Annotated in this window: 104 protein-coding genes and 1 tRNA gene (1 of these 105 running past the window's edge); 73 read left to right on the plus strand and 32 right to left on the minus strand. The window is 50.6% G+C overall.

Annotation, left to right across the window (positions count from 1 at the left end; all coding sequences use genetic code 11):
- Positions 1 to 13: 13 nt before the first annotated feature.
- From AC4GL5_RS02855 to AC4GL5_RS02865, 3 genes are all read right to left on the minus strand, one after another.
- Positions 14 to 685, minus strand: a complete 672-nt coding sequence (locus tag AC4GL5_RS02855; protein ID WP_490381275.1) for a hypothetical protein — start codon at positions 683 to 685, stop codon at positions 14 to 16.
- A 21-nt stretch (positions 686 to 706) separates the two neighbouring features.
- A complete protein-coding gene (locus AC4GL5_RS02860) occupies positions 707 to 1,354 on the minus strand; it encodes a glycosyltransferase (protein WP_490381276.1) in 648 nt (215 codons plus the stop codon).
- A gap of 483 nt (positions 1,355 to 1,837) precedes the next feature.
- Positions 1,838 to 1,924 (minus strand) — tRNA-Leu (locus tag AC4GL5_RS02865).
- A gap of 150 nt (positions 1,925 to 2,074) precedes the next feature.
- Between AC4GL5_RS02865 and queA the strand changes: the two genes are divergently transcribed.
- From queA to secF, 5 genes are all read left to right on the plus strand, one after another.
- Positions 2,075 to 3,157: a tRNA preQ1(34) S-adenosylmethionine ribosyltransferase-isomerase QueA gene (gene queA, locus AC4GL5_RS02870; RefSeq protein ID WP_490381403.1), complete on the plus strand. Its 1,083-nt coding sequence runs from the start codon at positions 2,075 to 2,077 to the stop codon at positions 3,155 to 3,157.
- Between the two features lie 168 nt (positions 3,158 to 3,325).
- Positions 3,326 to 4,444, plus strand: coding sequence for a tRNA guanosine(34) transglycosylase Tgt (gene tgt / locus AC4GL5_RS02875; RefSeq protein WP_490381404.1), 1,119 nt, complete (start codon positions 3,326 to 3,328; stop codon positions 4,442 to 4,444).
- A 343-nt stretch (positions 4,445 to 4,787) separates the two neighbouring features.
- Positions 4,788 to 5,120 (plus strand): preprotein translocase subunit YajC, encoded by a 333-nt coding sequence (gene yajC, locus AC4GL5_RS02880; protein ID WP_490381277.1) that lies wholly within the window; start codon positions 4,788 to 4,790, stop codon positions 5,118 to 5,120.
- 75 nt (positions 5,121 to 5,195) lie between these two features.
- Positions 5,196 to 7,046, plus strand: coding sequence for a protein translocase subunit SecD (gene secD, locus AC4GL5_RS02885; RefSeq protein ID WP_490381278.1), 1,851 nt, complete (start codon positions 5,196 to 5,198; stop codon positions 7,044 to 7,046).
- Positions 7,047 to 7,162: 116 nt separating this feature from the next.
- The gene (gene secF, locus AC4GL5_RS02890; RefSeq protein ID WP_490381279.1) at positions 7,163 to 8,086 is read left to right on the plus strand and encodes a protein translocase subunit SecF; all 924 of its coding nucleotides are present in this window, start codon (positions 7,163 to 7,165) and stop codon (positions 8,084 to 8,086) included.
- A 172-nt stretch (positions 8,087 to 8,258) separates the two neighbouring features.
- On the opposite strand, the gene AC4GL5_RS02895 is transcribed toward secF, so the two are convergent.
- Positions 8,259 to 9,053 carry an inositol monophosphatase family protein gene (locus AC4GL5_RS02895; RefSeq protein ID WP_490381280.1) on the minus strand — a complete coding sequence of 265 codons (795 nt, stop codon included), beginning with the start codon at positions 9,051 to 9,053 and terminating at the stop codon, positions 8,259 to 8,261.
- Positions 9,054 to 9,396: 343 nt separating this feature from the next.
- On the opposite strand from AC4GL5_RS02895, the gene AC4GL5_RS02900 reads away from it, so the two are divergent.
- The 13 genes from AC4GL5_RS02900 to der all read left to right on the plus strand — a co-directional run bounded on the left by AC4GL5_RS02900 (position 9,397) and on the right by der (position 22,916).
- Complete coding sequence (locus tag AC4GL5_RS02900; protein WP_490381281.1) at positions 9,397 to 10,194, plus strand: RNA methyltransferase; 798 nt, start codon at positions 9,397 to 9,399, stop codon at positions 10,192 to 10,194.
- A 294-nt stretch (positions 10,195 to 10,488) separates the two neighbouring features.
- Positions 10,489 to 10,962 carry a Fe-S cluster assembly transcriptional regulator IscR gene (gene iscR, locus AC4GL5_RS02905; protein WP_490381282.1) on the plus strand — a complete coding sequence of 158 codons (474 nt, stop codon included), beginning with the start codon at positions 10,489 to 10,491 and terminating at the stop codon, positions 10,960 to 10,962.
- A 189-nt stretch (positions 10,963 to 11,151) separates the two neighbouring features.
- Positions 11,152 to 12,297 carry an IscS subfamily cysteine desulfurase gene (locus AC4GL5_RS02910; protein WP_490381283.1) on the plus strand — a complete coding sequence of 382 codons (1,146 nt, stop codon included), beginning with the start codon at positions 11,152 to 11,154 and terminating at the stop codon, positions 12,295 to 12,297.
- 162 nt (positions 12,298 to 12,459) lie between these two features.
- Positions 12,460 to 12,783, plus strand: coding sequence for a HesB/IscA family protein (locus tag AC4GL5_RS02915; protein ID WP_490381284.1), 324 nt, complete (start codon positions 12,460 to 12,462; stop codon positions 12,781 to 12,783).
- 217 nt (positions 12,784 to 13,000) lie between these two features.
- Positions 13,001 to 13,429 carry a nucleoside-diphosphate kinase gene (gene ndk / locus AC4GL5_RS02920; protein WP_086481175.1) on the plus strand — a complete coding sequence of 143 codons (429 nt, stop codon included), beginning with the start codon at positions 13,001 to 13,003 and terminating at the stop codon, positions 13,427 to 13,429.
- A gap of 231 nt (positions 13,430 to 13,660) precedes the next feature.
- Positions 13,661 to 14,812: a dual-specificity RNA methyltransferase RlmN gene (gene rlmN, locus AC4GL5_RS02925; RefSeq protein WP_490381285.1), complete on the plus strand. Its 1,152-nt coding sequence runs from the start codon at positions 13,661 to 13,663 to the stop codon at positions 14,810 to 14,812.
- Between the two features lie 71 nt (positions 14,813 to 14,883).
- On the plus strand, positions 14,884 to 15,645 hold the full coding sequence (gene pilW, locus AC4GL5_RS02930; protein WP_490381286.1) for a type IV pilus biogenesis/stability protein PilW: 762 nt from the start codon (positions 14,884 to 14,886) through the stop codon (positions 15,643 to 15,645).
- A 66-nt stretch (positions 15,646 to 15,711) separates the two neighbouring features.
- Complete coding sequence (locus AC4GL5_RS02935; protein WP_490381287.1) at positions 15,712 to 16,671, plus strand: RodZ domain-containing protein; 960 nt, start codon at positions 15,712 to 15,714, stop codon at positions 16,669 to 16,671.
- Between the two features lie 299 nt (positions 16,672 to 16,970).
- On the plus strand, positions 16,971 to 18,080 hold the full coding sequence (gene ispG / locus AC4GL5_RS02940; RefSeq protein ID WP_490381288.1) for a flavodoxin-dependent (E)-4-hydroxy-3-methylbut-2-enyl-diphosphate synthase: 1,110 nt from the start codon (positions 16,971 to 16,973) through the stop codon (positions 18,078 to 18,080).
- A gap of 176 nt (positions 18,081 to 18,256) precedes the next feature.
- A complete protein-coding gene (gene hisS / locus AC4GL5_RS02945; RefSeq protein WP_490381289.1) occupies positions 18,257 to 19,534 on the plus strand; it encodes a histidine--tRNA ligase in 1,278 nt (425 codons plus the stop codon).
- A gap of 84 nt (positions 19,535 to 19,618) precedes the next feature.
- Positions 19,619 to 20,263: a YfgM family protein gene (locus AC4GL5_RS02950; RefSeq protein ID WP_490381290.1), complete on the plus strand. Its 645-nt coding sequence runs from the start codon at positions 19,619 to 19,621 to the stop codon at positions 20,261 to 20,263.
- Position 20,264: 1 nt separating this feature from the next.
- Entirely contained in the window at positions 20,265 to 21,407 is a 1,143-nt protein-coding gene (bamB, locus tag AC4GL5_RS02955; protein WP_490381291.1) for an outer membrane protein assembly factor BamB, read from the plus strand.
- An 87-nt stretch (positions 21,408 to 21,494) separates the two neighbouring features.
- The gene (gene der, locus AC4GL5_RS02960; protein ID WP_490381292.1) at positions 21,495 to 22,916 is read left to right on the plus strand and encodes a ribosome biogenesis GTPase Der; all 1,422 of its coding nucleotides are present in this window, start codon (positions 21,495 to 21,497) and stop codon (positions 22,914 to 22,916) included.
- 110 nt (positions 22,917 to 23,026) lie between these two features.
- Here the strand turns inward: der and AC4GL5_RS02965 are convergent, their stop codons facing one another.
- On the minus strand, positions 23,027 to 23,500 hold the full coding sequence (locus tag AC4GL5_RS02965) for a FliG C-terminal domain-containing protein (RefSeq protein ID WP_490381293.1): 474 nt from the start codon (positions 23,498 to 23,500) through the stop codon (positions 23,027 to 23,029).
- A 14-nt stretch (positions 23,501 to 23,514) separates the two neighbouring features.
- Positions 23,515 to 24,357, minus strand: a complete 843-nt coding sequence (locus tag AC4GL5_RS02970) for a hypothetical protein (RefSeq protein ID WP_490381294.1) — start codon at positions 24,355 to 24,357, stop codon at positions 23,515 to 23,517.
- 354 nt (positions 24,358 to 24,711) lie between these two features.
- Here AC4GL5_RS02970 and prfB point away from each other — a divergent pair.
- The 5 genes from prfB to AC4GL5_RS02995 all read left to right on the plus strand — a co-directional run bounded on the left by prfB (position 24,712) and on the right by AC4GL5_RS02995 (position 29,939).
- A protein-coding gene (gene prfB, locus AC4GL5_RS02975; protein ID WP_490381295.1) for a peptide chain release factor 2 occupies positions 24,712 to 25,810 on the plus strand; the annotation gives its coding sequence in 2 pieces (ribosomal slippage) (positions 24,712 to 24,786 and positions 24,788 to 25,810; 1,098 coding nt in all).
- Positions 25,811 to 25,895: 85 nt separating this feature from the next.
- Positions 25,896 to 27,422, plus strand: coding sequence for a lysine--tRNA ligase (gene lysS / locus AC4GL5_RS02980; RefSeq protein WP_490381296.1), 1,527 nt, complete (start codon positions 25,896 to 25,898; stop codon positions 27,420 to 27,422).
- A gap of 196 nt (positions 27,423 to 27,618) precedes the next feature.
- Positions 27,619 to 27,987 (plus strand): hypothetical protein, encoded by a 369-nt coding sequence (locus tag AC4GL5_RS02985; protein WP_490381297.1) that lies wholly within the window; start codon positions 27,619 to 27,621, stop codon positions 27,985 to 27,987.
- Between the two features lie 129 nt (positions 27,988 to 28,116).
- Entirely contained in the window at positions 28,117 to 29,007 is an 891-nt protein-coding gene (locus AC4GL5_RS02990) for a bile acid:sodium symporter family protein (RefSeq protein ID WP_490381298.1), read from the plus strand.
- Between the two features lie 8 nt (positions 29,008 to 29,015).
- A complete protein-coding gene (locus AC4GL5_RS02995) occupies positions 29,016 to 29,939 on the plus strand; it encodes an ion channel (protein WP_490381299.1) in 924 nt (307 codons plus the stop codon).
- 27 nt (positions 29,940 to 29,966) lie between these two features.
- On the opposite strand, the gene AC4GL5_RS03000 is transcribed toward AC4GL5_RS02995, so the two are convergent.
- Positions 29,967 to 30,176: a PA3496 family putative envelope integrity protein gene (locus tag AC4GL5_RS03000; protein WP_490381300.1), complete on the minus strand. Its 210-nt coding sequence runs from the start codon at positions 30,174 to 30,176 to the stop codon at positions 29,967 to 29,969.
- Positions 30,177 to 30,342: 166 nt separating this feature from the next.
- Positions 30,343 to 31,155 (minus strand): hypothetical protein, encoded by an 813-nt coding sequence (locus tag AC4GL5_RS03005; RefSeq protein WP_490381301.1) that lies wholly within the window; start codon positions 31,153 to 31,155, stop codon positions 30,343 to 30,345.
- Between the two features lie 324 nt (positions 31,156 to 31,479).
- Between AC4GL5_RS03005 and AC4GL5_RS03010 the strand changes: the two genes are divergently transcribed.
- Together AC4GL5_RS03010 and AC4GL5_RS03015 are read left to right on the plus strand one after the other, a co-directional pair.
- Complete coding sequence (locus tag AC4GL5_RS03010) at positions 31,480 to 31,983, plus strand: MgtC/SapB family protein (RefSeq protein ID WP_490381302.1); 504 nt, start codon at positions 31,480 to 31,482, stop codon at positions 31,981 to 31,983.
- Positions 31,943 to 32,743 (plus strand): MgtC/SapB family protein, encoded by an 801-nt coding sequence (locus AC4GL5_RS03015; protein WP_490381303.1) that lies wholly within the window; start codon positions 31,943 to 31,945, stop codon positions 32,741 to 32,743. Before AC4GL5_RS03010 ends, AC4GL5_RS03015 begins: the two co-directional genes overlap by 41 nt.
- A gap of 141 nt (positions 32,744 to 32,884) precedes the next feature.
- Here AC4GL5_RS03015 and AC4GL5_RS03020 read toward each other — a convergent pair whose 3' ends face one another.
- Positions 32,885 to 33,355 (minus strand): Rrf2 family transcriptional regulator, encoded by a 471-nt coding sequence (locus tag AC4GL5_RS03020; protein WP_490381304.1) that lies wholly within the window; start codon positions 33,353 to 33,355, stop codon positions 32,885 to 32,887.
- Positions 33,356 to 33,580: 225 nt separating this feature from the next.
- Between AC4GL5_RS03020 and AC4GL5_RS03025 the strand changes: the two genes are divergently transcribed.
- From AC4GL5_RS03025 to AC4GL5_RS03035, 3 genes are all read left to right on the plus strand, one after another.
- Positions 33,581 to 34,765: an MFS transporter gene (locus AC4GL5_RS03025; RefSeq protein ID WP_490381305.1), complete on the plus strand. Its 1,185-nt coding sequence runs from the start codon at positions 33,581 to 33,583 to the stop codon at positions 34,763 to 34,765.
- Between the two features lie 244 nt (positions 34,766 to 35,009).
- The gene (locus AC4GL5_RS03030; protein WP_490381306.1) at positions 35,010 to 35,942 is read left to right on the plus strand and encodes an exopolyphosphatase; all 933 of its coding nucleotides are present in this window, start codon (positions 35,010 to 35,012) and stop codon (positions 35,940 to 35,942) included.
- A 129-nt stretch (positions 35,943 to 36,071) separates the two neighbouring features.
- A complete protein-coding gene (locus AC4GL5_RS03035) occupies positions 36,072 to 36,362 on the plus strand; it encodes an Rdx family protein (protein WP_490381307.1) in 291 nt (96 codons plus the stop codon).
- 68 nt (positions 36,363 to 36,430) lie between these two features.
- Here the strand turns inward: AC4GL5_RS03035 and AC4GL5_RS03040 are convergent, their stop codons facing one another.
- Entirely contained in the window at positions 36,431 to 36,943 is a 513-nt protein-coding gene (locus AC4GL5_RS03040; RefSeq protein ID WP_490381308.1) for a HugZ family pyridoxamine 5'-phosphate oxidase, read from the minus strand.
- A 140-nt stretch (positions 36,944 to 37,083) separates the two neighbouring features.
- Here AC4GL5_RS03040 and AC4GL5_RS03045 point away from each other — a divergent pair, with 140 nt between their 5' ends.
- Both AC4GL5_RS03045 and AC4GL5_RS03050 read left to right on the plus strand, forming a co-directional pair.
- Entirely contained in the window at positions 37,084 to 38,010 is a 927-nt protein-coding gene (locus tag AC4GL5_RS03045; RefSeq protein WP_490381309.1) for a DMT family transporter, read from the plus strand.
- Positions 38,011 to 38,047: 37 nt separating this feature from the next.
- Complete coding sequence (locus AC4GL5_RS03050; RefSeq protein ID WP_490381310.1) at positions 38,048 to 38,290, plus strand: DUF1653 domain-containing protein; 243 nt, start codon at positions 38,048 to 38,050, stop codon at positions 38,288 to 38,290.
- Positions 38,291 to 38,431: 141 nt separating this feature from the next.
- Here the strand turns inward: AC4GL5_RS03050 and AC4GL5_RS03055 are convergent, their stop codons facing one another.
- Entirely contained in the window at positions 38,432 to 39,127 is a 696-nt protein-coding gene (locus AC4GL5_RS03055; protein WP_490381311.1) for an arylesterase, read from the minus strand.
- Between AC4GL5_RS03055 and AC4GL5_RS03060 the strand changes: the two genes are divergently transcribed.
- From AC4GL5_RS03060 to AC4GL5_RS03075, 4 genes are all read left to right on the plus strand, one after another.
- The gene (locus tag AC4GL5_RS03060; protein WP_490381312.1) at positions 39,126 to 39,869 is read left to right on the plus strand and encodes an ABC transporter ATP-binding protein; all 744 of its coding nucleotides are present in this window, start codon (positions 39,126 to 39,128) and stop codon (positions 39,867 to 39,869) included. The genes AC4GL5_RS03055 and AC4GL5_RS03060 overlap by 2 nt on opposite strands.
- Before the next feature lies 1 nt (position 39,870).
- Positions 39,871 to 42,447, plus strand: coding sequence for an ABC transporter permease (locus AC4GL5_RS03065; RefSeq protein WP_490381313.1), 2,577 nt, complete (start codon positions 39,871 to 39,873; stop codon positions 42,445 to 42,447).
- Between the two features lie 209 nt (positions 42,448 to 42,656).
- On the plus strand, positions 42,657 to 44,141 hold the full coding sequence (locus AC4GL5_RS03070) for a DUF3422 family protein (RefSeq protein ID WP_490381314.1): 1,485 nt from the start codon (positions 42,657 to 42,659) through the stop codon (positions 44,139 to 44,141).
- Positions 44,142 to 44,291: 150 nt separating this feature from the next.
- Positions 44,292 to 44,606 (plus strand): BolA family protein, encoded by a 315-nt coding sequence (locus AC4GL5_RS03075; protein WP_490381315.1) that lies wholly within the window; start codon positions 44,292 to 44,294, stop codon positions 44,604 to 44,606.
- A gap of 120 nt (positions 44,607 to 44,726) precedes the next feature.
- Here the strand turns inward: AC4GL5_RS03075 and AC4GL5_RS03080 are convergent, their stop codons facing one another.
- On the minus strand, positions 44,727 to 44,945 hold the full coding sequence (locus AC4GL5_RS03080; RefSeq protein WP_490381316.1) for a SlyX family protein: 219 nt from the start codon (positions 44,943 to 44,945) through the stop codon (positions 44,727 to 44,729).
- Between the two features lie 273 nt (positions 44,946 to 45,218).
- Here AC4GL5_RS03080 and AC4GL5_RS03085 point away from each other — a divergent pair, with 273 nt between their 5' ends.
- Together AC4GL5_RS03085 and AC4GL5_RS03090 are read left to right on the plus strand one after the other, a co-directional pair.
- Positions 45,219 to 45,650, plus strand: a complete 432-nt coding sequence (locus AC4GL5_RS03085) for a cold-shock protein (RefSeq protein WP_490381317.1) — start codon at positions 45,219 to 45,221, stop codon at positions 45,648 to 45,650.
- A 133-nt stretch (positions 45,651 to 45,783) separates the two neighbouring features.
- On the plus strand, positions 45,784 to 46,200 hold the full coding sequence (locus tag AC4GL5_RS03090) for a hypothetical protein (RefSeq protein WP_490381318.1): 417 nt from the start codon (positions 45,784 to 45,786) through the stop codon (positions 46,198 to 46,200).
- A 102-nt stretch (positions 46,201 to 46,302) separates the two neighbouring features.
- Here AC4GL5_RS03090 and AC4GL5_RS03095 read toward each other — a convergent pair whose 3' ends face one another.
- The 14 genes from AC4GL5_RS03095 to map form a co-directional block, all read right to left on the minus strand.
- Complete coding sequence (locus AC4GL5_RS03095; RefSeq protein ID WP_490381319.1) at positions 46,303 to 46,689, minus strand: hypothetical protein; 387 nt, start codon at positions 46,687 to 46,689, stop codon at positions 46,303 to 46,305.
- The gene (locus AC4GL5_RS03100) at positions 46,679 to 46,990 is read right to left on the minus strand and encodes a hypothetical protein (protein ID WP_490381320.1); all 312 of its coding nucleotides are present in this window, start codon (positions 46,988 to 46,990) and stop codon (positions 46,679 to 46,681) included. The genes AC4GL5_RS03095 and AC4GL5_RS03100 overlap by 11 nt, the downstream gene beginning before the upstream one ends.
- A gap of 29 nt (positions 46,991 to 47,019) precedes the next feature.
- Complete coding sequence (gene dapE / locus AC4GL5_RS03105; RefSeq protein ID WP_490381321.1) at positions 47,020 to 48,168, minus strand: succinyl-diaminopimelate desuccinylase; 1,149 nt, start codon at positions 48,166 to 48,168, stop codon at positions 47,020 to 47,022.
- Positions 48,169 to 48,429: 261 nt separating this feature from the next.
- Entirely contained in the window at positions 48,430 to 50,301 is a 1,872-nt protein-coding gene (locus tag AC4GL5_RS03110) for a methyl-accepting chemotaxis protein (protein ID WP_490381322.1), read from the minus strand.
- Positions 50,302 to 50,554: 253 nt separating this feature from the next.
- The gene (locus AC4GL5_RS03115) at positions 50,555 to 52,519 is read right to left on the minus strand and encodes an adenylate/guanylate cyclase domain-containing protein (protein ID WP_490381323.1); all 1,965 of its coding nucleotides are present in this window, start codon (positions 52,517 to 52,519) and stop codon (positions 50,555 to 50,557) included.
- Positions 52,520 to 52,725: 206 nt separating this feature from the next.
- The gene (locus AC4GL5_RS03120) at positions 52,726 to 54,141 is read right to left on the minus strand and encodes an ABC transporter ATP-binding protein (protein WP_490381324.1); all 1,416 of its coding nucleotides are present in this window, start codon (positions 54,139 to 54,141) and stop codon (positions 52,726 to 52,728) included.
- Positions 54,138 to 54,992: an ABC transporter permease gene (locus tag AC4GL5_RS03125; RefSeq protein WP_490381325.1), complete on the minus strand. Its 855-nt coding sequence runs from the start codon at positions 54,990 to 54,992 to the stop codon at positions 54,138 to 54,140. The genes AC4GL5_RS03120 and AC4GL5_RS03125 overlap by 4 nt, the downstream gene beginning before the upstream one ends.
- Positions 54,989 to 55,924: an ABC transporter permease gene (locus AC4GL5_RS03130; protein ID WP_490381326.1), complete on the minus strand. Its 936-nt coding sequence runs from the start codon at positions 55,922 to 55,924 to the stop codon at positions 54,989 to 54,991. Before AC4GL5_RS03130 ends, AC4GL5_RS03125 begins: the two co-directional genes overlap by 4 nt.
- Positions 55,924 to 57,456 carry an ABC transporter substrate-binding protein gene (locus AC4GL5_RS03135; protein WP_490381327.1) on the minus strand — a complete coding sequence of 511 codons (1,533 nt, stop codon included), beginning with the start codon at positions 57,454 to 57,456 and terminating at the stop codon, positions 55,924 to 55,926. The genes AC4GL5_RS03130 and AC4GL5_RS03135 overlap by 1 nt, the downstream gene beginning before the upstream one ends.
- 250 nt (positions 57,457 to 57,706) lie before the next feature.
- Positions 57,707 to 58,747: a 2,3,4,5-tetrahydropyridine-2,6-dicarboxylate N-succinyltransferase gene (dapD, locus tag AC4GL5_RS03140; RefSeq protein ID WP_490381328.1), complete on the minus strand. Its 1,041-nt coding sequence runs from the start codon at positions 58,745 to 58,747 to the stop codon at positions 57,707 to 57,709.
- Between the two features lie 111 nt (positions 58,748 to 58,858).
- Positions 58,859 to 59,209 carry an ArsC family reductase gene (locus AC4GL5_RS03145; RefSeq protein WP_490381329.1) on the minus strand — a complete coding sequence of 117 codons (351 nt, stop codon included), beginning with the start codon at positions 59,207 to 59,209 and terminating at the stop codon, positions 58,859 to 58,861.
- Positions 59,210 to 59,304: 95 nt separating this feature from the next.
- Positions 59,305 to 60,501 carry a succinyldiaminopimelate transaminase gene (gene dapC, locus AC4GL5_RS03150; RefSeq protein WP_490381330.1) on the minus strand — a complete coding sequence of 399 codons (1,197 nt, stop codon included), beginning with the start codon at positions 60,499 to 60,501 and terminating at the stop codon, positions 59,305 to 59,307.
- A 222-nt stretch (positions 60,502 to 60,723) separates the two neighbouring features.
- The gene (locus AC4GL5_RS03155) at positions 60,724 to 63,417 is read right to left on the minus strand and encodes a [protein-PII] uridylyltransferase (RefSeq protein ID WP_490381331.1); all 2,694 of its coding nucleotides are present in this window, start codon (positions 63,415 to 63,417) and stop codon (positions 60,724 to 60,726) included.
- A gap of 15 nt (positions 63,418 to 63,432) precedes the next feature.
- Positions 63,433 to 64,206 (minus strand): type I methionyl aminopeptidase, encoded by a 774-nt coding sequence (gene map, locus AC4GL5_RS03160; protein ID WP_490381332.1) that lies wholly within the window; start codon positions 64,204 to 64,206, stop codon positions 63,433 to 63,435.
- 413 nt (positions 64,207 to 64,619) lie between these two features.
- Between map and rpsB the strand changes: the two genes are divergently transcribed.
- From rpsB to hemH, 32 genes are all read left to right on the plus strand, one after another.
- Positions 64,620 to 65,351 carry a 30S ribosomal protein S2 gene (gene rpsB, locus AC4GL5_RS03165; protein WP_490381333.1) on the plus strand — a complete coding sequence of 244 codons (732 nt, stop codon included), beginning with the start codon at positions 64,620 to 64,622 and terminating at the stop codon, positions 65,349 to 65,351.
- Between the two features lie 141 nt (positions 65,352 to 65,492).
- Positions 65,493 to 66,356: a translation elongation factor Ts gene (gene tsf / locus AC4GL5_RS03170; RefSeq protein WP_490381334.1), complete on the plus strand. Its 864-nt coding sequence runs from the start codon at positions 65,493 to 65,495 to the stop codon at positions 66,354 to 66,356.
- A gap of 121 nt (positions 66,357 to 66,477) precedes the next feature.
- Complete coding sequence (gene pyrH / locus AC4GL5_RS03175; protein WP_490381335.1) at positions 66,478 to 67,203, plus strand: UMP kinase; 726 nt, start codon at positions 66,478 to 66,480, stop codon at positions 67,201 to 67,203.
- 10 nt (positions 67,204 to 67,213) lie between these two features.
- Positions 67,214 to 67,771 carry a ribosome recycling factor gene (gene frr / locus AC4GL5_RS03180; RefSeq protein ID WP_490381405.1) on the plus strand — a complete coding sequence of 186 codons (558 nt, stop codon included), beginning with the start codon at positions 67,214 to 67,216 and terminating at the stop codon, positions 67,769 to 67,771.
- A gap of 49 nt (positions 67,772 to 67,820) precedes the next feature.
- Positions 67,821 to 68,567: an undecaprenyl pyrophosphate synthase gene (uppS, locus tag AC4GL5_RS03185; protein ID WP_490381336.1), complete on the plus strand. Its 747-nt coding sequence runs from the start codon at positions 67,821 to 67,823 to the stop codon at positions 68,565 to 68,567.
- Entirely contained in the window at positions 68,560 to 69,375 is an 816-nt protein-coding gene (locus AC4GL5_RS03190) for a phosphatidate cytidylyltransferase (RefSeq protein ID WP_490381337.1), read from the plus strand. Before uppS ends, AC4GL5_RS03190 begins: the two co-directional genes overlap by 8 nt.
- Positions 69,372 to 70,586, plus strand: a complete 1,215-nt coding sequence (ispC, locus tag AC4GL5_RS03195; protein ID WP_490381338.1) for a 1-deoxy-D-xylulose-5-phosphate reductoisomerase — start codon at positions 69,372 to 69,374, stop codon at positions 70,584 to 70,586. Before AC4GL5_RS03190 ends, ispC begins: the two co-directional genes overlap by 4 nt.
- A gap of 20 nt (positions 70,587 to 70,606) precedes the next feature.
- Positions 70,607 to 71,962 (plus strand): sigma E protease regulator RseP, encoded by a 1,356-nt coding sequence (rseP, locus tag AC4GL5_RS03200; RefSeq protein ID WP_490381339.1) that lies wholly within the window; start codon positions 70,607 to 70,609, stop codon positions 71,960 to 71,962.
- 38 nt (positions 71,963 to 72,000) lie between these two features.
- The gene (gene bamA, locus AC4GL5_RS03205; RefSeq protein ID WP_490381340.1) at positions 72,001 to 74,370 is read left to right on the plus strand and encodes an outer membrane protein assembly factor BamA; all 2,370 of its coding nucleotides are present in this window, start codon (positions 72,001 to 72,003) and stop codon (positions 74,368 to 74,370) included.
- Between the two features lie 29 nt (positions 74,371 to 74,399).
- The gene (locus AC4GL5_RS03210) at positions 74,400 to 74,945 is read left to right on the plus strand and encodes an OmpH/Skp family outer membrane protein (protein WP_490381341.1); all 546 of its coding nucleotides are present in this window, start codon (positions 74,400 to 74,402) and stop codon (positions 74,943 to 74,945) included.
- Between the two features lie 55 nt (positions 74,946 to 75,000).
- Positions 75,001 to 76,071 carry a UDP-3-O-(3-hydroxymyristoyl)glucosamine N-acyltransferase gene (lpxD, locus tag AC4GL5_RS03215; RefSeq protein WP_490381342.1) on the plus strand — a complete coding sequence of 357 codons (1,071 nt, stop codon included), beginning with the start codon at positions 75,001 to 75,003 and terminating at the stop codon, positions 76,069 to 76,071.
- Positions 76,072 to 76,138: 67 nt separating this feature from the next.
- Positions 76,139 to 76,582: a 3-hydroxyacyl-ACP dehydratase FabZ gene (gene fabZ / locus AC4GL5_RS03220; protein ID WP_086480887.1), complete on the plus strand. Its 444-nt coding sequence runs from the start codon at positions 76,139 to 76,141 to the stop codon at positions 76,580 to 76,582.
- Positions 76,583 to 76,584: 2 nt separating this feature from the next.
- A complete protein-coding gene (gene lpxA, locus AC4GL5_RS03225) occupies positions 76,585 to 77,352 on the plus strand; it encodes an acyl-ACP--UDP-N-acetylglucosamine O-acyltransferase (protein ID WP_490381406.1) in 768 nt (255 codons plus the stop codon).
- A gap of 57 nt (positions 77,353 to 77,409) precedes the next feature.
- Positions 77,410 to 78,618 carry a lipid-A-disaccharide synthase gene (gene lpxB / locus AC4GL5_RS03230; protein ID WP_490381343.1) on the plus strand — a complete coding sequence of 403 codons (1,209 nt, stop codon included), beginning with the start codon at positions 77,410 to 77,412 and terminating at the stop codon, positions 78,616 to 78,618.
- Positions 78,619 to 78,638: 20 nt separating this feature from the next.
- A complete protein-coding gene (gene rnhB, locus AC4GL5_RS03235) occupies positions 78,639 to 79,244 on the plus strand; it encodes a ribonuclease HII (protein WP_490381344.1) in 606 nt (201 codons plus the stop codon).
- Positions 79,245 to 79,326: 82 nt separating this feature from the next.
- The gene (gene dnaE / locus AC4GL5_RS03240; RefSeq protein ID WP_490381345.1) at positions 79,327 to 82,809 is read left to right on the plus strand and encodes a DNA polymerase III subunit alpha; all 3,483 of its coding nucleotides are present in this window, start codon (positions 79,327 to 79,329) and stop codon (positions 82,807 to 82,809) included.
- Between the two features lie 430 nt (positions 82,810 to 83,239).
- The gene (accA, locus tag AC4GL5_RS03245; RefSeq protein ID WP_490381346.1) at positions 83,240 to 84,211 is read left to right on the plus strand and encodes an acetyl-CoA carboxylase carboxyl transferase subunit alpha; all 972 of its coding nucleotides are present in this window, start codon (positions 83,240 to 83,242) and stop codon (positions 84,209 to 84,211) included.
- 130 nt (positions 84,212 to 84,341) lie between these two features.
- On the plus strand, positions 84,342 to 85,859 hold the full coding sequence (gene tilS, locus AC4GL5_RS03250) for a tRNA lysidine(34) synthetase TilS (RefSeq protein ID WP_490381347.1): 1,518 nt from the start codon (positions 84,342 to 84,344) through the stop codon (positions 85,857 to 85,859).
- A gap of 257 nt (positions 85,860 to 86,116) precedes the next feature.
- Entirely contained in the window at positions 86,117 to 87,754 is a 1,638-nt protein-coding gene (pyrG, locus tag AC4GL5_RS03255; RefSeq protein ID WP_490381348.1) for a CTP synthase, read from the plus strand.
- 117 nt (positions 87,755 to 87,871) lie between these two features.
- The gene (kdsA, locus tag AC4GL5_RS03260) at positions 87,872 to 88,747 is read left to right on the plus strand and encodes a 3-deoxy-8-phosphooctulonate synthase (protein ID WP_490381349.1); all 876 of its coding nucleotides are present in this window, start codon (positions 87,872 to 87,874) and stop codon (positions 88,745 to 88,747) included.
- Positions 88,748 to 88,934: 187 nt separating this feature from the next.
- Positions 88,935 to 90,230, plus strand: a complete 1,296-nt coding sequence (eno, locus tag AC4GL5_RS03265; RefSeq protein WP_490381350.1) for a phosphopyruvate hydratase — start codon at positions 88,935 to 88,937, stop codon at positions 90,228 to 90,230.
- A 172-nt stretch (positions 90,231 to 90,402) separates the two neighbouring features.
- On the plus strand, positions 90,403 to 90,762 hold the full coding sequence (gene ftsB / locus AC4GL5_RS03270) for a cell division protein FtsB (RefSeq protein WP_490381351.1): 360 nt from the start codon (positions 90,403 to 90,405) through the stop codon (positions 90,760 to 90,762).
- 24 nt (positions 90,763 to 90,786) lie between these two features.
- Positions 90,787 to 91,500, plus strand: coding sequence for a 2-C-methyl-D-erythritol 4-phosphate cytidylyltransferase (gene ispD / locus AC4GL5_RS03275; RefSeq protein ID WP_490381352.1), 714 nt, complete (start codon positions 90,787 to 90,789; stop codon positions 91,498 to 91,500).
- 20 nt (positions 91,501 to 91,520) lie between these two features.
- Complete coding sequence (ispF, locus tag AC4GL5_RS03280; protein WP_490381353.1) at positions 91,521 to 92,006, plus strand: 2-C-methyl-D-erythritol 2,4-cyclodiphosphate synthase; 486 nt, start codon at positions 91,521 to 91,523, stop codon at positions 92,004 to 92,006.
- Between the two features lie 96 nt (positions 92,007 to 92,102).
- Positions 92,103 to 93,239 carry a tRNA pseudouridine(13) synthase TruD gene (gene truD / locus AC4GL5_RS03285; RefSeq protein ID WP_490381354.1) on the plus strand — a complete coding sequence of 379 codons (1,137 nt, stop codon included), beginning with the start codon at positions 92,103 to 92,105 and terminating at the stop codon, positions 93,237 to 93,239.
- A gap of 71 nt (positions 93,240 to 93,310) precedes the next feature.
- Positions 93,311 to 94,081 (plus strand): 5'/3'-nucleotidase SurE, encoded by a 771-nt coding sequence (surE, locus tag AC4GL5_RS03290; RefSeq protein WP_490381355.1) that lies wholly within the window; start codon positions 93,311 to 93,313, stop codon positions 94,079 to 94,081.
- A gap of 9 nt (positions 94,082 to 94,090) precedes the next feature.
- The gene (locus tag AC4GL5_RS03295; RefSeq protein WP_490381356.1) at positions 94,091 to 94,774 is read left to right on the plus strand and encodes a protein-L-isoaspartate(D-aspartate) O-methyltransferase; all 684 of its coding nucleotides are present in this window, start codon (positions 94,091 to 94,093) and stop codon (positions 94,772 to 94,774) included.
- Positions 94,775 to 94,817: 43 nt separating this feature from the next.
- Positions 94,818 to 95,828, plus strand: coding sequence for a DUF368 domain-containing protein (locus AC4GL5_RS03300; RefSeq protein WP_490381357.1), 1,011 nt, complete (start codon positions 94,818 to 94,820; stop codon positions 95,826 to 95,828).
- Positions 95,829 to 96,334: 506 nt separating this feature from the next.
- Positions 96,335 to 97,309 (plus strand): RNA polymerase sigma factor RpoS, encoded by a 975-nt coding sequence (gene rpoS / locus AC4GL5_RS03305; RefSeq protein ID WP_490381358.1) that lies wholly within the window; start codon positions 96,335 to 96,337, stop codon positions 97,307 to 97,309.
- 267 nt (positions 97,310 to 97,576) lie between these two features.
- A complete protein-coding gene (locus tag AC4GL5_RS03310) occupies positions 97,577 to 99,358 on the plus strand; it encodes a GGDEF domain-containing protein (protein ID WP_490381359.1) in 1,782 nt (593 codons plus the stop codon).
- Between the two features lie 166 nt (positions 99,359 to 99,524).
- Positions 99,525 to 99,809 (plus strand): DUF6482 family protein, encoded by a 285-nt coding sequence (locus AC4GL5_RS03315; RefSeq protein WP_490381360.1) that lies wholly within the window; start codon positions 99,525 to 99,527, stop codon positions 99,807 to 99,809.
- 147 nt (positions 99,810 to 99,956) lie between these two features.
- On the plus strand, positions 99,957 to 101,000 hold the full coding sequence (hemH, locus tag AC4GL5_RS03320; protein ID WP_490381361.1) for a ferrochelatase: 1,044 nt from the start codon (positions 99,957 to 99,959) through the stop codon (positions 100,998 to 101,000).
- Between the two features lie 92 nt (positions 101,001 to 101,092).
- On the opposite strand, the gene AC4GL5_RS03325 is transcribed toward hemH, so the two are convergent.
- A complete protein-coding gene (locus tag AC4GL5_RS03325) occupies positions 101,093 to 101,800 on the minus strand; it encodes a 16S rRNA (uracil(1498)-N(3))-methyltransferase (protein WP_490381362.1) in 708 nt (235 codons plus the stop codon).
- Between the two features lie 107 nt (positions 101,801 to 101,907).
- On the opposite strand from AC4GL5_RS03325, the gene AC4GL5_RS03330 reads away from it, so the two are divergent.
- Complete coding sequence (locus AC4GL5_RS03330; protein ID WP_490381363.1) at positions 101,908 to 102,567, plus strand: DsbA family protein; 660 nt, start codon at positions 101,908 to 101,910, stop codon at positions 102,565 to 102,567.
- Between the two features lie 10 nt (positions 102,568 to 102,577).
- Here the strand turns inward: AC4GL5_RS03330 and AC4GL5_RS03335 are convergent, their stop codons facing one another.
- A complete protein-coding gene (locus AC4GL5_RS03335) occupies positions 102,578 to 102,781 on the minus strand; it encodes a hypothetical protein (RefSeq protein ID WP_490381364.1) in 204 nt (67 codons plus the stop codon).
- Positions 102,782 to 103,380: 599 nt separating this feature from the next.
- Between AC4GL5_RS03335 and AC4GL5_RS03340 the strand changes: the two genes are divergently transcribed.
- Positions 103,381 to 106,107: an EAL domain-containing protein gene (locus tag AC4GL5_RS03340; RefSeq protein ID WP_490381365.1), complete on the plus strand. Its 2,727-nt coding sequence runs from the start codon at positions 103,381 to 103,383 to the stop codon at positions 106,105 to 106,107.
- A 125-nt stretch (positions 106,108 to 106,232) separates the two neighbouring features.
- Here the strand turns inward: AC4GL5_RS03340 and AC4GL5_RS03345 are convergent, their stop codons facing one another.
- The 3 genes from AC4GL5_RS03345 to AC4GL5_RS03355 all read right to left on the minus strand — a co-directional run bounded on the left by AC4GL5_RS03345 (position 106,233) and on the right by AC4GL5_RS03355 (position 109,211).
- Positions 106,233 to 107,429, minus strand: coding sequence for an amino acid aminotransferase (locus AC4GL5_RS03345; protein ID WP_490381366.1), 1,197 nt, complete (start codon positions 107,427 to 107,429; stop codon positions 106,233 to 106,235).
- A gap of 354 nt (positions 107,430 to 107,783) precedes the next feature.
- Positions 107,784 to 108,521, minus strand: coding sequence for an oxygen-binding di-iron domain-containing protein (locus tag AC4GL5_RS03350; protein WP_086480863.1), 738 nt, complete (start codon positions 108,519 to 108,521; stop codon positions 107,784 to 107,786).
- Positions 108,522 to 108,602: 81 nt separating this feature from the next.
- A complete protein-coding gene (locus tag AC4GL5_RS03355) occupies positions 108,603 to 109,211 on the minus strand; it encodes a hypothetical protein (protein WP_490381367.1) in 609 nt (202 codons plus the stop codon).
- A 384-nt stretch (positions 109,212 to 109,595) separates the two neighbouring features.
- On the opposite strand from AC4GL5_RS03355, the gene AC4GL5_RS03360 reads away from it, so the two are divergent.
- Positions 109,596 to 111,530, plus strand: coding sequence for a methyl-accepting chemotaxis protein (locus AC4GL5_RS03360; RefSeq protein WP_490381368.1), 1,935 nt, complete (start codon positions 109,596 to 109,598; stop codon positions 111,528 to 111,530).
- Between the two features lie 115 nt (positions 111,531 to 111,645).
- Here the strand turns inward: AC4GL5_RS03360 and AC4GL5_RS03365 are convergent, their stop codons facing one another.
- Positions 111,646 to 112,827, minus strand: a complete 1,182-nt coding sequence (locus AC4GL5_RS03365; RefSeq protein ID WP_490381369.1) for an acetyl-CoA C-acyltransferase — start codon at positions 112,825 to 112,827, stop codon at positions 111,646 to 111,648.
- 262 nt (positions 112,828 to 113,089) lie between these two features.
- Between AC4GL5_RS03365 and AC4GL5_RS03370 the strand changes: the two genes are divergently transcribed.
- Positions 113,090 to 113,659, plus strand: a complete 570-nt coding sequence (locus tag AC4GL5_RS03370) for a TetR/AcrR family transcriptional regulator (protein ID WP_490381370.1) — start codon at positions 113,090 to 113,092, stop codon at positions 113,657 to 113,659.
- Between the two features lie 346 nt (positions 113,660 to 114,005).
- On the plus strand, positions 114,006 to 115,343 hold the 5' portion of the coding sequence (locus AC4GL5_RS03375) for an AMP-binding protein (protein WP_490381371.1). The gene runs 354 nt beyond the window's last position; 1,338 of the gene's 1,692 nt are visible here — the first part of the coding sequence; the start codon lies at positions 114,006 to 114,008; its stop codon lies off the right edge, out of view.

Raw genomic sequence — 115,343 nt, forward strand, 5'->3', positions numbered from 1 at the left:
TAATGCCGTCACATCAGTGCAATAGCGTGTTGCGCTCAGAGTCTGCAACCGCCAACTCTTTTTTTAAGTATTTGAATCTATTAGATTTTGTAAGAAGCTGAGAGGCTGCAAGAACACCATTACTCCCACAGCCAGCTACAATGATAGCTTTTTTATTAGGGGATATAGGGTTGTCTATCCTGCATATGAATCCGAAGTCTTGGAAGTTTTCTTTGCATTTAGAGTAGACTTTATCATTGAATACTAAATCGTCATTATCATTAAAGTGAATTGTATCTGATAAGTCCTGCATTAGCATTTTTGTGGTTTCATTGAAAACAGGGCCCCCAACTGATACTAAGTTTTCATCAAACACACTCATGCTTTTTCCATTTGAGTAGTGATGTTTTACAAGCATATCAGGATATATAGACTCAACGGTCTGCTTTATATTTACTGATGCAGTTGCATCTGGCCCCATTAAAAATGCTAAATCTTTATCTTTTCTTTGAGGTATTGATCCAGAGATAATATAGGTTTGCTCTTCTATGTTGAGCTTGAATAATCTTTTGAAAAAGAGCCTGTGCGTGAATAGACTAGAAATAACCATTGACGCCGCTTTTGAAAAAGTTTGTAGTGAAACCGCTATTAGAGAAGCAATAACTCCAGCTATAATGGAGTCGAGGTTGTTTATGATCCAGCTCAAACTACAATCTCCTTAGAGTAGCTATTTGTTACCGTATCGATTTATTAAATAGCGCATTAAATCTTCTGCCATTCCAGAATATTCTGCTATTTTTTTTTGTCTGTCATTTAATTCTCCAATGTATATTTGATTTATAGGGCCATTGGAATCATATGTATCGAGATGTAAAGCTAAATCAAAGCTCCAATCATTAGTTAAACCTTCCCAGTTGACCTCTTCTTTGTCAAAAAGATATGTACCAGCAAGAGGCATTTGTAAATCTGTATTATTGGGGCAAAGGATTTTGATTAAGGGCTTAGCGATTAAGTTTCCAACAGGGAACTCATCATAGTCTGATGTGTAATAGCTACTAACAAATTTTTTTGTTTTATAGAACTCTTTTGCTAGCTTGTCAGGCCATAAATGACTAGGGTTTCTTATATCGCCATCAATTTTTATTATTATTGAATTTTTTGCAGATCTTATACCTGATTTTATTGCGCTGCCCATGCCTCGTTGTAGGCAAGAAACAACATTCGCCCCTGATTGTTCGGCGTATTCAGCTGTTTTATCTGTGCTATCATTATCAACAACTACGACTTCATCAACAAAGCTAGACTTTAGTAACTCTCTTACAACATTGCCAATGGTTTCTTCAACATTTAGTGCTGGTATCACTATACTGATCAAGTTGGTTACTCCTATATTAACTAGCTTAGAGGCGAAGTCGATATAGATTAACATCTATTATGGTTGCGGTGTAGAGTTTTGATTGGATTTATACTAGAAGGAGGTATTTTATTAGTGTAACTAACCTATCTTAATGGGACGTATAGTGTCGTGTTTAAGGGGCGTTTCGTATGCAAAAGGGAATTACCATAATGCATCTCTGTTTTAGTCTTAAAAGCTGAGAGACTGTAATTAGACAATGGACAGGAGACGACCCGGAAAACTGGAGTTTCCGGGCCAACGACAATACTCAAGCGATAAACCCTGTTCTGGCAAGTCTTGGTCATTGGTACCGGAGTTGTGGAAATCAATGCGCACAAATTCCGCACACAATGGACAGGATATGGACCGGGGAGAAAAGGCAGGAATTAATTTCTTGTCGCTAAAAACGACAAAAGCCAGCACTCTTGTTAAGAACGTGCTGGCTTTTGTTCGTAAAATTGTTGGTACCAGTGGCCGGACTCGAACCGGCACGCCCGCAAAGGCAACGGATTTTGAATCCGTCATGTCTACCAATTTCATCACACTGGCACAATGTTGCGATAACCCTTTGAATGTTAAGTTATCTGTACATCAGTGCGGGGCATTATAAAAGAATCTCCAGTGCCGTCAATGACTTCATTACGGCTTTCCGATAATATTCGCGTCTTTATTACCCCTGCAGATAATCTAAGACTTCCCATGCTACGAACTGATTTTGCTTTTGATCTGCCTGAATCTCTGATTGCCCGTTATCCGACCAAAGAACGTACCGCCAGCCGCTTGCTGCAGGTGAATGGTGAGACGGGGACGCTGCATCATGGCCGCTTCACCGATATTCTTGATCTGGTTCAGCCCGGTGACCTGATGGTGTTTAACGACACCCGAGTCATTCCGGCGCGTTTGTTTGGTCAGAAAGAGACCGGCGGCAAGATCGAAATTCTGCTGGAGCGTCTGCAGGAAGAGAACTGTGCGCTGGCGCATATCCGTTCCAGCCGTTCCCCTAAAGCCGGGGCTAAACTGATTCTGCAGGATGGCTCTGTGGTTTCCGTGCTGGGTCGTCAGGATGCGCTGTTTGAACTGCAGTTTGATCCGGAAGCCGATCTGCTGGAGCTGCTGGAAAAAATCGGTCATATGCCATTGCCGCCTTACATCGACCGGGAAGATGAGCTGGAAGACCGTGAGCGTTACCAGACGGTTTACGGCAAAAATGCTGGTGCAGTAGCCGCACCGACGGCTGGTCTGCACTTTGATGAACCGTTGCTGCAGGCGCTGGCGGACAAAGGCGTAGAAACCGCTTTTGTCACTCTGCATGTGGGCGCAGGCACCTTCCAGCCGGTTAAAGCGAACAATATTTTTGAACACCACATGCACTCAGAGTTTGTGCAGGTGAGTGCTGACGTCTGCGAACAGATCAAGGCGACCAAAGCCCGTGGTAATCGTGTGATTGCCGTGGGCACCACCAGTGTCCGTTGCCTGGAGACGGCTGCCAAGCTGAGTTCAACGCCAGGCGAGATCGAGCCGGTGCAGACCGATACCAATATCTTTATCTACCCGGGTTATCGTTTTCAGGTAGTGGATGCGCTGGTGACCAATTTTCACCTGCCGGAATCTACCCTGCTGATGTTGGTCAGTGCCTTGGCAGGTTATAAGACCATGATGCAGGCCTATAAAGAGGCTGTTGCAGAAGAGTACCGCTTCTTCAGTTACGGTGATGCCATGTTTATCACCGCTAATCCTGAGCCGGATCTGCCGCCCAGCGCTGAAGAAAAGGGTGCTGAATAAACCCGCACCGGAAAGAATCTATTTAAAGCGCGATCGGTTTGCCCGCGAGGTGACATAGCGGACAACCATCGCAATGCGGTCGGTGCTGACCAACATCGAACCCGGCCGGAAACACTTAACAGACGGGCGTTTTGCCCCTTGGATTTTGCTATGTCTCGTGAATGTTTTATGAAGTATGAGCTGAAAGCCACTGATGGTAAGGCTCGCCGTGGTGAACTGACGTTCCCGCGCGGAAAAGTGCAGACCCCTGCCTTTATGCCGGTGGGTACTTACGGCACGGTTAAAGGCATGCTGCCTCGTGATATTGAAGAGATCGGTGCTGAGATCATTCTGGGTAACACCTTTCACCTGATGCTGCGTCCGGGAACGGAAGTGGTGAAAAAGCACGGTGACCTGCATGACTTTGTGCAGTGGAAAGGTCCGATTCTGACCGACTCCGGCGGTTTTCAGGTGTTCAGCCTGGGCGCGATGCGTAAGATCAGTGAGAAGGGCGTTGAGTTCCGTTCGCCGGTTAACGGTGAAAAAGTCTTTATTGATCCTGAACGTTCCATGCAGGTGCAACGTGATCTGGGGTCTGACATCGTGATGATCTTTGATGAGTGCACGCCGTATCCGGCTACTCATAAAGAAGCGAATGACTCCATGGAGATGTCGCTGCGTTGGGCGAAGCGTTCCAAGGATGCTCATGGCGATAATCCTTCCGCACTGTTCGGTATTATTCAGGGTGGTATGTATGACGATCTGCGCGATGTCTCCCTGAAAGGTCTGACCGATATCGGCTTTGACGGTTACGCCATCGGCGGCCTGTCGGTGGGGGAGCCAAAAGATGAGATGATCAAGGTACTGGACTACCTGCCAGCAAAAATGCCGGAAGATCGTCCACGTTACCTGATGGGGGTCGGTAAGCCGGAAGATCTGGTTGAAGGTGTGCGTCGCGGTGTGGATATGTTTGACTGTGTGATGCCAACCCGTAACGCCCGTAACGGCCACCTGTTTACCGCTGATGGCGTGATTAAGATCCGTAACGCGGCACATCGTCATGACAACAGCCCGCTGGAAAAAGAGTGTGACTGCTACACCTGCCAGAACTTCAGCCGTAGCTACCTGCATCATCTGGACAAGTGTAAAGAGATGCTGGGCGCTCAGTTGAACACCATCCATAACCTGCGTTATTACCAGCGCCTGATGGCTGGTTTGCGTGATGCTATTGAACAGGGTAAATTGGACGACTTCGTCAGTGCCTTCTATGCCCGTTTGGGTCGGGAAGTTCCTGAATTAGCAGAGTAATTTTACAAGTCGTGCCGGTTTTACCGGTATGATTTGCGCTGATTGAACTCCGGTTAACATGAATTGTCGGAGTCCGGTTGAGCCGTATTGCAGGCATATCTCTGGCGAGCCGCCATCGTAAGCGGTTACAACATAAAGGGCAGTCCTAACCTGATGTAAGCGGGGGACTGCCCTTGTATTTACAGGAATCGACCGCATCTCTGGCAGAATAGCCGGTTGTTACCTGTTAGTTGCCTGTAATCTGTTTGAAAAACAGGTTGTTAGACCGTTATAAAGTCTAAAACGATTATGACGTAAAATTCGAAATCTTAAACATTAGTAAAAAATAATAGAGGACTCATCAATGAGCTTTTTTATCTCTCCGGCATTCGCTGATGCAGGTGCAGCAGCTTCTGATCCAGGTGCAATGAGCCAGATTTTCCTGCTGGTTGGTTTCGTGGTTATTTTCTATTTCATGCTGTGGCGCCCGCAAAGCAAGCGCGCGAAAGAGCATCGCGAGCTGGTAGCCGGTATCGCTAAAGGTGATGAAGTGGTTATCGGTGGTGGTCTGGTAGGCCGCATCTCTAAAGTGTCTGACGAATTTGTTGTAATGGAAATCGCTGAAGGCACTGAAGTTAATGTACAGAAAGCTTCTGTAGTCGCTGTTCTGCCTAAAGGCACGATCAAGTCTATCTAAGTACATCCCGATACTGCCGGCATAAGCCGGCAGTATCGGTTTTACGAGCGGGTGTTTTAAGGAACGTAACAGCTCATGATCAATAAATATCCCCTCTGGAAATATCTGCTGATTCTTGTGGTTATGGCTATGGGCGTTGTTTACGCACTGCCAAACCTGTATCCGGATGATCCTGCCGTACAGCTCTCCCCACAACGTGGCTCTGTACAAATTAGCGAACGTCATATCAACCAAGTAACCCGTGCCCTTGATAACGTAGGCATTGAATACTTTGGCGAAGCCATTGAAAACAACAACGGCATCATCCGTTTTAAGCATGACGAAGATCAGTTAAAGGCCAAGACTCTCATTCAGGAGGCTTTAGGCCCGGACTTTGTTGTTGCTCTGAACCTTGCGCCAACCACCCCACAATGGCTGGTGGATCTGGGTGCCGGCCCGATGAAGCTCGGCTTGGACCTGCGTGGCGGTGTTCACTTCCTGATGGAAGTGGATATGAAAGAAGCGCTGGCACAGCGTAACGAAGTTTATGTGAGCGAGATAAAAACGCTGCTGCGTAGTGAGCGTTTGCGCTATCGTCGCATCACCCGTGAAGACGGTGTGGTTAGTATTCGTTTTACTAATGAAGAGTATCTGGATCAGGCTAAGTCTCTGCTGAGAAAAGAGTTCTCTGACTTTGTTCAAACTGAACGCACCGAAGGCGAAGAGCTGTTTCTGGATCTGACGCTTTCAGAGCAGGCTGCCCGTGACATCGAAGATTATGCAGTTAAACAGAACTTAACGACGTTGCGCAACCGTGTGAACGAGCTGGGTGTTTCTGAGCCACTGGTTCAGCGTCAGGGCCGTAACCGTATCGTGATTGAGCTGCCGGGTGTACAGGATACAGCCGCAGCGAAACGTATTCTGGGTGCCACCGCGAATCTGGAGTTCCGTCTGGAAGCGACTTCTGATGCCGGTACGCTGGATACGGAAGAGTATCCGTTCCGGGATAGTGAAAACCGCCGGGCAACTCTTGAGCGTGACATTATTATTACCGGTAACAGTGTTTCCAACGCACAGTCTGCTTTTGATGAGAACGGCCGCCCACAGGTAAATATCGATCTGGACACTCAGGGCGGTAAGTTGATGAACCGTGCAACCCGCAACAATATCCGTCGTCGTATGGCGGTACTGTTTGTGGAGCACAAGGTGAAAACACACATTGCTGAAGTTGAAGGCGAGAAAGTTGAGAAACGTGTGCCTTACGTTGAAAAGCACATTATTTCACTGGCAACGATTCAGAGTGCGCTGGGTAACAGTTTCCGTATCACGGGTCTGGATTCCCCGAGTGAATCCTCCGAGCTGGCGCTGCTGCTGCGTGCCGGGTCTCTGGCCGCGCCTATCTACTTTGTAGAGGAGCGCACCATCGGTCCCAGCCTGGGTAAAGAGAACATCGAATTGGGTGTAACCTCCGTTCAGATCGGTATGGCTCTGGTTGTGATCTTTATGCTGGCGTTCTATCGCGTCTTTGGTCTGATCGCCAATATTGCTTTGACCGTGAACCTGATTCTGTTGGCTGCTCTGATGTCGATGATGTCAGCGACTCTGACCTTGCCGGGCATTGCGGGGATCGTGCTGACGTTAGGTATGGCCGTGGATGCGAACGTGCTGATTTTCTCCCGTATTAAGGAAGAGATGCAGAACGGAGCGTCGCCTCAGATGGCCATTCATGCTGGTTTCGAACGGGCATTTGTCACCATCTTTGATGCTAACCTGACGACCTTGCTGGTTGCTGTCATTTTGTTTGCAGTCGGAACGGGTCCGGTTAAAGGTTTTGCGGTGACCTTGTCGCTGGGTATTCTGACCTCAATGTTTACCGCCATTATGGTGACGCGAGCGCAAGTTAATCTGGTTTATGGTGGCCGTCAGCTGAAAAAGCTGTCGATCTGAGCGTCTTTAGCTGTATAGGTGTTTGCTTTTACAGTATTTAAAAGTCTCTGATCATATCGGGTGGTGGGGTCGCCACCCGATAAAGCGGGAAAACCCGATAAAGTGGGAAAAAATATATGTCACGGATCAATCGCTCCATCGATTTTATGGGCAAGCGTAAAATCGCTGGATATATCTCCATCGCACTGGTGATTCTGTCGCTGGTATCTCTGGCAGTAAACCAACTGAAGCTGGGGCTGGATTTTACCGGCGGGACCCTGGTCGAGGTTAGCTTTCAACAGCCGCCTGTACTGAACGATCTGAGAAATGAGCTGCAAGATGCTGGTTTTGAAGATGTTACCGTACAAAACTTTGGCAGTGATCTGGATGTTCTGGTTCGTCTGGCTCAGGGGTTTTCACCTACCGTTGGTGACGATGTTCTGGCCGCTATTCGCAGTAACGAAACCTACAATGTTGAACTGAAACGAGCCGAGTTCGTTGGTGCTCAGGTGGGTGAGGAGTTACGCGATCAGGGTGGCCTGGGGATGCTGTTGGCGCTGGGTCTGGTGATGGTTTATGTTGCCTTCCGGTTCCAGCTGAAGTTCTCTGTCGCTTCTGTTGCTGCGCTGGCACACGATGTCATCATCATGCTGGGCCTGTTCTCTATATTGCAGTTGGATTTTGATTTGACGGTGCTGGCCGCTGTCCTGGCGGTAATCGGTTACTCGCTGAATGATACCATCGTGGTTTCGGACCGTATCCGTGAGAACTTTCGCCGTTTACGCACAGGTACATCGGAGGATATCGTTAATGTTTCGCTCAATCAGACCTTGGGCAGAACCCTGATTACCTCCTTAACCACATTGCTTGTTCTTGTCGCGCTCTTCTATTTTGGTGGTGAGCTGATTCATAACTTTGCTATTGCGCTGTTGGTTGGTGTTTTTGTGGGTACTTATTCCTCGATCTATGTTGCTGCCAATGTACTCTTGGCCCTGAACATTGATCGTGAAGATCTGATGATGCCAGAGAAAGAAGGTGAGCTTGAGGATGACCGTCCTTAGGTTGGGTGTCTGATTATCTGGCTTTGAAAACCGGCTCTTTTTGTAAGAGTCGGTTTTTTTATACCTGATGGAATAGGTTTGCATTTTTTTCGGACAATAAAAAACGCCCCAGCCTTTTGGGCTGGGGCGTCGGCTTTCGTAGAGAAGGAAAGCTAAACCGTCAGGTCAGATTTTACAGGTGGGACTTTGCGATCTGAAGTATGACCTTGTACATCTTAGGATTCGCTAAGATGAGGTTACCATCCTGAGGTAAGTTAGGGCTGCCGTCAATGGCACCAATGAGTGATCCGGCTTCTTTGGCAAATACTGCTGCAATACGCATTTCGTGCTCTTTAGCACCAAAGGCTACGCAGGCATCGGTATGACCACTGACGGTGCTGAGCATATCCAGTAAGATGCAGCCGCTGCTGTGGAAGCTTTCTGCAACCTGACCCAGTTGCTGAGTCATACCCATGTAGATCGGGAAGTTACGGCCACGGTTGTTCAGATCCGGCAGTGGCAGGGCGTATTTGCCCGCTTCGATTGAGCGTTGGTTGCTGGCGCGCATACGTCGGCCATTCAGCTGAGCTCCACGACCACGGGATGCATAGAACTCATCACCCGTGAACGGGTTGATCACAATAACGTGCTCGATTTTTTCTTTGATTTCAATACTGATAGAGACCGCGCTCTGAGGAATAGAGCGGGCTAGGTTGTTCCATCCGTGGGTCGGCTGCACATGCCAAAGAACGTCTTTGCCTTCCCCTTCACCAGAAATCAGGCGCTCGTACTGGCCTTTAAAGCTATGCTCAGGGTGAGCACGACGCAGTTGATTGATGATATAACCCTCGGCAGAGCGAGCGGTGTCATCGAGAAGTTGTTCGACTTTGTTGTCTTCACGAGCAAATTCGAGACGCTCGTTGATACGCTGAAAATTTTGCACAGCACTACGCGCAGTGCGCAGCGCCAATTGAACCATTGGATGCATGCGATTACCGTCAGATGAAACATTGTTAAAGAACGAAGGCGCGCATCATACCAGAAAAAAAGTGGAAATCGAGGGCTGATTTGAAGGGTTGGGCTGATTAGGCCGCCCTTGGTAACAGCTCCTGAGGCTGCCCCGCAATATGTTTTCAGTCTTTAACAGATGTTAAAGTGGCGCTAGTTTATTGAGTTTTCAGAAGAAAATCCTGATGTTAGGTGAAGCGCCATGCTTACCCTAATAGAGCGATGATTGTGAAACCCCTTGGGTTTCTGGAACAAATTTTTTACGGTTTTATCTGAAGCGATTTGAATTCAGGTGACAGCAATTAACAGGGGTAACTCAAGCCATGCTGGCTAATACAAGTGAAATGGCAGCCAGTGTTGCCGGGCTTCTAAATAATGTTCGCATTGTTCTGGTGAATACCACGCACACCGGAAATATCGGGGCGGCAGCCCGTGCAATGAAAAATATGGGGCTATCCCGGATGACGCTAGTGGCTCCCCGGCAGCAGCCGGATGCGGAAGCCTATGCCCGTAGTTCTCGGGCAGATGAGATTCTGGATCAGGCGGAGGTTGTGCCGGATTTAGAAACAGCGATCGCAGATTGCCAACTGGTTATCGGAACCAGTGCCCGTCAGCGAAATCTTTGCTGGCCATTGATCACGCCGCGGCAGATGGCAGATGAAGTTGCTCAGGCTTGTCTGGCTCAGTCGGATGCGCAGGTCGCTCTGGTATTTGGTCGTGAAGATCGTGGTCTGACTAATGAAGAGCTGGCTCAGTGTCACTTCCATGTCAATATTCCCACCGATGAGAACTTCAGCTCGTTGAATGTTGCTTCAGCCGTTCAGGTGCTGGTTTATGAGTTAAGGGTTAAGTGGTTGGAGCTGCAGGATGCCACTTTGCCGGACTGGCAGGATGAATGGGATGTGGACTGGGCGGATGGCGCTGGTGTTGAGCGCTTTTATCATCACCTTGAACAGGTACTGACAGATCTGGATTTTTACGATCCCGAAAACCCGCGCAACCTGATGCAGCGTTTGCGCCGCCTTTATCAGCGTGCCCGTCTGGACCAGACCGAGCTGAATATTCTGCGAGGTATCCTGACTGCAACAGAGAAAGCTGCAGGTCTGAAAAGTAAGCGCTGAATTGTAAAGCTTTGAGCTCTTCTTGTTGGTACATGAGTCGCATCCAGAGATTTGCCTTTGGGGCGAGTGACATCTCGTGTGCCCCTGGGGTTGAGTTTCGTTGGCTCAATACTTGACCAAAACAGTAGGTGTTATCATAATGCCTGATCATTGAAGGTAAACTAAAGTCCTTATTGCCTGGCCTGCATTAATAGGCTTCCTGCATACAGACATAGTGTGTGGCTATCATGTATGGCTATTGTGTCCGTTTTGCTCTGGTGACCGGGCTTTATCAGAATTATTGGGGATAACACGATGCGGCTGACGACCAAAGGGCGTTATGCAGTAACAGCGATGCTGGATCTGGCGCTACATGCTACTGAGGGGCCGGTAAGTCTGGCAGATATTTCAAAGCGACAGGAAATTTCTCTTTCCTATCTTGAGCAGCTTTTTGCCAAGCTGCGTCGCAATGAGTTGGTTAGCAGCGTGCGTGGCCCTGGCGGTGGTTATCAGCTGAGTCGTGAAAGCGACGCTATTTTTGTTGCCCAGGTTATTGATGCGGTCAATGAGTCGGTAGATGCGACCCGATGCCAGGGGCAAGGCGATTGTAAGGATGGCCGTGAATGCCTGACGCACCATCTTTGGTGTCAGTTGAGTGATCAGATTCATGACTTTCTGAATGGCATCAGTCTCGGTGAGTTGGTACGTCAGCATGAAGCCTCGGCCAGAGAGGCTTGCGGCCTTAAAGGTGAAGGGGATACGAATAAGATTCAGGTCGCCTTGATGTAGCCCGCACGCTGGCCCGCTTCTGATAAGCCAGGCTTCGGTCTGGCTTTGTCGTCTGGGAGCTTTATAATGCCCTCGTTTGGCAGTCTGGTCTGGTTCGGGGCCTGCTGATTCACCTTGCTGAACGGTAAAAATGACGAACATTGCGACTAATCCGCCACTGCTGCCGTGGCCTGATCCGGTATCAAAACAATGCAAACCCTCTACATGGATTACGCTGCAACCACTCCTGTCGATCCCGCGGTTGCAGAAAAAATGATGCAGTATCTGACGGCCGATGGTTGTTTTGCCAATCCGGCATCCCGCGCGCATATGCTGGGCTGGTTTGCGGAACAGGCGGTGGAAGAGTCCCGTTTGGCGATTGCTAAATCTGTGGGCTGCGATCTTCGTGAGGTGGTCTGGACTTCGGGTGCTACTGAATCGAATAATCTGGCCTTAAAGGGCGTTGCAGAAAGTCGTAAGTCGCAGGGGCGACATATCATCACCTCGGCGATTGAACATAAAGCGGTGCTGGATACCTGTGGCTGGCTGGAAACTCAGGGGTTTGACGTTACCTATTTAAAGCCGGACAGCAAGGGTGTTATCTCCGTTACGCAGGTTGACGAAGCGCTGCGGGAAGATACGATTCTGGCCTCTTTTATGTGGGTGAATAATGAGCTGGGCAGCATTAATCCGGTACTTGAGATCGGTGCGCTACTGCGAGAGAAAGGTGTCGTTTTTCACGTAGATGCGGCTCAGGCTGGTGGTAAGATTGCGATGGATCTGGCGAATATGCCGATCGATCTGGTTTCCTTTAGCGCGCACAAGATCTATGGGCCCAAAGGGATGGGGGCGCTTTATGTGCGCCGTGATCCTGAACTGAAAGTGGCTGCGCAGATGCATGGCGGTGGCCATGAGCGTGGTATGCGTTCTGGCACGTTACCGACTCATCAGATTGTCGGCATGGCTGAGGCGATGACAATTGCTGTAGAGCGTTTGGAGCAGGATTATGACCACCTGGCAGCGTTACGCCAAAAGTTTTGGCAGGGAATTTCTGTTCTGGATGGTGTCTCAGTTAATGGTGATTCTGAAGCGGGCTATCCCGGTATTCTGAATGTCTGCTTTACCGGTGTGGATGGTGAATCCCTGCTCATGGCGCTGAAAGATGTAGCCGTTTCCACAGGTTCAGCCTGTAACTCCGCCAGTGTTGATCCATCCTATGTGTTAAGTGGTATTGGTTTGCCACGGGATAAGGCGCTGAGTTCTCTGCGTTTCAGCTGGGGGCGTTTCAGTACCGCAGAAGAGGTGGATCAGGCGATTGCCAGTGTCACCCGTGCGGTAACAGCGCTGAGAGGCTAGCAGAGCATCACCGTTAAAGAGCATCACCGTTAAAGAGTTATTGGTATCAGGCTTTACGGCCTGATGCCCTGTAAGTCGCCGCTGAAGCAATAGCAGGCGAAAACGAATTGAACCATCAAACGATCTGGCTCATTTGAAGTTGAGCCGGTTAAGGAGTCCGTTATGGCAGTTACAATTACAGAATCAGCAGCGGGCCATATTCGTAAGTGTCTGGCTGATCGTGGTAAAGGCGAAGGTCTGCGTGTTAAGGTGAAACCGAGTGGCTGTTCCGGTTTTTCTTATGTGCTCGACTTTGCTGACGAAGTTGCACCGGAAGATCACGTATTTGAACAGCATGACGTTAAAGTGATCATTGATGCCGATGCGCTGGATGTTCTTGATGGCAGTGAAGTGGATTATGTCACTCAGGGCCTGAATAGCTTTTTCCGCTTTAACAACCCGAATGTTAAAGATGAATGCGGCTGCGGCGAGAGCTTCAGCGTTTGATTATCTGAACGCAGCCCTGTTTGATTAACAGTGATTTTTGCGTTGGTGATTTTTTACGTTTTTTTGCCATAAAGTCGCGGCTTGACATACTAATTTGCAGACAATCTGCGTATACTTCGCGGGTTTTTATGGCTGAACATGGAAAACGTCTTACGCTTTGATGTTCGCACTTTTCACTGTTCGTACTTTCACAGAACATACGTTGGAGAAATATCCGATGGCGGTTGAACGCACTCTTTCTATTATCAAGCCTGATGCAGTAGCTAAAAATGTTGTTGGTCAGATCATTGCTCGTTTTGAAAACGCTGGCCTGCAGGTTGTTGCTGCAAAAATGATCCACCTGTCTCAAGAGCAGGCTGAAGGTTTTTACGCAGAGCACAAAGAGCGTCCTTTCTTTGGTGATCTGGTTGCGTTCATGACTTCCGGCCCTGTTGTTGTACAGGTTCTGGAAGGCGAAAATGCAATTCTGGCTAACCGTGACCTGATGGGTGCCACTAACCCACAGGAAGCTGCTGAAGGCACTATCCGTCGTGACTTCGCTGAGTCTATCGACGCGAACGCTGTTCACGGTTCTGATTCTGCAGCTTCTGCAGAGCGCGAAGTAGCTTACTTCTTCAACGCTGACGAGATCTGCCCACGCGGTTAATTTCTGATGCGGGACTGGATGGCTCTGCTCAGGCAGGCCGGTTCAGGCCAAACACAAGCAGCCACCTAGTGTGGCTGTTTGTGGTTTTGTATTCGATGTTTTAGTGCATTGTTTACAAAGGAATTTTAACTTCTTTCAGGTTGTTCTCCGGTGTTTTTGCACCCGCCTCTGATACGGCTTAGCAGAAATATCCGTCAAATAACCATCCTCACTTTTTACCGGTATAGCGATATGAGCGAGCAGACAAAAACCAATCTACTGGGTTTAACAACACCTCAGATGGAGGCTTTTTTCGATTCTATCGGTGAGAAGCGATTCCGTACTGCTCAGGTGATGAAGTGGATTCACCATTACGGTGTGGATAATTTTGATGAGATGACCAATCTCAGCAAAGTGCTGCGGGCCAAGCTGAAAGAAGTTGCTGAAGTACGGGGACCTGAGATTGTGTATCAGGATTTCTCCGATGATGGCACCCGTAAGTGGGTGTTAAAAGTTGATGGCGGCAGCTGCATTGAAACCGTACTCATTCCGATGGATGAGAAGCGTCGTACGCTGTGTGTATCTTCTCAGGTAGGTTGCTCTCTGGACTGCAGTTTTTGCTCGACCGGTAAACAGGGTTTTCAGCGTAACCTGACCCCGGCTGAGATCATCGGTCAGGTTTGGGTAGCGCAGCGTTCTTTTGGTCCCCGAACTGACAGCACCAATCGCCCTGTCACCAACGTGGTGATGATGGGCATGGGCGAACCTCTGATGAACTTTGAGCCGGTCATGTCTTCTATGCGTCTGATGCTGGATGATATGGGTTATGGCTTGTCCAAGCGACGTGTCACGCTGAGTACCTCAGGTGTCGTGCCGCAGCTGGAAAAAATGATTGGTCAGATCGACGTGGCTCTGGCGATCTCTCTGCACGCTCCGAACGATGAGCTGCGCAATGAGCTGGTACCGATTAACCAGAAATATCCGATTCATCAGCTGCTGGATACCTGTCAGCGTTATCTGGATACCTTGGGTGATAACCGTTCCATTACGATTGAATATACCCTGATTGCCGGAGTCAATGACCAGCCGCAGCATGCTGTTCAGTTGGCGAAAGTACTGCGTAGGCTGGACTGTAAGATCAACCTGATTCCGTTTAATCCGTTCCCGAATAACGATTACAAACGTCCAAGCAGAAACGCTATTATGCGTTTTCGGGATTCTCTGATCAATACGGGGTACGTCGTAACGGTGCGAAGTACTCGGGGTGACGATATCGACGCGGCCTGTGGTCAGCTGGTGGGTCAGGTGATGGACCGTACCCGCCGTAGTGCTAAATATGCAGAGGATCAGCTGATACAGTCGGTCGAGGTCGTTGACGCTGCACGTAACCGTGACGCAAGCTAATAGATCTCAATGCTGTCTTCGGTAAGATGGTTTCCGAATACGATGCTAACGACAGTCAACTAAGGATGTTTATGGCACTTATGCCCGACCTGATCCGGAAAAAAGTGCGTAAGTTCGCTCACCTCCTGATGGTCTTGTTTACTCTTGTCTTAATGGGCTGCGCTGCTCAACCGGAGCAGCGGCTGCAGAGTGAACCGGCCATTGAAAAAAGTGTCAACTCCTACACTCAGCTCGGCTTTGCTTATCTGGAGCGAAACAATACAGATCGGGCTAAGCGCGCCTTTGTAAAGGCTCTTTCGCTGGATGATGAGGCCCCTGATGCACTGCATGGCATGGCATTGATCTACCAGCAGGAAGGTGAGAAAAAGCTGGCTGAATCTTATTTCAAAGACGCACTGAGTGAAGGCGGCCAGTTCTCTGTAGCCCGAAATAACTATGCTGCATTTCTGTACGACCTTCAGCGCTATCCGGAAGCCTGTCAGCAACTGGAGATCACAGTGAGTGATACGCTTTATGTTAATCGTCAGGTCGCTTTTGAGAATCTGGGGCTGTGTCAGTTGCAGCTTAATCAGGTCGTCAAAGCTGAATCGTCGTTCAAAAGAGCGCTGCAATTAGATCGTAACTCAGAGCGAGCCCTGTTAGAGTTAGCCTCTCTGAGTTATTTGCAGAATCGACCTTTGGATGCATGGGGTTACCTACAGCAACATTTGAAAGTTGCCAAAGCCTCCGAGCGGGGTTTAATGTTAGGCATCCGGCTGGCCGAGCAGCTGGGTAAAAACGCAGAGCGAAGCCGATATTTATCTGAACTGTCCCGGCTGAAGCAGGCGAAATAGAACAAATCCACGACATAATAAAACGACGCAAACGAAAGAACCGAGACGCAAGGAATTTATCCGATCATGACCGATACTCTAGCCACTCAGGATGATGCCCAGTCCGATGATGCTCAGCTTCAAGTACAAGTGCCAGGTGAGCAGCTTAGGAAAGCTCGTGAACTCATGGGACTCAGCACTCAAGATGTGTCTGATAAGCTGAATTTGAAGCACTCTTTTGTACAAATGATTGAAGAAGATAACTATGCATCTTTGCCGGGTTCGACTTTTATAAGAGGCTATTTACGCGCTTATGCTAAGTTGGTTGGCATCGAATCAGAGTCTTTGGTCGATAGTTATAACGCTAATTTTAACGAAGAGCCCAAACCTGAAGAGCGCTATAAGCCGATTGAAACCATTAAACCTCAGCGCAGCTTTTCTGACCCTTTGATCAAGTATACAACCTTAGCGGTCACCGCTTCACTCATTGCGCTTTCTATCATGTGGTGGCAAAGCAGAAACGGTGCGGAAACAATCGACTTGGCTCAGAGTGATACGGTTACAGTCGAGACTTCCGAAGGTGAAACGGTTATAGCTCCGATGGACCTTTCTGACGCGGAAGAAAACTTAGTTTTGGATCCTGAAACGATCGTTGAAGAAAGTGTTGATGGGTCCGTTTCAGACAGCACTGATCCGTCCCAGGATAATACGGATGTAGAGTTAGCTGAGGATAACCCTGTTGAAGCGGTTTCGGTTACTTCTGATGAGCCTAAACCCGAAGAGGTAGAGCAATCAGCAATGGTGTTGGAGCGTTTCACTATTGTTTATACCGATGAGTGTTGGGTAGAAGTTACCGATGGCCGGGGTATAAAAATTGTGTCTAATCTCAAAAAGAAAGGAGAAGAGTCTATCGTTGAAGGCCTTCCTCCTTTTAAGTTAATGATTGGTAATGCTGATGCTGCTCGGGTGAACTATCAGGGTGCCGAAGTGGATCTTAGCTCTTATTCGAATGAAAATAATATTGCGCGCTTCACTTTGGGTGAGTAATAAACTGGATGGTGAAGTCGGGTGTCATTCGATTAAAATAGGGGCTTTCAATGCCCCTTTTTCTGGTCGGGCTCTGGTCAATTTATTGGCCGGAGCTTTGCTGTTTTAGGACCAGGGCAGAATTTTCAGGATATTCAGGCATGTCGAAAGCTCGCGGTAGTGCGGCTGTTATGAAACACCGGCATGCTGTTTAAAGTAGTGTTAAGAGTTACGGTCAGAAGCTTTTATTAATGATGGCTTTTGAGAGAGTTGGTTTTTGACAATATAGTGCGACCGTTTGCAAAGAGAGAGACAATTCCGTGCATTTTGAATCCCCGATCAAGCGCCGTAAGTCCCGTCAGATTATGGTAGGTAATGTGCCGGTAGGTGGTGACGCACCTATCTCGGTGCAGAGTATGACCAACACTGAAACCTGTGATGTTGACGCGACCATAGGACAGATACGTCGCTTGGAAGAGGCTGGTGCGGATATTGTGCGTGTCTCTGTACCTTCTATGGAAGCTGCTGAAGCCTTCGGTAAGATCCGCAAGCAGGTGAATCTGCCTTTGGTCGCGGATATTCACTTTGATTACCGTATCGCGCTGAAAGTGGCGGATCTGGGTGTGGATTGTTTACGCATCAATCCGGGCAACATTGGCAGTGATGATCGGGTACGTCAGGTGGTGGATGCCGCACGACATCACGGCATTCCAATCCGAATTGGTGTGAATGCCGGTTCTCTTGAGAAGGAACTGCAGAAGAAGTATGGCGAGCCAACACCGGATGCCCTGGTGGAATCTGCCATGCGTCATATCGATATTCTGGATCGGTTGGATTTTCAGGATTTCAAGCTCAGCCTGAAAGCGTCAGATGTCTTTATGACGGTGGCTGCATATCGTAAAATTGCCAGCCAGATCGAACAGCCGCTGCATCTGGGCATTACCGAGGCGGGTGGCCTGCGTTCAGGCACCGTTAAATCATCGGTGGGCCTGGGCATGCTGCTGATGGACGGTATTGGCGATACCGTGCGTGTCTCACTGGCCGCCGACCCGGTGGAAGAGATTAAAGTTGGCTTTGATATTCTGAAAAGCCTGAAGCTGCGCAGTAACGGTATTAACTTTATCGCCTGCCCAAGTTGCTCCCGTCAGAACTTTGATGTGATTGGCGTGATGAACGAGCTGGAAACCCGTCTGGAAGATATTCGTACGCCTCTGGACGTAGCTGTGATCGGTTGTGTCGTTAACGGACCCGGTGAAGCAAAAGAGGTTTCTCTGGGGTTAACCGGGGGTTCTCCGAATTTGGTGTATATCGACGGCAAGCCAGCTCAGAAACTGGGTAACGAGAATCTGGCTGCAGAGCTTGAGCAGATGATCCGTGAACGTGCCCGTCTGAAAGAAGAAGCGGATGCCCAGCTGATCGCCAAAAACTGATTTCCGTTTTTGGTCATGAAACGAGCAGTGAGATCACTGCTCGTTTTTTATGATCCGCCTGATGTGTAATCACGGTGGATCCTCCGCTGCTATCGCGGAAATAAGATAAGATTTTCGCCAGTGTTCCGGTTATCAACATTGGCCACACGATTAAAGACAGTATTTAGGAAACGATTTTGGCTAAGAAAATTCAGGCTATCCGCGGGATGAACGACATCCTGCCGGAACAAAGTGCTATCTGGCAGTATCTGGAAAATACCGTTGCGGATCTTCTGAAGCGTTACAGCTATCAGGAGATCCGTATGCCGATTGTTGAGCAGACGGCACTTTTCAAGCGCTCTATCGGTGAAGTCACTGATATCGTTGAAAAAGAGATGTACACCTTTGATGACCGTAATGGCGACAGCCTGACTCTGCGTCCGGAAGGTACTGCGGGTTGTGTTCGTGCCGCAGAAGAACATGGTCTGCTGTATAACCAGATCCAGCGTCTTTGGTATAAAGGCCCGATGTTCCGCCATGAGCGTCCTCAGAAAGGTCGCTACCGCCAGTTCCACCAGATCGGTGTGGAAACCTTTGGCATGGCCGGTCCTGATATCGATGCGGAACTGATTATCCTCAGCGCCCGTCTCTGGAAAGAGCTGGGTCTGTATGACTCTGTAACTCTGGAGCTGAACTCTCTGGGTTCATCTGAAGCCCGTGCGGAGTACCGCACTGCACTGGTTGAGTTTCTGTCCGCCCGTAAAGATGAGCTGGATGAAGACAGTCAGCGTCGTCTGGAAAGCAACCCGATGCGTATTCTGGACAGCAAAGACCCGAATACTCAGGCACTGCTGGATGGCGCTCCTGTCTTTGAAGATTACATCGATCAGGAATCCAAAGAGCACTTCGAGCAGCTGTGCAGCATGCTGGATGCTGCTGGTATCGAGTACAAACTGAACCCGCGTCTGGTTCGTGGTCTGGATTACTACTGCAAAACCGTATTTGAATGGACCACAACGGAACTGGGCTCTCAGGGTACTGTCTGTGCAGGTGGTCGTTACGATGGTCTGGTTGAGCAGCTGGGTGGTCGTGCAACGCCAGCGGTTGGTTTTGCTATGGGTATTGAGCGTCTGATTCTGATGCTGCAGACCCTGAACGCGATTCCTGATCATGTCAGCAACCAGCCGCAGATCTTTATCGCTGCGGTGGGCGAAGGCATGGCAACTCATGGTCTTCTGCTGGGCGAGATGCTGCGTGAGAAAACCGGTTACCGTACTCAGATGCATTGCGGTGGCGGCAGCTTTAAAAGTCAGATCAAAAAAGCCGATAAGAGCGGTGCAGCGATTGCACTGATTCTGGGTGAGAACGAAGTCGCCAACGGCGAAGTTGCCGTTAAATTCCTGCGTGAAGCGCGAGACCAGGAGACAGTGAACATTTCCGGTCTGATCGAATTTCTGCAGGACTTCGGGCTGTAAGCAGCCTCTTTCAATACAATCGATTGGGCCTCAGCCGGAAAACTCAGGCCCATTACAGGATGACATTGTCACAGGAGATATCCGGTGTCTGATTTACGTACCGAAGAAGAACAGATTGAACTGATGAAAAAATGGTGGGCGGACAATGGTAAGTCTCTCATCGTAGGCCTGGTTCTGGCGGTTGCTGCTATTGTTGGCTGGAAATGGTGGCAGGCGGATCAGCAGGCAAAAGCAGAAGCGGCTTCTTCTGCTTATGAGCAGCTGATCGATGTGATGAATAAACCTGAGCTGACCGAAGAAGAGCGTGCAACCGCTCAGCATTTAGCGGTAACCCTGCAGTCCGAGCATGAAGGCTCTCTGTATGCGGACTACGCCGCATTGTTTGAAGCAAAACTGTTGGTTGATGACGATCAGTTTGATGCTGCCGCTGCGGTCCTGAAGAAGCTGAACAGCCAGACTAAAAACGCGATTATTAAAGAAGTATCAGGAGTGCGTCAGGCACAGATCCTCTGGCAACAGGGTAGCAACCAACAGGCATTGGATCTGTTGAACGCGCTGAAAACCGATGCTTACAAAGGTAATGCAGACGAGCTGAAAGGCGACATTCTGGCTGAGATGGGTGACAAAGACGCCGCCCGTACCGCTTATGAAAGTGCGAAAGCAGCTTTTACTGCGGCAGGAGTAGCCCGTCCGGTGATCGATATGAAACTGGCAGATCTGGGAGCCTGATATGTTGCGCTGGCTGACCCCTGTTCTGGCTCTATTGCTGACAGCTTGTGGCAGCCTGCCAGAGCCTCAGTATCCACCAAAAGACCTAACCCGTTTTGACGAAAAAGTGGAGCTGGATATAGTCTGGCAGGACTTTGCAGCCAAAGGGCCGGGGGAGCTGGGTTATCTGCTGCCTCCTGTGGTTGCCGAGGGAAAAATCTACGGTATTGATCGTGATGGCAACCTTACAGCCTGGAACGCAGAAAAAGGTGAGTTCCTGTGGGAAGCGAACCTCGACAGCCGAGCCAGCTCTGGCCTTAGCTATAATCAGGGCCAGCTTTTTCTGGGCACACAAAATGGTGAGGTGGTCGCCTTATCGGCTTCCGGTGGGCAGGTTCTTTGGCGGACGCGCCTGAGTACTCAGATTCTGACGCCGCCGCAGATCAATACCACCAGCCATCAGGTGGTGGTGCAGACTGCTGATGGTAGGGTATCAGCTCTTGATGAGCGTACTGGCCGTATTCTATGGAGTTATGAAAGTGCAGAACCTCTGCTGACATTGCATGGCACAGCAGCGCCTCTGGTTGTGCCATCAGCAACCTTTGCTGGTTTTGCCAATGGCCGGGTTGTGGCACTGGATAACCGTAATGGTCAGCTGGCCTGGGATGTGCGCGTTGCCGTACCATCCGGTCGAACCGATATTGAACGTCTTGCGGATGTAGACGGTCAGCCGTTACTAACCAGCAAAGGTATGTTGGTGGTGACCAGTTATCAGGGGCGACTGATTGCTCTGGACCCTTCCAGTGGCCGGGGAATCTGGGAGCGAAAAGATTCAAGCTTTTATCCGGCTGTAGAAGGCTTTGGCAATATTCTCTACGTGGATGAAGGCAGTAATATTGTCGCGCTGGATGCGCGTTCCGGTGGTGTGCTCTGGAATCAGGATGCTTTGAGTGGCCGCCGACTGACGGCTCCGGTGATCTGGGGCGATACTTTGGCTGTGGGAGATTACGAAGGTTATATCCATCTGATTTCCCTGGCCGATGGCCACGTGGTGGGCCGCATCCAGGCGGATGCCAGCGGAATTGAACAGCCGCTGATCATCACGGAGAAGACTCTATACGCTGTAGCCGTAAATGGCCGTCTGATGGCGATCCGTCGTCAGTAAGATTAAGCCAATATCAGACAGACTGTAGCGTGACACTTTTTGTGTGTGCCTGATGCACGCACCTGTTGAAGAACTGAAGATACCTGAATGAATCCTGTTATTGCCCTGGTGGGCCGCCCTAATGTGGGCAAATCAACACTGTTTAACCGCCTGACCCGCAGTCGTGATGCACTGGTTGCCGACTTTGCCGGTCTGACCCGTGACCGTAAATATGGCGAGGGTAAAGTGGGCGGCAAGCCTTATATCGTGATTGATACAGGCGGTATCAGTGGCGATGAGAACGGTATCGACTCTGCAATGGCGGGACAGTCTCTGCTGGCGATTGAAGAAGCCGACATTGTTCTGTTTATGGTGGATGGACGCGCAGGCCTAACCGCTGCGGACCAGATGATTGCGCAGCACCTGCGTGAGAAAGGTAAAGATGCCTGGCTGATCGTTAACAAGACTGATGGCTCTGATCCGGATGTGGTGGTTGCCGAGTTTTATGCGCTGGGTATGGAGCGTAATCCGATCGCCATTGCTGCGGCTCATGGTCGTAATGTCACCGCCATGATTCAGCACATTCTGGAGCCTTTCCCTGAGCCGGATGAGGAAGAAGATGAGCTGCACGAGCAGCTGAAGCATAAGGGTGTGCGTATCGGGGTTATCGGTCGCCCGAATGTGGGTAAGTCCACACTGGTTAACCGGATTCTGGGTGAAGAGCGTGTCGTGGTTTATGACCAGCCGGGAACGACCCGTGACGCGATTTCGATTCCGTTCGAGCGTGATGGTCAGGAGTACACCCTGATCGATACCGCGGGCATCCGTCGCCGCAAGAATGTGACCGAGATTGCCGAGAAGTTCTCGATCATTAAAACACTGGAGGCGGTACGTGAGTGTAACGTGGCCGTGATGGTGATCGATGCCCGTACCGGTATTGTTGAGCAGGACCTGCACCTGCTGGACTTTGTACTGCAAAGTGGTCGTGCGCTAGTAATCGCCGTGAACAAGTGGGATGGTCTGGATGTTGATGTAAAAGACAAGATCAAAGAGGACGTGGACCGTCGCCTGGGCTTTGTGAATTACGCTGATGTTCACTTTATCTCCGCTCTGCACGGCACGGGTGTGGGACACCTGTACAAGTCCATCAACAACGCCTTCAAGTCAGCGATGAGTCACTGGCAGACCAACCGTTTGACCACGATTCTGGAAGATGTGGTGAAAGAGCATCAGCCACCGATCGTTCGTGGTCGCCGTATCAAGCTGCGTTATGCGCACCAGGGGGGCAAGAATCCGCCAATTATCGTGGTTCACGGTAGTCAGACCGATGCCCTGCCGGAAAGCTATAAACGTTACCTGACGAATACTTTCCGAAAGGTATTGAAGGTAAAAGGAACACCGATTCGTTTCGAATTCCGCACCGGTCACAACCCTTATGACAACAGTGATAAGGATGATCGTCAGAAGGCAAAAGATCGTCAGCTGAATATGACCAAAGAAGCGCGTACCGAGCGTAAGAAACGCCGTTAAGACACTTCTTGCTGCGAAAAGAAAAGCCCTGCAACCTCAGATTGCAGGGCTTTTTTGTGTCCGCTGTCCCGTCCTGAATGACTCAGTCGGTAACTAGTTGATCAATGGCGTTAGTAATACTCACCATTTGGGTCGATCAGGGTGATTTGTTCTTCATCGATCAGGCGCTCAACCAGGCCAAAGAACTCGGTATAAGCCCGTAGAGCTTCCAGCGGTTTGATCGGCTGGTTGTAAAGTACATCACCCTGAATCGCCTGTTTATTGCGCTTGGTAGTATGGGTCATCAGGCGGTTTTCCAGCTTGCTGCCCTTAACGGTTCGCATAATGTCCACTAACTGATCGCGGGACGCGGTATGCATCAGGGTTTGCATACTTTTGCTGTCCATGTGTGTCAGTGTGGTTAGCAGTTTACGCCCCAGATGAATAAAATTGGGTTCGCCCTGTGATTGGGGGGGATTCAGACCCAGTTGTTCATCCAGCTTAGAGATCAGCTCCATGGCATCAGCCAGTTCAAGCTGAACCGAAAAGAAATCTTTGCTGATTTTGTAGCGGTGCTCGCCCAGTGTGAAAACTTCAAAACTCATCGTGTTACTCCTGATTAAACCAGTACCGGGCCAGAGCTCTTTGCGGATTCCGGGGCTTTCTTTTTCTGCAGGCCTTTAACGACTTCTATCACCAGCTGCGCGGTTTTACGGGCATCGGCCGGAGAGATCTGCTCAGGTTTGGCAGGTTTGAGTTTTTCTCGCATAGGAGCCGGAATCAGCTTGTTAAACTTATTCAGCAGGCTGGATTCTGACATCTCTTCACAGATAAACCACAGCTTGGCCAGCTGACGGGGGGGGACCTGCTTGAAGACAGCGAACAGCGCTTTTTCGGGGAACGCATCCAGTTTTTTCAGGAGTTGACGGATAAAGGCGGCATCCGTGCTGGACGCCAGTGCGACCGGTGGCGCGTCAGCATTATCTTTAATATTCATGCGCGGTGGTCGAATTTCACCCTCATCGGCCATACGCTCAATGGTACGAATCAGCCCCTGAATACGTTCGTTTACCTCCCAGAGGGGTTTTAGCGGGAGTTTTTCAGCGTTTTGAGTCAGGCGGTCAATCTCGCGGCGGCCCAATGCTTTTTCAAGCTTGGCTAACAGACTGCCCATCTGTTTGCTCTGGGCCAGGCGATAGAGCAGTGTAAAATCATATTCCCGAAGCAGCAGTGCCAGTTCGTTATCGTTAAATTGTTCCAGATGCGCCAATGCAGGCTGAAGGCTCTGGAACTGGTTGCGAGCTTCTTCCCAGCGGGGTTTGGGATGCAGGGCAAATTGCTCTACCTGAGCCACAAGCGCATCGCGCATCTCCTGACAGGATTGTTCCGGTAGGAGTAGCTGGCTTTCTGCCAACTGAATCTCTAACCGGTGTCCCGACACCGGCTTCACCTTGATCTGCATCTGTTTCTTCCTAACGCTGATTCATTACGCATATTCTGCCATGGAGGTGCTGAACTGTGCAGCAGCTAATCACTTCATTTTAAGTGCATCTTATCACTTCTGCATCACTAATCCGGTGATGTTTTTGTCGTGACGATGTTACCGGGAGTATTGCTTGTTTTTATGCGGATTCAGCCGGCATTACTTCGGGTATTACTGGTAGGTCTCTGGGGGATTCGTTAGAATTAAGCTCCTGTTTTACACACAGAATTTCAACGTGTTTTACCTGCAGTGCTTAACTTACCGTTATGTTGTGGTGTTTGGACTGTTTAATGCACGTTAATTACTATTTGTCAGTTGTGAGCTTCAAGCATCATGTTAGAAATCAATCCTATCAATAACCTCATTAAGGACCTGTCTGAGCGGACAGACGTTCTTAGGGGGTATCTTTGACTACGCTGAAAAGAAAGATCGTCTGGAAGAAGTAAACCGCGAGCTGGAGCAGCCGGAAGTCTGGAATGAGCCAGAGCGGGCTCAGGCTCTGGGTAAAGAGCGCGCAAGCCTCGAGTTAGTGGTTGAGACCATCGACAACCTGGATACCGGCCTTGCGGATGCCCAGGACCTGCTGGAAATGGCGGTTGAAGAAGATGATGAAGGCACTGTTGAAGACGTTCAGACTGAACTGGATGATCTGAAAGCCCAGCTGGAGAAGCTGGAGTTCCGTCGCATGTTCTCCGGTGAGATGGACGAAAGTAACGCCTATCTGGATATTCAGTCCGGTTCCGGTGGCACTGAGGCTCAGGACTGGGCCAATATGATGCTGCGTATGTTCCTGCGCTGGGGTGATGCCCACGGCTTTAAAACCGAACTGATCGAAGTATCCGCCGGTGAAGTGGCCGGTATTAAGAGTGCCACTGTGCGCTTTGAAGGCGAATACGCCTACGGCTGGCTGCGGACTGAAACTGGTGTTCACCGTCTGGTGCGTAAGTCTCCGTTTGATTCCGGCGGTCGTCGTCATACCTCGTTCTCATCGGTGTTTGTCGCTCCTGAAATTGACGACAGTTTTGAAGTGGATATCAATCCGGCGGATCTGCGTATCGATACCTACCGCTCATCCGGTGCCGGTGGTCAGCACGTCAACACCACCGACTCGGCCGTTCGTATTACCCACGAACCAACAAATGTCGTGGTTTCCTGTCAGACTGAACGTTCCCAGCACGCGAACAAAGACCGTGCGATGAAGCAGCTGAAAGCGAAACTGTACGAACTGGAGATGCAGAAACGTAATGCTGAGAAGCAGGCGCTGGAAGATACCAAGTCTGATATCGGCTGGGGCAGTCAGATCCGCTCCTACGTTCTGGATGACTCCCGAATTAAAGACCTTCGCACCGGTGTTGAGAATCGCAATACTCAGGCGGTTCTCGATGGTGATCTGGATCGCTTTATTGAAGCGAGCCTGAAGCAGGGGCTGTAATTAATTACGCCTTTGCAGATAAGCGCGCGAACTCAGTTTCGCGCTGAATAATCCGATTGACCTATGTTTTGGATGATAAAGACCCATGGCTACAGAACAGCAGCAAGACACTCCCTTAGATAGCGCAGCCGCGGCGGCAGAAGAGAACAAGCTGATCGCTGAGCGTCGCGCCAAGCTGGCTGAGCGTCGCGAAAAAGGCAACGCTTTCCCGAACACCTTCCGCCGTGATGCTCTGGCATCAGAACTGCAGGCTGAGCTGGGTGATAAGGATAAGGAAGAGCTGGAAAAGCTGAACCGTAAGGCGTCTGTTGCCGGCCGTATCATGCGTATGCGTGGTCCCTTTATCGTGATCCAGGACATGAGCAGCCAGATTCAGCTGTACGTGGACAAGAAGAACCTGCCGGAAGATGTTCGTGCAGATATCAAGAGCTGGGACTTTGGCGACATCGTTGGCGCATCCGGTCCGGTTCATAAGTCCGGTAAGGGTGACCTGTACGTTTACATCGAAGCGTGTGAGCTGCTGACCAAATCCCTGCGCCCGCTGCCTGATAAATTCCACGGCCTGACTGACCAGGAGATGCGTTACCGTCAACGCTACGTGGATCTGATCATGAATCAGGAATCCCGTAAGGCGTTCGAGATCCGCGCTAAAGTAGTCAGTGGTATCCGTAACTACCTGAGCCAGCGTGGTTACATGGAAGCGGAAACCCCAATGCTGCAGGTGATTCCGGGTGGTGCAACAGCTCGTCCGTTTGTGACGCATCACAACGCACTGGATCGTGATATGTTCCTGCGTATTGCACCTGAGCTTTACCTGAAGCGTCTGGTTGTCGGTGGTTTTGAGAAGGTTTTCGAGATCAACCGTAACTTCCGTAACGAAGGTCTTTCCACCCGTCACAACCCTGAGTTCACTATGCTGGAGTTCTACCAGGCATACGCGGACTACAAAGATCTGATGGATCTGACCGAAGATATGCTGCGCACCATCGCTCAGGATGTGCTGGGTGATACTGTGGTTCAGTATCAGGAAGATACCTATGACTTCGGTAAGCCGTTTGAGCGCATGACCATGATCGAAGCGATCCTGAAGCATGCCCCTCAGATCACTGAAGAAAGCCTGCAGGATCTGGAATCTGCCAAGCAGGTTGCTGAATCCCTGAAGATTGACGTTAAACCGATCTGGGGGCTGGGTAAGCTACACACCGAGATCTTTGAAGAAGTGGCTGAGCACCAACTGATGCAGCCAACTTTCATTACTGAATACCCGGCTGAGGTTTCTCCGCTGGCTCGTCGTAACGATGATAACCCGTTTGTGACCGATCGTTTTGAGTTCTTCATTGGTGGTCGTGAGATCGCGAACGGCTTCTCGGAGCTTAACGATGCAGAAGATCAGGCAGAGCGCTTTGAGCAGCAGGTTGCTGAGAAAGACGCTGGTGATGATGAAGCGATGTACTACGATCAGGACTACATCCGCGCGCTGGAATACGGCCTGCCGCCAACCGCTGGTGAAGGTATCGGTATCGACCGTCTGGTGATGCTGTTTACTAATGCACCGTCGATCCGTGATGTACTTCTGTTCCCGCATATGCGACCAGAAGCGGATTCTAAGTAATCCCTGACCCCGGTATCCTGTTGGTTATCGGGGTTTTATTTATCCCTTTTTTTTCTATCCCTGATCTGTCGGGGAGTTACCGGAAGCACATAGCGTTTCCGGTTTATTTTGTTGAGCCGGCTTATTGTTTCTTAATCAGTAAGCCCGGCTGAATAATTTTTTTCAGGTTCGAAAGAACTCTGTCTGGAGATACACAATGAAAATGCTGAATCGTTCTGCAATGACTGTAAAACTGACTCAGGAGTTTGTTGATTGGATCAACAATCTTGACGAAGGCAGCGAACCTTTGACGCTGGCAGATGTTAACGAAGAAGCAACGGTTTATCTGGTTCCTGAGATTGAAGATGAGGAACAGCTTAATGATATGCTTCAGGAATTCTGGCTTAACATTCTGGAGAATGAGCTGAAATCCTGGGAAGAAGACGAAGCGTCCTGGCCTGAACTGACCGTTGAGCAGTTTGAACAGTTTATCGAGCTGTCTCCTGCGGTAATGGTCTTCGATCTGGACTATGAAAATGGCCTCAAGTCCGCCAGCATTGATGATCTGGAAGAGTCTGACGACTAAAGAATATTGCGCCCGCGCCTGCTAAAAGCGGGTCGCAGACAAGTATATAAAACCACGTGCAGCCACACAATACAGTGAGCTGTTGTGGTGACAGGAAGTGTCAATAATGGGTAGCCGGAGCGTGTAACCATGTCCAGCGGAATTTTGTTAGGGGTGGTTCTGCCTGCTGCCCTTTTTATTATCATGCTCGGAATGGGTATGACTTTACGGCCAGCTGATTTTGGTCGTATTTTCACTTTGCCGCGAGCGGTTCTGGTGGGGTTGACCGGCCAGATGCTGTTTGTGCCTCTCCTGGCGTTTGGAGTTGTGACCCTGTTTCAGCTGCCGCCGGAACTGGCTGTGGGCCTTATGGTGCTTTCTTTTGCACCGGGTGGTGCGACCTCGAATATGATGACCTTCCTCAGCCGTGGTGATGTTGCCCTTTCGATCACATTAACGGCTTTTGCTTCTGTTATCACACCTTTCACCATGCCGCTTCTGACTCAGTTGTCGCTGGATCACTGGATGGGGGCGTCCCAACCGATTGAGCTGCCGATTGCTCAAACCATGCTGCGTCTGTTTGTGATTACCGTTGTACCTGTGTCGATCGGCATGTGGCTACACGGGAAGAAACCGGAACTGAGTCAGAAGCTGGCTAAGGTGGTTAAGCCTCTGTCTATCGGTTTTCTGGCTCTGGTAATTGTTGGTATCGTTGCTAAGCACTGGGTTGATATGCCGGAATTTCTGGCAGCCGTGGGCTGGCCGGTGATTGTATTGAACAGCCTTGCGCTGTGCATGGGCTATCTTTTTGCCCGGGTTAACGGCTTGAGTGCTCCTCAGCAACTGACAATTGGTATTGAGGTTGGTGTGCAGAATGGCGGTACAGCACTTTTGGTGACCGGTGCGATTCTGGGCAGTAGCATTATGTCGGTCCCCCCTGTTATTTACGGTATTCTGATGTGGGGGCCAAGTATGCTGTTTGGCCTTTGGTGGGGTAAAAGAGTCCTGAGTACCTCCCGGACAGTTGCGGAGCAGGGGTAGTTCGTTCGATGACCGCTTTGAAATCTTCATCCTCCCTTGGCCGCTGGCTGGGTTTAGCCGGAGTTGCCGGAGATGAAAATCCGAGAGCCAGGCGCTGGGCACAGTGGCTTGAATGGCCGATGTTGTTTCTTGCGCTCTGGATGCTGATCGCTTGGTATCTCAGTTTATCCGGTGATGTTGACCCTCATTTTCATCATGCGACAGATGTTCTTATCTGGCTGTTCTTTCTGGGTGAAACCCTCCTGTTGGTCTCTCTGGTCGATCAGCGTTGGCGCTATATCCGCACAAACTGGATGAATCTGGTGATTTTGCTCCTGGGGCTGCCGATTTTATGGGGCGACAGCTCTATGGCCAGTATTTTACGGATGCTGCGGGTCGTTCTGATTCTGTCATTACTGATGCCGATGGGGTCGACGGTTCATGCGATTCTTGCTCGGAATAATCTGGGGACAACCCTATTGGTGAGTGCGGTCTTTGTTGGACTAGCCGGTACTCTGATCTCGATTATTGATCCTGCTATCGATACGCCTTGGAACGGCATCTGGTGGGCGCTGGTGACCATTACCACTGTCGGCTATGGTGATTTGGTACCGACCAGTCCTGCAGGCAAGCTGGTTGGCGCGTTTCTGATTCTGATGGGGATTGGCCTGTTCTCGCTGCTGACCGCAAGTTTCTCGGTTTATTTTCTCTCCCGGGAGGAGGAAGAGGTGATTGATAAAGAATCCGAGTTACTGCAGCGTATTGACCGTATGGAATCAAGACTTGGGCGACTGGAAGATAACATCAGCCGAATGCTGGAATTTCAGCGTCAGATTTTGCAGGAACAAAGCCTGCAGGAAGAGTTGACAGAGCACCGGAAACAGCAGGAGGCTCAGCAGCTACAAGCTGATGAGCCTCCTCTTTCGTCTTACAATGCTGATAATAAAGATTAGCTTTGGCCTGAAGGATGACGTCTGTGGTCAGTCGTCATCCAGATCATCAAAGTCGTAGTAATCGTCGATATTGCGCTTTAGCATTTTCTGCTCAAGGCGATCTTCTATCAAGCGACGTTTGTCCAGTGACGATGCCTTTTTGCTCAGTTCCCTTTCTTCGTCATCCGCTGCAATTGCATCATCGGCTTCATCAAAAATATCATCGGTATCATCAAAGGATACGTCTTCACGGCCCATTGATAAGTCTCTCCAGAAAAAGGTTTATTTTCGGTGCTTATATAGACGGAAAATTATTTTTGGTAAAGCAAAAAATAAGGCCGCGGCAAAATAATTGCCGCGGCCTTATCGTAATAAGAAGGGTTAAATGTTGCTAGCTGTCGATAACGTCTGGCAAATAAAGGGTTTATTCGACAATAAATGCATCTTCAATATCTTTTGCCTCGAAGGCTTGAGGCACCTGAAATGCAGAGGCAGGAATGGTCAGTGTTTGTACATCTGTCAGTCGGTATTCGTCCTTGGTACTGGCCGGATACGTGCGCTTAATGGATACCGGTAGCTGGTTTTTGCTGTTCATCACAAACAGAAGTTCAGTCGTATCTCCCGGGTTAAGTTGCTGATGAACGCTACTGGAAAAGTTGTGGAATGATTCCAGAGTATTCATCGCGCTGTCAGGGATGCCGACATCTGATGAATTTGCAACGCAAAGTTTGGCCTGGGTTTCTCCGTTGACCTGAGCTTCAATCATTTTGCAGCTGTAGCCGTTGACTTCCTGTTCGCTGTTCATCGGCTGATATTCGACCAACTGTTTTTTGGGTGCTTCAGTCAGTTGCTGGATCTGCTCCAGAATTTCAGCCATCTGCTCTTTTTCTTCATCGTTGGCGACTTTCATGCCAGCTTCCAGCTCAGCCATGATCGCTTTTCGGGTCACCTCAATTTGCTCAGACAGGCTTTCCAATGTTTCACGATCCAGGATGCTGTAACTGCGCTTGTCACTGTCTACCAGTGTCATATGCTGGCGCTTCACATCAAACAGCATAAAAAACTCGGGGGCCATAGGGTTTTCGAAACGGATGAAGTTTTCACTGACCAGAATCGTACTGCGGTGTTCAGGTGTTTTCTGAGACTGATAGGTGAGACTGATGTCTGCCATGGCCAGAGTACTGATACTGAAGGTTAACACAGCGCCCAGGCGGGTAACGAAAGTAGGAATGTTCATAAAGCCAACTGATCCTTGAAGATAAAAGCGATGTCATGCCGATGTCAGATCCCAGCAACGGTACCGAAAAATGCAGCGTTTTACTTTTATAAACCCTATCCGGAACCGAAAAACGCATAGATACCTGTGTTCTGAAAACTATCTTAGGCAGGTATGAAAACGTCCCGCCTCAAGCTTGGTAGCGGTGTATGTTACTGTAAATAGACAATATACTTAAGCGGCAAATGGCATCCATTGGTAAGTGTATGCTTCTGTTATTATCCATAGGATTATCGGAGGAGTGATCTCTTCCGGTGGCTGTCGCTGAGATACAAGGATTTTACCGTGCAGATAAGTGATACTCACTCTATGGGGCTGATGGCTGTGGCTCTTTCTCTTGGGCTTTTAATTGGCGTAGAGCGGGGCTGGCGAACCCGTGATATGCAGGATGGCTCTCGGATTGCGGGTCTGAGAACCTATGGTCTGATCGCCTTGCTGGGTGCTGTAGGGTCTCTGCTTTCCAGTGAGTTGGGGGGCTATCTCCTGGGGATCTTTTTTCTCGGGCTGACGGGAGCTTTGACAACCTCTTATATTCAGCATCAGAAAAAGCCCGGCAACGATGTGTCTCTGACGTCGCTTATCTCCGCCTTATTAGCGTTCAGTTTTGGTGCGCTGGTGATGCAGGGTTACCCTGTTGAGGCTTCCGCAGCAACGGTGGTTACAACGCTGTTACTCAGCCTGAAGAGTGTTCTGCATCGCTGGCTATGGCTGCTGGAGAAAAAAGAGCTCTGGGCAGCTTTAGAGCTTTTTGATTATTTCTGTTGTGGTGTTGCCGATTCTGCCGAATAAAGCGATGGGGCCGTGGCAGGCGCTAAACCCTTATGAGATCTGGTGGATGGTGGTGCTGATTTCTAGTATCTCCTTTGTTGGCTACTTCGCCATGAAGATCGCCGGTGCCCGCAAAGGTATCATGCTAACGGCACTTTTTGCCGGGTTGGTATCCTCCACAGCGCTTACCCTGCAGTTTTCTCGTATGGCCAGGGAGTCCAGGAAGGCAACCCCTCTTTTAGCGGCTGGTATCCTGTTTGCCTGTGGCACTATGTTTCCTCGTGTTCTGCTGGTTGCAGGTGTTATCAACCCTGACCTGATAATGCTTTTGCTGTCACCTGTTTTAGTCATGATGGTTGTAGTGTATCTGCCTGCTCTGTTTTTACTCTATCGGGGGACGCAGACAGTGCCTAATGATGTTGCTCCACCGTCTCAACCATTGTCACTGGCATCGGCACTTAGTTTTGGTGCTTTGTTAGCGGTTATTTTACTGTTGAGCAGCGCGTTAAAAGAAAGTGTGGGTGATACAGGCATCCTGATTTTGGCGGCAGTATCAGGTATTGCTGATGTTGACCCGATTAACCTGTCTCTTTCTGGTATGAGTCGTGATGGGTTGGCTTTAGAGGTGGCTGTTTTAGGGATTATTATCGCAGCTATTGTGAATTCTGCGCTTAAAGGCGCAATGGCGGGGTTGATTGGTGGTCGTGCGTTGGCGCTGCAGGCAATGGTGCCATTGTGGGTCGCATCTGCGATTGGAGGCATGGTTGCCCTGCTGGCCTGAACTGCTGGCTGCCATACCATCCGGTAGGCGTTCTAATGTCAGGTAGGTAGCGTTCAGCAGAGCTGAATAGCGCCCATAAAAAAACGACAGGATAGAAACCTATCATGCCGTTTTAGGGAACAGAAAGCTCTTAGCAGCAGGTCAGGACGCTGCCATTACCTGTACCGGTAGTTCGCCTTCTTTCAGATCCAGACCCAGCAGGGTACGGATATCTGCCGGATTTTTCAGCAGATCACGCAGCGTATATTCATCCACAACGCCAAGGAAAGCATCGCGTGCTTTCTTCAGCATAGGCTTCATGTCACATGAGCCAGTCAATGGACAGATCAGCTTTTCACAGTCGACAATTTCCAGTGAGGTTTCGAAGTCCCGAACCATTCTGCCAATGGAAATCTCTTCTGCTTCCATATTGATACGCATGCCGCCATACTTACCGCGAACGGTTTGGATATAGCCCAGCTGACCCAGCTTGTGAACAATCTTCATCAGGTGATTGCGCGAGATCTCAAAATGGTGCGCGATATCACTGATCGTTACCAGTTCGTCAGACTGTTGCACGCCCAGAAACATCAGAACCCGGATGGCGTAATCTGTTTGACGGGTAAGTTGCATGATGCACGACCCCCTATAGTTTCTAATTTAAACCCTGTGATATCTTCCTGCCATTCCATGCAGGATTACTCACTCTATGACAGCAATTCTAACACGCTATTGCTGTCTGCATTGTATATCTTTGCAATCAAATGCAGCTTTTTATGTACAACTTGGCGACAAAGTGTGACCCGTTTAACATAATTTCAAGCTAAGACTCTAATTTAATTGGTAAAAGGAGCTTTTGTGAACCTTCGTAACGTACTGCTGCTGGCATTAGCCTCTTCGCTTGCGATGTCCGCCGCACCGGTGGTGATCTTTATTGGCGGCCTGATCGGTGGCGACTTGGCTCCAGATCCCCGACTGGCAACTCTGCCCGTTGCCTTTATGGTTATTGGCACGGCACTAAGTACGATTCCCGCTGCCATGATTATGCAGCGACTGGGACGCAAGCGTGGCTTTATTCTTGGAGCCAGCGGCGGCGTGGTTGCAAACTTGCTGGCTGCATTTGCATTAAGCATCCATTCTTTTGCGCTCTTTGTGACAGCAACGGCACTGGTTGGTTTCCATCTGGCTTTTGTTCAACAGTATCGTTTTGCGGCTGCTGAGAGTGCATCTCCGGAGCAGGCAGGAAAAGCGATCTCTTTTGTTTTGGTTGGCGGAGTACTCGCTGCCTTTATCGGCCCAGAGTTGGCGCAGCTTGCTGCCCATTGGTTTGAACAAAAATTTGTCGGTTCCTTTGTTGTGCTGTCGGGACTGATCGTTCTGGCATTGACACTACTCCTCTTGATTCGTCCGACGAAGAGCCTTAAAGCTGAAGATGATGAGCATCACAAACCCTCTGTTATGGCTTTGTTAGGTCGTCCCGGTTTCTTTATTGCTGTTTTGGGGGGCGTAACCGCTTATGCGGTGATGAGTTTTATCATGACGGCCACACCGATCAGTATGCATGTGATGGATGGTCATTCTCTGGAAGCGACTGCCCGGGTTATTCAGAGTCACGTTGCGGCGATGTATCTGCCATCCCTGCTGACTGGACTGGTTATCGGTGCGTTGGGTGTTACGCGGGTGATGGGCGTCGGAACCCTATTGCTACTCGGGTGCAGCCTGGTTGCACTGAATGGGCATGGTTTGATGCATTACTGGTGGGCATTGGTTCTGTTAGGTATCGGCTGGAACTTTCTTTTTGTGGGTTCGACGACTCTACTGACCCATTATTATGAACACAAAGAGCGTTTTAAGGCGCAGGCGGTGAATGATTTTGCTGTCTTTGGCCTTCAGGCGATGGCGTCACTTTATGCCGGACAGGTGATTCACGGTCTTGGCTGGCAATGGGTAAACCTCTTGCCGATCCCGCTGCTGATCATTATGTTGTTGTCGCTGTTCTGGCTGAGCGCCAGACAGAAAAAAGACGCGGCCCGTTTGGCTTAAAAGTGATCGCTCTTTTGTGCGGCCTGTAACAATGTGTTGCGGTTTTTTACGCTAAGATTAACAAATATCGTTTCTGATGGCGTTTTAGTCCGGGCGATTTGTTCTCTGAGGTGCCGATAAATGATATGTTTAGCCTCAGAATGGACACTCAGGAAAAACAAATTTTTTTTGAGTAGAAACAGCAGAGTAGAAACAGGGGTGGTGCGCAGTCTGAGCGTGCCCGACAAAGAGACAGGAGAGACTGATGTCAGGTCAAAAGTTCCGACTGGTTACCCGCAGTGATTTTGACGGTCTGGTGTGCGCGGTGTTGCTGAAGCACCTGGATATGATTGATGATATTTTGTTTGTGCATCCTAAAGATATGCAGGATGGCAAAATTGAAATTACAGGTTCGGATATCACCACGAACCTGCCTTATGTGAAAGGTTGTCACCTGGCTTTTGACCACCACCTGAGTGAGACTCTGCGTAACGACAGCAGTATTGATAATCATATTATCGATCCTGACGCGCCATCTGCAGCTCGCGTTGTGTATGACTATTACGGTGGTGCAGATAAGTTCCCGGCTTCCTGGAACGACATGATGGAAGCGGTAGACAAAGGTGACTCTGCCCAGTTCAGCCGTGATGAGATTCTGAAGCCGGAAGGTTGGGTTCTGATGAACTTCCTGATGGATGCCCGTACCGGTCTGGGGCGTTTCCGTGAGTTCCGCATCTCTAACTACCAACTGATGATGCAGCTGATCGATTACTGTGCACACCATAACATTGATGACATCCTGAAGTTGGAAGATGTCAAAGAGCGTGTTGAGCTGTACTTTGAACAGGAAGCGAAAGCGGTTGAGCAGATCAAACGCTGCAGCACGGTTCACGGCAATCTGGTGGTTCTGGATCTGCGTGATGAAGAGACGATCTGGGCAACCAACCGTTTTATGATTTACGCCCTGTATCCGGACTGCAACATCTCCATCCACGTACTGTGGGGCCTGAAGCAGCAGAACACTGTATTTGCCGTGGGCAAATCGATTCTGGATCGCAGCTCAAACACCAACGTGGGCGAGCTTTGTCTGCAGTATGGCGGTGGCGGCCACATGAATGCCGGTACCTGTCAGGTTGAAAATGATAAAGCGGCTGATTCGCTGGCTGAGATCGTTAAAAAGATTAACGCAGATGGATAATTATTGTCGGCGTGCAACAATCTGAGGATTGTTGATAAAACCCCCGGTTCTATGAATCGGGGGTTTATTGTTTGTGGGCGGCAAACGATAAAGGTTTGTTGATAGCCTGATTGATCGGAGAGAGTTCCCATGCTGACAAAAGCGAAAGTCACGATTTTTTACTGCACCCAATGTAACTGGATGATGAGAGCGGCCTGGATCGCTCAGGAGATTCTGCACACCTTTAGTGATGACCTGGCTGAGGTGGCGTTAGCCCCGTCAACGGGTGGTCGTTATGAAATCTGGCTGGATGATATTCTGCTTTGGGAGCGTAAAGCGGATGGCGGTTTTCCGGAAGCGAAAATTATTAAACAGCGGATCAGGGATGCAATTGACCCGGAACGCTCTCTGGGGCACTCCGATAGTGCCGCGCACTCCTGAACAGAATAAAATGCATCTTCTGCTTTTTTTGAGGGGTATGGTTGGAGGCAGATTTTAGTGTGCAAGGCTCAGCGTTTCAGATGCTCGATCTGGTTCAGCCCTTCACCGGAAAGCGCATAAGCCTGGCCAAAGCCGCGCACATAGGTTGCCCGCTCAGGTATCAGTTTCAGCAAGTGGAAGTCCCCTAAACCTTTCAGCAGATCAATAATTTCCCCAAAGCGATCTTGCATCTGCTCCAGTCTGTCGGCAAATTCTGCACCGTCTCTGGCAATGATTTCAACGCGGCCGACACAGGTGAAACGCTGGCGGGCAAAAAGCTGTCGGGTGCTTTGCTCGTCAGCAATCAGCATCCAGGAAACCTTTTTATTATCAAGAAGATGTTGAGTATGTGCCGCCAACTCGCTGACAAAGATATAGTGGTTTCCGGCTTCATCCTCAATAAAGGGGGCATAACTGGCTTCGGGCCATTGGTCTCCGTTGAGCGTGGCCAGAATGAGTGTCTTACAGTTTTGGCGAAACTGATGTTGTTCTGCCTGTATATCGCTGAGGGTGAGAGTCTTTTTTGAGGGTGAAGCTTCCATCGGGGGTCTCCGCAGAAAGTAAGACGTCAAACATCAATATCACTGTAAGTCGGGTAGGGACTATAGCACCTGCCCGGAATTACCTAAATATGACCTTTGCGTTAACGTAAGGTTTCATGGGATACCTGACAGGAGTCATTATGCCAACGGGCCAAGCCTTAAAAGATAAAAAAGCCCTTATTTTTGCCCTGATAGCAGTGGGGATGTGGTCTACCGTAGCGACTGCCTTCAAGATTGCTCTGCAGTATCTGCAGCCTGCCCAACTTCTGTTGTGGGCCGCGATATTTTCGATTGTGGTGTTGTCAACGGTTATTAGTGTGCAGGGAAAATGGTCAGAACTTGGACATCTCTCGGCTAAAGAGTGGGGAGCATCCATTGTTTATGGTGCCTTGAATCCCGCACTTTATTACATGGTGCTTTTTGCCGCTTATGATCTGCTGCCTGCTCAGGAAGCCCAGGCCCTTAACTATTCCTGGGCGTTGACTCTGGCTTTCCTTTCGGTGCCTTTTTTAGGGCAAAAATTACGACTGCAGGATTTGTTCGCCGGGCTGATCTGTTATGGTGGCGTGTTGGTTATCGCAACCCGTGGAGATGTGCTGGGGCTTGAGTTCAGCAATTTGCCCGGTGTTGGCCTGGCGCTTTTCAGTACTCTGATCTGGGCGGGTTACTGGATTCTCAACACCAAGGATAAGCGTGAACCGATTATTGGCTTAATGCTCAACTTTGTTATGGCGCTGCCTATTCTGTTACTGATCAATGCTTATCTGGGATTGCTTGTATTGCCCGATCTGAAGGGGATTGCCGCTGCTGCTTATGTCGGAGTGTTTGAGATGGGGTTGGCCTTTGTTTGCTGGCTGAGCGCGATGCGTCTGACCTCTCAAACGGCCAAAATCAGCAATCTGATCTTTCTGTCGCCCTTTATTTCCCTCATTTTGATCTACTTCCTGTTGGGAGAGACCATCTACCCATCCACCCTGATCGGCTTGGGCTTTATTATCGGTGGTCTGCTGATTCAGCAACATAAGAGTGCTGCGCAAAAGGCTGCGTTAAAAGAGATCAACTCCTGACCGCCACGCTTTCGAACGATTTGTTATTGGAGACATTATGTCGATTCAAACCGGAATCTATCAGCATTATAAAGGCCCTAAATATCTGGTGATGGGCGAGGTGACGCACAGCGAAACCGAGGAGACTCTGGTGCTGTATCGGGCGCTTTATGGCGAGCGTGGTCTTTGGGTGCGTCCGGCGGCGATGTTTACTGAGCAGGTTGAAATAGATGGCGTGCAGCAGCCTCGTTTTAAACTGGTCGAACCGGTAGCCGGCTTATCTGATGAAAAAATGGAGTAAATCTATATCTTTTATAGCGATGAGGTGGTGTTTGATTTTGTAGGTATTTTTTCGATTTTTTATCGTTAGCATGGCCCTTTCGGGTTCGGGACCCCTCCTGTGAATTCAGGAGGGGTCTTTTCGTTCTGAAAAAGGAAATGGCTAGAGTAAGGGGGTCAGGACTGGCCAGATATTATCCAGCAGCTGACGTTGGGCTTCGGCCTTGGGATGAATACCATCGCTTTGCATCAGATCTGGGTAGATGGCGATCTTTTCCAGAATAAAGGGCACGACTGCGGTCTGTTTCTGTTCTGCAAGACTCGGATAAACGGCAGCAAAGGCGGAGGTGTAGCGGCGGCCATAGTTAGGCGGCAGCTGAATGCCCAACAGTAACGGCGTGGCTCCGGCGTTGCGGCTCATATCGATCATACGGCTCAGGTTGTTCTGCATCAGATGCAACGGTAGCCCCCGTAAACCATCATTCCCCCCCAACTCCAGCAGAACCAGTGACGGTTGATGCTGTCGGAGTAGTTCTGGCAGACGCGTCAGTCCACCCTGAGTGGTTTCACCGCTGATACTGGCATTCACCACCCGATAGTGATAACTCTGTTCTTCAAGACGTTTTTCCAGCAGGCTGACCCAGCCTTCTCCCTGACGCAGGCCATAACCGGCACTGATGCTGTCACCGAGAACAAGCAGTGCTTCAGCCGATTCATCGTGATCGGCTGCGAATGCCTGAGATGAAACAGACAGAATCAAAACTGAAAGCAAACTGATCAGCAGCAGACGCGTAGAAAGATAAACTGAGCGACGGCAGATGGCCGCCAAATAACCAGTGAAAGGATGTTGAATCGACATGAATGCTCCCGCTTCCGAAAGTCGTGAAAAAAATGCTAACACAGAGATGAGATCCGTTATACGCACCGACAAGCTGGTCAGAACCGTTACCGATGCCGATGGCCAGGAGCTGCATATTCTGCAGGGTGTTGATTGTCAGATCTATGCCGGTGAGAGTGTGGCGATTCTGGGAAGTTCCGGTGCCGGTAAATCCACCCTGCTGGGGTTGCTGGCAGGGCTGGACCAAAGCTCCGGTGGTGAGATTTGGCTGAACGATCAGCCCATGAGTGAGCTGGATGAAGAGGGTCGCGCCCGGATGCGTCAGCAGGTGGGTTTTGTCTTCCAGTCTTTTCAGCTGCTGGAGCATCTGACTGCGCTGGAAAATGTGATGTTGCCGCTGGAGCTGGCGGGAGAGAAAGATTATCAGGCCAAGGCTAAGCACTGGCTGGAGCGGGTCGGTCTGGGGGAGCGGATCAAACACTATCCGCGCCAGTTATCCGGTGGTGAGCAGCAGCGGGTAGCGATTGCCCGCGCTTTTGCCGGTGATCCTCTGGTGCTGTTTGCCGATGAACCCACCGGTAATCTGGATAGCGTGACCGGCCAATCGATTATCGACCTGCTCTTTACCCTCAACAAAGAGAATCACACCACGCTGATTCTGGTAACTCATGATGCCAATCTGGCTCAGCACTGCCAGCGACGTTTAACCCTGAGTGATGGCCTGTTGCATGAAGAGCAGGCCGCTGTCGCTGAGGAGGCGTGAGATGACTCAGGAAGCGGCAAGCAAAGCAACAAAAGGCAGGGTTGCAAAGTGGCCGATGGCCTTCAAGTTATTGGCACGGGAGTGGCGCTCCGGTGATCTGAATCTGCTGTTTACTGCTCTGGTACTGGCAGTGATGACAGTGGCGCTGACCGGTTTTATTGCCGATCGTCTGCAGCGGGGGATGGAGCAGCAGGCCGCTCAGCTGATGGGCGGTGATCTGGTGTTACGCAGCCCTCGTGTTATTGATGATCGCTGGCTGCAGGAAGCGCGGGATCGCGGTCTTAAGGCGGTGCCAACACTGGAATTTGCCAGTATGGTAGCCGGAGATAACGGCTTTCAGTTATCTGCCGTAAAAGCGGTGGGTAGCGGTTATCCGTTAAAGGGTGGCCTGGAACTGGAACAGTCTTCTATAGGGGAGGGCAGGCTGCAGCGTCAGGATGTGGCCGTTGACTATGTGGACAGCGATGGCATGTTACCCGGCTCCGGTGAGGTCTGGGTGGATCGTCGTTTGCTGACCTCGCTTAATGCCGCCATCGGAGGCGAAGTGGAGATCGGCCGTAAGCTGTTTACCATCACCCGAATTATTCATAAAGAGCCGGATCGCAGCGGCGGCTTTATGAGCCTGAATCCCCGGTCTTTGATCAACTTCAGTGATGTGGAAGAAACCGGCGTGGTTCAGCCCGGTAGCCGGGTGCGTTTCCGCTATATGTTTGCCGGTGATCTGGCGGTGATCGATCAGTTTAAAAGCTGGCTGGAGCCTCAGCTGAAGCCATCCCATCGTCTGCTGGATATCCGTGAAGACCGGCCTTCTGTCGGCTCGGCGCTGGATCGTGCCCAGCGTTATCTGCAGCTGGCCAGTATCGGTGCTGTGATTCTCTCCGGTGTTGCCGTGGCGATGGCGGCAGGTCGTTTTGCCCGTCGCCGTCAGGATACCGTTGCTGTGATGGCAAGCTTTGGTTTTGCCGCACCGGTTATGGGGGCTATCTACCTGCGTCTGTTGCTGGTGCTGGGCGTTGTTGCAGCTGTGAGCGGCGCTCTGCTCGGTTATCTGCTGCAACTGACGGGTACTTCGCTGGTGGCTGACCTGCTGCCGGTTTATCTGCCGCCCGCGGGCTGGCAGCCCTGGGGGCTGTCGATCGGCACCGGTATTCTCCTGCTGATGGGCTTTGCCAGTGCGCCGCTGCGACAGCTGCGTAACGTGTCACCGTTACGGGTGTTCCGTCGCGATCTGGAGATGACGTCACCCTCCTCATTTGTGGTCTATGGGCTGGCGCTGTCTGCTCTGGTGGTGATGATCTACTGGTACAGCTCCGATGCCCGTCTGACCCTTTGGCTGACATTGGGGCTTGTGGCGGTGATGGGCTTATCGGCTCTGCTGACACTGGGGCTTTTCCGTTTGCTCAAATGGATTGGGCCTAAACTGCCGATGCGACCTCGCCTTGCGGTTCGTAGTCTGTACAGCCATAAACAAACTGCATTGCCGCAAGTGATGGCCTTTGGTCTGGTGCTGATGGTTGTCGCGCTGGTGGCGCTGATCCGTAATGACCTGCTGGCCAGCTGGCAGCAGCAACTGCCGCAAAGTGCGCCTAACTACTTCGCCATCAATATTCAGCCTTATGAACGCGAAGCCTTTGCGGAACGTCTGGATCAGGCTGAGGTAAAGCGTTCGCCCTTGTATCCGATTGTCCGTGGTCGTCTGACGGAGATTAACAGTCAGCCCGCCCGTGATGCGGTGCCGGAAAAAGCTAAAGAGGATAACGCGCTGCACCGGGAACTGAATCTCACCTGGCGTGCCGATCTGCCGGATGATAATCAGGTGATTACCGGTCGCTGGTGGGGAGAAAACGATCAGGTCGGTTATGAAGAGCTGATCCCTTTGTCTCTGGAATCCGGTATGGCTGAACGCCTGAGTCTGGGCATGGGGGACACCCTGAGTTTTGATCTGGCGGGGCAGACGATCACCGGTGAAGTGACCAATATCCGTCAGGTGAACTGGGATAACTTCCAGCCCAACTTCTATGTGATTACACCGCCCGGTGTGCTGGAGCAGATGCCGCAAACCCTGCTGGCGAGCTTTTATCTGTCAGAGCAGCAGAAACACATGGTGCCCGGTCTGGTAAAAAGCTTCCCTGCGGTTTCTCTGTTGGATATCAGTCAGATTCTGGAGCAGGTGCGTCAGATTCTGGAACAGGTGACGCTGGCGATTGAAGTGATGCTGGGCTTTACCCTGCTCAGTGGTCTGGTACTACTTCTGGCGGCGGTGAAAAATAGTCTGGATGAACGATTGCGTGAAGGGGCGCTCTATCGCACTTTAGGTGCTTCCGGCACCATGATCCGCAGTATTCAGCGCTATGAGTTTGTTTTGCTTGGCATTGTTGCCGGGCTGCTGGCGCTGATGGGTTCCGAGCTGACCGCCTACCTGCTGTACCGTAATCTGTTTGACTTAGACTATAGTCTAAGCTTTACTCATTGGCTGGTTCTGCCAATATCAGGTGCGGTCATTATTACCTTGGCGGGGCTCTGGGGGACACGATTTGTGGTCAAACAGCCACCGTTACAGGTATTACGTGCCGGATAGCAGATTTTACTGCCCCTGAGGCTGGAGCCTTTTTTGCATAACCCTGCACCGGGTGTTGAATTAATAAACAAAGTGCTGCACCGGTTTTTTTATTTCACGCCAGCTTTCGGTTACCTGACCGCAAGCTGGCGAACGCTTTACCGCTTCGTAATACCCTGACGAAGTGAGAACCGGCAGCCGATAAAAAAATACAAGGATATCGATAGGCCATGAGCGCAGAGGCACGTCCCCATTCATCAGAAGTTGCGTCAAATTCTAACCTGTCGCCCTCAGAATCGGATCTGCAGGATTCGCCGTTATTGGCGATAGATCCGGAAGAGGCGATCGACAGCGCAGAGCTTGATGATCGCCGCTATCCTGCCAGTGGCGAAGGCTACACAGATAATAATCAGGGCCTTCCGTTTCGGGTTCATCCCCGCCGTGATGAACTTTATAACGAACTGCACGCCCGTCCGTTCCCGGTGGTTCAGACCCCGGCCCGGGTGTCCCGACTGGCGGTACTGATTCCTGAAGAAGATCGCGCTCGTGAGTTCACTCACCTGCGCAATCTCTGTGAGCGGTACGGTGTGAATATGCCGGCTGAAAATTGCAGTTTCTATCAGGCTGATTTCGGTGGTTTCCAGTTCCGCTGTGGTCGTCACATGGAATTTGTCACCTACACCTTTATTCGCCCTGAAACCAGCGAGCAGCCGTTTACTTCAACCGCGCTGGAGCTGATTCCTCAGGATTGGCTGCGCAGTATGCCCGGCGAGGTCGTGGCGGCCTTCCATATTGAGATGCTGGATGCTTCCCAGCCGGCACTGAATCGAGAGCAGCTGAAGACCAGCTTTGAAGGTCAGCGTCTGGTCAGCGGCAGCCTGATGGATGGCGATGCTACCGTCTGGAGTGCGTTCCGTCTGCATGGTGATGGCTTCGGGCGTTTCCTGATCCACAACCATGGCCTGAACAACAACCAGACCGGTCGTTTGCTGCAGCGATTAGTGGAGATGGAAACCTACCGTTTGATGGCTTTGCTGGCACTGCCGGAAGCCCGTCGTCTGGGGCCGTCCCTGCAGGATGTGGATCGTAAGCTGGCGGCGATTATCGCCAGTGCCGCAGATATGAAAGATCATGCGGACGAGCGCAAAATGCTGACGGATCTATCGCAGCTGGCGGCTCAGGTAGAGCGCTGGCGCACCAATACCAACTATCGCTTCTCGGCGATGCGCGCGTATTACTCGCTGGTCATGAAGCGGATGGACGAGCTGAGAGAGCAGCAGGTAGAAAATTATTTCACCATTGGCTCTTTTCTGGAGCGTCGTCTGACGCCAGCTTTTAACACCTGTGAATCGATCAGTGAGCGTCTGGAGGATCTGGCGCGACGTATCGAGCGCGCGGGTGATCTGCTGCAGACGCGGGTGGACCTGACCATTGAAGCGCAAAACCAGAGTCTGCTTTCGTCTATGGATCGTCGGGGTAAGCTGCAGATGCGTCTGCAGGAAACGGTAGAAGGTCTGTCTATCGCCGCGATCAGTTACTACATGGTCAGTCTGGTGAAAATTCTGGTGGGGGCGGCTTACAGTGCCGGACTGCCGGTGAATAAAGATCTGATCACGGGGATCTCGGTGCCTGTTGTGGTGGCGTTAGTCTGGTGGCTGACCCATCGGGTGAAAAAAGCGATCATGAAAGCCAGTGACTCGGAACCGGATATCTGACGCTAGGGTTAAAACCCAGTGCTGAGGTAGGGATTGCTTTTTATCCCGTGAGCGCTAAAGTGAGGCCAGCAAACGCTGGCCTTTTTTGTGGCCGCAGAACCGTTCTTGTTGCTTATTTTTACGCACGTTTTTCATCACAGGATCCCTTTTATGTCTGTACAAGCCACCATCGAAAGCAAGCTGTCCGAACAACTTTCACCCCTGGTTATTGCCGTTGAAAATGAAAGTCACAAACACAGCCGCGGGGAAAACTCTCATTTTAAACTGACACTGGTGTCTGACGTGTTTGCAGGTCTGCGTCCGGTGCAGCGCCACCAGAAGGTGTATGGCGTTTTGGCTGATGAGCTGGAGTCCGGGGTTCATGCGCTGGCGATTCATGCGTATACACCGGAAGAGTGGCAAAGCCGTGGCGGCGATGTGCCCGCGTCACCAAACTGTTTGGGTGGCAGTAAGCACGATAAATAAGATTGATGTGCCAGAAACAGCGGGCAGAGAAGATATCCACTGGTATTTATCGCGCGGGGATAAATACCAGTTTGCAGAAGACAGGGTGTTAGCGATCTAACATGGCCTTAATATAATGGCTCAGTAATGGGGAGGGATTTCCTGAGTAGGGTCGAAGTTTTCGATACCCGCATTATCCTGATCTGCTTTTTCCTTCATCTCTTTGTAAAGCTGACGTACCGCATCTTCCAGTAACTTTATGCGTTTATCTTGCTCTGTGATTACGTGGTTGAGCGCTTCTATGGTATCGTCCTGAAAGGCGAGCTTAATTTCCAGTTCGTCTAATCTGTCTTCTGGCATTTTTGATTCCTGACAAGGGTTAGGATTCGGGCACTTCAAGTGCCGGGGATGCTCTGTATAATAGAGCGCTACAGAGTGTTTTGAAAATTAAAGTGGCGAAAGGTGAAGTCTTTTTTTACCAGCATTTTATTCTTTATTTCTGCTGGACTTTTACTTCAGATATTTGCCGTGGAAGAACCGGAAGAAAGCACTCGGTAAAGACTGCTATAAGCGTCAGTTCTTTGATTTTAAAAGTGATTTTAATAATAACTAATTGTTTATGAGAGAGTAAGTATGAGCAAAAATTCCTTTGTTCGTTGTGTGTTAATCAGTGTGGTTATGGCCGTTGTTGGGCCGTTTGTTCTTGACCTGGCAACTCAGGCCGGAGAACAGGGATTGCGTGCTAACGGACACTATGTACCGGCAGCGATTGTATTTTTTCTGACCACCTTCTTAGGCACTGCAGTTCTGAACTACCTGACGCCTCAGTTGGCAAATATTGCCAATGATGAGAATGATGATCGTGAAATGGGCACTGTTAAGTGGTTTAACGTTTCTAAGGGCTTCGGCTTTATTACCCGTGATTCCGGTGGTGATGTGTTTGTTCACTTCCGTTCGATCCGTGGTACCGGTCACCGCTCTTTGGCGGAAGGTCAGCGTGTACGTTTTGCCATTATCACCAGTGATAAGGGCCTGCAAGCTGAAGACGTAACCGTTATCAGCTAAGACCGGATCAACCCGGTTCTGAAGAATACCCGGTGCTTCCCGCGAAGTATCCGGGTATTTTTTTGCCTGTTTTTCAGCGGCTTGGCTATGCTGTTAAGAATCCGGTTTCTTCTTCAGCAGCAGGAGGCTGTCTGTGTCGGCATCCCTTCCTAATCCCTCTTTTCCGATACGTCGGCCGTGTCCTGCCGGTGTCTGTGAGTGCGGTCATCTGGAGCTGCTCGAAAGCGGTAACGCCGATCTGCGGATTCTTCGGCTGACGCTGACAGAAGAGAAGCGGCTGATTGAGCGTCTGGATGCGATCAGTGACTTTGATGATCTGCAAAAAATGCAGCGCCTGATGTATGAACAGCTGGGCATTCAGCTGGAAATCTCTCCGGGTCATACGGAGGTTCGCAGTGCCCGAGGTTTGGAGATCCGTTTCAGGGATCAGCCGGGTTTGTGCCGTAAAACCCAGAAGAGTATTCCGGCGGCAATACGACGCTGTCTCACCGCTAAGCCGGAAATTCTGTACCGACTGCTGGATAGCTTTGATCTCTTTCGGGAGCTTTAATGCGGAGCGGTTGTACTGCTCTACAGTTTTGCGGACTGCCGCCAAACAAAAAGCCGAAGCGCTTGGCTTCGGCTTTTCAGGTTTGGTGAGCAGCGGATGGCCTTAGTCCGGCCAGCTGATCTCGCCCTCGCCTTTCTTGCTGATCTGCCACCAGAGATCCATCGGCTGATCCGGTTCCCATGAGCCCACAGAACAGCGAATAGTACGGCCGAAAAATGCAAAGGCTGCACGGGCACAGTCGATATCGGTTGCCCAACCACTTTCCGGGCTGTCGAACCAGATGCTCCAGTATTTACCGGCGGCTTTCTCCACAACATGAACCGGCACTTCGGTACCGTCTTTTTTTACCGCGCTGTAAAGCAGGGTACGTTTATCGAGCCGCTTGGGTTCTGAGTAACTTTCGAACAGCTCGTTAAACCAGCTTTCGATGGTTTCCAGATCGGGGTCCTGTACGTAAATCTCGATATCGGGAAAAGCTTCAGTTGTCATCGTTTTGATCCGTTCTTTTTGCTGAACCGGGTGCATCATCTACATCCGTGCTCAGAAAGCGATAAATGCGAAAGGCGCTCAGTCCGAGATATCCCAGCAGACCCAGTGCCGCACCGATCCCCATGGTAATCAGAGAGAGCAGGGCCACCAGTTCACGCCGTAGTGGTTCAAGATGGGTTGCCCCTTCTGCGAACATCAGCATACCGGCACCAACAAAGAAAATGATGGTGCCGATGGTCACCCGCCGGAGGTTCTGGCGGGTATCCTGAGACATTTTAATTAAGCGTTGCTTCAGACTCATAGGGTTCAGCTTGTTTGTGGGCTGATGAATCAGGTCAGAAGACGACTCATAATACCCTGATAGATGCCGGTAAGTTTGTTCAGGTCATCCGCCAGAATATGTTCGTTCACCTTATGAATGGTGGCGTTACAGGGACCTAATTCAACCACCTGAGTTCCTGTTGGCGCAATAAAACGACCATCGGAAGTGCCGCCGGAGGTGGACAGCTCGGTGGTGATATTGGTGGCTTCCAGAATCGCACCACGGCAGGCGTCAACCAGATCGCCTTCCGGTGTCAGGAAGGGTAGGCCATTCAGAGTCCACTGGAGGTCATATTCCAGCTCATGCTTGTCCAGAATACCGTGAACACGCTGTTTAATCTGATCGGCGGTCAGTTCAGTGGAGAAGCGGAAGTTAAACACCACTTCCACATCACCGGGAATCACATTGGTGGCACCTGTGCCGCCATTGATATTAGAGATCTGGAAACTGGTGGCCGGGAAGTATTCGTTGCCTTCATCCCAGTGCTCGGTGGATAACTCTGCCAGAGCAGGAGCCACCTGATGAATCGGGTTACGTGCCAGATGCGGATAAGCCACATGACCCTGAATTCCTTTGACCAGCAGCTTGGCGCCCAGAGAACCGCGACGACCGTTCTTGATAATGTCGCCGGTGTGGTGGGTGCTGGATGGCTCGCCCACGATACACCAGGTCATTTTCTCATCACGGGCTTCCAGATGCTCAACCACTTTTACCGTGCCATTTACCGCCGGGCCTTCTTCATCAGAGGTGATCAGAAACGCGATAGAACCTTTGTGGTTCGGATTAGCAGCAACAAACTCTTCACAGGCAACAACCATAGAGGCCAGACTGCCTTTCATGTCGGCAGCGCCGCGACCGTACAGCATGCCTTTTTCGTCGATCATCGGCTCAAAAGGTGCGTGTTTCCAGTTAGCCTCCGGGCCGGTTGGTACCACATCGGTGTGACCGGCAAAAGCCAGTACCGGCGCTTCTGTACCGCGACGCGCCCAGAAGTTATCCACATTACCGAAACGCAGGCGCTCGATTTTAAAACCGATCGCTTCCAGACGCTCAATCATCAATTCCTGACAACCGGCATCTTCCGGCGTTACGGAGTGGCGGCTGATAAGGTCGAAAGCCAGTTGTAGCGTAGGCGTCAACGCTTCGGTCTGAGACATGAGAGACAGGTTCCTGTGGTTTTAATTCGGTGTGTCGGAAAATAGGGTTATTTTAACGGTGCTGGTAAGCCGTTAACGGGCGGTCAAAGCACGTTAAAACAGCCCGCCATGATACCGGAAAGCGGCTGTCTTGTAATGAGGCTGGTGGTTTATGGGCTGGTTAAAAAACAAACAGTACGGTGCAGGCGATGTCTGTCCTGCACTTGCCGTAGTTATCGTCAGCTTATCCACAGCCTGGCTCACTCCGGCTGTGGAAAGAAATCAGGCAGAGCCTGCAAAAGAGCCCATTTCCTGCTGCAGTTTCTTGGATAACTGGAAGAGTTGCTTGCTGGCGTTACGGGTTTGTTCAGCCGCTGACAGGTTATGCTCGATCTGAGCCAGTACCTGACCCAGCTGATTCTCAGCGTCCGATATTCTTTGTAATTGCTGCTGGCTGAGCTGTTCGACTTCGTTATTTTGCTGGCTCAGGCTGACGAAATCTTTATCAATATCACTGAAGACCTCACTGATATGGGCTGACTGATTGAGCTGGGCGTCTGTTGTGCTTAATGTTGCCTGCATGCTGACGCTGGCCTCAGCGGTCTGATGTTGCAGATTGATGATCTGGGATTGGATCTGTTCGGTTGATTGTTGAGTTTTCTCCGCCAGAGATCGTACTTCATCCGCGACCACCGCAAAGCCCCGGCCCTGTTCGCCAGCCCTTGCGGCTTCAATGGCGGCATTAAGTGCCAGCAGATTGGTTTGGGATGCTATCTCGCTAATACTGACCATTACTTCGTTAATGGTATGGCTGTCATGGCTGAGCTGCTCAATGTGCTGGCAGGTTGTTCTGATCTCATCGGCTAATGCTTGGGTCGATTGGCTGTTGTCTTTTGCCAGGTTACTGATGGTGTTGGTCTTGCCGCTGACTTGTTGCATTGTACGCTGTGCGAGGCTGATCTGTTGTTGCACCTGCTGCGAGCCTTGTCCTGTGGACTCTAATGCTTTGTTGAGTTTTAACAGAAGCTGCTGCTGATTGGTTGCAACGCTAAGGGTCGATTCTGCACTTTGCTGCAGTTCACCCGCAGAGTTATCTAATTGGCCGGCAGCATCAATCGCTGATGTCATGCTGTCTGCAATTCGGCTGACAAAGCGGTTAAAGGCATGTGCCATCTGCCCCAGCTCATCCCGTGATTGGCTATGCAGGCGTACGCTCAGGTCGGCATTGCCGTTGGCTATCTCATTCAGGTGTTGAACCAGATTATTAATGCGGCTGACCACTCGTTTTGCCAACGTGTGCAGGCCGGTCAATAACGTGATAACAAAGAGAAGTGCAAGCAGCAGGCTGTTTCGGGTTTGCTGGCTAATTTTTTCTGCGATCTCCTGATGGCTGTGAGTCAGTGTCATCGCCAGCTGATCTGAGGCTTGCTGGGAAGCTTTGTTCAGTGCTCCGATTGCTCCTGTATTTTGGTTCAGGCCAACAGTTCTGGCTGTTTCGACAAACTCAAGAAAGCTTGTCTGATAGAGCGTTATGTCACTGATTATTTGTTGTTTAGAGGCGGTGGCGAGGTTTTCCCGGTTGAGTTCTTGTCCGAACCGGATGATTTGTTGTTGGAATTTTTCCACATACTTGTCTTGTCCCCGAAGCATAAAGTCTTTTTCGTGACGGCGAAGCATCAGCATTGAAGCGCTTAGTGCTATTTTCTGCTCGGTCTTCAGTCGCTCCTCGACCCGATGTACCGCCTGGCGAAGTTGGCCGTACATGCCTGTTGTTGGAGTAAGGCCTAATTGCTGTTTTTCGCGTTTGAGTTGATTGAAGGCTTTGCGATGGTTCTGAATATTAATGATGGCTTGTTGCAGATTTTCGCGACTAAGGTCTTTTGTTTTAAAGCGGTTGTTTAGGTTGGCTAACTCCTGTTCCAACTGCTGACTCTTTTGCAGCAGTTCACGGGATGCCGTCTCGTTGTTGCCGTAGATAAACGCCTGTTCATAGCCTTTTAGCATCAGCAGTTTCGCACGGCTATCGGACAGTTCGGTTTCCAGAGTATTAAATTCAGACAGTTGCTGCTGGGTGTAGTAAAGCAGTGCCATGATGAGGCTAAGACCGAATACTGTTGCTGCCATCAGCAGATTAAACCTGAGGCGAATGCTCATGCGGCAATTTTCTCCATTTCCATATGTTGAGGCGAAAGGGGTAAACCGCTTTTTATATCAGGTTGGGTAGGATGTTTTGATGACAGTTGGGTGACAGGTCGTTGACGGAGCGCAGTGTTTTATCAGTATGGTTTGCTGATCAAAAAATGATCAGTCATCGTCAGATGGCATAAATACTACAGTTGGCGGGGTTATCTCCAGTTTATCCACAGGCGGGTTCAGCCCCGCTGTGGACATTAACTGAAACCTTCACTTACAGGCCGCGAGTCGGGCAGAAGGTGGACTGGCATTTCAGGTGGTACAGGCGAACGTTCGGGTCGGAGAAGAAGGCGACTTCCCAGGGGTTTTTATCGATAAAAGCGGTCTTAACCGGCTGATAAAGCGGATGATTTACCGGAACTTCATAGGCGGTGGCATCAATCAGCACATAGTTCCACTCAATGGCGTTTTCAAAGGTAAAGCTGGCGCGCTGGTCGATGGCGAAACAGCATCGATTATCCTTTTGCAGTTGTTGTACTTTGAACGTTGACGGGAAAGAGATAATAAAAATATCGTCTTCCGTTGTGGATAAAAATGCCATCACTGTGGTGTGCGGTTGTTCCGGTGTACGGGTGACCAGAACCCCCAGTTTATTGTTGTACTCGTCGGTGTTAAACACAGGCATTGTGGTCAGGGGCGTAACAGGAAGCTCCTGCATTTTGCGGCTATCAGCAGGGTAGTCGTATCCGGGCTCCCGAAGGCCAAGAACCTCAGCCATACCGTGTACCAAACTGAATTCACGGTAATCGACGGTGAGCTGGTTGCCTGCTACTGCTCTGACCCGGCCTTTGTAGGAGCTACGAAATACCCGAAGCTCGGCATCGTATTCATCGACACCGGTACGGTTATCCAGGTGAATGGTCAGCAGGTCGCCTGTGTTGAACTGGTGCCCAAGGGGCAGGTTCACGGTCAGATGGTTATCATCGTGAAAGCTGACTTTGGCAATAGCCATCTGGATGCCATCGTTTTGTCCGGTAGGATCGTAGGCGGCAACAACGGCAATGGCTGGGCTGCCGATCACTTCGGCCAGGTTATCTACTGCAATATCCATACTGAGGTGCTCCGGATCGGAAAAGTCGTTGTTGGCCTGATCAGGCTGAATGTCAGCTTTTTTCTGAGACAGACTTTCTATTGAGGATATCGTATTGGCTGGTGTTTGGCTGTCTTTTGAACCCTGCGCTGAAGGGACGTCAGAAAAGAGCCAGACGCGCACAGCCTCTCTGATCCCTTTAAGAGAAACCAGATCGGATTGTTGAAAATATCGGTTCAGAAGCTGCTCGTTCAGGTGGTTTTCAGAGGCTGCCAGTTGCTGGTACAGCGCATCAGAAATCAGCAGATTCTTTCCCAGAGTTTTCGTGAGAGCTTCGATACGGGAAGCGCGGTTAACCGCTGGCCCTAAGGCGGTGAAGCTTCGTTTCTGTGGCCCGCCAAATTCCCCGAGCAAGGCCGGGCCAAAATCAATGCCGATACCGATCTGGAAGCGGTAAGCAAAGGCTTCTTCAAAATAGTCATTCAGCTTTTTCAGTGTGTGTAGCATCTCTAATGCTGCACGAACCGCAAGGGAGCAGGGCTCTGCGTGAGACTGGCTTCCGAGTCCGAAAATAGCCATAAAACCATCTCCCAGATATTTATCCAGATAACCCTGGTGCTGAATGACTACCTGCTCCATGGCATGAAAGTAGCGGTTGAGCATGTGGGAGATATCGTAGGGCAGATGCTGCTGGCTGAACTCGGTGAAGTTGCGGATGTCGCAGAAGAGAATAACCACTTTACGGTTGCGGGCACTGGGTGCAATACCGTTTTCCAGCACATTTTGGATATCGAGCGCATCACGAATAACACGGCGCAGTCTTACGGAACCTGTGGCTTTGCACTGGCAGGCCAGACGAACTTCATGGGGAAGCTGTTTACGTTCCTTCAGGCGTTTCTCTTTTTCGGTCTCAGGGCTCAGGTTTTCCTGTCCGGATTCAATGACCACCCGGCAGGTTGAGCAGCGTCCCTGTCCACCGCATTCGTGAACGTGGGGGATTCCGGCTTTTAGCGCCAGACACAGCAAGGTCTCTTCCGGGTCCAGCGGGACTGAAATTTCATTCTTAAAACTCAGCTGAAACGGATTATCTGCCTTGTCACTTGAAGATGAGATGGCTTTATCGCTTTTAGGAGAGGGTGAGGCAGACATAGATGATGACTTGCTAATCCAGAAAAGAGTTTCCAGTTTAGAGGCAGATCCTTCGCTTGTCATTACTGCTGACGCTGAATGTGAGAAAGAGATTATTAATTTTAAGTGTTTAATTGATCTTGATTATCACCCTGAAAAGGGAGAGCACTGACAAAGCAGCCGAAGCTGTTTTGTCAGTGGTTTTCAGGATTTGCTCTGGTGGCTGATTAGGCTGACAAGCGAATGACCCGATCACAGCGTTTCTCGATTAATGCCGGGTCATGGCTGACCAGCATAATGCCGCAGCCACTTTCGCGGGCCATATCGACAATCAGCTGGCTAACCTCCATGGTGGTGATGGGATCAAGACGGGAAGTCGGCTCATCAGCAAACAGAAACACGGGGGCCAGCAGCAGTGCCCGTAGCAGGCAAAAACGCTGCAGTTCTCCTCCGGAGACCTTACCGGCATTCCGGTTGAGAAGTTCAGCACTTAGCCCCAGGCGCTCCATCAGGGGGGGGATACGGTTCGTTTGAATCCCATGCCGCTTGACCAGATCATTCAGCAGCGTACCCAGTGTGACGGCATGAGAGACTGCTGCAGTTGGGTCCTGATACAGCTTTTGCCAGCGGTGCTGCTCGCCCGTGTGATGGCGCTCAATTGTTCCGGCACTGATTGGGTTTAATCCCAGAAGCGTATCGCCCAATGTGCTTTTGCCACAGCCGCTGTCCCCCACCACTCCGACGACTTCACCCTTGTGCAGGTCAAAATTCAGCTGCTCAATCAGCGTGTTATGGCCTCTCCCGATGGAGAGATCTCTGGCGCTGATGACCCGGCTGGATTGGCTTTGTTTATCCGTTGTGGCTGAGACAACCCGGTTGCCTGATGCCTCTGGTTGCGGCCAGTTCAGGGGATCGGCGGCAATCAACTTTTGCGTATATTCATGTTGCGGGTTATTGAGAATCTGCTGGGCATCGCCTTCTTCCAGTAGCTCGCCTTCTTTCATCACCATCATGCGGCCCCCGATCTGACGGGCTACTGCCACATCGTGGGTAATGGTGATCAGACCACCCTGCTCGGATTGTGATAACAGCTGCTGTACCACGGTATCCCGCCGGGAAACATCCAGGCCTTTGGTTGGCTCATCCGCCAGTAAAACAGGGGCTCCGCTGGCCATGGCGCAGGAGATCGCGACCCGTTGCGCCATCCCGCCTGATAACTGATCAACCCGCTTCTCACCACTGGCCTGCAGACCCTGCTGCATCAGTGCCTGTTCAGCGCTTTGCTGGGCGGCTTGCTTGGACTGGCCAACCACCAGCTGATAGGTCTTGGCCAGGTGCTTTTTGGCACTCATTAAGGGGTCCAGTGAGTTCCAGGGCTCTTGGGGCAAGATACTCAGCTGTTTGCCCCATAGCGCCTGCCGCTGCCGGGTGTTGACGGATTGACCAAACAGCTGTAACTCCCCATGACTGCTAAGATCTCTGGGAAGATTCCCCATAATTGCCTGTGCCAGAAGACTCTTGCCTGATCCGGTCTGACCCAGAATCGTCAGACGTTCCCCGGCATGCAGTTGAACACTAATGGGAGACAGCAGGCACTTATCACCCGCGTAAACCGATAACTGCTGCGTTTTAATTAAGCTCACTGTGCTGCCCCTTTATCATTTCCTTTCGCTATCAGATGACAGGCTAAGACGAGTAATGCCAGTAGCCCCAATGGCTGGGCAAGCAGCCAGGGCGCTTCGCTGTAGTGAGGGAAAAGCTCAACGATCATTTGTCCCAGCTCTGCTGTCGGTGGCTGAATACCCACATAGATAAAGCCAAGGGATGCCATCATCAGTACCGCGTTGGCTGCCCCGAAGGCTGCAATGGTAAACAGTTGCGGAAAGATGGCTGGCCAGTAATGGCGTCGGAACAGATACCAGCCATCAAATCCCATTAATCTGGAAGCCTGTACCTCAGGTGACTGCACCAGACGCTGGGTGATAGCCCGCGTGACGCGAAAATACTCGATCCACTGAATGAGAGAGATCGCGATATACATAATCAGAAATGAGCCGGGCACGATAGCGGCAAAGATAAGCACCAGCACCAGTCCGGGCAGAGCCAGAATCATGGATACGACGCCATCCAGCATCCGATCCAGCCAGGGAGACGATGTTGCCGCGAGAACCCCCAAAGTAACGCCGATTACCGAGGCGGTCAGCACGCATACTGCTGCCATCATCAGTGATAGCTGCAGAGCATCCGCCAGACGAATCCACATATTGCGGCCAAAATGATCGGTTCCGAGCCAGTACTCAGCGTTAGGCGCCGCAAGGATCGCGCTCAGATTCTGCGAGTAGCCATCACCCTCAACCAGCAAAGGTCCCAGAGTGGCATAAAGAACCAGTACGAGCAGGATAGTAAGACCGCTGCGTTGAGCCAGAGTGAATGAGTCTAACTTTGGCAGCAAAGCTGGCGATGCTGGCATCGTGGCAGAGATTGTTTTATTCATGCGAGGCGTCCTCCCCGTGGGTCGAGGTAGTAGCAGGTAATATCCACCAGTGTATTCATCACTACAAACAGCATGCCCATCATGAGCGCGGCTCCCTGAATAACCGGGATATCGCGGGCAAAAATGGCGTGGGCCAGGCCGTGTCCTATGCCGGGCCAGGAGAACAGGGATTCCACCATGACCACACCTTCGATCAGCATCACCAGCTGCACGCCAAAGAAGGCCACGACCGGTACCGCGATATTGCGCATACCGTGGTGGCGGAAGGCCTGCCAGGGGGTAAAGCCTTTAGTACGGGCGAACTCAAAAAACTCACTGTTAAATACCCGTCTGGCTTCTGTATTGACCACCCGGTTGGATACCGCTGCGAGTGTTAGCGCCAGAGTTAATGCCGGTAAAACCAGATGAGCAGGGGTGCCAAAACCGGCCACCGGAAACAGCTGCCATTCCAGAGCGAAGACAATCATGGTCAGCAGACCAACGACAAACACAGGTACAGCGCGCATAGCGGTAGAGTAGGCCAGTAGCAGACGATCCAGCCAACCGCCCCAATAAGCACTGGCAAGCCCCAGAGGAATGGCGATTGCCGCCGCAAGCAATGTGCCGGCTAATGCCAGCAGTACCGAGTGTTGCAGCATGTGCCAGATCTCGTGACTTACCGGACCACCGCTCACCAGAGAGTTACCCAGATTCCAGGTTAAAAGATCGATCAGCCATTGACCGTAAGCACTGAAAGCACCCTGGTCCAGTCCAAGCTCAGCCCGAACCAGATCGGCTGCATTAGAGTCAACCGCATCCATTCCGTAGCGTCCGGCTGCGATACGATAAGCCATATCTCCCGGTAAAGAGCGCATCAGAATAAAAGTCAGCGTGCCAACGCCCCAGGAGACCGCCAGCAGTTGCAATAAACGTCGTACTAACAAGGCTGCCATTATTTTTTCCACTGCAGTTCATTCAGGAAATAGCTGCGCTCATAAGGGTCAAAGCGAAAACCCTCAATACGTTTGTTGATCGCTGTTCTTTGCACGTAGGAGGCGATAGCAATTAACGGTTTTTCCTGATAGATCGCTTGTGCCACCTGCTGAGCTTTCTGGCGATACTGTGCAGGATCGGTTTCCTGTACCAGTGTGTTCAGCGTTTGTTGAATATCTGAATTCGACCAGTTCATGCTGCCCCAGTCACCGCCATCAGCGTTGCCAAAATCTTTGACGATGATGCCCAGAGGATCAGCAATAGTGCCGAAGTTACGGGCGATCAGGGCTGTTTCAAGGGAGCCGTCTTTGTGCCCGGCCGGTATCGAGCTGGAACTGGTGATAGAGACGTTAAGCTTTACGCCCAGACGTTTCCATTGGTCCTGCACTGCGGTTGCAACCGTCACCAGCTCAGGTCGATCTGCGTAGGTGATAAGGTCAAGCTCGAAACGTTGCCCTGCTTTCTCTAACCAGCCTTCGTCATTTTTCGTCCAGCCTTGAGCGCTCAGCAGTGACTTGGCTTTATCCAGATCCTGCTTAACGGAGGTGTTTTTGACATGCCAGTTCGACATGTAGGATGGCAATAGCTGAGCGGTTGCGGCTTCTTTACTGCGTAGTACCGCAGCGGCTATACCGGTTCGGTTTATCGCCAGACTCAGTGCTTCACGGTTGTCCTGCTCAGCCAGAAGCGGGTGGGCCAGGTTCAGCTTAACGGCTAAGGTGCGTGGCAGGTCGCTACGCAGGATATTCAGGTGGGGCAATCGCTTGAGGGTGGGCACAGAGGCGGGGTCCAACCCGAAGATAATATCGCCTTCACCACTACGGGCCTGAAGAACACGGGTTTCAGCCCGGTGCCCTGTCAGATAGCTGGCGTATTCAATACTGGCTTTTTGGCCCCAGTAATCATCAAAGCGCTCCACTACGAGTTTGTGAGGTGTGACAACTTCATAGGCGGAGAAAGGGCCGGTGCCGATTAAGGTTACAACATTGCCTTCTTTGTCATAGGCTTTCTCTGACATAATCGCGGTGGAGTAGTTGGCCAGAATTGCACCCAAAGGACTGTAGGGGGAAGAGAGCGTCACCCGTAGTTTGTTGTGACCGATTGGATCGACCGCTGTGATGGGGGCTCCCTGCATCAGGCTGGGTTTTGTCCGGGCGATATTCAGGCTGTTGGCCACATCTTTTGCGGTCATTGTGCTGCCATTATGAAACCGCACTCCCTTACGCAGATCGAACTCCCAAACCGTGCCGTTTTCTTTTATCTGCCAGGCGGTTGCCAGTGCAGGTTGCAGGTTGCCTTTCTCATCCACATTTAACAGCGTTTCCAGCACCTGCATACGGGTGAAAACATAACCCCGGCGGGTTGGGTCAAGGCTGGAGAATTCAAATGCGGCCTTAACCGCTACCGTGTTATCTGCAGTAGGCTCGGCAAGGGCTGGGACAGAGAATAGCAGTGCGCTGGTAATACTCAGCGCGGAGAAGGTCTTCAGCATTTGATCGGTTTCCTTTGCGTGGCTGGTGAAAAGCTGCAAATGATATGTTGTAACATATCTCACGTAAACCGATTAATTTTGAATTGAATTACAGGAGCTTGGGCTCTTTTCATTTCTGAAGCAGATGGAGGGGGAACGATGGCTTGTGCGAATGGAGGGGATGGGGCCTGAGCGTTGTTTGAGCAGGATCTGTGCATAAAAAAAGCGGCCGAAGCCGCTTTTCTGATACACGCCGAATACTCAGTGAAACTTAGTTGTTGGCGTGCAGTGCTTCGTTCAGCTCAATCGCGGTTTTGTTGGTCAGACATTCAACCGCACCGGTCTGGGAGTTGCGACGGAACAGCAGATCATCTTTGTTCGCCAGATCGCGGGCGCGGGCTACTTCAGCCAACTCACCATTGCCTTCCAGTACGTTTACTTTAGAACCGGCGGTAATGTACAGACCCGCTTCAACGGTACAGCGGTTACCCAGAGGAATGCCGATACCGGCGTTTGCACCCAACAGGCAGCCTTCGCCGACGGAGATGATGATGTTGCCGCCACCGGACAGAGTACCCATAGTGGAGCAACCGCCACCCAGATCGGAACCTTTACCAACCATAACGCCAGCGGAGATACGGCCTTCGATCATGCCCGGGCCTTCAGTTCCGGCGTTAAAGTTCACAAAACCTTCATGCATGATGGTGGTGCCTTCACCCAGGTAGGCACCCAGACGTACACGAGCGGTATCCGCAACGCGAACACCGGCCGGAACCACGTAATCGGTCATTTTCGGGAATTTGTCTACGCAATCGACAGAGATGGTCTGGCCGTTCAGACGAGCCTGCAGCTGGCGCTGTGGCAGTTCGGTCAGATCGATTGCGCCTTCGCTGGTCCAGGCAACGTTAGGCAGCAGGCCGAACATGCCAGTCAGGTTGGTGCCGTGTGGCTTAACCAGACGGTGAGACAGCAGATGCAGCTTCAGGTAAACCTCAGCAACCGACTTAGGATCGGTGTCTTCTTCGATGAAGGTCGCAACCAAAGGACGCTTGCTGTCAGCCAGAGACGCAACCAGGGCTGCTTGCTCTGCTTCGCCGGCGGCTTTCAGGGCTTCGGCCAAAGCTGCCGCTTTATCGCTGGCAAATTCAATCGCCTGATTGCCGCCCTGATAACCCAGGGTATCGATAACGGCTTCGATCAGGCTAACAGGCGGGTTAAGCAGAGGTTGTGCGTAAAAGACTTCCAGCCATTCGCCTTTGTTGTTCTGAGTACCAACGCCAAAGCCAAAGCTGAAAAAAGGTGATGCAGTCATGTTAACTCCCGAAGAGGTCGAGACAGCAGGGCTGCCTTATATAAAATTTATGATGAAAAGGTATAGGGTTTTATCTGATTCAGAGAATCAATGGGTTGTCGGTGTGGTCACTTACAGGCCAAAAAAAACCTGATAGTCCGCATCCTTAAACCCGGTTTTAAACTGGTCGTCTTTAGCCAGAACAGGGCGCTTCACCAGCGTTGGGCTGGCCAGCATCAGTTTGATCGCTTTTGCCTGATCCAGATCTTCTTTGTCAGCGGCATCCAGTGCCCGCCAGCTGGTGCTGCGTTTGTTCAGTACCTGTTCCCAGCCCAGCGCGTCACACCATAGGGTCAGGTCGGATTCGCTCAGGCCGTCTTTACGGAAGTCATGAAACTGATAGTCCAGCTGGTTGTTTTCCAGCCAGGTACGGGCTTTTTTGACTGTATCGCAGTTGGGGATACCGTACAGCGTCAGGGGCATTAGCGGCCTCGTCGTTTGATGGTTATAGGCTTGTGGCATTCAGCGGTGTATCTGCTGAATGCCGGTATTACATTATCCGTACCGCGTCACAGCTCTCAGAGCGATTCTACAAAGCGGCGAATACGCTGAGCGGCTTCAACACACTCGTCCATAGTAGCGACCAGCGCCATACGCACCCGGTTGCTGCCGGGGTTCTGGCCGTCGATGGTGCGGGACAGATAGCTGCCCGGTAGGACGGTGACGTTTTGCTGCTCAAACAGTTTCTGCGCAAAGTCTTCTTCGTTAATCGGCGTTTCCGGCCACAGATAGAAGCTGGCCTCCGGCAGTTCAAAGTTGAGTACCGGTTTCAGGATCTCTCCAACGCGCTCGAACTTCTCGGTGTACACCGCACGGTTGGCGACGGTGTGATCTTCGTCGTTCCAGGCTTCGATACTGGCCAGCTGGTGCTGAACCGGCATGGAGCAACCGTGGTAGGTACGGTAGAGCAGGAATTTCTGCATCAGTTCCGCTTCACCAGCGATAAAGCCGGAACGCAGACCCGGCAGGTTAGAGCGTTTCGACAGACTGTGGAAAACCATGCAGTTTTTGTAGTCGTCACGACCCAGCTCGGCACAGGCCTGCAGCAGACCCGGAGGGGGTGTCTGCTCGTCGAAATAGATTTCGGAGTAGCACTCGTCGGAGGCGATCACAAAGTCATACTGGTCCGACAACGCGATCAGCTTTTTCAGAACATCCAGACCGACAACGGCACCGGTTGGGTTGCCCGGGCTGCACAGGAACAGCAGCTGGGTATTTTCCCAAACTTCGGCAGGTACGGCGTCGAAATCCGGAATAAAGCCGTTCTCAGCCAGACACGGCATAAAGTAGGGTTCGGCACCGGCCAGGTAAGCAGCACCTTCGTAGATCTGATAAAACGGATTTGGCGATGCAATAAGAGCACCGGGCTTACGCTCGATCAGTGCCTGAGTAAAAGCAAAGATCGCTTCGCGGGTGCCGTTAACCGGCAGAACATGATCTTCTGCGGTCAGGGTGTCGGGTTTCAGAATAAAACGGCGCTGACACCAGTGAGCGATCGCCTCACGCAGTTCCGGCAGCCCCTTGGTGGTCGGGTAGTTGCTGATGCGGTTCAGGTTATGGCGCAGGCTGTTGAGCACAAATTCCGGTGCCGGATGACGGGGCTCACCGATAGACAGTGCGATATGTTCCAGGTCAGATGGCGGTGTTACCTGAGCTTTCAGGGCTGTCAGCTTCTCAAAAGGGTAGGGCTGTAATCGGTTCAGATCTGGATTCATACCGGCTTCCGTCATCAGGGTATTTATTTGGCCGACCATTATAATCAAGGGTGTCAGAGCGGACAAACCCGCGGCGGCGATTAACAGGTTGAGAGAATTCTATTTTTGGTTTGATCCTGCCGGTTGTGGTGACCGAAAGGAGATCTCTGTGTTGCCTGGGCACAATAAAAGAGGCAACAAAAAAGCGATCCGAAGATCGCTTTCAGGCGGATAGCCGTGTTGTCAGTGGCCGTTGGTCACCTGCTCGTCCAGATCGTGACAGATGCGGGTTCTCAGTTTCTCGCACAGGTCTGGATCACTGATTGGTCCCAGTGTGCGGTCGGTGATCACGAAGATATCTTCTACCCGCTCACCAAGGGTAATAATCTTGGCGGAGAGAATGTTGATATCCATCTCGACAAAGATACGGCCGATCCGGGCCAGCAGTCCCGGACGATCCGGTGTGATCACTTCCAGCGTGGTACGATGGCTGATCGGGTCATTGCTGATAATCACCTGAGTTGGCATGGTGAAATGCTTCAGCTGGCGCGGTGTTCGGCGCTGAACGATTTCGCTGTAGTCTGCGGGATCATCCAGCTCTTCAATCAGAACATGCTTGATCTCTTCGATGCGGGCTTCATCCCGAATCGGTTCGTCATTACTTTCCAGCACGATATAGGTATCCAGCGAATAACCATTGCTGGAGGTGCTGATGCGGGAGTCATGAATATTCAGCCCCAGCTGCTCCATGGCGGCCACGGTGGCAGCAAACAGGTGATCCTGCTCTTTGGTGTAGATAAAGATTTTGGTGCCGCCAACCTGTTCCACTTTCTTCGGATTGGTGACCAGAACCAGCGGCATATCCGGTTCTTTATGATCGAGAATCTGCTCGGTCTGGAAGGCGATCTCCCGGGCGCTGTCCTGCAGGAAATACTCCTCACCTAACAGGTTCCACAGTGGCCAGATACGGGTTTCTTCCACGCCCCATTTTCTCAGCAGCACCAGTGCGTCCTGTTGGGTTTCTTCAACCCATTCCTGACGATCAATCGGGTTTTCAAGCCCACGGCGCAGGGCACGTTTACTCTCAACATAGAGCTGCTGAAGCAGGGTCGCCCGCCAGCTGTTCCAGAGGTTGGGGTTGGTGGCGTTGATATCGGCAACGGTCAGAATGTAAAGATAATCCAGACGGGTTTCATCCCGCACCGTCATGACAAACTCCTGAATCACTTCAGGGTCAGAAATATCTTTTTTCTGAGCGGTCATCGACATCAGCAGGTGATGTTCCACCAGCCAGCTGACCAGACGGGCGTCATGCTTGCTCAGGTGGTGGCGCTCACAGAACTGGAGCACATCTTTAGCGCCCAGTTCGGAATGGTCGCCGCCCCGGCCTTTGCCGATATCGTGATAAAGACCGGCGATATAAGCCAGTTCACGTTTCGGCAGGCGGTGGAAAATCTGTGCGGCAAACGGAAACTCTTTACGTGCCTCTTCTTTCTGGAAGCGGTGCATAAATTTCAGCAGTAGCAGCGTATGGGCATCCACGGTGTAGATGTGGAACAGGTCATGCTGCATCAGACCGATGGCATAACCGAACTCCGGCAGATACTTACCCAGAATGCCGTAACGACTCATGCGGCGCAGCTGACGGGCAACATTGCCGGGGCTGCGCAGCAGCTCCATAAAGAGTGAGGAGTGGCGGATATCCTGACGGAAGCTCTCGTCGATCAGGTGACGGTTGTCCCGTAACAGGCGAATAGTGGAGGCCCGGACGCTTTCAATCTGAGGGTTTTGCGCCATCAGCAGGAAAATTTCCAGCAGGGCAAACGGGTTATTCTCAAAGACGCGGCTATGGGTGGCTTCGATCTTATGGTTTACGATCTGGAAGCGTTTGTTGAGAATCTCAACTTTGGCTTCATGCTGAGATTGCAGGATCGCATCGTCAAAGTGCTGCATCAGCACGTCGTTCAGTTCCGTCAGCGACATCACGACACGGTAGTAGCGGCGCATAAACTGCTCAACGGCCAGGCGTTCGTCGTTATCGGCATAACCGAACAGTTCCGCGAGGGTGCGCTGATGGTCAAACAGCAGGCGGTCTTCTGCTCGTTTGGCTGTCATGTGCAGGGCGTAACGTACCTGCCAGAGAAACGCCTGTCCCTGTTCCATGATGCGTACTTCAGACTCAGTCAGAAAACCTTCACGCATCAGGCCTTCAAGGGTGTGGGTGCCGAAATGACGTTTGGCCACCCAGCCGATCATCTGAATATCCCTTAAGCCGCCCGGTGACGATTTGATGTTGGGCTCAAGGTTGTATTCGTTGTTGTCGTACTTGTAGTGGCGCTTGATCTGTTCCTGCCACTTGGCTTCGAAGAACTCGCTGGTGCTCCACATGTGATCCGTGCCCAGGCGTTCTACCATCTCTTCACGCAGGCTGTCCGGGCCGACCAGGGTACGGTTTTCCAGCAGGTTGGTCGCCACGGTGATATCGGCCTTTGCTTCCCGTTCACAATCTGAGAGGGAGCGTACGCTGTGACCAATATCCAGACTGATATCCCACATAAAGGTGATCAGGCGTTCAAGGCTGTCACGATAAGGGGTGTCGTCGTCGTCACGGAGCAGGATAAGGAGGTCGATATCGGAATGGGGATGCAGTTCGCCACGGCCATAACCTCCCACCGCCAACAGGCTGATGTTGTTATCGGGCCAGTCAAACTGCTCCCAGACCACGCTTAACAGCTGATCGATAAACCAGGCCCGGCCATGGACCAGGTCCCGGATATCGGCACCATCTAAAAAGCGTTGGTCCAGTTTGTCCTGAACACCCTGAATGGTTTGTTTAAAGAGGCTAATAGAGGATTTAGCCTCAGCCAGCTGCTGTTTAAAGGCGTGTTTGTTAAACAGTGATGGGTCTGGTTCAAACTCATAGGGTGTCAGTGGCATGGGAGCGTCCGTATGTTACAGATCAGTTTCTTCTTTTCTCAGGGTCAGAATTTCACAACCATCTTTGGTGACCAGAATGGTGTGCTCATACTGAGCTGATAAACTACGATCTTTTGTCACGACAGTCCATTCGTCTTTTAACACTTTGCAGTGACGCTTCCCGGCATTGATCATGGGTTCAATAGTAAATGTCATGCCTTCGACCAGCTTCATGCCGGTTCCGGCCTTGCCGTAGTGCACTACTTGAGGATCTTCGTGGAAACCTTTGCCGATGCCGTGGCCACAATATTCACGGACGACTGAGAAGCCGCTGGATTCTGCGTGCTTCTGAATAATTTCACCGATATCACCCAGCGTCGTGCCCGGTTTTACAATACGTAGTGCCTTATAGAGACACTCCTGAGTCACCTGACACAGGCGACGGGCCTGAATCTTGGCCTCGCCAATGATAAACATCTTACTGGTGTCACCATGGTAGCCGTCCTTAATCACGGTGATATCGATGTTGATGATGTCGCCGTTTTTCAGCACCTTGCTTTCGCTTGGGATGCCGTGACAGATCACCTGATTCACAGAGGTACAGATCGACTTGGGAAAACCGTGGTAGTTAAGCGGGGCGGGGATGGCATCCAGGTCGTTGACGATATAGTCGTGACAGATACGGTTCAGCTCTTCGGTGCTGACACCCGCTTTCACGTGAGGCTCTATCATTTCCAGAACTTCTGCAGCCATTCGGCCGGCCACACGCATTTTTTCAATTTCTTCGGGTGTTTTGATAATTGCAGTCATATCGGATCTATTTTGCCATCAGTTCAGGTAGATATTTGCTGAAATGGTAACGTGTATTGGAGATGGGTGGGAGTGGCTGAACCGGATAAAATTAAAAAATTGACTCTTTCTGTCGGAATTATATTCATAGCCTGCAGGCTTAGCGGGAAAAAATCGCCGATTTCTATAGCTTTCTTTATATTAAACTTGTTCTGTGATATAAAGCCGCGCGCCTATATGCAAACTGTGTCCTGCTTTGTTTGAGTGTTACTCAGATAGTTGGCCTGATGCATTTGTTTATAACGCACCTAAATTATCTAAACGACACACACACACCGGCACGTAGTTCTGGGTGCCTAGAGAAAGCTTTATGCTTTTGACGGGTTGGATTATGGGGTGTGTGGAGGTTTAACCCTAAATTTCTAGGAGTCAAAATGTCTCAAGTTTCTATGCGTGATCTGCTGAAAGCAGGTGCTCACTTCGGTCACCAGACCCGTTACTGGAACCCGAAAATGTCTAAATTCATTTTCGGTGCTCGTAACAAGATCCATATCATCAACCTGGAGCACACTGTTCCTGCGCTGAATGATGCTCTGTCTTTTGTTGAGAAGCTGTCTTCCGGCAAAAACAAGGTTCTGTTTGTTGGTACTAAACGTGCTGCAAGCAAAGTGATCAAAGAAGAAGCAGCTCGCGCTGGCATGCCATACGTAAACCACCGCTGGTTGGGTGGTATGCTGACTAACTACAAGACTATCCGCCAGTCTATCCGCCGTTTCCGTGATCTGGAAGCGATGCAGAATGATGGCACGTTCGAAAAGCTGACCAAGAAAGAGGTTCTGATGAACACTCGTGAAATGGCTAAGCTGGAACGTTCTATCGGTGGTATCAAAGATATGGGTGGTCTGCCGGACGCTCTGTTCGTAATCGACGTTGACCACGAGCGTATCGCGATCAATGAAGCGAACAAACTGGGTATCCCTGTTATCGGTATCGTTGATACTAACAGCAACCCAGACGGTGTTGACTACGTTGTTCCTGGTAACGACGATGCGATCCGTGCGATTCAGATCTATGCACAGGGTGTTGCTAACGCTTGCCTGAAAGGCAAAGAAGGTAGCGCTGCTGAAGACGAATTCGTAGAAGTTAGCGAAGCGTCTGCAGAGTAATTTGACTGTTGGCGAATGCTGTCAGAGCGTCGTCATCTGCAGCCATTATTCTTAATGGCTGCAATAGTTAACTCTGCGAAGGGGGCGTAAGCCCCCTTTTGCAAATCCGGTTTTTCATATCAGATCAAGAGGTTATTCATCATGGCTGCAATCAGCGCATCTATGGTTAAAGAGCTGCGTGACCGCACGGGCTTAGGCATGCTGGAGTGCAAAAGCGCTCTGAAAGAAACAGACGGCAACATCGAGCTGGCAATTGAAAATCTGCGCAAATCAAGCGGCATGAAGGCGGCTAAAAAAGCTAGCCGTGTTGCAGCTGATGGTGCAGTGGCGACTAAAGTAGCGGCAGATGGCAGCTACGGTATCGTTCTGGAAGTGAACTCCGAGACTGACTTTGTTGCTCGTGACGATAACTTCAAAGGCTTTGTTCAGTCTGTTGCTGATAAAGTATTCGAAACTAAAGAAACTGATATCGCAGCTGTTATGGCTGGCGATCTGGAAGCAGCGCGTGAAGCTCTGGTTCAGAAAATCGGTGAAAACATCTCTGTTCGTCGTGCAGCTGTTGTTGAAGCTCCTGCTGGCGGTATCGTTGGTGAGTACGTTCACGGTGGCCGTATTGGTGTGCTGTCTGTACTGTCTGGCGCAAACGCAGAAGTTGCTAAAGATGTTGCTATGCACGCTGCAGCGGTTAATCCTCGTGTTGCTCGCCCTGAAGATATGCCAGAAGCAGAACTTCAGAAAGAGAAAGAGATCATCATGGCTCAACCTGATATGGATGGTAAGCCTGAAGAGATCAAAGAGAAGATGGCTGTTGGTCGTGTTAAGAAATTCCTGGCTGAAAACAGCCTGGTAGAACAAGCTTTCGTTAAAGATCCTTCTCAGACTGTTGGTGCTTTCGTTAAAGCGAATGGCGGCGAAGTACAGTCTTTCATCCGTTTTGAAGTGGGTGAAGGTATCGAGAAAGTTGAAGAAGACTTTGCAGAAGAAGTGCGTAAGCAACTGGCTTAATTCGCATTTTCGATGTAATTCAATGGCGTGTGTAGCTTAAGCTGCACGCGCCATTGTGCGATATGACACCCTGTTTTTACGCTCTGTTTATATAGATCCTTGCTTGCCGGAGACTGCCCAGATGCCAGCGAATGAAAAACCATCTCAGTACAAACGTATTCTTTTAAAGCTTAGCGGCGAAGCCCTGATGGGCGAGCAGAACTTCGGTATTGACCCTAAGGTTCTGAACCGGATGGCACTAGAGGTTGGGCAGCTGGTGGGTATCGGTGTTCAGGTTGGCCTGGTTATCGGTGGTGGTAACCTGTTTCGTGGCGCCGCCCTGAGTCAGGCGGGCCTGGATCGTGTGACCGGTGATCACATGGGGATGCTGGCGACCGTTATGAATGGTCTGGCGATGCGTGATGCCCTTGAACGTGCCAATATCCGCACCCGTGTCATGTCGGCAATTCCGATGAGTGGCGTGGTCGAACACTATGATCGCCGCAGTGCTATCCGTTATCTGAATACCGGAGATGTGGTAATCTTTAGCGCCGGAACCGGCAACCCGTTCTTTACCACAGATTCTGCCGCCTGCCTGCGCGGTATCGAAGTCGATGCTGATGTGGTGATTAAGGCCACTAAGGTGGACGGGGTTTATGATAAAGATCCGGTGAAATTCTCCGATGCGGTAAAATATGATCACTTAAGTTATGACAGCGTTCTGGAACAGAAGCTGGAAGTGATGGATCTGACCGCAATTTGTCTGGTTCGTGACCACAACAAACCGGTTCGTGTATTTGATATGAATAAGCCTGGCGCGCTGCTGAATCTGGTTGTAGGCGGTGACGAAGGCACACTAATTGACTGAGGAAACTTCCGTGATCAACGAAATTAAGACTGATGCAGAACAGCGGATGAAGAAGAGCCTGGAGTCTCTGACCACGGCTTTCGCTAAAATCCGTACCGGCCGTGCGCACCCAAGTATTCTGGATAGCGTATCGGTTGATTATTATGGCAATCCGACGCCTCTGAGTCAGGTTGCCAATATCAATGTTGAAGATGCGCGTACCCTGAGTATTCAGCCGTGGGAGCGTACTATGATTCAGGCGATTGAGAAGGCGATCATGACGTCTGATCTGGGTCTGAACCCAAGCACTGCAGGCACTGTGATTCGCGTTCCTATGCCGGCTCTGACGGAAGAAACCCGTAAGAACTTTATCCGTCAGGCGCGTCAGGAAGCGGAGAACGGTAAGATTGCGATCCGTAATATCCGTCGTGATGCTAATGGCTCTGTTAAAGATCTGCTGAAAGAAAAAGAGATCACAGAGGATGAAGAGCGTCGTGCAGAAGACGAGATTCAGAAGCTGACAGACAAATACGTTGCTGAAGCTGATACCTTGCTGGCAGCAAAAGAAAAAGATCTGATGCAGGTCTGATCCTCCTCCGCGCCCGCCGCTCAGGCGGGTGCCACTGTGTTGCCTATTCATGGATTCAAAAAAGCAAAAAAATACCCCTCGTCATATCGCTATCATTATGGATGGCAATAACCGCTGGGCAAGAAAGCGTTTTCTTCCGGGTATTGCCGGCCATAAAGCCGGTGCTGATGCGGTACGTGCGGTGATTCGTGGATGTGTTGACCAGGGCGTTGAGGTTTTGACGTTGTTCGCTTTCAGCAGCGAGAACTGGCAGCGGCCACAAAAAGAAGTGAATGCTCTGATGGAGTTGTTTTTACTCTCACTACGACGTGAGGTGAAAAAACTGCACAAGTACAATATCCGTTTGCATATTATCGGCGATAAGTCCGGTTTCTCTGATGAAATTCAGCTGGCGATTGCTGATGCTGAAGCTCTGACCGGGAATAACTCCGGCCTGCAGCTGAATATTGCGGCGAACTACGGTGGACGTTGGGATATTGTGAATACGGCGAAGGCATTGGCTCAGCAGGTTGCTGAGGGATCCCTGACACCGGAAGAGATCACAGAAGATCTGTTTAATCGTACGATCTCACTGGGCGATCTGCCGGCTCCGGATCTTTGTATCCGTACTGCAGGTGAGCAGCGAATCAGTAACTATCTGTTGTGGCAGTTTGCTTATAGTGAGTTTTATTACAGCCCTTTGTTGTGGCCTGATTTTAAAGAAAAAGCATTGGCTGAAGCCATTGATGATTTTGCCGGACGACAAAGGCGTTTTGGTAAGACCAGCGAACAAGTAGAAGGAAAAGCCGATGCTTAAACAGCGTGTATTAACCGCTTTGATTATGGCGCCTCTTGCGCTGTTTGGCCTGTTTGGCCTGCCTGTTGATTACTATATTTTATTTGTCTCCGGGATTGTTCTTGTGGGGAGCTGGGAGTGGGCAAACCTTTCCGGTTTATCCAACTCGGGGCGTCTGATTTATCCGGTCGTGATGGCACTTGCTCTGCTGGGACTTAACGATCTGCGTTCGCCGGATCTGGATCTCATTATTCTCTATGGTGCCGCCGTCGGTTGGGCTGCAGCCCTTTGGTTTGTGGTTCGATATCCTAAAAACTCCCTTTGGAAGTCTACTTCGGCCCGCTTGCTGATCGGCTTTGCTGTTCTGGTTCCTTGCTGGGTCGGCTTTGTCGAGCTGCGTACCAGTCTTTGGCTGGGTAAAGAGGCGCTGCTGTATATCCTTCTGCTTGTCTGGTGTGCGGATATCGGTGCATATTTTGCCGGCCGTCGCTTCGGTAAAGCCAAGTTAGCACCTAAGGTAAGCCCTGGTAAATCCTGGGCGGGTGTCTATGGTGGTTTGCTGGCAACAGCGTTGTTAGCTGTGATCTGTGCGCAATACTGGAACCTGAGTCAGAAAGAGATGCTGATTCTGCTGGCGGTTACCTTATTGGTAACAGCGGTGTCGGTGTTGGGTGATCTGTTTGAAAGTATGCTGAAGCGCCACCAAGGCATAAAGGACAGCAGTCAGCTGCTGCCGGGGCATGGCGGTATTATGGATCGTATTGACAGTCTCACGGCTGCCGTCCCTCTGTTTGTTCTGAGTCTGAAACTGACCGGATTGAGTTTATGAGTCAGCCGCAGACGATTACCTTGCTGGGTGCGACCGGCTCCATCGGTAGCAGTACTCTGGATATTGTGGCGCGACACCCGGACCGCTACCGGTTGTACGCCGTATCCGGATACCAGCGCATTAAAGAGTTGGCCGAGATCTGTCATCGCTTTTGCCCTGCCTACGCTGTGGTACCGGATGAGGCTTCAGCTGAACATCTGAGAACAGAGATTGCCGATTTAAAAACCGAGGTTCTGGTCGGATCATCGGCTCTTGGACAGGTGGCTGAAGCTTCTGAGGTTGATATTGTGGTGGCGGCTATTGTTGGTGCAGCAGGTCTTCTGCCAGCGCTGGCGGCGGTTAAGGCCGGTAAGCGTATTCTGCTGGCGAATAAAGAAGCCCTGGTCATGTCCGGCCAGCTGTTTATGGATGAGGTGAAGCGTTCCGGTGCTGAGCTTCTGCCGATTGATAGCGAGCATAATGCGATTTTTCAGTGTTTACCGGCTCAGGGAACACATTTTGATCAGGAGTCGCTACCCGCTTCAGGGGTTCATCAGATTCTGTTGACCGCCTCCGGTGGGCCGTTTCGTGGTTTCAGCAGCGATCAGCTGGCTCAGGTTACGCCGGAGCAGGCGGTGGCTCATCCTAACTGGTCCATGGGGCAGAAGATCTCGGTGGACTCAGCCAGCTTGATGAATAAAGGTCTGGAACTGATCGAAGCGTGCTGGCTGTTTTCAGTCAAGCCTGAGGCTATTCAGGTTGTTGTGCATCCGCAAAGTATTATCCACTCCATGGTGGCCTATAACGACGGTTCTGTGATTGCGCAGATGGGGAACCCTGATATGCGTACGCCGATCGCCTATGGTTTGGCCTGGCCGGAGCGTATTGATGCGGGTGTTAAGGCGCTGGATCTTTTTCAGGTCGCTCAGCTTAACTTTGAACCGGCTGATGAGGTGGCATTTCCCTGTCTGGCACTGGCGCGGCAGGCTTTCACCTTGGGTGGAACGGCTCCCGCCATCCTTAATGCCGCCAATGAGGTGGCCGTTCAGGCTTTTCTGGATCATCAGATCGGTTTTGAGCAGATCCCCGAATTATGTCGCTATGCCCTCGACAGTATCGCTGTCGAGCCGGCAGATTCACTGGAAGTGGTTCTGGCCAGTGACCGTAAGGCCCGTGAAATTAGCCTGCCTTACCTTGAACATTTATCGATGCATCGCGTCAAAGCGCAGTAAAGATTAACCGGAGAGCGTGAATGGGTGTTTTGCATACGATACTGGCATTGATTGTAACCCTTGGAATTTTGGTCACCGTTCACGAGTACGGGCACTTTTGGGTGGCCCGGCGCTGTGGCGTTAAGGTGCTGAAATTTTCGGTGGGTTTTGGCAAACCTCTGTATCGCTGGTTTGATAAAACCGGTACTGAGTATGCCATTGCCTGGATCCCTCTGGGTGGCTACGTCAGCATGCTGGATGAAAGGGAGGGTGATGTTTCAGATGAAGAGAAGCCTTTTGCTTTTAATCAGCAGTCTGTCTGGAAGCGCATCGCTATTGTTGCAGCGGGTCCTGTTGCAAATTTCCTGCTGGCGATCCTGACCTATTGGGTTCTGTTTGTTTCCGGTACCAGTGCTTTAGCTCCCGTTGTTGGCACGGTACAGCCAGACTCTCTGGCGTTTGAAGCGGGTATTGAGCCTCAAACTGAGTTGATCAGTATTGATGGTGAGGCGGTTCATAGCTGGCAGGATGCCGGTATGCAATTGTTGAGTCGTGTGGGTGATACGGGACAGATACGTATCGTGACTCAGGAGTGGCAAGGCTATAGCCAAACCGAGCATTCTCTGTCTATTGAACGCTGGTTGGCTGGTGAGAAAGAACCCAATCCTCTCACGGCAATCGGTGTGACGCCATTTTCTCCCCATCTTGAAGCAATTATCGGACAGGTACTGCCTGATGGTGCTGCTGCAGAGTCAGGCCTTAAAGCCGGAGACCAGTTATTACGGGTTAATGGTAAGCCGGTTGATGATTGGATGCATTGGGTTCGCCTGGTACAGGAATCGCCCGGCCAGGAGCTTATGCTGGAAATCAATCGTGGCGATCGCTCAAAAACACTTTCGATCACGCCGCGGTTGAAGCGATTGGATGATGGGCGTGAAATTGGCTATATCGGTGCAGCCCCTAAGCCAGCACAGTGGCCTGAAGGCATGGTGCGTGACGTTCAGTATGGCGTTTTCGAAGCCGTTTCCCATGCAGTGGCCAAGACCGGGGATATGATTGGTCTGACTTTGGACTCTATTAGAAAGATGGTCATTGGCCTGATTTCAGTGGATAACCTGAGCGGGCCTATAACCATTGCCCAGGTCGCCAGCGACTCTGCGAAAGGTGGCTTTGAGAGCTTTCTGACATTTCTGGCTTATATCAGCATTAGCTTAGGGGTTTTGAACCTGTTGCCTATCCCTGTTCTGGATGGCGGTCATCTTCTCTTTTATCTGATTGAAGCTGTAACTGGCCGTCCTGTGCCTGAAAAGGCCCAGCAGTTTGGATTGCGACTTGGTATGATGTTGCTCGCTGGTCTTATGATGATTGCATTTTATAACGACCTGATGCGCCTTTAATTTTTGGTTAATTCGTCTCCTCCGGATAGTGGACCTTTATGATCAACCGTATAAAACAGTTTAGTCCTATTAAGCAGCTATTAAACCTTCAACAGCTACTTGTCGCTACTATTCTTATATCAGGGTTAGGCATCATCTCTCCGGTTTCTGCGGCACAGTTTGTGTTTGATGATCTGCGGGTTGAAGGTTTGCAGAGGGTGTCGGCTTCCCGTGTTTTTAGTGCCTTTCCTATTGAACTTCGCCAACAGGTGAATAGTGAAGATCTTGTTGAGGCAAGCAAGGCTCTTTTTGAAACAGGCCTGTTTGATGATATTCGCCTTGAGCGCGATGGTTCTTTGCTGATAGTGGTGGTCAAAGAGCGTCCGGCAATCGACCAAATTGTGATCACAGGCAATGACAAGATCAAAACGGAACAGCTTGAAGAAGGGTTGGCTCAGTCCGGCCTGAAAGCCGGGCAGATACTGCAACGGGTTACCCTTGAGCAGGTTGAACTGGAGCTGGAGCGCATGTATCACGGTCTTGGGCGGTACAGTGCCAGTATCAATACTGAGATAGAGCCGAGAGGTGAGAACCGGGTTAACCTGAATGTAAAAATCCGAGAGGGAGATGTGGCGACTATTCGGCATATCAACTTCACCGGCAATGATCGTTTTGACAATGATATCCTGGCTAAACGCTTTGAATTGGAAGCTAAGGCTCATTGGTCTTTGTTTTCATCTGCCAGTCAGTACTCCCGCCCAAAACTTCAGGGGGATATCGAAAGGCTGCGGAACTGGTATCTGGATCGGGGGTATCTCAAGTTTAATGTAGACTCTACCCAGGTTTCGGTGAGTCCTGATCGACTTGATGTCTTTATTACCGTTAACGTCACCGAAGGTAAGTCCTATAAGGTTCGAGATATTAAACTCAGCGGCGATTTGGTTGTGGATTCAGAGGAAATTCTGGAACTTATTGAGCTTAATCCGGGTGATACGTTTTCCCGGACAAAGATGGTGAATACCACTGAAGCGATTCGAAAGCGGCTTGGTAAAGAGGGCTTCACCTTTGCCAATATTAATGCCGTTCCTGAGTTGCATGACGATCAGACCGTTACCCTGACACTTATGGTCGCTCCCGGGAAAAGAACCTATGTACGGCGTATTAATTTTACCGGCAACGTAACCACCAAAGATGAAGTGCTCCGTCGGGAAATAACTCAAATGGAAGCTGCGGTTGCTTCAACTGATGAGATTAAGAACTCAAAGACCCGCCTTGAGCGTTTGGGGTACTTTAAATATGTGCAGGTTGATACACCACGGGTCGGCGGACTGGATGATCAGATTGATGTGAACTACACCGTTGAAGAACAGCCTTCAGGAAGCCTGAGTGCATCTATTGGTTATTCTCAGAACAGCGGTATTATTTTTGGCGCTGGTGTCAAACAATCCAACTTTCTCGGGTCCGGCACCAATGTTGGGTTTAACGTCAGCAAAAGTGATACGGTTCAGAAGTTAGACTTCTCCATTTTTGACCCTTATTACACCCTGGAGGGGGTGAGCCGTGGTATCAATGTTTTCTATCAGGAAAGCAATCTGGAAGATTCTGATATCAGTGGCTTTACTACGGATTCTTATGGAGCAAAAGTGAACTTTGGTTACCCGATTTCGGAAACGACTCGGGTTGGTCTGACGGTTGGGGCTGATAATACCCGCATCTATACCGGTGATGACCCGGTTGAGGAAGTACTGACCTTTATCGAGGATGAGGGGGACAATCACTCGGCCTTCAAATTGGGTGGTTATATTACGGATAACAAACTGAACCGAGGGGTTTTGGCAACCGATGGTAGCTATAACCGACTTTCTTTAGAGGTTGCTGTTCCCGGAAGCGATATGACCTTTTATACCTTGGAGTATAAGAACCGTTACCTGATCGCTTTGAATGACGATTATTCTGTGAAATTCCGAACAGATCTGGGTTATGCAGACGGTTATGGCAGTGATAGCTTGCTACCCTTTTATGAGCATTATTTTGCTGGCGGGCTAGGGTCAGTAAGAGGTTACAGTGGTAACTCGCTTGGCCCAAAAAGTACCCCCACTGATGGTGATGACCCTTCAGCCTTTGGTGGTAATGTTCTGATCGAAACAGGCGTTGAACTCATCTATCCGCTCTGGTTTGTTGAAGACAGAAGCAGTCTTCAGACTGTGATTTTCCTGGATGGCGGTAACGTCTTTATGACTGAATGTAGTCGCGTATCAACGAACTGTAATGAAGGTGTTGAGCCTTCGGAGTTACGTTGGTCAACAGGGCTGGGGCTGACTTGGTTGTCACCAATCGGACCTCTGGATTTCAGTCTTTCCAAGGCACTCAATGCTAAAAGCGATGATGATACCGAGTTCTTCCAGTTCTCTATCGGTCAGACTTTCTGAGCATGAAGCAGTATAAAAGGACTAAATTTATGATGCGTCTTCTGAGTATTTGGACAACCTTTGTTTTGTTCACCGTCATCAGTGCAGGGACTGTAAGGGCTGATCAGAATGCTGATTTTGTTCCGACAAAGATTGCAGTGCTGGATTGGCGGGCCGCCCTTTTAGGCACGGATCAGGCTCGGGTTGAGTTTAAAGCCATTCGTGCCGCCTTGAGTCAGGATGAGCAGGAGATCCGTCGTCTTGCTGATGACGCTAAGCAGCTTCAGGAAAAATTAAAAGCACAGACAGACTCGCTGAGTGCGGATGAGAAGCGACAGCTCAGCAAAGATATTCAGGAAAAAGCTGAAGAGTATCAGTTTCTGGGGCAGCGCCTGCAGAAAGAGCAGCGTCAACGGCAGGAGGCCTATATCCGCGGGGTTCGCCCTCAACTGGATGATGCCGTTCGCCTGGTCATCGAAGCAAAAAAAATCGACCTTTTACTGGATCGACAGGCTGTAACCTTTGTGAACAAAAAACTGGATATCACACAGGATGTGATCACTCAGTTAAACAAAATGCAGTCTGCTGCAGAATAGCGTTACATTTTAAACAGCCAGCCATACTTTCAGACCGTTAATATAGGAGCTGTCGATGTCCGATCGTCCAGAAACCCAATCTGCAGGCCGGAAATATACTCTGGGAGAGTTGGTTGAGATTCTGGGAGGGGAGCTGCGAGGCGATCCGTCTGCTCTGGTTGATGGCTTGGCAACCTTAGAAAGTGCGACCTCTTCCCAGGCAAGCTTTCTTGCAAATCCTGCATATCAGAAACTGTTGCCAGAGTGTAAGGCCGGGGTTGTTCTGCTTAAACCGGGTCAGGCTGAACTCTGTCCAGTCAGCTGTATTATTCTTGATAATCCCTATGCGGGTTATGCCCATATGACCCAGCTTTTTGATCCGGTTGAGATTTGCTCTCCCGGAATTCACCCTCAGGCTATCGTCCACCCGGATGCAAGGGTTTCTCCTCTGGCCCAGATTAATGCTTTTGCTGTTGTTGAGGCGGGAGCTGTGATCGGTGAAGACTCTGTGATTGGAACCCACTGTTTTGTTGGCAGAAACACGATCATTGGAAAAGGTTGCCGACTGTATCCCAATGTCACGCTATATCACGGAGTTGTGTTGGGTTGCGAGGTAACCTTGCACAGTAGTTGTGTGATTGGTGGTGATGGTTTTGGTTTTGCCCCTGAAAATGGTCGTTGGGTAAAGATTGCTCAGCTGGGTGGTGTTATCATAGGTGACCGTTCGGAAATAGGCGCTAATACCAATATTGATCGCGGTGCTCTTGACGATACCGAGATCGGTTCTGATGTGATTATCGATAGCCAGGTTCAGATCGCTCACAATGTTAAGATTGGTGATGGGACTGCCATCGCCGGATGTGTGGGGATTGCTGGCAGTAGTTCTATTGGTCGTCACTGTCTTATCGGCGGAGCCAGTAATATTGCGGGGCATTTAACAATTTGTGACCGCGTCACTCTGAATATGACCACGAATGTTACGGGTGATATCCGGGAGCCTGGGCATTATTCCTCAGGCACGGGTATGTCAGATATGCGCACATGGCGCAAAAATGCGGTACGTTTCAACCAGCTGGATAGCTTGGCGAAGCGAATGAGCAAGATTGAAAAAAGCTTGTCATTAGCCGTAGAAAAGCAAAAAACTTAAAACAGACAGAAGCGTATAATGCGCACCTGTTGCCAAGAGGCAGTCAGGTTTTTTTGAGGTTGAATGAATGGTCATGGACATTAACGAAATTAAAGAATACTTACCCCACCGTTATCCTTTTCTGCTGGTTGACCGTGTTGTGGAGATGGAACTGGGTGAGTCAATCGTTGCCTACAAGAATGTAACGGTAAACGAGCCTTTCTTTAATGGACACTTTCCTCATCACCCGGTAATGCCGGGCGTACTGATTATTGAGGCTATGGCTCAGGCAGCGGGTATCCTTGGTTTTAAAACCATGGAGAAAAAACCAGCAGATGGTCATATCTATTACTTCGTTGGCAGTGACAAGGTGCGTTTTAAGCGTCCGGTTGTTCCGGGAGACCAACTAAAGCTGGAAGCAACTGTTGTGGGGACGCCTCGCCGGGGGATCTGGCGTTTTGACTGTAAAGCTACAGTTGATGGTGAACTCGCTTGTCAGGGTTCAATTTTGTGCGCAGAGAGAGAACTGTGAGTCTGATTCATCCGACAGCTATTGTTGATCCATCAGCGGTAATTGCCGCTGATGTAGAGATCGGACCCTATTCCATTATCGGCCCGGATGTAGAGATTGGGGCGGGTACCTGGATAGGTCCTCACGTTGTTATCACCAAGCTGACAACCATCGGTAAAGGCAACAAGATCTATCAGTTTGCCTCTGTGGGTGAGGATTGTCAGGATAAAAAATATGCCGGTGAGCCCACTCGTCTGGTTATTGGTGACAACAACGAAATTCGGGAAGGTTGCTCCATTCACCGTGGTACTGTGCAGGATGAAGGTATTACCCGTATTGGTAACAACAACCTGATTATGACAACGGTACATATTGCCCATGATGTTGTCATTGGCAATAACACGATTATCGCATCCGATGCCTCCATTGCCGGCCACGTTAAAATTGGTGACTGGGCGATTATTGGTGGTGCCTCTGCGATCCACCAGTTTTGTCATGTTGGCCCGCATTCTATGTGCGGTGGGGCAAGCTATATCTCGAAAGATATTCCTGCCTATGTGATGGTCAGTGGTAACCCTGCTGAATCCCATAGCATCAATGCTGAAGGGCTAAAGCGCCGGGGGTTCTCGGCAGAAGCGATCAGCGAGTTGCGGCGGGCCTATAAAACAGTTTTCCGCAAAGGCCTACGCTTGGATACTGCCATCAGCGAGCTTGAAAGCGGTGACGTTGGTGAAGAGTTGTCTGTCTTTATCCAAAGCCTTAAAGGATCAGGTCGCGGCATTATTCGCTGAAAGTGATTATGCTGCACCGGCTACATCATCAGCCGATAGATTTACAGGAAGACACACATGTCTGATCAGGCTCAGGTTGAACGGCAAAAGCCACTGAGAATTGCTATCGTAGCCGGAGAGTTATCCGGTGATATTCTGGGATCCGGTTTGATTCGGGAATTCAGAAAACTCCACCCTACGGCGGAGTTTTTTGGTATTGGTGGTCCCCGAATGCAGCAGGAAGGTTTTGTCAGTCACTGGCCGATGGACCGCCTCTCGGTAATGGGATTGGTGGAAGTGCTGGGGCGTCTGCGTGAGCTGCTGAATATCCGAAAGGAAGTTCGCGATCTGTGTTTGAAAGAGAAACCTGACCTCTTTGTGGGTATTGATGCACCCGATTTTAACCTGACCCTTGAAGGGTGGGTGCGTGATGCAGGTATTCCTGTGGCACATTATGTCTCGCCATCGGTATGGGCCTGGAAGCAGGGACGGCTTAAGAAGATCGCCCGATGCGTTGATCACATGCTGACGCTACTGCCCTTCGAAGCGGATTTTTATCACCGTAAAAATATTCCTGTGACCTTTGTTGGCCACCCTTTGGCGGATGAACTGCCGATGGATGTGGATCAGAATGGTTGCCGTGATCAGCTGGGGCTATCGAAAGAACGCCCTGTTCTGGCCGTTCTGCCTGGTAGCCGCAGTAATGAAGTTAAATATCTGGGCCAAACCTTTATTGATACTGCGCTACGTTGCTGTGAAGCGATGCCTGAGCTGCAGGTGGCAATCCCTTGTGCCAATGATTTGCGACGTCAGCAGATTGAAGAACAACTGACCGTTGTTAAGCCTGAACTGCGTCAGTGCTTCCATCTGTTTGATGGTATGTCCCGGGAAGTGATTAGCGCTTCTGATAGCGTACTGCTGGCATCCGGTACTGCCGCTCTGGAGGCTATGCTGCTGAAAAAGCCTATGGTTGTAGCGTACAAAATGGCCTGGTTAAGCCACGCCATTATCAGCCGTATGATCAAGGTGGATCATATCTCCTTGCCGAATCTGATCGCCGGAGAAGCGCTGGTGCCGGAAATGATTCAGGATAAGGCGAATGTTGAGTCTCTTAGCGAGCTTCTTCTGGATCGGCTGCAGAACCCTGATAACTATCGCGATCTCGTCGAGCGTTTCTATCAGATGCATCATGAGCTGAAACAGGAAGCCAGTCAGGTGGCTGCCAAAACACTGTCAGCACTGATCGAAGAGCGTGCTTCTTCCGATACATCCGTTAAATCCCACTAAGCGTAAAACCCGAGGTTACGATGGCACAAGATTGCCCTGAACTGGATATTCCCTATCGCGGTAAACTGCTTGCCGGTGTGGATGAAGTGGGACGTGGGCCTCTGGTGGGTTCAGTCGTAACGGCGGCGGTTATTCTCGATCCTGATCAGCCGATTGAAGGACTGACGGATTCCAAGAAGCTAAGTGAGAAGAAACGCGAAAAATTCTTTGATGAGATTCAGGAAAAGGCACTGGCCTGGCATATTGCCGAGTGCTCTGTTGAAGAGATCGACCGCCTGAATATCCTGCATGCCACCATGTTGGCGATGCAGCGGGCAGTAGAAGGTTTAAAACCTGCCGCTGAATTTGTACTGGTGGATGGCAACCGTTGCCCGGAGCTTCCCTGCCCCTCAATGGCGGTTGTTAAGGGGGATCTGCGTCATAGTGCGATCAGTGCGGCTTCGATTCTGGCTAAGGTATACCGTGATCGTCAGATGGCAGAGCTGGAGTTGAAATATCCCGGTTACGGCTTTGCCAAACATAAAGGCTACCCCACCAAGCAGCACTTGGCCGCGCTGGAAGCCTTAGGGCCTATCCCCGAGCATCGTCGCTCCTTTAAGCCGGTTCAGCAGCGGCTTGATCTGTAGTCCGCTTGAGTTTTGAGCCCGCCTGCGGGCCGATGTTCTATGCTTTTCTTCACCTGATACAGTCTTGTATACGAGAACTTTTATGACGCCCTCTTTTGTTCATCTGCGCATTCATACTGAATTTTCTCTGGTTGATGGTCTGGTAAAGATCAAGAAACTGCCCAGTAAGCTGGAAGCCCTGAATATGCCGGCGCTTGCGATTACCGATGAGTCCAATATGTTTGCTCTGGTGAAGTTCTATAAAACGATGCAGGGAGCGGGAATCAAACCGATTTCAGGGGCCGATATCTGGTTGGAGAACGAAGCGGACCCGGCCAAGCCTTATCGCATGACGTTATTGGCGATGAATAATACCGGCTATCGGAATATGACGGAGTTGGTATCCAGGGGCTATCTGGAGGGGCAGCATCAGGGTCGTAATATCCTGAAAGAAGAATGGTTAACGGCCCAGGCCGAAGGCTTGATCGCCCTGTCTGGCGCCAAAGAGGGGGAAGTCGGGCGCCTGTTGGTTGGTGGGCATTACCCGGAAGCCCGGGACGCGCTTCAGAAATGGATGCAGATATTTCCCAACCGTTTTTATCTGGAATTGCAGCGTACCTTCCGATCAGATGATGAGCTCTGTGTCCATGAATCGGTAAAGCTGGCGAGTGAATGTCAGTGTGCCGTGGTCGCTACGAATGATGTGCGTTTTATCGAGCGGGAAGATTTCTGGGCTCATGAGACCCGGGTTTGTATTGGTGAAGGCCGGGCGCTGGATGACCCTCATCGCAACAAAAGTTATTCTGAAGAACAGTATCTGAAATCTCAGGAAGAGATGGCAGAGCTGTTCAGTGATATCCCGGAAGCACTGCAGAACAGTGTCGAGATCGCCAAGCGGTGCACGGTTGAGGTTCAGCTGGGTAAATACTTCCTGCCGGACTTTCCGATCCCCGAAGGCATGACCATGGAAGATTTCTTTCGAAAAATTTCCCATGATGGACTGACCGAGCGTTTGGAACAGCTGTTTGATACCAGCGCCGAAGACTTCCCCAAAACCGAGAAAATTTACCGCGAGCGACTGGATTTTGAGTTGGAAACGATCATCTCCATGGGGTTTCCCGGCTACTTCCTGATCGTAATGGACTTTATCCAGTGGTCGAAAAACAACGGCGTGCCTGTGGGGCCGGGTCGTGGTTCCGGTGCGGGTTCTCTGGTGGCCTATGCCCAGAAAATTACCGATCTTGACCCACTTGAGTACGACCTGCTTTTCGAACGTTTTCTTAACCCGGAGCGTATCTCCATGCCCGACTTTGACGTCGATTTCTGCATGGATGGCCGGGATCGGGTGATCGATTACGTCGCGGAAACCTATGGTCGTAATGCGGTATCTCAGATCGCTACCTTCGGTACCATGGCTGCAAAAGCGGTGGTGCGTGACGTGGCCCGTGCTCAGGGTAAGCCTTATGGTTTGGCTGACAAGCTCTCTAAGATGATCCCGTTTGAAGTCGGCATGACGCTGGAAAAAGCCTTTGAACAGGAAGAGCCGCTGCGGGATTTCCTGGCCAATGATGAGGACGCCGGAGAGATCTGGGAGATGGCGCTGAAGCTGGAAGGTACCGTTCGTGGTACCGGCAAGCACGCCGGTGGTGTGGTGATCTCGCCAACCAAACTGACCGACTTTTCGCCGATTTTCTGTGAAGAGGGCGGTTCCAGTTTTGTTGCCCAGTTTGATAAAGACGATGTAGAAGCCGCCGGTCTGGTGAAGTTCGACTTCCTGGGTCTCAGAACCCTGACCATTATCGACTGGGCCGTTAAGGTGATGTACGACAAGGGACATACCGATTTTAATATCGATAAGATCCCACTTGATGATCCGGATACCTTTAAGCTGTTACAGGAAGGCGAAACTACGGCGGTTTTCCAGCTGGAATCCCGGGGTATGAAGGACCTGATTAAGCGCCTGAGACCCAGTTGTTTTGAAGATATTATTGCACTGGTAGCGCTGTTCCGTCCGGGGCCTCTGCAATCGGGCATGGTAGACGACTTTATTAAACGTAAGCACGGTCAGGAAGAAGTTTCCTATCCACACCCTGACTATAACCATGACAGCCTGATTCCGGTGCTCAAGCCCACTTACGGCATTATCCTCTACCAAGAGCAGGTGATGCAGATCGCCCAGGTGATGGCGGGTTATACCCTCGGTGGCGCAGATATGCTGCGTCGTGCGATGGGTAAGAAAAAGCCGGAAGAGATGGCCAAGCAGCGCGGTGGCTTTATCGAGGGTTGTAGAAATAACAATATCGATGAAGATCTCGCGGGTAACATCTTTGATCTGGTAGAAAAGTTTGCGGGCTACGGTTTTAACAAATCTCACTCAGCCGCTTATGCGTTGGTTTCCTATCAGACCGCCTATCTGAAACGCCATCACCCCGAAGCCTTTATGGCAGCGGTACTGTCTACCGAAATGCAGAACACCGACAAGGTGGTGACGCTGGTGGAAGAGTGCCGTCACATGAAGTTGCCGCTAACGCCTCCGGATGTGAACGCTGGTGACTTTAAGTTTACTGTGAATAAAGACAATGAAATTGTCTATGGCCTGGGTGCTATTAAAGGCGTAGGTGAAGGACCAATCGACTCTATTGTGGCGGCTCGTAACGAAGGTGGACCTTTTAAAGACCTGTTTGACTTCTGCGCTCGCACCGATTCCCGCAAGCTGAATAAGCGTACCGTTGAGGCTCTGATCCGTAGTGGTGCGGTGGATAAGCTCGGCCCGAACCGTGCGGTGATGCTGGCCAGTCTGGAAGATGCCTTTAAAGCAGCCGAGCAGAGTAATATGAATGCCAATATTGGCATGATGGATATGTTTGGAGAGCTGGAAGCGGAAGAAAGCGGTGACCCCTATGCCGAGCATCGTCATGTTCGCCAATGGACTGATAAAGAGCGCCTCAAGGGTGAAAAAGATACTCTGGGTATCTATCTGACCGGTCATCCATTTGATGAGTACGAGGCAGAAGTACGCCGTTTTGCCCGGCAGAGGCTGAGCGACCTGGCGGCCAGTCGGGAGACTCAGAAGCTGGCCGGTCTGATCCTTGATATTCGCACGATGAAGAGTAAGCGGGGTGACACTATCGCCTTTATTACTCTGGATGATCGTTCGGGGCGGGTTGAGGTTTCTGTTTTTGGGGACCTGTTCGACGCTCATCGTTCTGAGCTGCAGAAAGATCAGTTGGTGGTTATCGAAGGCGATGTCAGTTTTGATGACTACTCCGGTAGCCTTCGTGTTCGGGCAAAAGCCGTGACCAGCTTGCTGGCATCCCGGATTCGTTACAGTGATAGTCTGCAACTGAGCTGGGATCAGAAAGCGATTGGTAAAAAACACCTCGACCTGCTGCAGAGCAAGTTGCAGCCCTTTACTGTGACTCAGCCTGATGAAGGGGTCGCTGTAGAGATTACCTATAAACGGTCAGAGGTTTCCGGAAAGGTTAGGCTCTCCGATCAGTGGCGAGTGGTACCGAGCGATGAGTTGATTTATAGCCTGTACGATGGCTTTGGCTTGAAGAGTGTTCGCCTTTCCTATGGCGACTGAGCGGTTTGTTATTACGGTCCAAGCCACCAAAGATAAAGCTTTTGCGCAAAAAAAGTGTTTGAAACAGTCAGACTTCCAGTGCTGAAGCCCGGGCTGGAGTTGTCTGTGGCGTAAAACGGGAACAAAGTAACAGAACGTGACTTTTCAGAAACGCTTTAGCCATCAGCAGAGGTTTTTTTTAGGCGGTCTTTGCCGTACTATTGACGGTTTTAAACATAGTGGGTTTTCCCTGAGCGTGTCGACTCTTAATAGTTGGAAAGCCACGAATACCGATGCTTTAAAGCCAATTGCTCTAAAGTGATCTAAGCCCCAATGGTGCCATCTCTATATGAGAGATTTGTCGGGGGCTGGACAAGACTTATTCATAGCTGCTCCGGTGGCGGCTGTGTGCTTTTAATCGTAAGCATAGAATTTTTAATAGCGTGGACCTATGAATCCCAACTATCTGGATTTTGAACAGCCTATTGCAGAGCTGGAAGCAAAAATTGATGAACTACGTCTGGTTGGCAACGACAACGAGCTGAACATCTCTGAAGAGATCAGCCGTTTGCAGGAGAAAAGCCTCAAGCTGATGGAGGATATTTTCTCCAACCTGACTCCCGCCCAGGTGGTTCAGTTGTCGCGCCATCCGCAGCGCCCTTACACGCTGGATTATGTTAATCATATTTTTACTGACTTTGATGAGCTTCATGGTGATCGTAATTTCGCTGATGATGCCGCTCTGGTTGGTGGTATCGCCCGTCTGGATGATAAGCCGGTGATGATTATCGGTCACCAGAAAGGTCGTTCAGTAAAAGAGAAGGTACGTCGCAACTTCGGTATGCCTCGTCCGGAAGGTTATCGAAAAGCCTGCCGTCTGATGGAGATGGCTGAGCGCTTTAAGATGCCGATCCTGACCTTTATTGATACGCCGGGAGCTTATCCGGGTATCGACGCAGAAGAGCGCGGTCAGAGTGAAGCGATTGCCTACAACTTGGCAGTTATGTCTCGTCTGCAGACACCTATCATCTCAACCGTAATTGGTGAAGGTGGTTCCGGTGGCGCACTGGCGATCGGTGTGTGTGATGAGCTGATCATGCTGAAGAACTCCATCTACTCGGTAATTTCTCCGGAAGGCTGTGCGTCTATTCTGTGGAAGAGTGCTGAGCGTGCTAACGATGCGGCAGAAGCAATGGGTGTAACCGCGGGTCGTCTGCACGAGCTGGGTCTGGTTGATCGTCTGATCGAAGAGCCTCTGGGCGGTGCGCACCGTAACGCTGAAAAAGTAGCGGCAGATCTGAAACTGCAGCTGCTGGAAACTCTGGATCGTCTGAGTGGCCTGAGTAAAGAGCAGCTGGTAGAGCGTCGCTACGAGCGTCTGATGTCTTACTATGCGGGTAACCCCGAACTTGGCAATTGGTAAAAGCCAGGCAGCCGGTAAGATAAACATCTGTCAGGTTCACTGACCTGAATGTGTCAAATAACCCCGATGAGCCAGACTTATCGGGGTTATTTTTTGTCTGAAGATCTGTACTTCAACCCTCTTGAAATAAATGCTTCAACGTCTGGAAAATGAATTTGCCAAGATGCTGACACCTGAACTGCTTGATGGATTGCCTGATCATAACCAGCTTTGGCTGGCGCTGAGTGGTGGACTGGATTCCGTGGTGCTGCTGGATCTGGCGGTGCAGTATTGCGCGTCACGTCAGAAGTCGCTCAAGGTCATTCATGTTCATCACGGCCTAAGCCCTAATGCGGATCAGTGGGCTGAGCATTGTCTGAATGTGTGTCATCGCTATCAGGAAAGGTTCGCTGTTCAAGAAAAGCACTCTATTCAGAAAAAACGCTCGGTATCGGTTCACTGTCAGGTCGAGTGTGTTCAGCTAAATGGTGTTTCATCTATTGAAGAGCAGGCCAGAAAGGCACGTTATCAGGTTTTCAATGATCATCTTCTTGAGGGTGATCTGATCCTGATGGCGCACCATGCCGATGATCAGCTGGAAACCCTGCTGCTCAGGCTGATGCGCGGAGCTGGTGCGCAGGGCTTATCCGGTATGCCGGTCGAGCGGGAGCTGGGGCAGGGTAGGCTTTATCGACCTTTGTTAGCCTTTGAGCGTTCGGAGCTTGAAGCCTATGCTGCAGAGAAAGCACTGAGCTGGGTTGAGGATGAATCAAACCTGAGTGCCGAGTTTGACCGTAATTATCTGCGCCATGAGATAACTCCCCGTCTTAAATCCCGATGGCCCAATGCGACAAAGGTGTCCAGACGAAGCGCCCGGGTGCTGTCGGATGCCGATCAGCTAAACCGTGATCTGGCGGAGATCGATCTGAAAAGTGTAGCGGTTTCCGCGAATACGCTTTCCTGCCCGGCGTTGCTTGAGCTGTCGCCAGCGCGGCAGCGAAACCTGCTGCGCTTCTGGTTGCAGAGCGCGGGCATCCCGTCACCGGACTATCGTCAGCTTATGATCATTCTGGATGAGCTGGTATTGGCGCAGGATGATGCCCAGCCGCTTTTTCAGCGGCCGCAATACGCGCTTCGCCGGTATCGTGATCAGCTTCTGCTTCAGCTGACTGATACACGGGATCCGTCAGATGATGAGGGTCCGTCTGATGATGGACATGCCCAGTCTGACACGGAGCCGGTAAGTATTCGTCGTGATGTCGTGGAAGCCGGTGGCGCTGATCTTGTAAAAGAGGCTGTCGCTTTTCGCATTGACCCTTTTCACGTTGAAGCTTGTCTCCCTGAATCTGAAGCGGTTAAGGACGCAGAGGTTCTGCAGTTGCCTCTGTCGGCTTCTGTTGTTTTAGAACTCCGCAAAGGAGGGGAATCCCTCCGCCTGCCACGCAGGGGCGGTAAAGCACTGAAGAAGCTTCTGCAGGAAACCGGAGTACCGGCCTGGTTGCGGGATCAGGTCAGGCTGTTCTGGCTGGAAACCCAAGAGGGAGAGCGTCAGCTGATTGGTGCCTGGTCACCGCAGGTGGCCGAGGACGGTATCTTCTGGTGGGATATCAGCGTGTTAGAAACGGATGGCAAATGTGATACGCATCCGGTCGTTATCCGCCGTAAATAAGCTTTCTGCACTTATGTGATGGGGTGTTCAGGCGTATAACCGATGTGGCTGATGTTATCTGGTAGGTGTATTGAAAACTGCACATATTATTTTATTTAATGATCCGGTTTTTCTTAATGAATTGCCGCCTTCTGAATTGTGATAGCCAAGGCCTTCTGGTATCCTGCACTCCCATCTATTTTTGTCTATGACAGCCGTCTGGGACAAAAAATTAGTACCCCCCTTCTTTCTTATTTGCAGCATAAAACAGGTTATCCATGACGCGATATATCTTCGTCACCGGTGGTGTTGTTTCTTCTTTAGGGAAAGGCATTGCCTCCGCATCTCTGGCCGCTATTCTTGAGGCCCGTGGTCTGAAAGTTACCATGCTGAAGCTGGATCCGTATATCAACGTTGATCCGGGCACAATGAGCCCTTTCCAGCACGGTGAAGTTTTTGTGACGGAAGACGGCGCAGAGACTGACCTTGACCTCGGTCACTACGAGCGTTTCATTCGTACCAAGATGACTCAGCGTAACAACTTTACGACCGGTCGTGTTTACGAACACGTACTGCGTAAAGAGCGTCGCGGTGACTATCTGGGTGGTACGGTTCAGGTTATTCCTCACATCACCAATGAGATCAAAGACCGCGTTATTGCCGGTGCTGAAGGCTGCGATGTGGCACTGGTCGAGATCGGTGGCACCGTGGGTGATATTGAGTCCCAGCCGTTCCTGGAAGCGGTTCGTCAGCTGAAAGTTGAAGTGGGTTCTGACCGCGCCATGTTTATGCACCTGACACTGGTGCCTTACATCAAGACCGCCGGTGAGACGAAAACCAAGCCGACTCAGCACTCTGTAAAAGAGCTGCGTTCTATCGGTATTCAGCCGGATATTCTGGTATGTCGTTCAGAAGTAGCGATTGAAGCGAACGAGCGCCGCAAGATCTCCATGTTTACTAACGTGGATGAGAAAGCGGTTATCTCTCTGGAAGATGCGGATACCATCTACCGCATTCCAAGCATGCTGCATGCTCAGAATCTGGATGAGATCGTTGTTAAGCGTTTTGGCCTGCAGTGCCCTCCGGCAGATCTGTCTGAGTGGGTTGCCGTTGCTGACGCTAAGCTGAACCCGCTGAAGAGCATCAACATCGCCATGGTCGGTAAGTACATGGAGCTGCTGGATGCCTACAAGTCTCTGATCGAAGCGATTGACCATGCCGGTATTAAGAACCGCACTAAGGTTAATATCGAATATATCGATTCCGAAGATATCGAGCACAACGGTACGGACCGTCTGAAGGATAAAGACGCGATTCTGGTTCCGGGTGGTTTTGGTGAGCGCGGTGTCGAAGGCAAAATCAAGACTGCTCAGTTTGCCCGTGAGAACAAGATTCCATATCTGGGTATCTGTCTGGGTATGCAGGTTGCGGTGATCGAATACGCCCGTAACGTAGCCGGTATGGCAGATGCGCATTCTACAGAATTTACCCACGATACCACTCATCCGGTTGTGGGTCTGATCACTGAATGGGTAAACCCTGAAGGCAAGATCGAAGAGCGTGACCACAGTTCGGATCTGGGTGGCACCATGCGTCTGGGTGCACAGGACTGTAAACTGCTGAAAGGCTCTAAAGCTCGTGAAATTTACGGCCAGGATGTGATTTTTGAACGTCACCGCCACCGTTATGAAGTGAACGACCAGTTTGTTGGCGATCTGGAAAAAGCAGGCCTGATCTTCTCCGGCCGCTCCGCTGACGAGTCTCTGGTTGAAGTGGTCGAGCTGAAAGATCATCCATGGTTTGTGGCGTGCCAGTTCCACCCTGAATTTACCTCAACTCCACGTGACGGCCACCCGCTGTTTACCGGTTTTGTTGAGGCGGGTCTCGCCAAAAAGGCTGCCTCACAGGACAGCTAATCGTTACCCGATGCAAAAGCCCTTTTAATTAAGGGCTTTTGTCTTTCAGCCGCTGCAATCTTTCTGTTGCGGGGCTGAAACACACCGTTTTATCGATATCTGACAGAGAGACGCATCATGTCACAGCCTGATTCACCACAGGACAGTAGCAAGGTTATTGAGTTCGCCGGTCTGCAGTGTGCTAACAACCTGCCCTTTGTGCTCTATGGCGGTATGAATGTTCTGGAATCCCGGGATATGGCGATGCAGATTGCTGAACACTATGTTGAAGTGACTCAGCGTCTGGGCATCCCTTATGTCTTTAAGGCGTCTTTTGATAAGGCCAACCGATCTTCGATCCACTCCTATCGTGGTCCGGGTCTGGAGAAAGGTCTGGAGATTCTGGCGGAAGTTAAACAGCAGTTTAATGTGCCGGTGATCACCGATCTGCACGAGCCGTATCAGGCTCAGCCCGTGGCGGAAGTGGCTGATGTGATTCAGCTACCGGCGTTTCTGGCGCGTCAGACCGATCTGGTTCAGGCGATGGCGCAGACCGGAGCGGTTATCAACATTAAGAAGCCTCAATTCACCAGCCCGGCTCAGATGGGCAATATGGTGGAGAAGTTTGAAGAGTGTGGTAACGACAAGGTGATGATCTGCGAACGCGGTTCCAGCTTTGGTTACGACAATCTGGTTGTGGATATGTTGGGCTTTGATGTGATGCGTAAAGCCTGCAAAGGCGCACCGCTGATTTTTGATGTCACTCATGCTCTGCAGTGTCGTGATCCTATGGGCGCGGCTTCCGGTGGTCGTCGTCATCAGGTGGCTCAGCTGGGCCGTGCCGGTATGGCGTTGGGTCTTGCGGGGCTGTTCCTTGAAGCGCACCCGGATCCTGAGAAAGCCAAATGTGATGGTCCGTCGGCGTTGCCGCTGGCGCAGCTGGAGCCTTTCCTGGCTCAGATGAAAGCCATCGACGATCTGGTTAAAGACTTTGCCCCACTGGATATCCGATAATCCCGGGTATCAAGGTGTCCGCCGGTGATTTGCAGAGGCAGCTTATCGGCCTATTTTTTTGAACAGAGTGTTGTTTGATCCGGTTCTTTTAAACAGATCCCTGTGATCAAAGGATGCTCTGGTCATTTTCAGTCATAGAACTAAATCGTTTCAGTTAAGAAATGACATTTTCTGGAGAAAAACCCAAATGACAGCAATCGTTGATATCAAAGCGCTTGAAGTGCTTGATTCTCGTGGTAACCCAACGGTACAGGCCGAAGTAATTCTGGAATCCGGTGTAAGCGCCCGCGCTTGCGCTCCTTCCGGCGCGTCTACCGGTTCCCGTGAAGCGCTGGAACTGCGTGATGGCGACAAAGGCCGTTACCTGGGTAAAGGTGTTCTGAAAGCCATTGAAGGTGTGAACACTACGATCCGTGCCGCGCTGATCGGTATGGATGCTGCGGACCAGCGTGCGCTGGACAACAAAATGCTGGAACTGGATGGCACTGAAAACAAAGCCACTCTGGGCGCGAACGCGATTCTGGCGGTTTCTCTGGCGGCGGCTAAAGCAGCGGCAGCAGACAAAGGCATGCCTCTGTACGCACACATCGCAGAGATCAACGGCACTGCAGGCCAGTTCTCTATGCCTGTGCCTATGATGAACATCCTGAACGGTGGTGAGCACGCGGATAACAACGTTGATATCCAGGAGTTCATGGTTCAGCCGGTTAACTTCACCTCTTTCAACGAAGCACTGCGCTGCGGTACTGAGATCTTCCACGCACTGAAAGCGGTTCTGAAAGCGAAAGGCCTGAACACTGCGGTAGGTGACGAAGGTGGTTTCGCTCCTAACCTGGCGTCTAACGAAGAAGCGCTGGTTGTGATCAAAGAAGCGATCAGCAATGCCGGTTATGAGCTGGGCAAAGACGTGACTCTGGCTCTGGACTGTGCAGCATCTGAGTTCTACAAAGATGGTAAATACGATCTGTCCGGTGAAGGTAAAGTGTTCGACGCAGAAGGTTTCGGTGATTACCTGGCCGCTCTGACTGAAAACTACCCGATCGTTTCTATTGAAGACGGTCTGGACGAGTCTGACTGGGACGGTTGGGCTTACCTGACTAAGAAGATCGGTGACAAAGTTCAGCTGGTCGGTGACGACCTGTTCGTAACCAACACCAAGATCCTGTCCCGTGGTATCGAAGAAAAGATCGGTAACTCTATCCTGATCAAATTCAACCAGATCGGTTCTCTGTCCGAAACTCTGGACGCGATCAAGATGGCGAAAGACGCAGGCTTCACGGCTGTGATCTCTCACCGTTCCGGTGAAACTGAAGACACCACTATTGCTGATCTGGCAGTAGGTACTGCTGCTGGTCAGATCAAGACCGGTTCTCTGTGCCGTTCTGATCGTGTTGCTAAGTACAACCGCCTGCTGGAAATCGCAGCTGAGCTGGGTGACAAAGCCGTTTATAACGGTCTGAAAGAGATCAAAGGTCAGGCTTAATTCGCCGATCAGATCTTAAACCTGTCCTCAGGGGCAGGTAAAAAGAGGGGAGCCTTAGGGTTCCCCTTTTTTGTCGCTGCTTTTTCACTCATAATGCCAGCTTTATCAATGGCCTCGCTTTTTCGGTAGGGCTGTAATTGATGGCTAACTTATCGGGACTCAGACCGAATCCATGTTTCGTTTTCTTAATTTAATTCTGGTGGTACTGATTCTGTTGTTGCAGATGCGACTGTGGTTTGGTGAAAGCAGTTTGCCGGAAACCTGGCAGCTGGAAAGCCGCATCGAAACCCGTAAGGCAGAAAATGCCGAGCTGGCGAAGCGAAACGATGCACTCGCGGCTGAAGTTGCTGACCTGAAAAGTGGTTTGGACGCCATTGAAGAGCGTGCCCGCTACGAGCTGGGTATGGTACGTCCGAACGAAACCTTTTTTCTGTTGATCGATGAGTCAAAGTCGCCCGCTAAACCTGCTCTTTCTGCTGAGGCGGCTGCCCGGCAGGGAAGTCTGAGCCAGCCGGAAGTGGTCACACAGTGAGCAAAGGCTGAGCTGGAAAACGTCATGACTGAGACTACAACTAAAATATGGTTGGTTATCCCTGCTGCTGGTGTTGGTTCCCGTATGCAGGCCGACCGGCCTAAGCAATACCTGCCCCTGAATGACCGTCCCATCATCGAGCATACCCTTGAGCGACTGGCCAGTGCCTTGCCGCAGGCTGAGTTTGTCATCTGTCTGAACCCGGATGACCCCTACTGGCCTGAGATTCAAAAGCCCGTGGGCATCAGACTGCAGGAGGTTGCCGGAGGCAAAGAGCGGGCGGATTCTGTGCTCAATGGCCTGAAAGCGATTGCGGGTCAGGCATCAGAGGATGACTGGGTGCTGGTGCATGATGTGGCGCGTCCCTGTGTACGGAAAAGTGATATTTCCGCTTTGGTAAACCAGCTTTCGGACGATCCCGTTGGCGGCATACTGGCGCTGCCGGTTGCCGATACCATGAAGCGGGCGACACAGGACAACACCATTTCCGAAACCGTAGACCGTACCGCACTCTGGCATGCTCTGACACCGCAGATGTTCCGGTTTGGTAAGCTAAGCCGTGCTCTTGAGCAGGGCTTGGCCGCCGGCGCGGTCATTACCGATGAGGCTTCGGCACTGGAGTGGTCGGGTTTCAGCCCCAGATTAGTGGCCGGTCATCGGGATAATATCAAGGTTACCCATCCGGATGATCTTGCCTTTGCGGCTCTTTTTCTTAAGTCTCAGGCAGGCGATCTCTAATTCCTCACAGGAGAATTTCAATGCGTATTGGTCACGGTTTTGATGTTCATAAATTTGGCCCGGGCGATCATGTGGTGCTGGGTGGCGTGACGATCCCTTATGAGCAGGGGCTACTGGCGCACTCTGATGGGGATGTACTGATTCACGCCCTGTGTGATGCCCTTCTGGGAGCGGCAGGTCTGGGGGATATCGGTAAGCACTTCCCGGATACGGATCCTGAGTTTAAAGGTGCGGACAGCCGTAATCTGCTGCGCCATGTGATCGGCCTTCTGAAAGAACAAAATTGGGCGGTAGGGAATATCGACAGTACTATTGTCGCTCAGGCTCCTAAGATGGCTCCGCATATTGAATCGATGCGGGCTAAGCTGGCAGCCGATCTGGACGTGGATATCACAGCGGTCAATGTTAAAGCCACTACCACAGAGAAGCTGGGTTTTACCGGCCGTAAAGAGGGTATTGCTGCCCATGCCGTCGTGCTGTTAATACCTAACGTCCAGGGCTGCTGATTCCTGACGCTTAAGGCTTTTAATCTGTAGGGCTTACGCTCTTACTGAACAATCTTCGGGCATAAGCCCTGTATTATTTTAATTGGAACCGAGTGAATGTCTGAATCCTCTTCTGCACCTGCAAGCCAAAGCAACTCTTACGATGAAGATGCCTTGGTATGTCCGTTATCACTTGAGTTTCCTTATGCCTGGGGTGGCCCTGTCGGTCAGGCTCAGCTCCGGGCTGAGCCGGAAGATTTTCAGGTAGAAGAAATTCTGGGCTTTGAGCCGGAAGGCGAAGGGGAGCATCATTTCCTCTGGATCAGAAAGCGCGGTAACAATACTGATTGGGTCGCCCGTCAGCTGGCGCGTTTTGCCAAGGTCGGTTTTAACGCGGTTTCCTATTCCGGCATGAAAGATCGTCATGCGGTGACGTTACAGTGGTTTAGTGTGCATATTCCCGGTCTGGAATCACCGGACTGGAGCGAGTTCTGTATTGAAGGTGTTGAGATCCTGAAAGCGATCCGTCACCGCAAGAAACTCAAGCGTGGCGTGCACCGAGCGAATAAATTTGCCATTCGTCTGCGCGGGTTTGACGGTGATCAGGCCGCTGCAGAAGCTCTGCTGGATAAGATCGCCATTCAGGGCGTACCGAACTATTTTGGCGAGCAGCGTTTTGGCCGCAACGGAAACAATCTGACAAAAGCGGTAGCCCGGGTTGAAGCGGGAGAGTCCCTGAAACTCAGTAAGCGTGACAAAGATGGTCGTGCCATGATGCTGTCGGCTCTGCGCAGCTGGTTGTTCAACCGGATGCTGACCGAGCGTATTGAGCAGGGCAACTGGCAGTCCTGGCTGGAAGGCGATGTTGCAACCTTCTCCGGCAGTCGCAGTCAGTTTGCCATTGAGCTGGGTGATGCCGATGTTCAGCAACGTCTGGAAGATGGTGTGATTCACCCGACAGGGCCTTTATGGGGCGCGGGTGAGCCGAAGGTAACCGCAGCGGCCCGTGCGTTGGAAGCGGAAGTGGCCGGTCGTTATCCGGAGCTGATCGCCGGGATTGAAAGCTCGGGTCTGAACCCGGAGCGCCGTGCTTTGCGTCTGATTCCTGAGCACCTTCATTGGGACTGGCAGCAGGAAAATGGTCAGACAGATCTGGTGCTGAGTTTTATGTTGCCGGTCGGTACCTTTGCCACATCGATGCTGCGGGAAGTGACTCGCTGGAACAGCAGCTTTACGGAAGCTGAAGATCGTTAATTCTTCGCCAGAGTGGCCGGGTGTCGGAAAATATCTGAAACAAACAAAGACAACATGAGGCCGAGAACCGAATGAAATTACTTTTATCAAATGATGATGGTGTTCGTGCCGAAGGCCTGCGGGTTCTGGCAGAACGCCTGTCCGTAGACGCTGATAAAGTAACCGTCGTTGCTCCGGACCGTGACCGGAGTGGGGCCAGTAACTCCCTGACATTAAGTCGTCCGCTATGCCCTGAGACGATGGAGAATGGTTTCCACAGTATTGATGGCACACCGACCGATTGCGTCTATATGGGGCTGTCGCAGCTTTTTCAGTCTGAGGCTGACCTTGTGATCGCCGGTATCAACCATGGCGCCAATATGGGGGATGATGTGCTCTACTCCGGAACGGTTGCGGCAGCGACAGAAGGGCGTTTTCTCGGTGTACCCTCTATTGCCGTTTCTTTGGCCGGTAAGACGCACTTTGCCACGGCTGCGGAGTTTGTTGCGCGTTTATTGCGGGGCTACCACTCTCTGGATCTTCCTGCGGGCAGCATTCTGAATATCAATGTGCCGGATCTTCCCTATGAGGAGATCAGGGGTATTCGTCTGACCCGTTTGGGTAAGCGCCATCCTGCCGGTGAGCCGGAAGCGGTACTTGATCCCCGGGGAAAACAGCGCTACTGGATTCCGGCGGCTGGAGGTACCCGTGATGCGGGGCCTGAGACCGATTTTTATGCTGTTGCCGAAGGTTTTATCAGCATCACCCCTTTGCATGTGGACCTGACTCAGAACAGCGCCAGAGAAAATCTGGCCAGTTGGTTAGTATCCGTCAGCTCTGCAACAGAACTGGTGGCAGATTAAGGAGCGCCGATGACTGAGCATATTTTAGACGCGAAGTGGAATCTTCAGGGGATAGGTATGACATCCCAGCGTACCCGGAACCGCATGGTGGATCGTTTGCGTGATCAGGGAATCCACAATGAAGAGCTGCTGACCTTAATGGCGAAAATGCCACGGCATATTTTTCTTGATGAAGCCCTCTCTCATCGGGCTTACGAGGATATCTCCCTACCTATAGGTTGCCAGCAAACCCTGTCCCAGCCCTGGGTTGTTGCCCGCATGACGGAGCTTCTGCTGGATATGCCGGAGCGCCCGAACAAGGTTCTGGAGATAGGCACAGGCTCCGGTTATCAGACCGCTATTCTGGCGTCACTGTTTAAGCAGGTGGTCAGCCTGGAACGTATCAGTAGTTTTCAGCCAAAGGCGAAAGAACGGTTTCAGGCGCTGGAACTGTCTAATATCGAGTTGCACCATGCCGATGGTTATGAGGGCTGGGATGCAAAAGCTCCCTTTGATGCCATTCTGGTGACGGCAGCTCCGGCATCTGCGCCACCTAAGTTAGTATCTCAACTGAGTGAAACCGGCGTTATGGTTTTGCCGGTCGGGGAAGGTGAAGAGCAGTCTCTGACCCGTGTGACGCGGAATGAATCCGGTCATACCTCTGATGTTATTGCACCGGTGCATTTCGTACCGCTGCAGCAAGGTGTTGTTTAACGCATTCTGTGAATCGCTTGTTTTTGTATAGGGAGTATCCTGATTGAACACCTCTAAGCCGTCCGATCCAAACCAGACTCATTCAGACCAACCTCAGCCTGATCGATCAAAGGCAGAAGGGCATCGGCATCCCCGCGTGGCAAAACATCAGTATGGTATCCGGGTTTTCTTTAAAGGTATGGCGATGGGGGCAGCGGATGCGGTGCCCGGTGTTTCCGGTGGCACTGTTGCGTTTATCACAGGTATCTACGAACAGCTGATCGAGTCGATTCGCAGTATTAACCCCGGCCTGCTGCTGACCTGGCGAAAAGAGGGTTTTAAAGCGGTCTGGCAGAAAATGGATGGCACCTTTCTGGTAACCTTGCTGGCGGGCATTATCAGCAGTATTTTGCTGTTGGCTCATATCATCAGCTATCTGCTGGAAGAGCAGCCTGTACTCCTTTCATCATTTTTCTTTGGGCTGGTCAGTGCATCAGTACTGACTATTTACGGTGAAATTCAAGACCGCAGCTGGAAGACAACCTTAGCCTTGTTTGCGGGTGTCGTGCTGATGATGCTGATTAATCAGCTGATGCCGACTCTGGATGTGGGTAACCCTCTTCATGTGTTTATTGCCGGTTCCATTGCGATCTGTGCGATGATTTTGCCGGGTATCTCCGGTAGCTTCCTACTGTTGATGATGGGCGTGTATGGCGGTGTGATGCATGCGGTGAAGAATCTGGAGCTGATCACCATGCTATGGTTTGCCGGAGGTTGTGCGGCAGGTATTCTGAGTTTTTCTCAGGTGCTGAGCTGGTTATTTCACCGTTTCCGTCAGACCACATTAGCGCTGTTAACCGGTGTTCTGATTGGTTCTCTGTCCCAGATCTGGCCCTGGCGTCAGGTGGTATCTTACAAAATAGATAACCATGGTAAAGCCGCGCCTATCACCCATGACAATCTTCTGCCCTCTGCTTACGGACAACTAACCGGTATGGATCCTCAGATGGTGCCTGCCATTATTCTGATGATTCTTGGATTTGCATTGGTCTGGTTTTTTAATCGGCAGAATTAAAAATAAATTAATCGAATGATGGGTTTTGATTAACTTCTCTATCTTACTGATCTTCAAGGCTGTTTGATGTTTTTCAGGCAGCCTCTTTTGTTGCAATGAATTTTTTTCATTGATGTTTTTTTAATGGATTTTAAAAAATTGGTTGCACACTCTCCTCAGAACGTTATAGCGTCATAGGTACAGAGTAACTGGGAGTCCCCTTGGTTACCTGTAAAGTCGCAAAGCATTTCTTAAAGTTGATCGGTGAAAAATTATTATAAATCAAATGATTAGCTGCTTTGCAAAAGACCTGGAGGTTCACGCAGCGTGAGCCGGTGATGAAAACTTCAATGAATTGAGCACAGATGTTCAAACAACGTACTAAAGGCCATTTTGGTCGGTTGTGATAATTTGGTACATAGGAAGTAGAGCAGTCACAACACCCAGCCACAGGCCTGTATTGATAAAAATAACAGTGAAGGTGCTTTCTTTTAAAGAACCTCACCACAGGACATGGGAATACTGCTATGACGACTTTAGATCATGATTTTGAAACAGAGCATACCTCCGTATTAGGTACGGACAAACATTCCGATTCTCTGTCCGCTGAGAAGCAGGCGGAAGCAGATTTTGAACGCGCCCTTGAGCGTGAAGATAAGTCTGAGAAAAGTCTGGATGCCACTCAGCTTTATCTCAATGAGATAGGTTTCTCCCCTCTTCTCTCCCCGGAAGAAGAAGTTTATTTTGGCCGCCTTGCCCGCAAGGGTGACGAAGCAGGCCGACGCCGTATGATTGAAAGTAACCTCCGACTGGTGGTTAAGATCGCACGTCGTTATCTGAACCGTGGACTCTCACTGTTGGATCTGATTGAGGAAGGTAATCTTGGTCTGATCCGGGCTGTCGAAAAATTCGATCCTGAACGAGGCTTCCGTTTTTCGACCTATGCTACCTGGTGGATCCGTCAGACGATTGAGCGTGCGCTGATGAATCAGACTCGTACTATTCGTCTGCCAATTCATGTGGTGAAAGAGCTGAATGTCTACCTGAGAGCGGCTCGTGAACTGACCCAGAAGCTGGATCATGAAGCGACAGCAGAAGAGATTGCAGCATCTCTGGACCGCCCGGTTGAGGCTGTGGAAAAAATGCTGGGCCTGAATGAGCGTGTTACTTCCATGGACTACCCGGTTGGTGGTGATATGGATAAGCCTTTGGTTGAAACCATCGCCGATGCAGAAGATATGGATCCGGCCAGCATGCTGCAGAAAGATGACTTCACTCAGCATATGGATCTCTGGTTATCTGAATTGACTGAGAAGCAGTCTGAAGTGGTGGTTAGACGCTTTGGTCTGCACGGTTACGAGCCCTCCACCCTTGAACAGGTGGGTGAAGAGATCGGCCTGACCCGTGAGCGTGTTCGTCAGATTCAGGTTGAGGCCCTTCGCAGGTTGCGTCGTATGATGGAGAAGCAGGGGATCTCAATAGAGTCTGTCTTTGCTGACTGATCTTCTGACCTTTGCTGTTATAAAGCCATGGTTCACGCCATGGCTTTTTTATTGTCACAATACCCTTGTATAGCTTTTTTAGCAGGAAAGGGAGGCATCTACATATAAACGTCATTTTCAGGCTTTAAGCTTTTTGATTGATATCTAAGTTTCATCTCTTATGCATACTTAAAGCACGTTTGTAGCAATTTTGTCATTTTTCGCTGGTGTAATGATTCCTGTCGCGAAGGGGTATCCCTGCGCCGTTTTATTGGAGATGACATTTCAATGGCACATACCGCCGAGTTGCTTGATATTATTGAATCGCAACAGATCAGCACCCTGTTTCAGCCAATTATTAGTGCTCAGGGGCAGTCTATTTTTGCCTATGAAGCGCTAAGTCGGGGGCCTGCAGACAGTTTTTTTTGTAGTCCGATTCGCTTGTTTGAAGAAGCGAAGCGTCAGCAGCAATTGTTTGCTCTTGAGGGCGTGTGCCGTAGTCGTGCTATTGAAAACTTCACCCGACAGCAGTTACCGGGAAAACTCTTTCTGAACGTCACTCCTGAAACGCTTCTGCAAGCAGACCATCACAAAGGCTTAACATTAGACCTGTTGAATAACTATGGTCTGCGACCTGACCAGGTCGTGATTGAAATTACCGAACATTCCCCAACGCATGATTATGAACTGATGTGTCGCGCTGTACGTCATTACCAGGGAGAGGGCTTCTCAATCGCCCTGGATGATCTGGGAGCGGGCTATTCCAGCCTCCGTCTCTGGTCTGAGTTGCAACCGGAGTACGTCAAAATCGACCGCCACTTTGTCTCTGGCATCGATAAAGATAAGGTAAAGCGTGATTTTGTGCGCTCTATCGTTGAAATTGCCCGGGCCGTTAACAGTCAGGTGGTGGCAGAAGGTATTGAAACCCGTCAGGAATTTGAAGCGCTGTCAGAGATTGGTGTTGATTATCTGCAGGGTTATTATTTTGCCCGGCCACACCCTAACCCGGTTCGGGAAGTTCCACAGTCAACTCAGATGGTCTGGCAACAGATCAAGGAGAGTAGAGAGATGTACAAGGATGATGGGCAAATCGGCCGTCTTAAACTGGATATCCCCCCAGTGACGCCTGAAACCCTGGTGGAAGAGGTGGTGGATATCTTTGAGCAGAATGAGCACTGGTTTTCTGTCCCCGTTGTTTCCGGTGGGATTCCGGTTGGAATGATCAAGCGTTCTCGGTTATTGCAAAAACTCAGTAAAGCTTTTGGGCGTGATCTCTACAGTAAAAAGCCGATCAGTCAGATTCTGGATCAGAATGTTATGACTGTAGAGCGCCACATGAGAATGGAAAAGGTAAGCCAGCTGGTGACTCAAAGGAACCGCAACAGGTTGGAAGAAGACTTTATCATCACAGAGAATGGTTACTACTACGGTGTTGGCCAAGTGATCGATCTTCTGCGTATGATCACTGAGATGCAGCTGAAAAGCGCGCAAAACTCAAACCCGCTAACGGGTCTGCCGGGTAATATGCTGATTCAGGAGCATATCGACCAGTTAATTGCCAGTAAGACTAACTTTGTCACCTGTTATTTTGATCTGGATAACTTTAAGCCCTACAACGATCAGTATGGGTATGCCAAAGGTGACGATATTCTTCTGAGTGTTGCCCAGCTTCTGAAAAAACACAGTCATCCTCAGCTCGATTTTGTGGGGCATGTGGGTGGTGATGATTACGTGGTGATTTTTCAGAGCGCTGACTGGCAAGGTTATGTACAGGCTGCTCTTGAAGAGTTCAGTCAGCATCGTCGTAGCTTCTATAGTCCGGATCATTTGGGCGATGGGGGGATTTGGGCGGAGGATCGATTCGGAGAGAAGCGTTTCTTTGGCCTGATGAGTATCTCTGTTGCTGCGATCGATTCAGAGTCGGCAGATTTTGGTTCGGCTAAAGAGATTGCCAGCCAGCTAAGTCATATTAAGCACGAAGCTAAGCACTCCAAGGGTAACAGCTTAGTGGCGCAGCTGGCGGGCTCTGTTGTGAATCTGTTCTCAGAATCAGAAGAGTGTCTTGCCTGATTGTTGCTCTTTTGAAGGCTGTCACAGAACTGTCATTAAAATGTCGCAACACTGTCTTTTAGCCTGTGTATAACAGGTATTACTGAAAGCAAGAAACGATAGGTTGGTAAAAAAGCTAACCGCGAAAATGACATGATAATGAGATAATGAGATAATGACTATGAAAATGACAGAACTACACCATCATCTGCAACAGCATCCGGCAACCGATATCCAGATCCAGTCTCACCATGAAGGTGTGTACTTCACTGTTGAGATCAGCCACGAAAATACAAACTATCGCCTGCAAGGGCAAAAAGGAAAACCTCTGGTCTTTCGAGATGAAGAAAGTGCCCGTGATATGTTGCAGCAACTGGGTATTCAACAGGTTAAATCCCGCCGTATTCTTTCCCGTCTTTCTGCTTTGGCCCAACCGGTACTGAATCAGGGCTGGCGAACTCAGGTCGCCTGATCGTTGCACCCTAAATAAACCATTTTTTTTTATTCTCAAGGACACGTTATCATAACAGCACCGTATAAGAGCCTCAGATGCTGAGTTGCATACCTTCAGGGTGCAAGCGATAAAGCCGGGTTGATGTGTTGTAAACAGGGAATAACGATGTCCGATGTTACCTTAGCTGCAAATGCAGTGTCCGCCGTTACCGGATCCGCGCGTAATGGCCGTGATTCAAACCTTCGTCAGGGGGTGCTCCTGGTTAATCTGGGTACTCCTGATGCTCCTACCCCTGAGGCGGTAAAACGCTATCTTGCTGAGTTTCTTCATGATCATCGTGTGGTCGACCTGACCCGCTGGCTGTGGTGTCCGATTCTGCATGGCATCATTCTTCAGGTTCGTCCTAAACGGGTAGCAAAAGCCTACGCAGGAGTCTGGACGGACAAGGGGTCTCCTTTACTGGCAATCAGTCTGCAGCAGCAGGCAGCGATAAAAGCTGAACTGAATCAGCGCGGGCTGGATCTGCCGGTCGAGCTGGCGATGACTTACGGTAATCCTTCCATCGATAAAGGTTTGCAGGTGTTGGTGGATCAGGGGGTGGAAGAGGTCATTGTATTGCCACTGTACCCGCAATATTCTGCCACCACCACAGGTGCTGTATTTGATAAGCTGGCTAAGGTCATTGCCAAGCGCCCGGAGTTTCCGGCGATTAGTTTTATCCGGGATTATTGCCGTCGCGACCGTTATCTGGAGGCGCTGGCGCAATCGGTTAAAGATCACTGGCAGGAACATGGCAAAGGTGAGCGGCTTCTGATCTCTTTCCACGGTATTCCCAAGCGTTATGCGGATAATGGTGATCCGTATCCCCAGCATTGCCATTACACTGCTGAACAGCTCGCGTTGAGGCTTGGTCTTGATGCTGGAGAGTGGTTGTGTAGTTTCCAGTCTCGTTTTGGTCGTGAAGAATGGTTGCAACCCTACACCGATAAAACTCTGGAGCAGTGGGGGCCGGAGATCGGTCAGGTTGATGTCATCTGTCCGGCATTTGCTGCGGACTGTCTGGAAACACTGGAAGAGATTCAGGTAGAGAACCGGGAGATTTTCTGTGAAGCCGGAGGCGAATCGCTGAGCTATATTCCGGCGTTGAATGATCGGGAAGACCATATTAGCTTGCTGGCAGATCTGATTCAGGAGAAGGTGCACGCCTGATATTGAGCATTCCTGCGTGATGCAATAAGCCCTGCTGTCGGATAGATCGCAGGGCTTTTGTTATTAGCGGTTCAGTTTTGGCGTTGTTTGCATCAGAACAGGCGTGCGAGCAGCGCTGTCACAGCGGTCTCCACACGCAGTATGCGATCACCCAGATGCACTGGCTTTAGGCCTGCTTCGACCAGCTTTTCCACTTCGTAGGGTATAAAGCCACCTTCCGGGCCGATGGCCAGAGTGGTTTGTTCTTCGAGGCCGCGCGGACAGGCATCCGGGCTTCCGGGGTGCGCCACTAATCCACGGGTACCGGCAACAATCTCCGGCAAGCGATCTTCAACAAAGGGTTTAAACTGGGTTTCCAGTGTGACTTCTGGCAGCAGCGTATCCTTGGCCTGCTCAAGGCCCAGTATCAGGTTGTCATGAATTTTTTCCGGTTTCAGCTCCGGAGACATCCAGTAACTTTTCTCAACCCGCTTAGTATTCAGCAAAATCAGCTGTTTCACCCCCAGGGTACTGATATGTTGCAGTGACCGAGCCAGCATACGGGGGCGTGGAAGTGCCAGAATCAGGGTGAGTGGCAAAGGTGCAGGAGGTTGCTGAGTAAAAGAGGTTTGCAGGATGACGCCATTAGAATCGGATTGCATCACAATACCCGAGCCCATCAGCTGATTCAGGCGGCCCACTTTAAGTTGGTCACCCACCGCAGCACGGTGCACTTTCTGGATGTGTTGAGCTCTGTGATCGGTCAGATGAGCTTTATCTTCGGTGATAAAGTCCGACTGGTACAGTAAGATTAAATTCATCGTCATACCCTGCCTCAAGAAGCAGGCATCATAATCTCACCAGCCCGCATTGCAAGTTTCGTTAGCCTTGCCGGCGATGAGAAGCGACAAAAAGAAGGTTTCCCCCTATGGCTACAAACTCAATGACAGACTATCTGGTACAGTTGACTCAGGATGAAAAGCCCGCTCTGGTTTATATCATGGATCCCATGTGCAGCTGGTGCTGGGCGTTCAAGCCGGTATTAACAGAGATTAGGAACACCTTTCCGGAATTAGGTTATTACACATTGGCAGGCGGTTTGGCTCCGGATAGTGATGAACCGATGCCGGATGCACAGCAAGAGCAAATAGCTGCGACCTGGAAAAAGATAGAGGCAATGGTGGGGACTAAGTTTAACCATGATTTCTGGCGGGCTTGGCAGCCCCGACGTTCAACCTATCCTGCTTGTCGTGCTCTTTTGCTGGCCAGAAAAGAAGGTAAAGAAGATGCGATGATTTCTGCGATTCAGCAAGCCTACTATGGGGATGCAAGAAATCCGTCGGATAGTGATACATTGATTGATTGCGCCAAAAAGATAGGTATGGACGGCAATGTGTTTGAACTGGCGTTGAGCAGTGAGGCTATATGGGACGAGTTTGAAAATGAGCTTGCCTTCAATCACCATTTGGGCGTTCGAAGTTTCCCGACTTTAGTGCTGAAAACCACAAATAAATGGTTTGAAATTGCTCTGGATTATAAAGACGCATCCGTGATGATTAATCAGATTCACCAGAGACTGAATCGCTAGTCCTCCTACTTTATAGCGCGGAGGCCTGATCGGTTTCGCTATTAGCGGATTCCGTTTTTTTCATCGACTTCAGCAGCTCGGCATGTTGCATCATGTTTGCACGGCCCGCATCAAGCTTTTCGATGATGGCTTTAAAATCAGTAACAAAGCGATCATTATTATCACTGATTCTCTGATTCAGAGCGACAATTTGACGAAGTGTATCTAATGACATAGGAGTGTCTCCCTTCGGTTAACACGACAAATAAGTTGTATTTATTTGGCTTGTTTTTATTGAAGCAAAAGGTATTCATTTAATAAATGTTTTAAATGAATCTTTTTGTAACCAATACACCGAAGGGAGTGAGCTATCAGACCTGAGGCCTGATTCCTGCTCTTCTTCGGCTTTTTGCCGAAGAGGTCACTCCTCCTATTTTATCCTTAAGCCTGGAGCGTTTAAGCTCCAGCTGCCCCAAAAGAGATTCCAGCTCTGCCAGCAGCTGATCGCTGCGGTAAAAATGGCTCCTGCATGATGTTAAATGTTTCATTCGTTCCCTCACTGGATATGATTTTTGTTTTTCCAGATATTTGATGTGGGACTTTGAGAATGGCGATTTCTGACGATAATGTTAACCCATAAGTCTGATAAAACACTTTTGTTTGATCTATATCAAGGCGATTAAGTTGTATGTTTGATGGATCAATAGCTGCTTTTTGTCCGGGATTGGAAATATAGGGTTATAGAGCAAAATAGTGATCTGAATACGGTTGCCGTAATGTTATTTTGTGTAATATTAGGTGTTTAAATTTTATCTTACCCGAGGTAGGCAAAAAATGTTTCCACAGGGATGTTACCACCGTGAATCAGGTGTCATGGTTTTTATCCTGTTGCTGCTATTCATGCCCTTTTTACCGGCATTTGCTGACAGCGGTGAGAAGACTCAGGTTGCCCTGACGGGGCAAGAGCAACAGTGGCTGGATGGCCGTATGGGCATTGTGACGGTCGGCATCGCTTTTGTGCCGCCGCATACCCTTTCCCAGGATGAGGATGGTCATTACCGAGGTGTGGCTATGGACTTCCTGACGCTTCTGGAAAAGAAACTGCCTCTAAGTTTCAAAACCCGTTTTTATCCCTCATATGCGGAGATGCTGGAAGGTGCAAAGCAGGGGGAGGTGGATATGGTGTTTGCAGCGTCAGCAACACCGGAGCGCGAAGAATATCTGTTGTTTACTCCGCCTTATACATTTCTGGCTAATAAGATTTTTGTCCGTAAGACCTCTCCGGATTATAAGGACGTTGGTGAACTGTCAGGAAAAACGGTTGCTGTTATTCGACGTACTGCGATTGCAGAGCATCTGAGGCTCTTTAATCCGGATATCAATCTGCTGGAACTTAAAAGCTCCCGTGATCTTATGCTAGCGGTTTCTTCCGGTAATGCTGATGCGGCTATTTCTGTGGTTGCCAGTGCCTGGTGGCATATCAAGCAAGAGGGCATCAGTAATCTCGATGTTAGTGGTGATGCTAACTTCAGTTATGCGGTGCGCTTTGCTACCCGGAAAGATCTTCCTATTTTGGTTTCTGTCTTAGAGAAGGGGCTTTACAGTATCAGTGATGCTGAACGTGATCTGATCCATCGTCGTTGGCTGCATCCGGAGATATCCGGAGTGATCAACAAAGAGCTGGTATATCGCTATGGTGGAATAGCTTTTGCTTTGTTTCTGATGGCGTTGGTGGTTTTTGCACTTTTCTCCGTGCGCCGGCTGCGCCGTGAAGTCAACCAGCGGCTGATTACTGAAAAGGCACTTCGGGTCAGTGAAGAGCGCTTTGAGCTGGCAGTACGCGGCACTAACGACGGGATTTGGGATTGGAATCTGGAAACAGACCAATTGTATCTGGCTCCCCGTTTTCTGGAGATTCTTGGTCAAAAAGTACAGGAGTGCGGTCAGGAGTGGAAAAGCACTGATATGTGGCTTAAGCGGGTTCATCCTAAGGATCTTTCTGACGTCCGGGAGGCGGTTAAAGCGCATATTAAGCGACATGAAATATTGGATATCCGATATCGGGTACGCAGCGAGCAGGAAAGCTGGTTGTGGATCCGGATGCGAGGTCAGGCCCAATGGAACAAGCAGGGCCGTGCGGTTCGTCTGTGTGGTTCTATTATGGATATTACAGAGAGTAAGCGCTCAGAGGATGAGGTGCGTCGTCTGGCTTACTTCGACCAGCTGACAGGTGTTGCTAACCGTGAACGCTTCAAATTAAGCCTTCAGGGGGCTGTGAATAAACTGAATATTCAGGGCCGCTCGTTTGCGGTGATGTTTGTCGATCTGGATCATTTTAAACTGATTAATGACTCTCTCGGGCATCGAATCGGTGATCTGCTGCTGTTTCGGGTTGCAGAGCTGATCCGGCGTGTATTGCCGCCATCCAGTTTCTTGGGGCGTCTGGATGGTGATGAGTTTGCGATCTTACTGGATGAGCCTAAAAGTGTGCTTGAAATCCGACACTGGGCAGAACACCTACAGCAAGAGCTGACCCAGCCTATGATCCTGGATGGACATGACCTGCGGGTCTCCGGCAGTATCGGCATCTCTTACTGGACTGATGGGCCTGCGACTATTGAGCAGGTGATGGAGCAGGCTGATATTGCTTTGTCCGAAGTGAAACGGGAGCAACGGGGCCACTACCGCTTCCACGAAGCACAGATGAGTCAGCGGATTTTTGAAAATACCCTTCTGGCCAAAGATCTGGAGAGTGCTCAGCACAATGGCGAGCTTTTTCTGATGTTCCAGCCTCAGATCGGTTTGCAGACGGAAAAAGTCATCGGTTGTGAAGCCTTGATTCGCTGGCATCATCCGGAGCGCGGGGTGATCTCTCCGGTTACTTTTATCCCCCTTGCTGAAGAGCGGGGTCTGATACACCAGATTGGCCGCTGGGTGATGGATGAGGCCTGTCGACAGGCCCGGAGCTGGTTGGACCAGGGTGTGAACTTTGGGGGGATTGGGGTGAATGTTTCCTCGTTGCAGCTTCTGGCTCAGGGATTTGTCGAGCAAGTTGAGTCGATTCTGGCCCAACATCGTGTGCCGGCCAAATACATTGAACTTGAGATAACAGAGACGGTTTTGGTGCAGGATATCCGTCAGGCTGAGATGGTGATGAATCGTCTGCGGGCACTGGGAATTCGTTTCTCTATTGATGATTTTGGCACGGGGTACTCTTCACTTCTTTATCTGCAGCGTTTACCTATTGGGCGTCTCAAGCTGGCTCAGGAATTTGTACGGGATACCATGACTACCGAAGGTGGTTTACAGGGACAGAATGAAGCGGTTGTCGCAGCCGCGCTTCAGTTGGGTAAGAATCTGAAAATTCCGGTGATTGCTGAAGGTATTGAAACCTTTGCACAGTTTGAGTGGCTAAAGCAGCAAGGGTGTGACGAAGGGCAGGGTTATCTGTTTGCTAAGCCGATGTTGGCATCCGATTTTAGTGCATTTACGCATCATACTGAGTCCCACGGTATCTTACCGGTGCCGGTTGATCCGGAGAACACCATGATGGTGAGCTGAGGGTTGTCAGCAAAGAAGGGTATGGCTTAAAAAGGTCATTTAAGAAAAAAGGGTCACTTAAGAAGTGGCCCTTTTTAGTGGGTGCTACTTAGTGGGTACTACATAGTGGGTACTACGGCGTTGGGTTAGCGACTGATCGCTTCTGCTATCGCCTGGCTCAGACGTTCCAGATTGCTATCATTAATCCCGGCGATGTTAATACGGCCGGAATCGACAGCATAGATTGCATATTTTTCTTTCAGATACTTCACTTCAGTCTTGCTCAGACCTGAGTAAGAGAACATACCTTTCTGTGCGGTAATAAAGCTGAAGTCACGCTCCGATGAGAGTGATTCCAGGTTTTTTACCAGCTCGTTACGCATACGGTGGATACGGGTGCGCATCTCGGCCAGTTCCGTTTCCCACTGCTGGCGCAGGGTTGAATCAGACAAGATCGTCGTCACGATTGCTGCGCCATGTGCCGGTGGGTTGGAGTAGTTCGCACGAATACAGTTGCAGGCTTGTGAGAAGACATTACCACAATGCTCTGCCTTGGCGGCAACCACACTTAAAGCACCAATACGCTCATTGTAGAGGCCGAAATTTTTCGAGCAGGAGGTTGTGATCAGCGCTTCCGGACACTTCTCCAGAATCAGTTTCATGCTCTGTACGTCTTCTTCCAGACCGTCACCAAAGCCCTGATAGGCGCAATCGATCAGAGGCAGCAGGCCACGTTCTGATACCACTTCGCTGATCTGTTTCCACTGTTCCAGAGTCGGATCGATACCGGTTGGGTTATGGCAGCTGGCGTGCAGCAGAATCACATCGCCGGCAGGTATCTGGCGGATCGCATCCAACATATTGTCAAAGGCCAGAGCGTTCTGCTGCGCATCGTAGTAGGGATAGGTACGCACTTCAACACCTGCACCGGCAAACACGTGGAAGTGGTTGGACCAGGTCGGATCACTTACCCAAATTTTAGCTTCAGGGTTCAACGCATTAATCAGATCTCCTGCGACTCTCAAAGCACCCGTGCCACCAGGGGTTTGTGTTGTTGCAATTCGTTGTTCGGTAATCAAAGGGTGGTTTTCACCCAGCATCAGGCCTTGCAGCAACGGGGCTAGCTCTGGGGCTCCTGCCGGGCCGATATATCCTTTGCTCTGTTCATTCTCCAGAATCAGGCTCTCTGCTTTTTTTACCACCGGAAGAATAGGTGTTCGACCATCATCATCTTTGTAAACACCAACTCCTAGGTCGATTTTGGATGGTGTGGGATCTTTTTTAAATTCCATCATGAGGGCCAGTAAGGCATCACCGGGAATTGCTTTTACATTCTCAAACATGGATGGCTCCAAAGCAGTAAAACGGTTTTAAAGTTATTGTTTTGGCAGGCCTGATTGATAGGTAGCCATTGTAACTTGTTGATAATAACGTCTTTCCGGATAGGGCTTACGCGTAGGTCAAAGGCCAACGGCGTAAAAGAAGAGCTGGCTGTGTAAGATTATTTTTACAGTTTGAAAAGGTGGCGTAAGCTCTGGTGTAAGAGTGGATGAGATGTATGGAAAAAATTACGAGCAGTCGACCATCCCGTGGAAATATTTTAAGACAAGAAAAAGCCCGATAATTTTCGATCTGAATTATCGGGCTACAAACTCTTATCTATCTATTGAGATTAAATCGGTTATTGGCGGACAGGGTTAGTGTCCGATGCCGGTGCCAACTTCCAGTTCATCCAGCCAGTCCAGGAAGCGCTGTACATCACGGCCTTTAAAGATGGCGCCGTGCTGGGGAGCCATATATTCGATATCCAGCTGGCGTACACGACGAACCCAGTCTTTTTTAGCCCGGTTGGAAGGCATCCAGCGTTGGTGGAAGAGGCGCATTTTTTCAACATGGGCGTCGAAGTCTTCCACAAACAGAGGCGCACCATCCGGCAGAAGAGCGGCACCGATATCACCACTCATCAGAATCTTAGCCTGGGGGTCATACACACTGAAGTTACCTGAAGAGTGCATGTAGTGTGCTGGGATAAATTGGATTTCAATATCATCCAGGCGAATACTCTTGCCTTCATCCGGCAGCGGGTTGTAGCGGATGCTGTTGCAGCCGAAGTGACGCAGAAACCCTTCCCACAGCCAAGGGGCATGTAGCTCGGCATGGGGCAGGGTTTTATCCCACAATCCAAGAGACGAGATGATATCCGGGTCCTGATGTGAGGCAAACAGGTGGGTAATCTGATTGACCGGAACGTGGTGGACGACCGCTGCCAGCATCGCAGAGAAGAGTTCGATGCCACCCGGATCCAGCATAATGGCGTGGTTAGTTGTCTTGATCATGTACTGGTTGGTATCAATGATCTTACTGGGACGCTCTTCATCTCGTCCGAAAACCAGCCATTCGTGGCTGCGACCTTCATGGAGTTTTACAACTTTCATAATTAAGTCCGGTTTGGTTCCTGTTGGTGTCCCTGTTCAGACGGATGACAACAAAATAGGGCTCTGAGGATGATGGCGATATCACCGTTCCAGTGAATGACGACACTTGGTGGCAATATGCTTGATGCGATTGGCTGCTTTTTCCAGCTTGATCACGATTCCTTCAAGACTTGCCTGATAACTGTCTGCTGCGGTCGCGGCTTCCAGTCGTGATGTTGCGGTAACCACATTGGCTGCCAGCATGCGGGATTCAATCTCATCCAGCAGCTCGAACAGTTTACGCATGTGGCGTCTGAGCTGAACCGATTGCTGATGATGCTCGTTGTAAGCTTCTTTGGCGATAGGGTCCAAGGTTCCCACATGGGGGGCCGCAGACGCTTTTTGTTGTGCCGTTGCAAACCGGGCATTGGCGTCTGAGCTGTGCAGTTCGTTCAGCGATGTTCTTGATAGTACCAGGGCTTCACGGTTGATCTCTTTCACCAGCCAGATGGTGTCATTGGCCAGCTCAACCATAAAGTCAGTAATCGGTTTAAAGGTGCGAACGTTATCACCTGCCCGTGCCACCAGAGCTTTCGCATTCATGGCTTCCAGGGAGATATTTTTGGCTTCAGTGAGAACTTCACTCAGCTCCGCAGCAACGGTTGCTGCGTTGATAAAAAAGTGTGCGCTGTTCTTGCTTCTGGAATGCATTGCAAACACCACGGACAGGCAATTAAAAGGATATTTAAACTAAGCTAATTATGGTGAGCCTACCGGAAGATGACAACCATTTGCTGAGGGGAATAAACACATCAATCAGAAGGAAATGACCCACGGTAAAATTGTCACCCCCGGAATTTTTCGCTTTACACGAAAATAGCGCGTTTTCATCGTTTTTTGCAGCAAAATAGTGTGGTAATTAATTGAAAAAGCGTAATAAAGCGGTTTTTATTGTGCGACGAAAGTATTATTCTTTCGCCAAGGTCTGAGGCTTTATGGATCTGAAGCCCGGAAAAATAATAAGTACACCTAAGGCATGATGATGTTGCTGAAGGGTGGGTAACCACAAGTTACTAAAAGAATTTAGGTACTGTTATGTCGAAGCAGTCATTTGCACTGAATAGCCGGTTACTCCGCCCGGTCATTATCGCTATTGTCTTTCTGGCGGGTATTCAAACCCTGTTGACTATTTTTCTCACCGCCTCAGGTGGCGAAAATCTTGTCTCTGATATACGAAGCCGCCTGAGTGCTGAAAACGGAAAAGTGTCCGATGAACTTCAGGCAGCCAGCCATGGGGTTCAGACACAGATCAGTCGGATGACACAGAATGTTTCCGGCGACCTCTCAACTAAATTGCGTGCTCAGCTCGAGCAGGAAAAAGATGCTACCGTTGCTTTACTGGAATCCTCTTTGATGGAGACCTCGCGCAATATGGCTGTGTTACTTGCAGCGGTAGCGCCACAGGCGGTCTGGGATCGCGATACCCCATTACTGACCCAATACGTCAAGATGGCGCACGAGAGTGAGCATGTCGTCTTTGCCGGTTTTTATGATGGGTATGGTAAACGCCTGACCCGTTATCTGAATCGTAAAAGCGATCTGGTTAAAGAGTTGATGAAAACCGGTTCCGGTGACAATTCGCTGGATAGGGTGATTGATGCTGCGAAAAAGCATGAGCGTCTGATAGTTATCGAACAGCCTATTAATCCCAATGGTGCGGTGATCGGTCGCTTGGTTATCGGTGTCAGCCGTGATGCTGTGATTGAAGGCACTCAAAAAATGGAAGCCGGGTTTAATCGTCTGATTGAACAAAGTATCAACTCCGTTAAAGCGAGTATCGATGCCGGTGGCGCTGAATCTGTTGCAGAGCTTCAGCAGCGGCTGGATGGCATTCATAAGCACAATGATGCCGCCCGTGACCGTATCGGTGAGAGTATTGAACGTTCTTCGGAAAATCTGGTGACTCAGATGACGCTGGTTTCTGTGATCAGCGCTCTGGTGCTGGTGGTTGTTCTGGTTGCCGTGCTTTCTGTTCGTCTGCTGCGTCGTGTGAATGTGCTGACCGATGCTCTGGAGGACCTGTCTGCAGGTGAAGGCGATCTGACTCAACGTATTAAGGTGAAAGGCCGTGATGAGATCACGGATATGGCCGAAAAAGTAAACCATTTTGTGGAGGCGATTCAGGTCATCATAAATGATGTTCAGCAACTGTCACGCCATACTACCGATGTGGTCAGCACCATGCATAATGGGACGTTACAGGCTTCAGAGGCAACGGAGCGTCAGCAGGTGGCGGCTTCAGAGGCATCAGCATCTGTTGCTTATATCGCTCAAAGCGTGGCAGAAGAGAGTGAAAGCGTTGCTGAGACTCTGAATAATGTTGATCAGATTCGTGAGGAGACCAACCAAAACTCTATGATTTCACGTCGGGTACGTCACGATATCGAAGCCCTGGTAACGGATGTTGAGACAACGGCAGAGGTGATTAATAGTCTGGCGACCCAGAGTGATCAGATCGGTGATGTGCTGGATATGATCAAATCGATCGCAGAGCAAACCAATCTACTGGCGCTGAATGCAGCCATTGAGGCCGCCCGGGCCGGAGAAAGTGGTCGTGGATTTGCCGTGGTGGCCGATGAAGTGCGTATGTTAGCCAGTAAAACGCAGCAATCGACAGAAGATATTGAGCAGCAGATCAGCGAACTTCAGTCCGGCACTAAAAAAGCGGTTCAGGCAATTAATGAAGCCAGTGAAGTGGCCCGTAACAGTATCGAGGGAATGCGCCAGTCTGATGAGCGTCTGGCTAATGTCAGCAGTTCTGTGGATAACCTGCATCGTATGTTCGAGGCGATCACCAGTATGACTTCTGATCAATCATCCCGCGCGCAAAGCATGACCCATGCTCTGGAGCAGATTGTCGGTGAAGCCCGGATGACATCTGACGTTGTGGATCAGGCCGCCGTGACCAGTCGGGAGCTGGAATCTCTGGTTAATGAACTAGGACAGAAAGTGGGCCGTTTTAAGGTTTAATCTAGCGGGTTTAACGTTTCGATAAGAAAACCGTCCCAGCTTAGCCGGGACGGTTTTTTTGTTTTACTCGACATAGCTGATCAGCTGTTGCCGCGGGAATCAGCGCTGCGCCGGCTTACAGCAGCTCAACAGCAACTGCGGTTGCTTCGCCACCGCCAATACAAAGAGATGCGATACCTCGTTTTTTGCCTTCCTGCTGTAGCGCATGCATCAGCGTTACCAGAATGCGGGAACCGGTAGAACCAATTGGATGACCCTGTGCACAGGCTCCACCATAGATATTGACCTTCTCGGCCGGGATATTCAGTCCGTCAATTGCCAGCATGGTAACGATTGCAAAGGCTTCGTTAATCTCAAAAAGGTCGACGTCGTCAATCGACCAGCCCGCTTTGGCCAGTACTTTCTCGATGGAGCCGATCGGTGCCAGTGTGAACTCAGAAGGCTCGCGGGAATTGGTCGCGTGGGCCACAAAACGCGCCATTGGTTTCAGGCCGCGTTTTTCAGCTTCTGACTCACGCATCAGTACCAGTGCGGATGCACCATCGGAAATAGAGCTGGAGTTTGCCGCGGTTACCGTGCCGTCCTTCTTAAACGCAGGGCGCAGGGATGGAATCTTATCGATATTGGCGTTGTGCGGCTGTTCATCATCCACAACAAGGGTCTCGCCTTTGCGGCTGCTGATAGTTACCGGTGCGGTTTCTGCTTTCAGCTTGCCATCATCGATCGCGGTCATCGCTTTTTTCAGAGAGTCGATAGCAAAGTTGTCCATCGCTTCACGGGTGTAGCCGCGTTCGTCAGCAATCTCCTGAGCAAATACGCCCATCAGTTTGCCGGTGCGGGCATCTTCCAGGCCATCCATAAACATGTGGTCTTTGACTTCGCCATGGCCCAGGCGCATACCGCTACGGGCTTTTGTCATCAGGTAGGGGGCATTACTCATACTCTCCATACCACCAGCAATCATGATGTCATTGCTACCGGCTTTAATTAGGTCGTGGGCCAGCATGGCGGCTTTCATACCTGAGCCACACAACTTGTTGATGGTGGTTGCTCCGGTAGATACCGGGATGTCAGCTTTCATCATCGCCTGACGGGCCGGGCCCTGACCAAGGCTGGCCGGAAGTACACAGCCCATAATCACTTCCTGAATATCTTCAGGTTGCAGGTTGGCGCGACGGATCGCATCAGCAATGGCTATGCTACCCAGTTCAGGAGCGGTCAACGTGCTCAGACTACCCATCATACCGCCCATAGGCGTACGTGCTCCGGAAACGATGACAACGGCATCTTCTTTCATGCTTGAAACCCTTTTTTGTTATTGGATTCGGACCGGAAGGCGGAGTCATTGCAGTGTGCCGCGATTCGATCACGAACGGTTAGTGTGGATGGCTTTTTTGAAAAAAGCGTTAAAGCTCAGTCAGAAAACAATGTGCTGCTGAGCTTCAGTATTTATGCGCGCTGCAGCAAGATTTAGTGCCGCTTATATTTGACCCCTTTGGGGGGATTGTGGTTAATTTGTTGGCATTCAATCAAAAAACCAAGCAAGCGCTAGATTTGAGATGACTCTAACTAATAATTCAAAACGACGCAAGGAACTGGTGGCTATTGCAGCCCGACTGTTCTGTGAGCAGGGCTATGAGCGAACGACGGTCCGTATGCTGGCTGACGCCATGGGTATTAAGTCCGGTAGCCTTTTTCATCACTTTAACGATAAACAGGAGATTCTCTGCGCCGTTATTCAGGACGGTATGGAAAGTGCCATGGTGATTGCGGATCAGGCCCTAACGGGTCTCAGTGATCCTAAGGATCGCTTTAAAGCCCTGGCCAAGGCACACCTGAGTACGTTGCTGAATGACAGAAATGCCCACGTGGTTGCTCTGTACGAGTGGCGTAGTCTGACCGAGGATTCATTAAGCGTGCTGATTGATATGCGCGATCAGTACGAGCAGCTCTGGCAGCAAGTGATCGATGATTGTGTTGCCGCAGGATTGATCAACGGCGACCAGCCGTTAATTCGTCGCTTTGCGCTTGGTGCTCTGAACTGGACGGTGCAGTGGTATGACGCCGATGGAGAGAAAACGCCGGATGATCTTGCGCAGGCACTGGGAGAGCTGATAGGGCTAGGCTGACCAGCGTTATGCTGAAAGGCGATCAGGTCAATAGCCGTTATCTCCATTAAAGCTCGCCCTGGCGAGCTTTTTTGTTTCATATCAGGAGGTTGCTGCCCTCCGTGCCGATTACCTGACACCCGTAAGCTGATGTTTGCCTGCCCGTTAGTAGAAAAATGCCAGCGGGGGCTTGCGCGTATGGCGAAGGATCGCTAAATTGTTGTAAAAACCGAGCGCTTGCTAGTTATCTGTAATGCGCTTTTTTTGAAGCGACTGGATGACGTTTACGTAAACTGTTTTATTTTGCAGATTCCGGCCGCCGGCCACCAATAAAAACAAATCTGGCGTTGGATATTCGGAGATCCTCATGACAACAACAAACCCTATGACAGGCACGGCTGCAGAAAAGCAGCATTACGCAGCTTTTATGGCTGATTTTTCTATGGATCAGGTGGAAGCCGAGTTCACCGGCAGTCTTAAAACAGGCTTTAACGCTTGTGTGGAATGCTGTGATAAGCAGGTTGCCGCAGGTCGTGGTGACGAAGTGGGCCTGTTCTGTGAAGCCTCAGATGGCACCAGCTCAAAACATACCTGGGCAGAGCTGCAGGCAAAGTCGGCACAGTTCGCTAACTTTCTGGCGTCCCAAGGCGTAAAAGCGGGCGACCGTATTTCCTGTATGTTACCGCGTACTGCTGATCTGCTGGTTGTTGTGCTGGGCACCTGGCGAATTGGAGCGGTATATCAGCCGCTGTTTACCGCCTTTGGTTATGAGGCGATTGAGTATCGTATCAGCCAGTGTGATGCCAAAGTGGTCGTGACTGATACTGCAAACCGTCATAAGTTTGATCAGGTTAAAGGCCTGCCGACAGTGGTTCAGGTTTGCGAGCATGCCTCTGAAGCAGGTGCAAAAGGAGATCTGCATTTTGCCAGTGTGCTTGAAGCGCAAAGTGATCAGTTTGAACCGGTTGTTCTGGATGCAGAGCAGCCGTTCCTGCAGATGTTTACTTCCGGCACGGTGGGTAAATCGAAGGGGGTTGCGGTTCCTTTGAAAGCGCTGTTGGGCTTCTACATCTATATGAAGTACGCCATTGGTCTGGATCAGGACGACAAGTATTGGAACGTGGCTGATCCGGGTTGGGCTTATGGTCTGTACTACGCCATTACCGGTCCGCTGTGCATGGGGGTAGCCACTCACTTTAATGAGGCCGGTTTTACTACGGAAAACACCTACGAGATGCTGGAGAAATACCAGATTACCAATCTGGCTGCCGCCCCTACCGCTTATCGCATGATGATGGCCAGTGATGCCCATAAAGAGATGGAGCCGAAACTGGCGCTGCGTCGTGCGAGTTCTGCCGGTGAGCCACTAAGTCCTGAAGTAGTGAACTGGGTGAGTGATGTTCTGGGTTGCCCGGTGATGGATCACTACGGTCAGACTGAAACCGGTATGACCTGCTGTAACCATCATGCTCTGGAGCACAATGTTCATATTGGTGCGATGGGTTACGCCCTGCCGGGTTATCGCGTTGTGGCCCTTGATGCGGACTACAATGAGGTCAGTCCCGGCGAAGAAGGCCAGTTTGCTGTGGATATGGAGAACTCTCCGGCATTTTTCTTCCAGGGGTACACCTGGCAGGAGAAGAAGCCATTCCACGGTAAGTACTACCTGACCGGTGACATGGTATTTGAAAACCGCGATGGCTGT

Source organism: Oceanospirillum sp. (assembly GCF_982874595.1).

Excerpts from the sequence above, each read along its gene's own strand:
- AC4GL5_RS03345 (WP_490381366.1), bottom strand. The coding sequence starts at position 107,429 with ATGTTTGAGAATGTAAAAGCAATTCCCGGTGATGCCTTACTGGCCCTC.
- AC4GL5_RS03130 (WP_490381326.1), bottom strand. The coding sequence starts at position 55,924 with ATGGCAGCCTTGTTAGTACGACGTTTATTGCAACTGCTGGCGGTCTCC.
- AC4GL5_RS03095 (WP_490381319.1), bottom strand. The coding sequence starts at position 46,689 with ATGACAACTGAAGCTTTTCCCGATATCGAGATTTACGTACAGGACCCC.
- AC4GL5_RS03310 (WP_490381359.1), top strand. The coding sequence starts at position 97,577 with ATGGCACATACCGCCGAGTTGCTTGATATTATTGAATCGCAACAGATC.
- AC4GL5_RS03110 (WP_490381322.1), bottom strand. The coding sequence starts at position 50,301 with ATGAGCATTCGCCTCAGGTTTAATCTGCTGATGGCAGCAACAGTATTC.
- AC4GL5_RS03005 (WP_490381301.1), bottom strand. The coding sequence starts at position 31,155 with ATGAACATTCCTACTTTCGTTACCCGCCTGGGCGCTGTGTTAACCTTC.
- AC4GL5_RS03085 (WP_490381317.1), top strand. The coding sequence starts at position 45,219 with ATGAGCAAAAATTCCTTTGTTCGTTGTGTGTTAATCAGTGTGGTTATG.
- AC4GL5_RS03040 (WP_490381308.1), bottom strand. The coding sequence starts at position 36,943 with ATGGAAGCTTCACCCTCAAAAAAGACTCTCACCCTCAGCGATATACAG.
- rpsB (WP_490381333.1), top strand. The coding sequence starts at position 64,620 with ATGTCTCAAGTTTCTATGCGTGATCTGCTGAAAGCAGGTGCTCACTTC.
- tgt (WP_490381404.1), top strand. The coding sequence starts at position 3,326 with ATGAAGTATGAGCTGAAAGCCACTGATGGTAAGGCTCGCCGTGGTGAA.
- pyrG (WP_490381348.1), top strand. The coding sequence starts at position 86,117 with ATGACGCGATATATCTTCGTCACCGGTGGTGTTGTTTCTTCTTTAGGG.
- AC4GL5_RS02900 (WP_490381281.1), top strand. The coding sequence starts at position 9,397 with ATGCTGGCTAATACAAGTGAAATGGCAGCCAGTGTTGCCGGGCTTCTA.
- ftsB (WP_490381351.1), top strand. The coding sequence starts at position 90,403 with ATGTTTCGTTTTCTTAATTTAATTCTGGTGGTACTGATTCTGTTGTTG.
- rseP (WP_490381339.1), top strand. The coding sequence starts at position 70,607 with ATGGGTGTTTTGCATACGATACTGGCATTGATTGTAACCCTTGGAATT.
- AC4GL5_RS03035 (WP_490381307.1), top strand. The coding sequence starts at position 36,072 with ATGCTGACAAAAGCGAAAGTCACGATTTTTTACTGCACCCAATGTAAC.
- AC4GL5_RS03070 (WP_490381314.1), top strand. The coding sequence starts at position 42,657 with ATGAGCGCAGAGGCACGTCCCCATTCATCAGAAGTTGCGTCAAATTCT.
- iscR (WP_490381282.1), top strand. The coding sequence starts at position 10,489 with ATGCGGCTGACGACCAAAGGGCGTTATGCAGTAACAGCGATGCTGGAT.
- AC4GL5_RS03315 (WP_490381360.1), top strand. The coding sequence starts at position 99,525 with ATGACAGAACTACACCATCATCTGCAACAGCATCCGGCAACCGATATC.
- tilS (WP_490381347.1), top strand. The coding sequence starts at position 84,342 with ATGCTTCAACGTCTGGAAAATGAATTTGCCAAGATGCTGACACCTGAA.
- accA (WP_490381346.1), top strand. The coding sequence starts at position 83,240 with ATGAATCCCAACTATCTGGATTTTGAACAGCCTATTGCAGAGCTGGAA.
- queA (WP_490381403.1), top strand. The coding sequence starts at position 2,075 with ATGCTACGAACTGATTTTGCTTTTGATCTGCCTGAATCTCTGATTGCC.
- AC4GL5_RS03155 (WP_490381331.1), bottom strand. The coding sequence starts at position 63,417 with ATGCCACTGACACCCTATGAGTTTGAACCAGACCCATCACTGTTTAAC.
- hemH (WP_490381361.1), top strand. The coding sequence starts at position 99,957 with ATGTCCGATGTTACCTTAGCTGCAAATGCAGTGTCCGCCGTTACCGGA.
- AC4GL5_RS03055 (WP_490381311.1), bottom strand. The coding sequence starts at position 39,127 with ATGTCGATTCAACATCCTTTCACTGGTTATTTGGCGGCCATCTGCCGT.
- rnhB (WP_490381344.1), top strand. The coding sequence starts at position 78,639 with ATGGCACAAGATTGCCCTGAACTGGATATTCCCTATCGCGGTAAACTG.
- AC4GL5_RS03360 (WP_490381368.1), top strand. The coding sequence starts at position 109,596 with ATGTCGAAGCAGTCATTTGCACTGAATAGCCGGTTACTCCGCCCGGTC.
- AC4GL5_RS02915 (WP_490381284.1), top strand. The coding sequence starts at position 12,460 with ATGGCAGTTACAATTACAGAATCAGCAGCGGGCCATATTCGTAAGTGT.
- AC4GL5_RS02910 (WP_490381283.1), top strand. The coding sequence starts at position 11,152 with ATGCAAACCCTCTACATGGATTACGCTGCAACCACTCCTGTCGATCCC.
- AC4GL5_RS03030 (WP_490381306.1), top strand. The coding sequence starts at position 35,010 with ATGTCAGGTCAAAAGTTCCGACTGGTTACCCGCAGTGATTTTGACGGT.
- dapC (WP_490381330.1), bottom strand. The coding sequence starts at position 60,501 with ATGAATCCAGATCTGAACCGATTACAGCCCTACCCTTTTGAGAAGCTG.
- dnaE (WP_490381345.1), top strand. The coding sequence starts at position 79,327 with ATGACGCCCTCTTTTGTTCATCTGCGCATTCATACTGAATTTTCTCTG.
- eno (WP_490381350.1), top strand. The coding sequence starts at position 88,935 with ATGACAGCAATCGTTGATATCAAAGCGCTTGAAGTGCTTGATTCTCGT.
- AC4GL5_RS03370 (WP_490381370.1), top strand. The coding sequence starts at position 113,090 with ATGACTCTAACTAATAATTCAAAACGACGCAAGGAACTGGTGGCTATT.
- bamB (WP_490381291.1), top strand. The coding sequence starts at position 20,265 with ATGTTGCGCTGGCTGACCCCTGTTCTGGCTCTATTGCTGACAGCTTGT.
- AC4GL5_RS03020 (WP_490381304.1), bottom strand. The coding sequence starts at position 33,355 with ATGCAACTTACCCGTCAAACAGATTACGCCATCCGGGTTCTGATGTTT.
- ispF (WP_490381353.1), top strand. The coding sequence starts at position 91,521 with ATGCGTATTGGTCACGGTTTTGATGTTCATAAATTTGGCCCGGGCGAT.
- yajC (WP_490381277.1), top strand. The coding sequence starts at position 4,788 with ATGAGCTTTTTTATCTCTCCGGCATTCGCTGATGCAGGTGCAGCAGCT.
- AC4GL5_RS02990 (WP_490381298.1), top strand. The coding sequence starts at position 28,117 with ATGTCCAGCGGAATTTTGTTAGGGGTGGTTCTGCCTGCTGCCCTTTTT.
- AC4GL5_RS03355 (WP_490381367.1), bottom strand. The coding sequence starts at position 109,211 with ATGCATTCCAGAAGCAAGAACAGCGCACACTTTTTTATCAACGCAGCA.
- AC4GL5_RS03100 (WP_490381320.1), bottom strand. The coding sequence starts at position 46,990 with ATGAGTCTGAAGCAACGCTTAATTAAAATGTCTCAGGATACCCGCCAG.
- der (WP_490381292.1), top strand. The coding sequence starts at position 21,495 with ATGAATCCTGTTATTGCCCTGGTGGGCCGCCCTAATGTGGGCAAATCA.
- pilW (WP_490381286.1), top strand. The coding sequence starts at position 14,884 with ATGGCACTTATGCCCGACCTGATCCGGAAAAAAGTGCGTAAGTTCGCT.
- AC4GL5_RS02965 (WP_490381293.1), bottom strand. The coding sequence starts at position 23,500 with ATGAGTTTTGAAGTTTTCACACTGGGCGAGCACCGCTACAAAATCAGC.
- uppS (WP_490381336.1), top strand. The coding sequence starts at position 67,821 with ATGGATTCAAAAAAGCAAAAAAATACCCCTCGTCATATCGCTATCATT.
- secF (WP_490381279.1), top strand. The coding sequence starts at position 7,163 with ATGTCACGGATCAATCGCTCCATCGATTTTATGGGCAAGCGTAAAATC.
- AC4GL5_RS03080 (WP_490381316.1), bottom strand. The coding sequence starts at position 44,945 with ATGCCAGAAGACAGATTAGACGAACTGGAAATTAAGCTCGCCTTTCAG.
- dapD (WP_490381328.1), bottom strand. The coding sequence starts at position 58,747 with ATGACTGCATCACCTTTTTTCAGCTTTGGCTTTGGCGTTGGTACTCAG.
- AC4GL5_RS03335 (WP_490381364.1), bottom strand. The coding sequence starts at position 102,781 with ATGTCATTAGATACACTTCGTCAAATTGTCGCTCTGAATCAGAGAATC.
- AC4GL5_RS02995 (WP_490381299.1), top strand. The coding sequence starts at position 29,016 with ATGACCGCTTTGAAATCTTCATCCTCCCTTGGCCGCTGGCTGGGTTTA.
- AC4GL5_RS02985 (WP_490381297.1), top strand. The coding sequence starts at position 27,619 with ATGAAAATGCTGAATCGTTCTGCAATGACTGTAAAACTGACTCAGGAG.
- AC4GL5_RS03060 (WP_490381312.1), top strand. The coding sequence starts at position 39,126 with ATGAATGCTCCCGCTTCCGAAAGTCGTGAAAAAAATGCTAACACAGAG.
- surE (WP_490381355.1), top strand. The coding sequence starts at position 93,311 with ATGAAATTACTTTTATCAAATGATGATGGTGTTCGTGCCGAAGGCCTG.
- AC4GL5_RS03075 (WP_490381315.1), top strand. The coding sequence starts at position 44,292 with ATGTCTGTACAAGCCACCATCGAAAGCAAGCTGTCCGAACAACTTTCA.
- AC4GL5_RS03190 (WP_490381337.1), top strand. The coding sequence starts at position 68,560 with ATGCTTAAACAGCGTGTATTAACCGCTTTGATTATGGCGCCTCTTGCG.
- AC4GL5_RS03135 (WP_490381327.1), bottom strand. The coding sequence starts at position 57,456 with ATGCTGAAGACCTTCTCCGCGCTGAGTATTACCAGCGCACTGCTATTC.
- AC4GL5_RS03330 (WP_490381363.1), top strand. The coding sequence starts at position 101,908 with ATGGCTACAAACTCAATGACAGACTATCTGGTACAGTTGACTCAGGAT.
- bamA (WP_490381340.1), top strand. The coding sequence starts at position 72,001 with ATGATCAACCGTATAAAACAGTTTAGTCCTATTAAGCAGCTATTAAAC.
- AC4GL5_RS03365 (WP_490381369.1), bottom strand. The coding sequence starts at position 112,827 with ATGAAAGAAGATGCCGTTGTCATCGTTTCCGGAGCACGTACGCCTATG.
- dapE (WP_490381321.1), bottom strand. The coding sequence starts at position 48,168 with ATGTCTCAGACCGAAGCGTTGACGCCTACGCTACAACTGGCTTTCGAC.
- AC4GL5_RS03210 (WP_490381341.1), top strand. The coding sequence starts at position 74,400 with ATGATGCGTCTTCTGAGTATTTGGACAACCTTTGTTTTGTTCACCGTC.
- rlmN (WP_490381285.1), top strand. The coding sequence starts at position 13,661 with ATGAGCGAGCAGACAAAAACCAATCTACTGGGTTTAACAACACCTCAG.
- lpxD (WP_490381342.1), top strand. The coding sequence starts at position 75,001 with ATGTCCGATCGTCCAGAAACCCAATCTGCAGGCCGGAAATATACTCTG.
- AC4GL5_RS03000 (WP_490381300.1), bottom strand. The coding sequence starts at position 30,176 with ATGGGCCGTGAAGACGTATCCTTTGATGATACCGATGATATTTTTGAT.
- AC4GL5_RS03340 (WP_490381365.1), top strand. The coding sequence starts at position 103,381 with ATGTTTCCACAGGGATGTTACCACCGTGAATCAGGTGTCATGGTTTTT.
- tsf (WP_490381334.1), top strand. The coding sequence starts at position 65,493 with ATGGCTGCAATCAGCGCATCTATGGTTAAAGAGCTGCGTGACCGCACG.
- fabZ (WP_086480887.1), top strand. The coding sequence starts at position 76,139 with ATGGTCATGGACATTAACGAAATTAAAGAATACTTACCCCACCGTTAT.
- AC4GL5_RS02970 (WP_490381294.1), bottom strand. The coding sequence starts at position 24,357 with ATGCAGATCAAGGTGAAGCCGGTGTCGGGACACCGGTTAGAGATTCAG.
- map (WP_490381332.1), bottom strand. The coding sequence starts at position 64,206 with ATGACTGCAATTATCAAAACACCCGAAGAAATTGAAAAAATGCGTGTG.
- ndk (WP_086481175.1), top strand. The coding sequence starts at position 13,001 with ATGGCGGTTGAACGCACTCTTTCTATTATCAAGCCTGATGCAGTAGCT.
- AC4GL5_RS03045 (WP_490381309.1), top strand. The coding sequence starts at position 37,084 with ATGCCAACGGGCCAAGCCTTAAAAGATAAAAAAGCCCTTATTTTTGCC.
- AC4GL5_RS03350 (WP_086480863.1), bottom strand. The coding sequence starts at position 108,521 with ATGAAAGTTGTAAAACTCCATGAAGGTCGCAGCCACGAATGGCTGGTT.
- AC4GL5_RS03295 (WP_490381356.1), top strand. The coding sequence starts at position 94,091 with ATGACTGAGCATATTTTAGACGCGAAGTGGAATCTTCAGGGGATAGGT.
- AC4GL5_RS02895 (WP_490381280.1), bottom strand. The coding sequence starts at position 9,053 with ATGCATCCAATGGTTCAATTGGCGCTGCGCACTGCGCGTAGTGCTGTG.
- AC4GL5_RS03125 (WP_490381325.1), bottom strand. The coding sequence starts at position 54,992 with ATGAATAAAACAATCTCTGCCACGATGCCAGCATCGCCAGCTTTGCTG.
- AC4GL5_RS02935 (WP_490381287.1), top strand. The coding sequence starts at position 15,712 with ATGACCGATACTCTAGCCACTCAGGATGATGCCCAGTCCGATGATGCT.
- kdsA (WP_490381349.1), top strand. The coding sequence starts at position 87,872 with ATGTCACAGCCTGATTCACCACAGGACAGTAGCAAGGTTATTGAGTTC.
- ispC (WP_490381338.1), top strand. The coding sequence starts at position 69,372 with ATGAGTCAGCCGCAGACGATTACCTTGCTGGGTGCGACCGGCTCCATC.
- pyrH (WP_490381335.1), top strand. The coding sequence starts at position 66,478 with ATGCCAGCGAATGAAAAACCATCTCAGTACAAACGTATTCTTTTAAAG.
- secD (WP_490381278.1), top strand. The coding sequence starts at position 5,196 with ATGATCAATAAATATCCCCTCTGGAAATATCTGCTGATTCTTGTGGTT.
- lysS (WP_490381296.1), top strand. The coding sequence starts at position 25,896 with ATGGCTACAGAACAGCAGCAAGACACTCCCTTAGATAGCGCAGCCGCG.
- AC4GL5_RS03325 (WP_490381362.1), bottom strand. The coding sequence starts at position 101,800 with ATGAATTTAATCTTACTGTACCAGTCGGACTTTATCACCGAAGATAAA.
- truD (WP_490381354.1), top strand. The coding sequence starts at position 92,103 with ATGTCTGAATCCTCTTCTGCACCTGCAAGCCAAAGCAACTCTTACGAT.
- AC4GL5_RS03115 (WP_490381323.1), bottom strand. The coding sequence starts at position 52,519 with ATGTCTGCCTCACCCTCTCCTAAAAGCGATAAAGCCATCTCATCTTCA.
- AC4GL5_RS03050 (WP_490381310.1), top strand. The coding sequence starts at position 38,048 with ATGTCGATTCAAACCGGAATCTATCAGCATTATAAAGGCCCTAAATAT.
- rpoS (WP_490381358.1), top strand. The coding sequence starts at position 96,335 with ATGACGACTTTAGATCATGATTTTGAAACAGAGCATACCTCCGTATTA.
- AC4GL5_RS03065 (WP_490381313.1), top strand. The coding sequence starts at position 39,871 with ATGACTCAGGAAGCGGCAAGCAAAGCAACAAAAGGCAGGGTTGCAAAG.
- AC4GL5_RS03145 (WP_490381329.1), bottom strand. The coding sequence starts at position 59,209 with ATGCCCCTGACGCTGTACGGTATCCCCAACTGCGATACAGTCAAAAAA.
- lpxB (WP_490381343.1), top strand. The coding sequence starts at position 77,410 with ATGTCTGATCAGGCTCAGGTTGAACGGCAAAAGCCACTGAGAATTGCT.
- ispD (WP_490381352.1), top strand. The coding sequence starts at position 90,787 with ATGACTGAGACTACAACTAAAATATGGTTGGTTATCCCTGCTGCTGGT.